Source organism: Rhodopseudomonas parapalustris, from assembly GCF_053772255.1.
In genome coordinates this window covers 1-115,343 of record NZ_JAMKBZ010000011.1, presented here as the reverse complement: position 1 = coordinate 115,343, position 115,343 = coordinate 1, and the positions used below count along the sequence as shown (strand labels likewise).

The 115,343-nt window shown below is 64.2% G+C and carries 96 protein-coding genes and 5 pseudogenes (1 of these 101 running past the window's edge); 43 read left to right on the top strand and 58 right to left on the bottom strand.

What is annotated here, in order from left to right; translation table 11 throughout:
• On the bottom strand, positions 1–221 hold the 5' end (the start) of the coding sequence (locus M9H71_RS12130; RefSeq protein ID WP_246700966.1) for an RNA polymerase sigma factor. 280 nt of this gene lie to the left of the window's left edge; the window shows 221 of its 501 coding nt (coding positions 1–221); the start codon lies at positions 219–221; the stop codon falls past the left edge of the window.
• A gap of 284 nt (positions 222–505) precedes the next feature.
• On the opposite strand from M9H71_RS12130, the gene M9H71_RS12125 reads away from it, so the two are divergent.
• From M9H71_RS12125 to M9H71_RS12065, 13 genes are all read left to right on the top strand, one after another.
• A complete protein-coding gene (locus M9H71_RS12125) occupies positions 506–2,287 on the top strand; it encodes an IucA/IucC family protein (RefSeq protein ID WP_455405254.1) in 1,782 nt (593 codons plus the stop codon).
• A gap of 358 nt (positions 2,288–2,645) precedes the next feature.
• A complete protein-coding gene (locus M9H71_RS12120; RefSeq protein ID WP_455405253.1) occupies positions 2,646–4,004 on the top strand; it encodes an IucA/IucC family protein in 1,359 nt (452 codons plus the stop codon).
• Complete coding sequence (locus tag M9H71_RS12115) at positions 4,001–5,269, top strand: AMP-binding protein (protein ID WP_455405252.1); 1,269 nt, start codon at positions 4,001–4,003, stop codon at positions 5,267–5,269. Before M9H71_RS12120 ends, M9H71_RS12115 begins: the two co-directional genes overlap by 4 nt.
• Positions 5,266–6,576 (top strand): DUF6005 family protein, encoded by a 1,311-nt coding sequence (locus M9H71_RS12110; RefSeq protein WP_455405286.1) that lies wholly within the window; start codon positions 5,266–5,268, stop codon positions 6,574–6,576. Before M9H71_RS12115 ends, M9H71_RS12110 begins: the two co-directional genes overlap by 4 nt.
• Positions 6,576–7,322 carry a sugar phosphate isomerase/epimerase family protein gene (locus tag M9H71_RS12105; protein WP_455405251.1) on the top strand — a complete coding sequence of 249 codons (747 nt, stop codon included), beginning with the start codon at positions 6,576–6,578 and terminating at the stop codon, positions 7,320–7,322. Before M9H71_RS12110 ends, M9H71_RS12105 begins: the two co-directional genes overlap by 1 nt.
• A gap of 161 nt (positions 7,323–7,483) precedes the next feature.
• Positions 7,484–8,389, top strand: coding sequence for a siderophore ABC transporter substrate-binding protein (locus tag M9H71_RS12100; protein WP_455405250.1), 906 nt, complete (start codon positions 7,484–7,486; stop codon positions 8,387–8,389).
• Complete coding sequence (locus M9H71_RS12095; protein WP_455405249.1) at positions 8,386–9,363, top strand: ABC transporter permease; 978 nt, start codon at positions 8,386–8,388, stop codon at positions 9,361–9,363. Before M9H71_RS12100 ends, M9H71_RS12095 begins: the two co-directional genes overlap by 4 nt.
• Complete coding sequence (locus M9H71_RS12090) at positions 9,356–10,306, top strand: iron chelate uptake ABC transporter family permease subunit (protein ID WP_455405248.1); 951 nt, start codon at positions 9,356–9,358, stop codon at positions 10,304–10,306. Before M9H71_RS12095 ends, M9H71_RS12090 begins: the two co-directional genes overlap by 8 nt.
• Complete coding sequence (locus M9H71_RS12085) at positions 10,303–11,061, top strand: iron ABC transporter ATP-binding protein (protein ID WP_455405247.1); 759 nt, start codon at positions 10,303–10,305, stop codon at positions 11,059–11,061. Before M9H71_RS12090 ends, M9H71_RS12085 begins: the two co-directional genes overlap by 4 nt.
• A 119-nt stretch (positions 11,062–11,180) precedes the next feature.
• Entirely contained in the window at positions 11,181–12,170 is a 990-nt protein-coding gene (locus M9H71_RS12080) for a FecR family protein (protein WP_455405246.1), read from the top strand.
• A gap of 164 nt (positions 12,171–12,334) precedes the next feature.
• The gene (locus tag M9H71_RS12075) at positions 12,335–14,500 is read left to right on the top strand and encodes a TonB-dependent receptor domain-containing protein (protein ID WP_455405245.1); all 2,166 of its coding nucleotides are present in this window, start codon (positions 12,335–12,337) and stop codon (positions 14,498–14,500) included.
• 24 nt (positions 14,501–14,524) lie between these two features.
• Positions 14,525–15,010, top strand: a complete 486-nt coding sequence (locus M9H71_RS12070; protein WP_455405244.1) for a GNAT family N-acetyltransferase — start codon at positions 14,525–14,527, stop codon at positions 15,008–15,010.
• A 150-nt stretch (positions 15,011–15,160) separates the two neighbouring features.
• Positions 15,161–17,473, top strand: coding sequence for a TonB-dependent receptor (locus tag M9H71_RS12065; RefSeq protein ID WP_455405243.1), 2,313 nt, complete (start codon positions 15,161–15,163; stop codon positions 17,471–17,473).
• Here M9H71_RS12065 and M9H71_RS12060 read toward each other — a convergent pair.
• Positions 17,443–17,586: a hypothetical protein gene (locus M9H71_RS12060; protein ID WP_455405242.1), complete on the bottom strand. Its 144-nt coding sequence runs from the start codon at positions 17,584–17,586 to the stop codon at positions 17,443–17,445. The genes M9H71_RS12065 and M9H71_RS12060 overlap by 31 nt on opposite strands.
• On the opposite strand from M9H71_RS12060, the gene M9H71_RS12055 reads away from it, so the two are divergent.
• Both M9H71_RS12055 and M9H71_RS12050 read left to right on the top strand, forming a co-directional pair.
• Positions 17,585–17,887, top strand: a complete 303-nt coding sequence (locus tag M9H71_RS12055; protein ID WP_455405241.1) for a DUF2218 domain-containing protein — start codon at positions 17,585–17,587, stop codon at positions 17,885–17,887. The two genes, M9H71_RS12060 and M9H71_RS12055, sit on opposite strands and share 2 nt — an antisense overlap.
• Positions 17,888–18,012: 125 nt before the next feature.
• Positions 18,013–18,150 (top strand): annotated as a pseudogene (locus tag M9H71_RS12050) (IS5/IS1182 family transposase); the annotation flags it as partial.
• Between the two features lie 112 nt (positions 18,151–18,262).
• On the opposite strand, the gene M9H71_RS12045 reads toward M9H71_RS12050, so the two are convergent.
• The 11 genes from M9H71_RS12045 to M9H71_RS11995 all read right to left on the bottom strand — a co-directional run bounded on the left by M9H71_RS12045 (position 18,263) and on the right by M9H71_RS11995 (position 33,381).
• Positions 18,263–19,336 carry a thermonuclease family protein gene (locus M9H71_RS12045; RefSeq protein WP_455405240.1) on the bottom strand — a complete coding sequence of 358 codons (1,074 nt, stop codon included), beginning with the start codon at positions 19,334–19,336 and terminating at the stop codon, positions 18,263–18,265.
• Positions 19,337–19,742: 406 nt separating this feature from the next.
• Positions 19,743–21,320 carry a gamma-glutamyltransferase gene (gene ggt / locus M9H71_RS12040; protein ID WP_455405239.1) on the bottom strand — a complete coding sequence of 526 codons (1,578 nt, stop codon included), beginning with the start codon at positions 21,318–21,320 and terminating at the stop codon, positions 19,743–19,745.
• A gap of 84 nt (positions 21,321–21,404) precedes the next feature.
• Complete coding sequence (locus M9H71_RS12035; protein ID WP_455405238.1) at positions 21,405–23,066, bottom strand: ABC transporter ATP-binding protein; 1,662 nt, start codon at positions 23,064–23,066, stop codon at positions 21,405–21,407.
• Positions 23,063–23,902, bottom strand: coding sequence for an ABC transporter permease (locus tag M9H71_RS12030; RefSeq protein WP_455405237.1), 840 nt, complete (start codon positions 23,900–23,902; stop codon positions 23,063–23,065). Before M9H71_RS12030 ends, M9H71_RS12035 begins: the two co-directional genes overlap by 4 nt.
• Positions 23,903–23,914: 12 nt before the next feature.
• Positions 23,915–24,937, bottom strand: coding sequence for an ABC transporter permease (locus M9H71_RS12025; protein WP_455405236.1), 1,023 nt, complete (start codon positions 24,935–24,937; stop codon positions 23,915–23,917).
• Positions 24,934–26,523, bottom strand: a complete 1,590-nt coding sequence (locus M9H71_RS12020; protein ID WP_455405235.1) for an ABC transporter substrate-binding protein — start codon at positions 26,521–26,523, stop codon at positions 24,934–24,936. The genes M9H71_RS12025 and M9H71_RS12020 overlap by 4 nt, the downstream gene beginning before the upstream one ends.
• Positions 26,524–26,605: 82 nt before the next feature.
• Positions 26,606–28,195, bottom strand: coding sequence for an acetolactate synthase large subunit (locus M9H71_RS12015; protein ID WP_455405234.1), 1,590 nt, complete (start codon positions 28,193–28,195; stop codon positions 26,606–26,608).
• Positions 28,195–29,493: an ArgE/DapE family deacylase gene (locus M9H71_RS12010; protein ID WP_455405233.1), complete on the bottom strand. Its 1,299-nt coding sequence runs from the start codon at positions 29,491–29,493 to the stop codon at positions 28,195–28,197. The genes M9H71_RS12015 and M9H71_RS12010 overlap by 1 nt, the downstream gene beginning before the upstream one ends.
• 48 nt (positions 29,494–29,541) lie before the next feature.
• Entirely contained in the window at positions 29,542–30,993 is a 1,452-nt protein-coding gene (locus M9H71_RS12005; RefSeq protein WP_455405232.1) for an NAD-dependent succinate-semialdehyde dehydrogenase, read from the bottom strand.
• A 37-nt stretch (positions 30,994–31,030) separates the two neighbouring features.
• On the bottom strand, positions 31,031–32,305 hold the full coding sequence (gabT, locus tag M9H71_RS12000; protein WP_455405231.1) for a 4-aminobutyrate--2-oxoglutarate transaminase: 1,275 nt from the start codon (positions 32,303–32,305) through the stop codon (positions 31,031–31,033).
• A gap of 185 nt (positions 32,306–32,490) precedes the next feature.
• Entirely contained in the window at positions 32,491–33,381 is an 891-nt protein-coding gene (locus M9H71_RS11995) for a LysR substrate-binding domain-containing protein (RefSeq protein ID WP_164602022.1), read from the bottom strand.
• A 439-nt stretch (positions 33,382–33,820) separates the two neighbouring features.
• Here M9H71_RS11995 and M9H71_RS11990 point away from each other — a divergent pair, with 439 nt between their 5' ends.
• Positions 33,821–34,333 carry a GNAT family N-acetyltransferase gene (locus tag M9H71_RS11990; RefSeq protein ID WP_455405230.1) on the top strand — a complete coding sequence of 171 codons (513 nt, stop codon included), beginning with the start codon at positions 33,821–33,823 and terminating at the stop codon, positions 34,331–34,333.
• Positions 34,334–34,489: 156 nt separating this feature from the next.
• Here M9H71_RS11990 and cydC read toward each other — a convergent pair whose 3' ends face one another.
• From cydC to M9H71_RS11960, 6 genes and pseudogenes are all read right to left on the bottom strand, one after another.
• Complete coding sequence (cydC, locus tag M9H71_RS11985; protein WP_455405229.1) at positions 34,490–36,133, bottom strand: thiol reductant ABC exporter subunit CydC; 1,644 nt, start codon at positions 36,131–36,133, stop codon at positions 34,490–34,492.
• On the bottom strand, positions 36,126–37,850 hold the full coding sequence (cydD, locus tag M9H71_RS11980) for a thiol reductant ABC exporter subunit CydD (RefSeq protein ID WP_455405228.1): 1,725 nt from the start codon (positions 37,848–37,850) through the stop codon (positions 36,126–36,128). Before cydD ends, cydC begins: the two co-directional genes overlap by 8 nt.
• Before the next feature lie 162 nt (positions 37,851–38,012).
• Positions 38,013–38,096: pseudogene (cydX, locus tag M9H71_RS11975) on the bottom strand (cytochrome bd-I oxidase subunit CydX); the annotation flags it as partial.
• A gap of 13 nt (positions 38,097–38,109) precedes the next feature.
• Positions 38,110–39,261: a cytochrome d ubiquinol oxidase subunit II gene (gene cydB / locus M9H71_RS11970; protein ID WP_455405227.1), complete on the bottom strand. Its 1,152-nt coding sequence runs from the start codon at positions 39,259–39,261 to the stop codon at positions 38,110–38,112.
• Positions 39,262–39,277: 16 nt separating this feature from the next.
• On the bottom strand, positions 39,278–40,864 hold the full coding sequence (locus M9H71_RS11965; protein WP_455405226.1) for a cytochrome ubiquinol oxidase subunit I: 1,587 nt from the start codon (positions 40,862–40,864) through the stop codon (positions 39,278–39,280).
• 492 nt (positions 40,865–41,356) lie between these two features.
• Positions 41,357–42,826 (bottom strand): MFS transporter, encoded by a 1,470-nt coding sequence (locus M9H71_RS11960; RefSeq protein ID WP_455405225.1) that lies wholly within the window; start codon positions 42,824–42,826, stop codon positions 41,357–41,359.
• Between the two features lie 74 nt (positions 42,827–42,900).
• Here M9H71_RS11960 and M9H71_RS11955 point away from each other — a divergent pair, with 74 nt between their 5' ends.
• The gene (locus M9H71_RS11955) at positions 42,901–43,776 is read left to right on the top strand and encodes a helix-turn-helix transcriptional regulator (protein ID WP_455405224.1); all 876 of its coding nucleotides are present in this window, start codon (positions 42,901–42,903) and stop codon (positions 43,774–43,776) included.
• A gap of 125 nt (positions 43,777–43,901) precedes the next feature.
• Here M9H71_RS11955 and M9H71_RS11950 read toward each other — a convergent pair whose 3' ends face one another.
• Together M9H71_RS11950 and M9H71_RS11945 are read right to left on the bottom strand one after the other, a co-directional pair.
• The gene (locus M9H71_RS11950; protein WP_455405223.1) at positions 43,902–44,402 is read right to left on the bottom strand and encodes a GNAT family N-acetyltransferase; all 501 of its coding nucleotides are present in this window, start codon (positions 44,400–44,402) and stop codon (positions 43,902–43,904) included.
• Position 44,403: 1 nt separating this feature from the next.
• The gene (locus M9H71_RS11945; RefSeq protein WP_455405222.1) at positions 44,404–44,736 is read right to left on the bottom strand and encodes a YjhX family toxin; all 333 of its coding nucleotides are present in this window, start codon (positions 44,734–44,736) and stop codon (positions 44,404–44,406) included.
• A gap of 382 nt (positions 44,737–45,118) precedes the next feature.
• Here M9H71_RS11945 and M9H71_RS11940 point away from each other — a divergent pair, with 382 nt between their 5' ends.
• From M9H71_RS11940 to M9H71_RS11930, 3 genes are read left to right on the top strand one after another with little or no spacing between them, the layout of a single operon-like run.
• Positions 45,119–45,646 carry a hypothetical protein gene (locus M9H71_RS11940; protein WP_455405221.1) on the top strand — a complete coding sequence of 176 codons (528 nt, stop codon included), beginning with the start codon at positions 45,119–45,121 and terminating at the stop codon, positions 45,644–45,646.
• 15 nt (positions 45,647–45,661) lie between these two features.
• Positions 45,662–46,267 (top strand): hypothetical protein, encoded by a 606-nt coding sequence (locus M9H71_RS11935; RefSeq protein ID WP_455405220.1) that lies wholly within the window; start codon positions 45,662–45,664, stop codon positions 46,265–46,267.
• Positions 46,264–46,893 (top strand): hypothetical protein, encoded by a 630-nt coding sequence (locus tag M9H71_RS11930; protein WP_455405219.1) that lies wholly within the window; start codon positions 46,264–46,266, stop codon positions 46,891–46,893. The genes M9H71_RS11935 and M9H71_RS11930 overlap by 4 nt, the downstream gene beginning before the upstream one ends.
• Here the strand turns inward: M9H71_RS11930 and M9H71_RS11925 are convergent.
• From M9H71_RS11925 to M9H71_RS11915, 3 genes are read right to left on the bottom strand one after another with little or no spacing between them, the layout of a single operon-like run.
• Complete coding sequence (locus tag M9H71_RS11925; protein WP_455405218.1) at positions 46,888–47,658, bottom strand: ABC transporter ATP-binding protein; 771 nt, start codon at positions 47,656–47,658, stop codon at positions 46,888–46,890. The two genes, M9H71_RS11930 and M9H71_RS11925, sit on opposite strands and share 6 nt — an antisense overlap.
• The gene (locus M9H71_RS11920) at positions 47,655–48,731 is read right to left on the bottom strand and encodes a FecCD family ABC transporter permease (RefSeq protein WP_455405217.1); all 1,077 of its coding nucleotides are present in this window, start codon (positions 48,729–48,731) and stop codon (positions 47,655–47,657) included. Before M9H71_RS11920 ends, M9H71_RS11925 begins: the two co-directional genes overlap by 4 nt.
• Positions 48,728–49,783 carry an ABC transporter substrate-binding protein gene (locus tag M9H71_RS11915; protein WP_455405216.1) on the bottom strand — a complete coding sequence of 352 codons (1,056 nt, stop codon included), beginning with the start codon at positions 49,781–49,783 and terminating at the stop codon, positions 48,728–48,730. The genes M9H71_RS11920 and M9H71_RS11915 overlap by 4 nt, the downstream gene beginning before the upstream one ends.
• A gap of 534 nt (positions 49,784–50,317) precedes the next feature.
• On the opposite strand from M9H71_RS11915, the gene M9H71_RS11910 reads away from it, so the two are divergent.
• Positions 50,318–52,480, top strand: coding sequence for a TonB-dependent receptor (locus M9H71_RS11910; protein ID WP_455405215.1), 2,163 nt, complete (start codon positions 50,318–50,320; stop codon positions 52,478–52,480).
• A gap of 106 nt (positions 52,481–52,586) precedes the next feature.
• Here the strand turns inward: M9H71_RS11910 and M9H71_RS11905 are convergent, their stop codons facing one another.
• The 3 genes from M9H71_RS11905 to irrA form a co-directional block, all read right to left on the bottom strand.
• On the bottom strand, positions 52,587–53,261 hold the full coding sequence (locus tag M9H71_RS11905; RefSeq protein WP_455405214.1) for a cytochrome b/b6 domain-containing protein: 675 nt from the start codon (positions 53,259–53,261) through the stop codon (positions 52,587–52,589).
• Positions 53,262–53,265: 4 nt separating this feature from the next.
• The gene (locus tag M9H71_RS11900; RefSeq protein ID WP_455405213.1) at positions 53,266–53,706 is read right to left on the bottom strand and encodes a c-type cytochrome; all 441 of its coding nucleotides are present in this window, start codon (positions 53,704–53,706) and stop codon (positions 53,266–53,268) included.
• A 334-nt stretch (positions 53,707–54,040) separates the two neighbouring features.
• Complete coding sequence (irrA, locus tag M9H71_RS11895) at positions 54,041–54,490, bottom strand: iron response transcriptional regulator IrrA (RefSeq protein ID WP_455405285.1); 450 nt, start codon at positions 54,488–54,490, stop codon at positions 54,041–54,043.
• A gap of 448 nt (positions 54,491–54,938) precedes the next feature.
• Between irrA and M9H71_RS11890 the strand changes: the two genes are divergently transcribed.
• Together M9H71_RS11890 and M9H71_RS11885 are read left to right on the top strand one after the other, a co-directional pair.
• A complete protein-coding gene (locus M9H71_RS11890) occupies positions 54,939–55,520 on the top strand; it encodes a Tll0287-like domain-containing protein (protein ID WP_455405212.1) in 582 nt (193 codons plus the stop codon).
• A 192-nt stretch (positions 55,521–55,712) separates the two neighbouring features.
• On the top strand, positions 55,713–57,131 hold the full coding sequence (locus tag M9H71_RS11885) for a sensor histidine kinase (RefSeq protein ID WP_455405284.1): 1,419 nt from the start codon (positions 55,713–55,715) through the stop codon (positions 57,129–57,131).
• A gap of 12 nt (positions 57,132–57,143) precedes the next feature.
• Here the strand turns inward: M9H71_RS11885 and M9H71_RS11880 are convergent, their stop codons facing one another.
• Positions 57,144–59,438: a CHASE2 domain-containing protein gene (locus tag M9H71_RS11880; protein ID WP_455405211.1), complete on the bottom strand. Its 2,295-nt coding sequence runs from the start codon at positions 59,436–59,438 to the stop codon at positions 57,144–57,146.
• A gap of 180 nt (positions 59,439–59,618) precedes the next feature.
• On the opposite strand from M9H71_RS11880, the gene M9H71_RS11875 reads away from it, so the two are divergent.
• Positions 59,619–60,044 (top strand): hypothetical protein, encoded by a 426-nt coding sequence (locus M9H71_RS11875; RefSeq protein ID WP_455405210.1) that lies wholly within the window; start codon positions 59,619–59,621, stop codon positions 60,042–60,044.
• Positions 60,045–60,056: 12 nt separating this feature from the next.
• Here the strand turns inward: M9H71_RS11875 and M9H71_RS11870 are convergent, their stop codons facing one another.
• Positions 60,057–61,721 carry a FecR family protein gene (locus M9H71_RS11870; protein ID WP_455405209.1) on the bottom strand — a complete coding sequence of 555 codons (1,665 nt, stop codon included), beginning with the start codon at positions 61,719–61,721 and terminating at the stop codon, positions 60,057–60,059.
• Positions 61,722–61,732: 11 nt separating this feature from the next.
• Positions 61,733–63,022, bottom strand: coding sequence for a tetratricopeptide repeat protein (locus tag M9H71_RS11865; RefSeq protein WP_455405283.1), 1,290 nt, complete (start codon positions 63,020–63,022; stop codon positions 61,733–61,735).
• Positions 63,023–63,366: 344 nt separating this feature from the next.
• On the opposite strand from M9H71_RS11865, the gene M9H71_RS11860 reads away from it, so the two are divergent.
• Positions 63,367–63,828, top strand: coding sequence for an SRPBCC family protein (locus M9H71_RS11860; protein WP_455405208.1), 462 nt, complete (start codon positions 63,367–63,369; stop codon positions 63,826–63,828).
• A 13-nt stretch (positions 63,829–63,841) separates the two neighbouring features.
• On the opposite strand, the gene M9H71_RS11855 is transcribed toward M9H71_RS11860, so the two are convergent.
• The 3 genes from M9H71_RS11855 to M9H71_RS11845 all read right to left on the bottom strand — a co-directional run bounded on the left by M9H71_RS11855 (position 63,842) and on the right by M9H71_RS11845 (position 66,871).
• A complete protein-coding gene (locus tag M9H71_RS11855) occupies positions 63,842–64,174 on the bottom strand; it encodes a helix-turn-helix domain-containing protein (RefSeq protein WP_047310144.1) in 333 nt (110 codons plus the stop codon).
• The gene (locus M9H71_RS11850; protein ID WP_455405207.1) at positions 64,161–64,511 is read right to left on the bottom strand and encodes a type II toxin-antitoxin system RelE/ParE family toxin; all 351 of its coding nucleotides are present in this window, start codon (positions 64,509–64,511) and stop codon (positions 64,161–64,163) included. The genes M9H71_RS11855 and M9H71_RS11850 overlap by 14 nt, the downstream gene beginning before the upstream one ends.
• 734 nt (positions 64,512–65,245) lie before the next feature.
• Positions 65,246–66,871, bottom strand: a complete 1,626-nt coding sequence (locus M9H71_RS11845; protein ID WP_455405206.1) for a peptide chain release factor 3 — start codon at positions 66,869–66,871, stop codon at positions 65,246–65,248.
• A gap of 230 nt (positions 66,872–67,101) precedes the next feature.
• Here M9H71_RS11845 and sugE point away from each other — a divergent pair, with 230 nt between their 5' ends.
• Positions 67,102–67,416 (top strand): quaternary ammonium compound efflux SMR transporter SugE, encoded by a 315-nt coding sequence (gene sugE, locus M9H71_RS11840; protein WP_011157837.1) that lies wholly within the window; start codon positions 67,102–67,104, stop codon positions 67,414–67,416.
• Between the two features lie 15 nt (positions 67,417–67,431).
• On the opposite strand, the gene M9H71_RS11835 is transcribed toward sugE, so the two are convergent.
• The gene (locus M9H71_RS11835; protein ID WP_164601986.1) at positions 67,432–68,442 is read right to left on the bottom strand and encodes an inorganic phosphate transporter; all 1,011 of its coding nucleotides are present in this window, start codon (positions 68,440–68,442) and stop codon (positions 67,432–67,434) included.
• A 14-nt stretch (positions 68,443–68,456) separates the two neighbouring features.
• Entirely contained in the window at positions 68,457–69,101 is a 645-nt protein-coding gene (locus tag M9H71_RS11830; RefSeq protein WP_164601984.1) for a DUF47 domain-containing protein, read from the bottom strand.
• A 587-nt stretch (positions 69,102–69,688) separates the two neighbouring features.
• Between M9H71_RS11830 and M9H71_RS11825 the strand changes: the two genes are divergently transcribed.
• A complete protein-coding gene (locus M9H71_RS11825; RefSeq protein WP_455405205.1) occupies positions 69,689–72,235 on the top strand; it encodes a DUF4407 domain-containing protein in 2,547 nt (848 codons plus the stop codon).
• Positions 72,236–72,577: 342 nt separating this feature from the next.
• Here M9H71_RS11825 and M9H71_RS11820 read toward each other — a convergent pair whose 3' ends face one another.
• The 5 genes from M9H71_RS11820 to M9H71_RS11800 form a co-directional block, all read right to left on the bottom strand.
• Entirely contained in the window at positions 72,578–73,549 is a 972-nt protein-coding gene (locus M9H71_RS11820; protein ID WP_455405204.1) for a branched-chain amino acid ABC transporter permease, read from the bottom strand.
• Position 73,550: 1 nt separating this feature from the next.
• Entirely contained in the window at positions 73,551–74,426 is an 876-nt protein-coding gene (locus M9H71_RS11815) for a branched-chain amino acid ABC transporter permease (protein WP_455405203.1), read from the bottom strand.
• 39 nt (positions 74,427–74,465) lie between these two features.
• A complete protein-coding gene (locus M9H71_RS11810) occupies positions 74,466–75,212 on the bottom strand; it encodes an ABC transporter ATP-binding protein (protein ID WP_455405202.1) in 747 nt (248 codons plus the stop codon).
• Entirely contained in the window at positions 75,205–75,960 is a 756-nt protein-coding gene (locus M9H71_RS11805) for an ABC transporter ATP-binding protein (protein ID WP_455405201.1), read from the bottom strand. The genes M9H71_RS11810 and M9H71_RS11805 overlap by 8 nt, the downstream gene beginning before the upstream one ends.
• A 223-nt stretch (positions 75,961–76,183) precedes the next feature.
• Entirely contained in the window at positions 76,184–76,531 is a 348-nt protein-coding gene (locus M9H71_RS11800; RefSeq protein ID WP_455405200.1) for an ArsC family reductase, read from the bottom strand.
• A gap of 182 nt (positions 76,532–76,713) precedes the next feature.
• Between M9H71_RS11800 and M9H71_RS11795 the strand changes: the two genes are divergently transcribed.
• Both M9H71_RS11795 and M9H71_RS11790 read left to right on the top strand, forming a co-directional pair.
• Entirely contained in the window at positions 76,714–78,192 is a 1,479-nt protein-coding gene (locus M9H71_RS11795) for a pyruvate kinase (protein WP_455405199.1), read from the top strand.
• A 207-nt stretch (positions 78,193–78,399) separates the two neighbouring features.
• A complete protein-coding gene (locus tag M9H71_RS11790; protein ID WP_455405198.1) occupies positions 78,400–80,202 on the top strand; it encodes an NAD(P)-binding domain-containing protein in 1,803 nt (600 codons plus the stop codon).
• Between the two features lie 47 nt (positions 80,203–80,249).
• On the opposite strand, the gene M9H71_RS11785 is transcribed toward M9H71_RS11790, so the two are convergent.
• From M9H71_RS11785 to M9H71_RS11775, 3 genes are all read right to left on the bottom strand, one after another.
• Positions 80,250–80,810: a flavin reductase family protein gene (locus tag M9H71_RS11785; protein WP_455405197.1), complete on the bottom strand. Its 561-nt coding sequence runs from the start codon at positions 80,808–80,810 to the stop codon at positions 80,250–80,252.
• A gap of 74 nt (positions 80,811–80,884) precedes the next feature.
• Positions 80,885–81,328, bottom strand: coding sequence for a hypothetical protein (locus M9H71_RS11780; RefSeq protein ID WP_455405196.1), 444 nt, complete (start codon positions 81,326–81,328; stop codon positions 80,885–80,887).
• Positions 81,329–81,549: 221 nt separating this feature from the next.
• Entirely contained in the window at positions 81,550–82,446 is an 897-nt protein-coding gene (locus M9H71_RS11775) for an SDR family oxidoreductase (RefSeq protein ID WP_455405195.1), read from the bottom strand.
• 106 nt (positions 82,447–82,552) lie between these two features.
• Here M9H71_RS11775 and M9H71_RS11770 point away from each other — a divergent pair, with 106 nt between their 5' ends.
• A complete protein-coding gene (locus tag M9H71_RS11770) occupies positions 82,553–83,446 on the top strand; it encodes a LysR family transcriptional regulator (RefSeq protein ID WP_455405194.1) in 894 nt (297 codons plus the stop codon).
• 36 nt (positions 83,447–83,482) lie between these two features.
• Here M9H71_RS11770 and M9H71_RS11765 read toward each other — a convergent pair whose 3' ends face one another.
• Positions 83,483–84,127 carry a glutathione S-transferase family protein gene (locus M9H71_RS11765; protein WP_455405193.1) on the bottom strand — a complete coding sequence of 215 codons (645 nt, stop codon included), beginning with the start codon at positions 84,125–84,127 and terminating at the stop codon, positions 83,483–83,485.
• 84 nt (positions 84,128–84,211) lie between these two features.
• Here M9H71_RS11765 and M9H71_RS11760 point away from each other — a divergent pair, with 84 nt between their 5' ends.
• Positions 84,212–85,192: a helix-turn-helix transcriptional regulator gene (locus M9H71_RS11760; RefSeq protein ID WP_455405192.1), complete on the top strand. Its 981-nt coding sequence runs from the start codon at positions 84,212–84,214 to the stop codon at positions 85,190–85,192.
• Between the two features lie 140 nt (positions 85,193–85,332).
• On the opposite strand, the gene M9H71_RS11755 is transcribed toward M9H71_RS11760, so the two are convergent.
• A complete protein-coding gene (locus M9H71_RS11755) occupies positions 85,333–86,220 on the bottom strand; it encodes a LysR substrate-binding domain-containing protein (RefSeq protein WP_455405191.1) in 888 nt (295 codons plus the stop codon).
• A 116-nt stretch (positions 86,221–86,336) separates the two neighbouring features.
• Between M9H71_RS11755 and M9H71_RS11750 the strand changes: the two genes are divergently transcribed.
• From M9H71_RS11750 to M9H71_RS11740, 3 genes are all read left to right on the top strand, one after another.
• On the top strand, positions 86,337–86,666 hold the full coding sequence (locus M9H71_RS11750) for a nuclear transport factor 2 family protein (RefSeq protein ID WP_455405190.1): 330 nt from the start codon (positions 86,337–86,339) through the stop codon (positions 86,664–86,666).
• A 470-nt stretch (positions 86,667–87,136) separates the two neighbouring features.
• Entirely contained in the window at positions 87,137–87,928 is a 792-nt protein-coding gene (locus M9H71_RS11745; RefSeq protein ID WP_455405189.1) for a phytanoyl-CoA dioxygenase family protein, read from the top strand.
• Positions 87,929–88,103: 175 nt separating this feature from the next.
• A complete protein-coding gene (locus tag M9H71_RS11740) occupies positions 88,104–88,667 on the top strand; it encodes an AAA family ATPase (protein WP_455405188.1) in 564 nt (187 codons plus the stop codon).
• Positions 88,668–88,739: 72 nt separating this feature from the next.
• Here M9H71_RS11740 and M9H71_RS11735 read toward each other — a convergent pair whose 3' ends face one another.
• Both M9H71_RS11735 and M9H71_RS11730 read right to left on the bottom strand, forming a co-directional pair.
• Positions 88,740–89,144, bottom strand: coding sequence for a hypothetical protein (locus M9H71_RS11735; RefSeq protein ID WP_455405187.1), 405 nt, complete (start codon positions 89,142–89,144; stop codon positions 88,740–88,742).
• Between the two features lie 30 nt (positions 89,145–89,174).
• Positions 89,175–89,570: a hypothetical protein gene (locus tag M9H71_RS11730; RefSeq protein WP_455405186.1), complete on the bottom strand. Its 396-nt coding sequence runs from the start codon at positions 89,568–89,570 to the stop codon at positions 89,175–89,177.
• A gap of 153 nt (positions 89,571–89,723) precedes the next feature.
• Between M9H71_RS11730 and M9H71_RS11725 the strand changes: the two genes are divergently transcribed.
• Both M9H71_RS11725 and gltS read left to right on the top strand, forming a co-directional pair.
• A complete protein-coding gene (locus M9H71_RS11725; protein ID WP_455405185.1) occupies positions 89,724–90,512 on the top strand; it encodes an AraC family transcriptional regulator in 789 nt (262 codons plus the stop codon).
• A 199-nt stretch (positions 90,513–90,711) separates the two neighbouring features.
• Positions 90,712–91,908, top strand: coding sequence for a sodium/glutamate symporter (gltS, locus tag M9H71_RS11720; protein ID WP_455405184.1), 1,197 nt, complete (start codon positions 90,712–90,714; stop codon positions 91,906–91,908).
• A gap of 320 nt (positions 91,909–92,228) precedes the next feature.
• Here gltS and M9H71_RS11715 read toward each other — a convergent pair whose 3' ends face one another.
• The 4 genes from M9H71_RS11715 to M9H71_RS11700 form a co-directional block, all read right to left on the bottom strand.
• Positions 92,229–93,692 (bottom strand): caspase family protein, encoded by a 1,464-nt coding sequence (locus M9H71_RS11715; protein ID WP_455405183.1) that lies wholly within the window; start codon positions 93,690–93,692, stop codon positions 92,229–92,231.
• Between the two features lie 438 nt (positions 93,693–94,130).
• Positions 94,131–96,095, bottom strand: coding sequence for a DUF3732 domain-containing protein (locus M9H71_RS11710; RefSeq protein ID WP_455405182.1), 1,965 nt, complete (start codon positions 96,093–96,095; stop codon positions 94,131–94,133).
• On the bottom strand, positions 96,095–96,604 hold the full coding sequence (locus M9H71_RS11705) for a three component ABC system middle component (protein WP_110781181.1): 510 nt from the start codon (positions 96,602–96,604) through the stop codon (positions 96,095–96,097). Before M9H71_RS11705 ends, M9H71_RS11710 begins: the two co-directional genes overlap by 1 nt.
• Positions 96,601–97,578, bottom strand: coding sequence for an ABC-three component system protein (locus tag M9H71_RS11700; RefSeq protein ID WP_110781182.1), 978 nt, complete (start codon positions 97,576–97,578; stop codon positions 96,601–96,603). Before M9H71_RS11700 ends, M9H71_RS11705 begins: the two co-directional genes overlap by 4 nt.
• 149 nt (positions 97,579–97,727) lie before the next feature.
• On the opposite strand from M9H71_RS11700, the gene M9H71_RS11695 reads away from it, so the two are divergent.
• The 6 genes from M9H71_RS11695 (at position 97,728) to M9H71_RS11670 (ending at position 106,233) form a co-directional block, all read left to right on the top strand.
• A complete protein-coding gene (locus M9H71_RS11695) occupies positions 97,728–98,837 on the top strand; it encodes an IS5 family transposase (RefSeq protein ID WP_455405181.1) in 1,110 nt (369 codons plus the stop codon).
• A gap of 563 nt (positions 98,838–99,400) precedes the next feature.
• Complete coding sequence (locus M9H71_RS11690; RefSeq protein ID WP_110781251.1) at positions 99,401–99,994, top strand: DUF6088 family protein; 594 nt, start codon at positions 99,401–99,403, stop codon at positions 99,992–99,994.
• Complete coding sequence (locus tag M9H71_RS11685) at positions 99,987–101,024, top strand: nucleotidyl transferase AbiEii/AbiGii toxin family protein (RefSeq protein ID WP_110781183.1); 1,038 nt, start codon at positions 99,987–99,989, stop codon at positions 101,022–101,024. The genes M9H71_RS11690 and M9H71_RS11685 overlap by 8 nt, the downstream gene beginning before the upstream one ends.
• A gap of 102 nt (positions 101,025–101,126) precedes the next feature.
• Positions 101,127–101,933, top strand: a complete 807-nt coding sequence (locus tag M9H71_RS11680) for a restriction endonuclease (protein ID WP_110781184.1) — start codon at positions 101,127–101,129, stop codon at positions 101,931–101,933.
• 15 nt (positions 101,934–101,948) lie between these two features.
• Positions 101,949–102,728: a Hachiman antiphage defense system protein HamA gene (locus M9H71_RS11675; RefSeq protein ID WP_110781185.1), complete on the top strand. Its 780-nt coding sequence runs from the start codon at positions 101,949–101,951 to the stop codon at positions 102,726–102,728.
• On the top strand, positions 102,712–106,233 hold the full coding sequence (locus M9H71_RS11670) for a DEAD/DEAH box helicase (RefSeq protein WP_110781186.1): 3,522 nt from the start codon (positions 102,712–102,714) through the stop codon (positions 106,231–106,233). Before M9H71_RS11675 ends, M9H71_RS11670 begins: the two co-directional genes overlap by 17 nt.
• A gap of 423 nt (positions 106,234–106,656) precedes the next feature.
• Here M9H71_RS11670 and M9H71_RS11665 read toward each other — a convergent pair whose 3' ends face one another.
• The 6 genes and pseudogenes from M9H71_RS11665 to M9H71_RS11640 form a co-directional block, all read right to left on the bottom strand.
• Entirely contained in the window at positions 106,657–107,307 is a 651-nt protein-coding gene (locus tag M9H71_RS11665; protein ID WP_110781187.1) for a sensor histidine kinase, read from the bottom strand.
• A gap of 17 nt (positions 107,308–107,324) precedes the next feature.
• The gene (locus tag M9H71_RS11660) at positions 107,325–108,017 is read right to left on the bottom strand and encodes a HAMP domain-containing protein (RefSeq protein ID WP_110781188.1); all 693 of its coding nucleotides are present in this window, start codon (positions 108,015–108,017) and stop codon (positions 107,325–107,327) included.
• Positions 108,014–108,289, bottom strand: a pseudogene (locus tag M9H71_RS11655) (winged helix-turn-helix domain-containing protein); the annotation flags it as partial. The gene M9H71_RS11660 and the pseudogene M9H71_RS11655, both read right to left, overlap by 4 nt.
• Positions 108,290–108,532: 243 nt before the next feature.
• Positions 108,533–110,443 (bottom strand): annotated as a pseudogene (locus tag M9H71_RS11650) (putative bifunctional diguanylate cyclase/phosphodiesterase).
• 627 nt (positions 110,444–111,070) lie between these two features.
• The gene (locus M9H71_RS11645; RefSeq protein WP_110781191.1) at positions 111,071–111,601 is read right to left on the bottom strand and encodes a hypothetical protein; all 531 of its coding nucleotides are present in this window, start codon (positions 111,599–111,601) and stop codon (positions 111,071–111,073) included.
• 130 nt (positions 111,602–111,731) lie between these two features.
• Entirely contained in the window at positions 111,732–112,055 is a 324-nt protein-coding gene (locus M9H71_RS11640) for a hypothetical protein (RefSeq protein ID WP_110781192.1), read from the bottom strand.
• Positions 112,056–114,261: 2,206 nt separating this feature from the next.
• Between M9H71_RS11640 and M9H71_RS11635 the strand changes: the two genes are divergently transcribed.
• On the top strand, positions 114,262–114,591 hold the full coding sequence (locus M9H71_RS11635) for a helix-turn-helix domain-containing protein (protein ID WP_455405282.1): 330 nt from the start codon (positions 114,262–114,264) through the stop codon (positions 114,589–114,591).
• A gap of 163 nt (positions 114,592–114,754) precedes the next feature.
• On the opposite strand, the pseudogene M9H71_RS11630 reads toward M9H71_RS11635, so the two are convergent.
• Positions 114,755–114,985 (bottom strand): annotated as a pseudogene (locus M9H71_RS11630) (histidine kinase); the annotation flags it as partial.
• Positions 114,986–115,343 lie beyond the last annotated feature (358 nt).

Here is a 115,343-nt window from a genome sequence, read left to right as displayed (position 1 = left end):
CGGACGCGTTCTGCCCGGATCGTGTCGCAAGCGAGATTGCGCGCGGTCGTGACGACGAGACCGACGTCCCGTTCGGTTACCTTGCGATTCATCAGCTTGATGAACGTCTCGTGGACGACGTCTTCCGCCGTATGCGCATTGCCGGTGATGCGACGCACCATCCGTTTGAGCTGGCCCTGCTCCGCTCCAAATATACTGAGCAGTTCTGTCGCAGACGACATGAGATCCCCATCGTAGCGCATCAGCCCCGACCGAACGCCAAGCGTCCGAAGTAACCGCCGAGACCATCGCCACAAATTCGACGCGGAACGAGGCTCGGGGACATTACCGCCGGTCATTCTTCTAACCGCATTCCTCGCGGATCTGTCAACGCCGCCCGGTCTTTGCAATCGATGATTGGTTGAATTCTAAACAATGCACCCGGCCACGATTACGGGATTGGGCGCTGTCGACCGTTGAACCCATACGGCCCAGCAAGTCGGGCTGCTTTGCGGAAGACATATCGATGCCCGAATCCATGCGCGAGATCGCCGAACGCGCTACGTTCCAGAGCTTTGCCAATTGCTACCGGCGCGAAATCGACCCCGGAATGCCTTCTCAGGAACGGCCGGAGTGCGGGGATCGGCGAAGCTACGTCGAATGGTCCTGTCCGATGTCGGCTGCGACATTACGCGCCGAAATCGAACGGGAGTCGCTGTGCGGTCCGCTCCGCTTCGGGCGCGTCTTCATTTGCCGAGCACCGGAGAACGCCTGGCACGAGATCGCACCGCTGCGTGCTCTCTATCTGATGGTGCAGGAATGCTATTCCGGAGTCCGCGCCGCACGGGCGAAAACGCTGCGCAATGAGGAGGTAGAGCTGCTCGGCCGCGTACTCGCGAGCTATCAGTGCATTGCCGAAAGCCTGCAGCGGTCATCCGGGGAGGCAGGCCGAACCTTCCTCGACGGGGAACAGAGCCTGATATTCGGGCATTGGCTGCACCCGACGCCGAAGAGTCGGCAAGGCATGACCGATTGGCAGAAGCCTGCTTATGCACCGGAGCATCACGGCCGATTTCCACTCACATACTTCGCCGTCGACGCAGCGTTGTTACGTCACGGTGGCACCGAAGAAATTTCCGTCTCTGACATTCTCGAGACACTTCTCCCGGTGGCCGACCGCCCGACGTTGCGTCCGGGCGAAACCCTTCTTCCCCTCCATCCGCTGCAGGCAGAAGCCGTGATGCTCGATCCCGACATCGCGGACCTCGCAAGGCAAGGCCGGCTTCGCCGCCTCGGTTCGTTCGGGGCGAAGTTCTCATCGACGTCCTCGGTCCGCACGCTGTACAGCCCGGATATTCCGTGGATGCTGAAATTCTCCCTGCCGGTGCGGATCACCAACTCCTTGCGGATCAATCGGATCCCCGAGCTCAAGGCCGGGGTCGCAATGTCGCGGTTGTTCGCGCGCACTGATTTCTTGGCGCGCCATCCTCGCTTCCGCCTGATCCGCGATCCAGCCTACCTGACGCTCGCCCTCCCCGGCCGTACCGAGAGCAGATTCGAAGTCATCTTCCGCGAGAATCCATTCACTACGGGCAACGAGAGCAAGGGCATCACGATCGCGGCCCTTACGGCCGATCCTCCGCCTTGCGCGCGCTCACGGCTCGACCTGTTGGTGCGCGAACATGCTGCGCAGCAAGGCGTGCCAGTGGCGAGCGCGGCCCGGCAATGGTTCTCGGCCTATCTCGATTGCGCGCTGGACCCGATCGTCAAGCTCTATGACGAACTGGGCGTGGCCTTGGAAGCGCATCAGCAGAACGTTCTGCTCGACGTCTCGGCCGGGCTGCCGACCGCGTCCTATTATCGGGACAATCAGGGCTTCTACCTGTCGAATGCCCATCGCGATCGGCTGGTCACGCTGGTGCCGGACACCGCCGAGATCGGCGGCTTATATTTCGACGATCGCGTGATACAGGAGCGCTTTGCCTATTACCTGATCGTCAATCAGATCTGCTCGGTGATCGCCCGCATGGGGCAGGATCGACTGATCGACGAGGAAGCGTTGCTAATCATGTTGCGCGATCGCCTCAACGACTTGGCGCAAGAACTCGGCGGCGTCGGACGCGACTTCGCCATCGGCATTGTCGAGCGCCCGACCGTTGCCGCGAAGGCCAATCTGCTGACACGGATGTTCGACATCGACGAGCTGGAGGCCGAGGACGGCCGCGCGATCTATGTGCAGTTGGCAAATCCGCTGTTCGGCAATCGCCGTCCTGCGCGACGGGGAGAAGCTCGTGTCGCTTCCCGGTGACATCCCTGCCCGACCGGAGGAGCGGATCGTGCGCCAGCTTATTGCAGCGGCCTTGTACGAAAACCTGTTCGGTCCTTTGGCGGCGGCGGCCGCCCCGGCGCGGCCCTTCGAGTGGCGCAATGGCGGGCAAGCTTGGCGAGCACGCGGCCGCCTCGGCGCGTTCGGCCGACCTCGGCTCCAGCCGGGAACGGTCGAGTGCCGAACCGGCAGCGCGTGGCGTCCGGCTTCGATCGGCGATGCGGTTGCGGCCCTTCCCGGTGGCTCGCGCGAGCGAGCGAGGCTTGCTCAGGAACTCGGTCAGACCGAAGCACTGGTGCGTTGGAATCGGCTACATGCTCCGCGTCACGACCGGCGACTGATGTCGTTCTCCGCACTCGACGCCGCGATCGACGAAGGGCACCCCTACCATCCCTGCTTCAAGTCGCGCACCGGTTTCGATAAGCACGACCACCGTTGTTACGGCCCCGAAGCCGGTGGCTCGTTCCAGTTGGTCTGGCTCGCGGTCGCCGGGGATCTCATCCATCTATCATTGCCAGACGCCGAAGAGACGTTCTGGCAGCAAGAACTCGGCGCCCCGGGACTAGCAGAGATCGAAGCGCGCGCTGTCGCCCTCGGCCTCGAACACGGACGTTTCGGCCTGATGCCGATCCATCCATGGCAATGGCATGATCTATCGGCCGATCGGCTGCGTCCCCTGCTCGAGTCCGGCCGAATTCACTATCTCGGAGTCGCCGGTGACGCATATCGCGCCAGCCAATCCATTCGGACGCTCAGTAACGCTCAGAGCCCATGCCGGAGCAGCGTCAAGCTGTCGCTCGGCATCGTCAACACTTCGACTCGCCGCAACATCGAGGCGCATTCGGTCGCGACCGCCCCACTTCTGTCGCGTTGGCTCGACGCAGTTCTCGACGGCGACCCGCTATTCAAAACCCGCTATCGGCTCGACATCGTCCGCGAATTTGCCGGCGCGATCGTCGATCGGGATGGTCCACTCGGGGGAGACGTCGCGGCGATCTGGCGGGAGAGCGTCGAGAGTAAGCTTGCGGACGGCGAGCGCGCAGTACCGTTCAATGCGCTGATGGCGATCGAAGCAGATGGCCTGCCCTTCATCGATCCGTGGCTGCAGCGCTACGGCATCAAGCCATGGCTCGAACGATTGATCGACGTCGCAGTGCTGCCGGTGTGGCGGCTGCTCGTCGTCCATGGCATCGCCACCGAAGCGCACGGCCAAAACATGGTGCTGGTGCACCGCGACGGCTGGCCCGAACGCCTGATCCTGCGCGACTTCCACGACAGCCTGGAGTTCGTTCCGGACTTCCTCGCCGATCCCAATCTGGCGCCGGATTTTCCAGCGCTCGATCCTCATTATCGTCGCGCGCTGCCGAACCAGTACTATTGGATGGAACGGCCGGAGGACCTGCGCGATTTGTTCGTCGACTGCCTGTTCGTGTTCAATCTGTCCGAGATCTCGCATCTGGTGGAGAGCTTCTACGGCCTCAGCGAGGGGGCTTTCTGGCATCGGGTGTCGTTGCGTCTGGCCGCCGACATCGCCGAACACGGCCTCGGTGAACGCGTCGCCCGTCTCGGCTTCGGCACACCTGAGATCGCGATCGAAAGCCTGCTCGCCCGAAAGCTCGGCCTGCCGGGCGACGCTCTCCAACACAAAGTCCCAAATCCACTTGCGGCCGTCGCGCCGATCGCACGGGAGTACGCATGATTCAGGTCGGCGACAAATTCTACGATCAGGCCCTGCTGCAGGCGATAGGCGCCCGCGCCGCTGAGGCAGTCCGCCTCAATGATCGGTCCAAGCTGAGCTTTGCAGTCTGCCTGTCCGATCCGGCAGAATTCCTTGCGCTGCTGCTCGCCATCCGCGATGCCGGCGCCAGCGTGCTGCCGATCCATCCGTCGACGCCGCGTGCTGCAGCGCGACGGCTGGCAATCGACCTCGGCTGCCACCGGCTGGTGACCGATGGGCTCGCCATCGAGGATCTCGGCGGCGAAGGTCCCGGTCCCGGCGGGCTGATGCAGACCACATCCGGCACCACTGGCGAACCGAAGCGGGTCGCCCGCAGTTGGGCTGAGATCGATCGCGAGATCGATAGCTATGTGACGACTTTCACCGCCCCACAGGACATGACGCCGCTGATCGCATGTCCGGTCACGCATTCCTACGGACTGATCTGCGGCGTTCTGGTCGGGCTCCGCCGCGGCCAGATTCCCCACATTCTCGGCACGGCCAATCCAAAATATCTCATCGCTCGCCTGCGCCAGACCAACCGGCCGCTGCTGTATTCATCGCCCGCCATGCTCCACACCATCGCCCGCCTGCTGCCCGCAGGCGAGACGATCCATGCCGCGATGACGTCCGGCACCCTGCTGCCCGACCAATGGCTGATGACGATCCGGGCCCGGACGACGCATCTGTTTCAGCAATATGGCTGCTCGGAAGCCGGATGCGTCGCGATCAATCCGAACCTGGCCGCATCAGGCGACATGGGAGTGCCGCTCCCCCATCTCCGTGTCGAGGCCGGAGATGCTCGTCAGCCGCGGGAGATCGTGGTCCACGTCGGCGAACGCGCAATCCGGACGGCCGATCTCGGCTACACCAAGGACGATGGCACATTGGTGTTCGTCGGTCGCCTCGACGACACCATCAACGTCTCTGGCCTCAACGTCTATCCAAAGGAGGTCGAGGACGTGGTGATGGCGATGCCGGGTGTGACCGACGCGGTCGTATTCCGACGCCTGGATTCCCTCGCGGGCGAGCGGGTCGCTGTGGCATTCAGCGCCGAACACAGCATTGCGCCGGCGGAGCTGCGCGACTGGTGTATCAAGAACTTGGCTCCCCATCAGGTCCCCATGGAGACGGTGCGCCTGCCCCGGCTGCCACGGCAGGCGAACGGCAAGATCAACCGGCGAGAGATCGCCGCCCTGCATGCCGAAGGACGCCTCGCGTTTTTGGCAGAGGAGACCGCCGCGTGACTCGCGAGCAGATTACGGCCGCGATCCGCCAAGTGCTTGCCGAGCGGTTGAACAACCGGAATCTCGACGGCTTTTGCCCACAATCGCGGCTGAATGCCGACCTCTATCTCGACTCGGTATTGATGCTGGACCTGCTTTTGCATCTGGAGCTCGATCACGGCATCCCCGTCCCCGAAGCGGCCGTCGCAGCGACGGCGATCGAGACAGTGAGCGATCTGGTGGAGTTGTTAGCCGGTTCCTCCCCGGCTACCTCGAGCGCCAGTGATACCGCAGTCGCGGACTCTCCCGACGTCCATGCAGACGTCTATCCGGACATCAAAGTGCATTGCGTCGTGTCGTGTCTCTGCGACGCTGTGAAGGCCGCCGGCCTCGATCACCGCCCGATGTATTTCGGTCTTTGGGACGCCGACTTCGCCGTCTCGGACAAGCTTCAACTGCGCTATCACACCGATCAGATCAGCCACGGCTTCTTATGCCAATGGTTCGAGCAACTCTACGGCGTGCATGTCACCGAATGGTACGACCACTCGACACCCAAACAGGCCAATCTCGACAGGCTGATGGCTTTGGTCGCCGCCCGACAGCCGACCGAAAGCGTGATGGTGATGTTGGACATGTTCCATCTGCCGGAGCGGGAGAACAAGTTCAACCAGAACCCATTTCCGCACTATCTGATGGTCGAAGCAACGGAGGATCCGGAGATCTGGCAGATTCGCGATCCCGACTTCCGCTGGGAGGGACCGATCGCAAAAGACCGTATCCTCAACGCCGTCGCTCAGCCGAGCGTCGCCGGCGGTTACGTATTCGATCGCCGCTCGATACGGCTGCCAACCGCCGCCGACATCGGCGACTATTTTTTGGCGTGCTTCATATCCGACGACAATCCGCTGATCCGCCGCATCCGCGAAGTCGTCGATGCCCATCTCGGCTGCCGCGACGGCCTGCGCCTTCAGGCGCTCGGCGATGCGGTCCGTGAGCTTCCCGTGCTGTCGATCCGGAAATGGGCTTACGAGCACGGCTTCGCCTTCTTCTGGCGCGAACTGGAGTTGCCGAACGACGCATTCCTGACGTGGTGCGACCGGATCGAAGAGCTCGCGCTCGGCCTCCCGGCGTTGCATCTGAAGATCCTGCGGTTGGCCCAGACCGAGGATCGCGCCTGCGCCGCCGACATCAATCAGGCGCTAGACCACCTGGATGCTCTGGAGACCGCGATCAAGGCCAAGCTGCACGAGGTCTTCATAGCCTGGTGCGCCCTAAAAGGTCTGACCCAGGCGATGCCCCGTGAACGCCGGGTCGGTGCGCGGTGATGAAACTCTCGGTCTGCACCATCACGTTCCGCCATCACCTGCTCTGCTTCAGCGAGATCGTGGAGTGGGCACAACGCAACGGCTTCGACGGCGTCGAACTGTGGGGCGCTCACGCGCGCGGCTTGATGCGGACGCACCCGGAATACGGTGCAGACTGGATTCGCAGTTACGGTCTGTGGGTGACCATGTTGAGCGATTACCTGCCGACAGACGGCGACTTTGCTGACATTCGCCACCGGACCATTCAGCTCTGCCGGATCGCACAGCATTGGTCGGCGCGAAAGATCCGCACCTTCGCCGGTAACAGGCCGAGTGCCGCACTTTCGCGCGACGAACGCAGAGCCCTGGCCAGCCGGATCGGCGAGATTGCCGGCATCGCCCAAGATCACGGCATCCGCCTGTTGGTCGAAACACACCCGAACACGCTGGCCGACAGCGTCGAGGCGACGCTGTGCCTGTTGGCCGATGCGGATCACCCAAGCCTCGGTATCAATTTCGATGCTTTGCACGTCTGGGAAGCAGGCGATGATCCGGTCCTGGCGCGCCGGACGCTCGCCGAGTTCATCGGGCACTATCATCTCAAGAACGTTCGATCGCGCGCCGAGCTCGGTGTGTTCGCCCCTGAGAACGTCTATTCCGCGGCCGGTTGCCGTGACGGCATGGTGCCATTGTTCGACGGCGCGATGGACTACGATAGCTTCCTTTCGGCCTTGGCGGGCGAGACCGATGCGGAAGCGTCGCTCTAATGGTTCGGTCACGATTGCTTCGAAACCCTGGCCCGGGATCGGCTAGCCATACTCGCCCGCTCGATATCGACGAGAGGCCGCCGCGGCTCGGCGGCCACGCAGCAGGCGCGGCGGGCAGTGTCGCGTGCCGCCGGCCACGTCGCCTCCTCCAAGGGACCCTCATGTATTTGATCCGTATGATCGCGATGCTCGCCGCGCTTGCTCTGCCTGCGCCGGCCTCCGCGGAAACCATCGAGATCCAGACCGCCCAAGGTATGGTCAGGGTGCAGGCCAAACCGTCTCGCGTCGCCGTCTTCGACATGGCAGCGCTCGACACGCTCGACCTGCTCGGCGTCAAAGCCGCCGGCGTACCGGATCGGGTATTCCTGCCCGAACTGAAATCAGCCGCTGCCGGCGGCGAGGTCGTCGGCACGCTGTTTGAACCTAATCTCGAAGCCCTTAGCGCGCTCGATCCGGATCTGATCATTCTCGGAGGTCGTTCATCGCCCAAGGCGAAGTTCACTTCGCGTATCGCGCCCACGATCGACATGACGATCGACGGACAGGAACTGGTCCGGGATGCAGAAGCCCGGCTTCAGGCCTACGGCCGGCTGTTCGGCCGCGAGCAGACCGCCGAGCAAGAAAAGCAGAAGTTCAACGCGGCAATCGTCGCGGCACGCGATGCGGCCAAGGGTAAAGGACGCGCGCTGATCGTGATGACCAACGGGCCGAAAATCTCCGCCTTTGGCCTCGGTTCGCGGTTCGGCTGGATTCACAGCACGCTTCAGATCGAGCCGGCGGTAACCACTATGGCCCCCTCGATCCACGGCGAAGCGGTCTCCTTCGAGTTCGTCCGCAAGGCCGATCCGGACTGGCTGATCGTGGTCGACCGCGCGATGGCGATCGGGGCCGGCGACAATCAAGCGCGAGCCACGCTCGACAACGAGCTGGTGCGTGACACCAAGGCCTGGAAGAGCGGCCGCGTGATCTATCTTCCCTCCGCCGATCTGTACATCGCCGGCGGTGGCATCCAGGCGATGACCCGCGTTCTGGCGGCTCTCACCCGCGGCTTCTCGGAGCCGCGATGATCGCAGTCGAGCGAGCCGCTTCGCGCTCCGCCGGGACGACCGCGCTGCTGGCGCTGGTCGCCCTGTTCGCCGTCAGCATCTTCGTCGGCGTCGGCGACGTCGCGCCGCGCGACGTGTTGACCAATCCCGATACGCTTTATCTCGTCGCCGCGAGCCGGCTGCCGCGCACGCTGGCCGCCGTTCTGACCGGTGCCGGCCTCGCGATTGCCGGCCTGGTGATGCAGACGCTGGCACGCAACCGGTTCGTCGAGCCGACCACGGCGGGGACCGGCCAGAGCGCCGCGCTCGGCATCCTGTTGGCGGCGCTGTTGCTCCCTTCGGCCTCGATCGCCACCAAGACACTGGTCGCGAGCCTGACCGCCCTCGCCGGCACATCGCTGTTCCTGGCGATCGCCCATCGGCTGCCGCCGACGCAGCCGTTTCTGGTGCCGCTGTTCGGGCTGGTCTACGGCGGCGTGGTCGGCGCCGCCGTTACCTTCGTCGCCTGGCACACCGATCTGCTGCAGTTCATCGAGATCTGGACCAACGGCGAGTTCTCCGGCGTGCTGCGCGGTCGCTACGAACTCCTCTGGGTCTCGGCCGCTGTCCTCGCCGTAACCTGGGCGTTCGCCGACCGCCTCACTTTGATGTCGCTCGGACGCGACGTCAGTGTCGGGCTGGGGCTGGACTATGCCCGCATGATGCAAATCGGGCTTTTGATCATCTCGATCGTCACCGCGCTGACCGTGGTGATCGTCGGGATGATCCCGTTCGTGGGTCTCGTGGTCCCCAACATGGTCTCGCGGCTGATCGGCGACAATATGCGATCGCTGATCCCCTGGGTCGCGGGGAGCGGCGCCGCGCTGGTGCTCGCCTGCGACATCATCGGCCGGCTGCTGCACTTCCCCTACGAGGTCCCCGTCGGCACCGTGCTGGGCGTCGTCGGCGCAGCGTCATTCCTGTGGCTTCTATTGCGCCGTCCGTCCCATGCGTGACAGATCGACGATCGTCCTGGCCTCGCTCGGCGTGGTCGCGCTCGCTTGCATCGCAGCCTACATGGCGGTCGGGCTGCGTGGAAACGTCTGGTTCGCGCTCGAACTGCGCGCCGTCCGCCTGGCTGCGCTGATCGTAGTTGCGGTCTCGATCGCAGTCTCGACGGTGGTGTTTCAGACGGTGACGACCAACCGGATCCTGACGCCGTCGATCATGGGACTCGACGCGCTCTACGTGTTCAGCCAGTCGCTGCTGGTATTCGCCGTCGGCGGGCTTGGCTTCGCGGTGCTTGACCCGCGGCTCAAGTTCGCCGGCGAGGCCACCGTGATGGTGATCCTCGCGGCGCTGCTGTTTCTGCCGCTGCTGAAGGCCCGCATGGACCTGATCCTGATGCTGCTCACCGGCGTCACCGTCGGCGTGCTGTTCCGCAGCCTGTCGTCGCTGCTCGCCCGGCTGATCGATCCCAACGACTTCGTGGTGCTGCAGGGCGCCAGCTACGCCAATTTCAGCAAGATCCACGGCGAGCTTCTGATCGCCGCCTGCGCGCTGACGCTGGTCGGCATCGCCATCGTCTGGCGGATGCGCCACGTCCTCGACGTATTGGCGCTCGGCCGCGATGTCTCGACCGGCCTTGGCCTGGAATGGCCGCGCGTCGTTGCGGGCATGATTATGCTGGTCGCGGCGCTGGTCGCGGTCTCGACCGCGCTCGTCGGGCCGGTGGCGTTCTTCGGCCTGCTGGTCGTCGCCCTCGGCGAACGGCTGATCGATACGCGGCGCCACGCGATCCTGCTTCCGGCCGCGGCGCTGGTCGCCGTGATCGTGCTGGTCGGCGGCCAAACCATCCTCCAGCATGTTCTCGGCGGCGCCTCAACACTTGGCGTCGTCATCGAGTTCGTCGGCGGTCTGGTGTTCCTCGTAATGCTTCTGCACGGAGTCCGGCGATGATCGTCGTGAACAACGTCTCGCTCGCCCATCAGGGCGCGCCGATCCTCAAAGACATCAATCTGGAAATCCCGGTGACCGGCGTCACCGCGTTGATCGGGCCGAACGGAGCCGGCAAATCGAGCCTGTTATCGCTGATCGCCCGGCTTCAGCCATTGCAGCAAGGCACCATCGCGGTTGACGGCTTGACCGTCGGCGCGACGCCGAGCCGCATACTCGCCCGCACGCTCGCGATCCTGCGGCAGGATCCGGCGATTGCCAGCCGGCTGCGCGTGCGTGAGCTGGTCGCCTTCGGCCGGTTCCCGCACAATGGCGGCCGCATCACCGACGAAGATCGGGCACTGACCCAGGCCGCGCTCGAACGCTTCGATCTGACGTCATTCGCCGACCGCTTCATCGACACGCTGTCCGGCGGACAGCGCCAACTCGTGCTGGTGGCGATGACGTTCTGTCAGGGCACGCGATGGTTGCTGCTGGATGAGCCGCTCAACAATCTCGACATGTTTTATGCCCGCGAGCTGATGCGCGCCCTCCGCGAAATCGCCGACAGCGAACGACGGGCCATCGTGATCGTTTTGCACGATATCAATCAGGCGGTGACTTACGCCGATTACATCGTCGCCCTGAAGCACGGCGCGGTGGTCGCGAGCGGCCCTCCGGCGCTGATCGCAAACACAACCAGCTTGCAGCGGATCTTCGGCTATGAGATGCCGGTCGAAAGCTATCATGGCAAGCCGATCGTTCTGAACCACTTATGAAGTCTTGATGCATTGAAACACGGCATCCTACGATCCCACGCGAGAATGCGGCGACGGCCGCGCGCCGGAGACGCGCGACCTCGATCATGCCCCCGCACAGCGCGAGAGATGGCGTGGAGATGAACACCGCATCGAATGACGACGACCGTCAGCGGGCGCTCCAGGAGGCGACCGAGTGGTTCGTCCGCCTCAACAATCCGCTCGTATCGGACGAGACCCGCCGCGCTTACCAGACCTGGCTCGCGGCGGATGTAGCGCATCCTGAGGCGATGCACGAAGTCTCGGAGCTCTGGGGAGCGCTCGATCAGCCGGCGGCGCAGCTCGCCGCTTCCGGATGGCACCGCGACGCACCGGCGCCAGTCCCGACTCCGCGCCCTCGCCAGCCAGCAAAAATCGGCGTGAAGTTCGCCGCCGCTTCGGCGGTGGTGGCGCTGATCGCGGCGATCTTCATGTGGCGCGATCCCGGCCTCATCGACCGGGCCTTTGCAGATGCGGCCACGCGCCCTGGTGAACGGCGCGACGTGCGCCTCGCCGATGGCTCGTTGGCGGTACTCGACGGCGACACGGCGCTGAACAGCGACATGGCGGGCGGTCGCCGCGTCGTGACCCTGCTGCGCGGCCGCGCTTGGTTCGACGTCGTTGCCGACTCCGCACGTCCGTTCACCGTGCATGCGGGACAAGTCGACGTTCAGGTGCGCGGCACCGCCTTCGAGGTCGACCGCGAAGCCGCGGCGGTGACCGTCGAGCACGGCCGGGTTGCGGTCTCAGGGCCTCAGACTGCGGATCTCCAGGTCGATCTGACCGATTGGCAGCGCGTCGCGTTCCAGAACGGTAGCCTCAGCACGCCAACCACGATCGAACCGGACCAGGCATTCGCGTGGCGACGCGGCCTGATCATCGTCGACCGCGCGCCGCTGTCGCAGGTGGTCAAAGAACTCGACAAGATGGCGCCCGGTCACGTTCTGATCGTCGATCGGCAACTCGAACGGACGACGCTGTCCGGCACCTTCCGCGCCGACGATCAGGAGTCGGTGCTGGAGGCGCTCCGCGCCACCCTTGGCGTGCGTACCCTGTCGGTGCCCGGCGTGGCCACGCTGATCTACCGGTAATGCTTCTCAGTATTTTTACGGGTTTTGCCTCGCACGCACGTTGATCAGCGAGGGCTCTGAACGCGTACCCCTCGACCGTCGTGGGGGACGTCAAGACAATGCGAAGATTTGCCAGTGTCGCCGGATCGAGGTGCGGGGCCTCCCTCTGTGCGTTGGCACTTCTCGTGACCGCGTCCGAAGCCCGGCCGCGAGCGGACGCGACGTTCGACTTCCGGATCGAGCCCAAGCCGCGCCTGTCGGCGCTGGCCGACTTCACGACGACAACAGGGATTCAGGTCGTTCGGCTTGGTGGAAGTGCAATCAGCGGTGCCTCACCCGCCGTCAACGGCCTACTCGCGGCCGAAGCCGCGCTGCGTGAGATCCTCTCCGGATCGAACCTCGCCTATCGCTTCACCGGCCCCCGCACCGTCACCATCGAGTCGGCGCCCGACGCCGCTATCGCGCTCGAAACGATCAGCGTGACCGAAGTCAGCATCGGGCGCGGCGGCGTCAGCGAGATCGACATCACGAGCGCCGATATCGAACGCCGAAATGCGACCGACCTCAGAGGTGTGTTCCGCGGCGAACCAAGCGTTGTGGTCGGCTCGTCATTGCCGATGTCCCAAAAGCTCTATGTTCAGGGAATCGAGGAAACCAATCTGGCGATCTCGATCGACGGCTCGCGCCAGAACAACAAGGTGTTCCACCACAACGCCACCACGATGATCGACCCCAGCCTACTCAGGGCGGTGCGTATCGATGCCGGCGTGGCGCCAGCCGATGCCGGCCCCGGCGCGCTCGGCGGCGCAATCTCATACTTCACCAAGGACGCGCGAGACTTCCTCTCCGCGGACGGTTTCGGCGGTTCGATCAAGTCGACGTTCAACTTCAACGGCAACGTCTCGACCTCGAACCTCACCAGCTATAGCCGTCAGGGCGAATTCGAGGCGCTGGGCTCGTTCACCTATGGCAAAGGCAGCGAGTTTCGAGCCGGTAACGGCGACCAGGTGCTCGGCAGCGCCACCAATGTCTTGAGCGGGCTCGGTAAGCTCGCCTATCAGAACGCCGACGGACATCGCTTGTCCATCAGCCACGAGCAGATCCGCGACGACGCCATCCGGCCGTTCCGTGCCAACGCGGTGCAGATTTACGGCTCGCAGACGACGCCGCTCGTTCGCCCCTACAAGCTCGACCGGCAAAACACCGTCGTCAGCTACTCCAATGTCGCTCCAGAGGGGTGGTGGAATCCGACTGTCGTGCTTGGCTACAACCGCACCCGGGTCGCGGTCGATCAGTACGCCGGTGCCACGCCTGAGACCTACAGCTACACCAGCGAAGGCGTCACCGACAGTCTCAACGGGAAGCTGGAGAACAAGTTCGCGCTGCCGATCGGAGACATCGTCGCCGGCATCGATTTCTATCGCGACCGCGCCAGATCGATCGAACGGGCTTATCGAACTGCCGAGACCGCCGACAATGTCGGCGCCTATGCTCAGGCCCGGCTGACACTCCTGGACAACGCCAAGCTGTCGTTCGGGCTACGCGGCGACCATCAGCAGTTCGGCGGCATTAACGGCTTCCGCTCCAGCGACCGGGGCTTGAGCAGTAATGTATCGGGCGACTATGCCCTGACCAGTCACCTGACCGCGAAGGCAGGTTACTCCAACGTCTGGGCCGGCGTTCCGCTCGCAGAAAACTACGTCCAGAACCCGGCCTGGAACTACGGCACCGGGCCGCGTTCGGTCACCTCGGACAACGCCACCGCCGGCCTGGTGGCGCACTTTACGAGCTTCCGGATCGAGGGCGGCGTATTCCGGACTCGAATCCGGGATGCCCGCGTCCCGCTGTGGGGCACCGACATGGCGCTGCGCGCCTTCGATGTGCAGAGTCAGGGCTTCCACGTCGGCGGCGCCTACTCTTGGGACGATGGCTTTGTTCGCCTGCAGTTCGTTCGCACCGATGCGACGATCAACGGCAGGCCCGCCGACAGCTACCTCGGCAAGTACCTGACCGCTCCGATCGGCGACATCCTGACGGTCCAGGTCGCGCACAGCTTCGCGTCATCGAGCCTGACGATCGGCGGTGATGTGGAGATCGCTTTCGAGGACGACAGCCTGCTGAACCCTTTCACCGGGATCGGACGGCTCGACGGCTACGAGGTCGTCAACGTCTTTGCCGAACACCATCCGTTCGCCCTGCCCTCGCTCACGCTTCGCGGCGAGGTTCGCAATCTGTCGAATCAGACCTATGCGGCGCGCGGCACTTACGGCCTCGAATACGGCAGCGGCGTGGTGCGGCCACTCTATGACCCAGGCCGCTCCTACCTCGTCAGCGCCAAGCTGACGTTCTAGCTGGCCCGCGCCATGGACAACAACATGCATGTGATCATTCGAGCGATGCGCCGGGAAGATACGGCCGACATCTACGACATCGTCAATCAACACGCCTTTCGGTTCTGGACTCTCGCCCTTCCCTTCGAGTCGTTCGAAACCATCGTCAAATGGCTGGAGCCGCAGTCTCCGCGCGACCTGCACTACTCGGCGGAGTTGGATGGACGCGTCGTCGGTGCGTCCGCGTTGCGCCCGTTTCTTGGGCGCCGCGCCCACGCCGCCGAATTCTGGATCGGCGTTCACGAAAACTACGCCCGCGTCGGCATCGGCTCGAAGCTGCTCGCCGCGATGATCGACACCGCCGACAACTGGCTGAACATCAAACGGCTGGAGATGACGGTGTTCACCGACAATGTCGCGGCGCTGGCGCTGTACGCGAAATTCGGCTTCGCGATCGAGGGTACGCACAAGGCCGCCAGCTTCAGAGACGGCGAGTTCGTCGACGCCCATTGCATGGCGCGGCTGCGATGAACTGCTGCGTCTTGCCTCGCATCCGGCCTCGGGACGCCGCTCGACGCGGCCGCGAACCGTGGCCGCAGATCGCAGCTGATCGCCCGCACACTTCCGCGGCGCGAAGATAGCCCTCCACGACATTCCACGAAGAACATCTCGGAGACATTGATGAGAAAGAAAGCTGGTCAGGTCGCTCTATTCGTTTCAGGCTTAGGCGTGATGCCGCTCGCCGACGGAGCCTTGGCGGAAACTTCGTCCCGATCGACGAACCTTCCGCCGATCGAGATCCTCGAACCGCAAGCGCGTCAGCGCGCAGCGAGCCGGCCTACGAGCACCGCAGCCAATCCGCGCCGCGTGGCGTCCCGTCCCCGCGCGCGGCAGGCCGAGGCGGCCCCGGCGGTATTCCCCACGCCCGGCGTGCCTCAGACCGGAACGGTCGGACAACCACCAGTCCCCTATGCCGGTGGTCAGGTCGGCAGCGGTGCAAGGCTTGGCCTGCTCGGCAACACCTCGATTTTCTCGGCGCCTTTCAACATCACCAGTTTCACCTCGAAGCTGATGGAGGATCAGCAGGCGCGGAGTATCGCGGACGTGGTGCTGAATGATCCGTCGGTGCGCAACGACGCTCCTCCGTTCAGCGAGCGCGACTCGTTCTTCATCCGCGGCTTCTCAGTGACCAACCTCGACACCGCCTATGACGGGTTGTTCTATCTCGCCAACCCGCGGCGCAGCTTCCTCGAGGGCATCGAGCGGGTCGAGATCCTGAAAGGCCCGAGCGCGCTGCTCAGCGGCGGCACCGCCCGGGTCGGCGGCACGATCAATCTGATCCCGAAGCGGGCCGGCGACGAACCACTCACGCGCCTGACCACTGGCTGGATGAGCGACTCCCAGATCTGGAATCACATCGATGTCGGTCGCCGCTTCGGCGACTTCAAGGAATGGGGCGTGCGCTTCAACGGCTCCTACCGCAATGGCGATACGCCGCTGGACCTCAACTCGGCTGAGGTAGGCGTCGCCTCGCTCGGCCTAGATTATCGCAGCGAGGACTTCCGCGCCTCGCTGGACCTCAACAGCTCGGTCCAGCACATCAATGCGCCGACGTCGCTGTTCAACTCGGCGGCGCCGAACATCGTCATTCCGCCCGCGCCCAACGGCCGCATCAACACCGCAAGCCGCGACGAGTACATCGACAGCCGCTACAAGATGATCGCCGGCCGCGCCGAATACGATATCCTGCCGGATACCACGCTGTATCTTGCCGGTGGCGGCAGCATCTACAACGAAGACTTCCTCACCTCGTCCTACCGGATCACCAATTTCAATGGGACGGCGACCAACACGCTGGCAATCCAGCCGCAGGAGCTGCAGGGCTATACCGGCGAGATAGGGCTGCGGTCAAAATTCAGGACCGGCGTGATCGGCCACCAGCTCAACATCTCGGCGGTCGAAGCCAACAACGAGCTGTATCGCGGCGGAACGCTCGGCTTCACGCCGTACAGCTACGTGACCAACATCTACAATCCCGTGCGGCCACGACCAGGGGCGTTCCAAACCAGCGGCTTCGCGCAGTCCGACGACCGGCCTCTGCTGTCGCGGCTGACCGCTCGTAGCGTCGCGGTCTCCGACACGCTTTCGTTGTTCAACGATCGGCTGCTTCTGACCCTCGGCGGCCGCTGGCAGGACATCGCGCTCAGCGGCTTCGTCACCGCAGCCGGGCCAACGCAGGGAACCCGCTCATCCTACTATAACGAAGCTCGCTTCAGCCCCGCCGTCGGCGCCGTGATCCGCGCAACGGACGAGCTGTCGATCTACGGAAACTATATCGAATCGCTCGACTCGGGACCGACGGCGCCGGCGACGGCGCGAAACCCCAACACGGTGTTTCCGCCAATGGTCAGCAAGCAACAAGAAGTCGGCGCCAAGTATGATTTCGGTTTCGTGGCGCTGACGGCCTCACTGTTCCAGATCGAGCAACCCAGTGCCTACACCGACCCCACCACCCGCATCTTCTCGGTCGACGGGCTGCAGCGCAACCGCGGTGTCGAATTCAACGTCTTCGGCGAACCTTTCAAGGGGTTCCGGCTGCTTGGCGGCGTCGCACTGATTGATGCCAAACTGGTGTCGACGATCGGCGGCCGCTACAACGGCAACGACGTGCCCGGCGTGCCGACCACCTCGCTGACCCTCTACGGCGAATACGATCTACCGGCTTGGATGGCTCCGGGCGTCACCCTCACCGGTCGCGTCATCCACACGGCCGATGTGTTCTACGATCAAGCCAACACGCAGACCGTGTCCGACTGGACGCGGGTCGACCTCGGCGCCCGCTACACGTTCGTGGCCCCGAACGGCAAGCCGGCGGTACTGCGAGCCACCGTCGAGAACGTCGCAGATACGGCTTACTATCTGTCGGCTGCCCGCGGCTATTTGGCCGTCGGTGCACCTCGCACCTACATGGTGTCGGCGACCTTCAACTTCTGATCGCCGATCGTGCGGCGCGCGGTTCGGCAACGCCATCCAAACAAAGCGAAGCGGCTCAGGCGGCGCCCGCCTGAGCCGTTCGTCACCTCAATACCAACATCGAGATCGCGCATGAGCTCATCATCAACCTACAGCCCACAAATGGCCCACACCGCCTTACCAACAGCCCACGCCAGCCGCTATCTTCAGCAACTCTGCAAGCACTGGGCGCACAAATTCGAAACCGAGTTCGATCCGATTCAGGCCCGAATTGCTTTGCCGCTCGGTGAGGCCAGGCTGACCGCAACACCAGATGCCCTATTGATCGATCTGACCGCGACCGATGCGGCCAACATGACAACCTTCCAGGAGATCATCGGCAGCCACATCGAACGCTTCGCGTTCCGCGAGGAACTTCGTTTCGTTTGGAAGTGAGGGACTACCTGCCAGCCAACGATAGAATCGCGCGTGGGTCGACCTAGAGCGGCTGTTGAAAAAGCCCCTGGCGGCGGGTCTCTGGTCGTGATTCCCTTCGATACGGATGCTTCGAGAGGAAGACGATGCGTGGAAGCGACGAACGATCTGGGGCGTTGTTCAGCTATGTAGACCTGGAGGCTCGGGTTCGGCCCGACCATCCGCTGCGGACGATCCGGCTACTTGCCAATGCGGCGCTGGCTGACCTTTCAAGGGACTTCGACACTGACCTGCTCCTGAATTTTTACTCCAGTTAGAGTTAGAGTCCGACCTGACGAGGACGGACAGACGCATCGAGCAAAGCGTCCTCAGCGATCGTCTCGATCGTAATCTGACTCACTTCTTGGACGCCCGGCATCCCGCCGTCTCGGCCTCCTTGACGCTGCAGAACCAGCGCTTGCCCGGTCCCATCTTCAGCTTCGCGTACAAGCGACTAGCTGGCTGATAGTAGGTACACTGACCGGCCCGACCGAAAGTGCCCTTGAGGACGCATTCCGTCGAAGGCGCTTCGGCTGTCGACGCGGTGCCCCGCAGAATCTCGAGTGCGCTGCCCGGGACGCTGGCGGCGCCGATGATTTTCGTCTGGTTATTTCGGCCGCGCCAATCCGCAGGTGCGATGAAAGCGCCCGACCAGAGGCCGCTCTGCGCGTCCCGAGCGATGGCTTCAGTCGCTTCATAGGCGCGGGAAGCACTGATCAGCGCCAGCGCCCATCCGGAGCGTACCATCCACTCTTCAACGCTCTCGGCGTTGGCAGAGCAGCTTCCGAGCGACCTGCCGTATTTGTCGTGACCGGCAACTTTGCAGGTCCATGGCTTCTCGCCGAAGCGCTTGGCGAGTTCGTCACGCGCGGCGAGACCGCAGGTCCACCCGGTGCCCTTCTCGTCGACGCAAATCTGGTCCGTTTCCGGCGCGTCGATTCCCTGCAGCCGAATCTTCCTGCCGCTGATCTCGACCGTGTTGCCGTCGATCACGAGCGGCATGCCGGCGATCTCGATCGGCTCCTCACCCGGCAGGCAGACATACTGCGTGCTGTGCATGCCGAGGCACCGTGCTGCGCCGAGGGTGAAGTCGATCTTCACGCCGAGGTCGCGCGGTTTGCCGTAGGGGCCGCGATCGTTGACCCGAATGCTGCAGCTTCGGCCGTTCACCGGGTTGGTGACCAAGACGGTGGTGCCGAGGGGATATTCGTGGGAGGCTGCGGTCAGACCGTCATGGTTCATCGGTTCGCCGCTGCTCGTCCGCGAACCGATCGTATACAGCGACGCCAGGACCTCTTTGCCAGCACCGCACTTGCCTGTCCTGTGCACGAAGCGATGCACGGTGTCCCAGCCCCGCGCATCGGCCACGCCGGGAGCAAGCGCAATCAAGGCCGCTGCCGCGCAGGCCACCGCTTTCGACAAGATTTCCATTCCAACCCATCGCCTCCGACGGCGCGGCTTAGCACAGCCGCCCGCAGATTGAAGCTGCGGCGCCTGTCAGGAGCCATCCCGCCACTGCCGCCCGACCAAAGCCGGCGTGCTTGCGTCAGCGCCGACGATCAGAACTCATGGCTTTTCTGGGCGAAAATTGGGTCAAGACGATCTGGAACCGATGCGCGCCTCCAGAAGAAGCGACTCGCAGCTTCGGGAAGGGTGGCGCGCCCCATGCGCGAGGCCGAGCCGCGCAGCGAAAGCTGCGGGGCCCCAGCAACGCGCCAGATCGGTGCGCATGACGCGCGGTGACACACGTCAGGAGAAGGCGAGCTCGTTGCAGTTCGCCGGAATCGAGACCGTGCCGATCCGGCTCGACTGATCGCGCTGCAAATGTCGCCCAGTCTCAGTAGCCGAGTGCCACGCCGTCCTTGCGATGGTCTGACGCGCCGAGCAGAACGCCGCGGGCGCGATCGATCCGGATCGCCTGGCAGCCGCCGATCGCTTGCTCGGCCCAGCGCACGGCGTGGCCGCGGCGTTGCATCTCGTCGTGGATCTCCCGGCTGATCGTGGTCTCGAGCGTCAGCTCGCCGTCGAAGCAGAAGCTGCGCGGTCGCTCGGCCGCGGCCTGGATGTCGAGACCGAGGTCCAGCACGTTCGAGAGGAAGTTCGCGTGCCCTGCGGCCTGATAATGGCCGCCCATCACGCCGAACGGCATCACCGCCTGATCGCCCTGCATCAGCATGCCGGGAATGATCGTGTGCATCGGCCGCTTGCGGGGTGCGAGCGAATTGGGATGGCCGGGCTTGGCGCGGAAGCTCCAGCCGCGATTGTGCAGCAGCACCCCGGCGTTGGGCGCGTAGATGCCACTGCCGAACGGCGAGAAGATCGAGTTGATCAGCGACACGGCGTTGAGGTCGCGATCGACCACGGTGACGTAGACCGTGTCGCGATGTTCGGTGTCGAGCCACGGCTGCGCCCCGCCGGCGCGGTCCATCGTGATACCCTGCCGGATCTTGCCGATCAGCGCATCCGACAGGAAGCGGGCGGGTTCGAGCGGGTGGACCGCCGGATCGCAGAAATACGCATCGCGCGTCGCATAAGCGGCCTTGGTCGCCTCGGCGAGCAGGTGAATGCGGTCGGCTTCGCTCAGCTTGCCGACGTCGAAGCCTTCGAGCACGCGCAGAATCATCAGCGCGGCCAGCCCCTGCCCGTTCGGCGGACATTCCATCACGGTGTAGCCGCGATAATCGGCAGAGATCGGCGTCACGTCCTCGCCGCGATGGGCAGCGAAATCATCGACGTTGTGGGCGCCGCCGAGCTTGCGCAGCACCGCCACGATCTCTTCGGCGACCTCGCCTTCGTAGAAACCTGCTCGGCCCTCGCGCGCGATCTTGCGCAGCGTCGCGCCGAGCCGCGGCTGGGCACGGACGTCGCCGATCTCGGGCGCGTTTCCGCCGGGTAGAAACTGCGCCGCCGCGTTCGCGTCGATCTCGACGCGCGCGCGAAACCTTCGCCAGTCGGACGCGACGCGCGGCGTGACGCAGAAGCCCTCCTCGGCGGCCTCGATCGCCGGCGCCAGCACGTCGGCGAGCGGCAGGCTGCCGTGACGCTCGATCAAGGTGCACCACGCGTCGATCGCCCCCGGAATGGTCACGGCCTCGGGCGATGTCGGCGGGATGTCGCGCGCCTCGCCGCCGGCATATTTCTCCGCGTCGGTGCCGGCCGGGGTGCGACCGGAACCGTTCAGCGCGATCGGGCGGCCGCCGCGCGGCGCGATCAGCGCGAAACAATCGCCGCCGATGCCGGTCATCTGCGGCTCGACCACGCCCTGGATCGCGACCGCGGCCACAGCGGCGTCGATCGCATTGCCGCCGCGACGCAGGATGTCGACCGCCACCAGGGTGGCGCGCGGATGCGAGGTCGCCGCCATGCCGTTCTGCGCCACCGCGAGCGAGCGGCCGGTCTTATGGAAATCGCGCATTCTGTTTTCCCTGTTGGATTGGTTCGCGGCTCAGCCGCCGGCAGCGGAGGCTCCGCTGCGCATCAGATCAGCCAGAGCATGCGGCTACGCGGTCATGACGTCGTCCTGCACCACCGAGGCCTGCGGGCCGGCGAACAGGCTACGTCCCGGGATCGCGTCCAGCAAGGCGCGGGTGTAGGCGTGCTGAGGCGATGTAAAGACCGACTGGGTATCGCCCTGCTCGACGATCTCACCACGGCGCATCACCACGATGCGATCGGCGATCTCGGCGGCAACGCGCAGATCATGGGTGATGAACAGCATGGCGAGATTCATTTCCTCGCGCAGCTCCGCCAGGAGATCGAGAATCTGTGCCTGCACCGAAACGTCGAGCGCAGACACCGCCTCATCCGCCACCAGCACCATCGGCTTCAGCGCCAGCGCGCGCGCGATGCAGATGCGTTGCCGTTGGCCGCCGGAGAATTCGTGCGGATAGCGCTCGGCAGCGCTCGCTTCCAGCCCGACCCGCGCCAGCAGGCGTTTGGCATCCGCGATCGCCTCCGCCGGCGGCACACCATAGGCCATCGGTCCGCGCGCGATCGCGTCGCCGACCTTCTGACGTGGATCGAGCGCGGCGAACGGATCCTGAAACACGATCTGCACCTTGCGGCGCATCGCCCGGAGCTGGCTGCCCCGGAGCTGAAGAAAGTCCATCCCGGCGAATTCGATGGCGCCAGCGTCGGGCTCGATCAGGCGCATGATGATGCGGCCGAGCGTCGATTTGCCGGAACCGGATTCGCCGACGACGGCGACGGTCTCGCGCGGGCGCAGGCTAAGCGCGACATCGCGGACCGCAGGCACCGTGCGGTGCGGCCGGAACCAGCCCTGCGCCGTCACGAAGGTCTTGTTCAGCCCGTGCGCGTCGAGCAAAGGTTCGCCGTCGAGGTGACGGTCGAGCCCGACGCCCGGCCGTGCCCCCGGCACCGCCGCGATCAGCGCCTTGGTGTAGTCGTCCTTCGGCCGTCGCAGCACCTCGTCGACACTGCCCTGCTCGACGACGCGGCCTCCCCGCATCACCACCACCCGGTCGGCGATGTCGGCCACCACGCCGAAATCGTGCGTGATGAACAGCACGCCCATGCCGCGTTCGGCCTGTAGCCGCCGGATCAGAGCCAGAATCTGCTTCTGGGTGGTGACGTCGAGCGCGGTGGTCGGTTCGTCGGCAAGTAGCAGCGCCGGATTGTTCGACATCGCCATCGCGATCATCACCCGCTGACGCTGGCCGCCAGAGAGCTGGAACGGATAGCTGCGGACCAGCGTCGCCGGCTCCGGCAGCCCGACCGCCGCGATCAGTTCGAGCACGCGCGCATCGAGCTCAGCGCGACTGGGCCGCGGGTTGGCGTGGGTCAGGATCGCTTCAGCGATCTGATCGCCGACCCGCGCCAGCGGATTGAGCGCGCTCAGCGGTTCCTGGAAGATCATCGAGATTGCACCGCCGCGCAGGCTGCGCATTGTGTCTTCGTCCGCGTGCGCGAGGTCCGTGCCGCGAAACCGGATGGCGCCGCCCCCGATCGACAGGTTCGGCGGCAGGAGCCCGAGCACGGCATGCGCGGTGATCGACTTGCCCGAGCCGGACTCGCCGACCAGACAGACGATCTCGTTGCGCTGCACGCTGAGCGACACGTCCGCGACCGCGTGGCTGCGATCACCGCCCTTCGGCAGCGCAACCGACAGGTTTTCGACGGACAGAAGGATATCGTCGCTCATGCGTTGCGCGCCTTTCGCGAGATGCGCGGGTTCAGGGTGTCGTTCAGTCCCTCACCCACCAGATTGATCGCCAGCACGGTCAGCACGATCGCGATGCCGGGAAACATGCTCATCCACCACGCCTGACGGATCACCGTGCGCGACGCGCCGATCATCAGCCCCCACGACATCAGATTTGGATCGCCCAACCCCATAAAGCTGAGCGCGCTCTCGATCAAAATCGCCGTCGCGATCGTCAGCGACCCGGTGACGATGATCGGCGAGATCGCATTGGGCAAAATGTGGCGCAGCGCCACCACCATCGGGGCCTGCCCCTGGCACACCGCAGCCTGAACGAATTCACGGCCACGCAGCCGCATGAATTCCGCCCGCGTCAATCGCGCCAGCGGCGGCCAGCTCACCACGCCGATCGAGATGATGACGTTGGTGAGCGTCGGCCCAATCGTCGCCACCAGCAGGATCGCCAGAACGAAGCCCGGAATGGTCTGGAATAACTCGGTGACGCGCATCATCAGATCGTCGACCCGACCGCCGAAATAGCCGGCGATCGCACCGATCACAACGCCGATGCACAGCGCCGCCAACGTCGAGGCGACTCCGATCGTCAGCGACACCCGGGCTCCGTAGGCAATGCCCGCAGCGACGTTGCGCCCGAGCATATCGGAGCCCAGCGGCAATCCCTCGCTGGCAGGCGGCTGGAACGGCGCCGCCACCATCTCCCAGGGATCTTCGGGAAAGATCACCGGCGCGGCGACCGCAAGCACGATCACACCGAGCAGGATCACCAGACCGATCACGCCGGTCGGATGAGTGAGGAAGGTCTTCACGCGATCCATCATAACCTCCGCTCAGGACGCTGCACGCAACGACACACGCGGATCGACCACCCGGTAGATCGCGTCGGTGAGAAGATTGAGTCCGATGACGATCACCGACATCACCAGGAAGATCCCGAGCATCAGCGGATAATCGCGCTGCAGCACGGCGTCGAAGGTCAGCCGGCCGAGGCCGGGCCAGGCGAACACCGTCTCGATCACCACCGAGCCGCCGACCAGCGTTCCAGCCTGCATGCCGGCGACGGTGACCACCGGCAGGACCGCGTTGCGCAGCATGTGGCGGATGATGATCTGGCCGCGCCTGAGCCCCTTGGCGCGTGCCGTCTTGATGAAATCCTGATGCGCGACGTCGATCACGGCGGACCGCATCAGCCTGGCGTAAATCGCCAGATGCACCGCGCCGAGCGAGATCACCGGCAGAACCAAATGCGAGGCGATGTCGCGCGCACGTTCGAGCGGGGTCATCTCGACCCCGATGGTGACGTAGCCGAACGCCGGCAGCCAATCGAGCTGCACCGAAAACAGCAGCACCAGCATCAGGCCGAGCCAGAACACCGGCATGGCGTAGAGGAACAGCGACACGATGGTCAACGCGGTGTCCGACCATTTGCCGGCCCGCACCCCCGCCAGCGTGCCGAGCGACACGCCGACGAACAGCGAGAGAAGAAACGCGCAGCAGGTCAAGAGCAGGGTCGCAGGCAAGCGCTCGCCGATCAGCGACAGCACGGAACGCTGCTGCCGATAAGAGTAGCCGAGATCCAGCGTCACGATCCGTTTCAGATAGATCGCGAGCTGCACCGGATAAGGCTTGTCGAGCCCATACTCGGCCCGAAGCCTGGTCAGCATCTCCTCATCGGCCGCCCCGCTCTGCCCGGCCATCACCTGTGCAGGATCGCCGGGTGCCGCATGCACCAACACGAAGTTGAAGGTGGCGATCACCAGCACCACCGCGACGAAGCGGGCCACCCAGCGGACGACCGCCAAAGCGATCGCCACACCGCGGCTGCCGCCGATCGACTGCGCCAGCGCCATCATCCGAACGAAACCGTCCCGAAGGTATCGTGAACGCCGATCGCCGTGGTCACCACGTTCTTCAGCCGCTTGTCCATGAAGTTCGGGTAGTCGATCTCGAGCAGCCAGGCGACCGGCACTTCCTCGACCATGATCTTCTGGACCTCGCTGTAGAGCTCCTGACGCTTGTCGTCGGAGGTTGCGACCGCGGCCGCCTCGAACAGCCGATCGACTTCCGGATTGGAATAGCCGCAGGTGTTGGAGAACAGGATGCCCTTGCGAATGTTGGACGAGATGTAGCTCCGCGACACGCCGAGCGCGGGATCACCGAACTGATAGACCGTCGTCGACGTCATCGAGAAATCCCAGTTGCTGAACTTCTCGGCCCAGCCGGCGATATCGATTCCCTGCAGTTGCAGATCGATGCCGACACGGGCGAGCGACTGCCGCAGGAACTCGGACGCCCGCTGATGAGTTTCGCCATAAGGCGGCACCAGATACGGAATCGACACCCGCTTGCCGTCGGGTCCCGGCTTCAGCCCCATCTCGTCGAGCAGCGCCTTCGCCTTCTCGGGCGAGTAATCGTACTTCTTGACGTTCTTTTCGTAGAACTTCGTCTTCGACGACACCGGACCGGTCGATACCTTGCCGAGACCAAAGTACACGCGGGCGAGCAGCGCCTTGCGGTCGATCGCGTACATCACCGCCTGCCGGAACCGCTTGTCGTTCATCGGTGCGATCCGGTTGTTCATCTCGAGCCAGGTATGCGGCGCGAAGAATTCGTAGCCCTTGGTGGTCATCGTCAGGTGGGGCAGCTTCGACAGCCGCGGCACTTCGAACAGTTCAACGTCGGTCCACTGCGTGAGCTGAACGGTGCCCTGCTCCAGCGCCACCGAGCGCGAAGCGGAATCGGGGATCACACGGTAGATGATCTCGTCGAGGACCGGCTCGTTCGGACGATAATAGCCCTCGTGCCTGACCAGATGGACGTGCGAACCGCGCACCCATTCCTTCAGCTTGAACGGGCCGGAGCCGATCGCCTTCGCATTGGCCGGATTCTTGCGATAGTCGGTACCCTCGTAGATGTGCTTCGGCACGATCGGTGCGGTGGTGCAATCGAACGCGGTGAGGAACGGCGCGAACGGCGTCTTCAGTTTGAACACCACCGTGAGCGGATCCGGCGCCTCGGCCTTCTCGACACGCGAGAACGTGTTGCGCGCCCGCGCGTGGTTCTCCATCAGAATCTTCGTCACCGAGAACACCACGTCCTCGGAGGTCAGCGGCGTGCCGTCGTGGAATGTGATGTTCGGGAATAGCTTGAAGGTGTAGGTCAGCTTGTCGGGAGACACTTCCCAGGACTGGGCGAGACCCGGCAGCGGCTTGAGATCGAAATCGTAGCGCAGCAGGCTCTCGTAGATCTTGCCGCCCAGCGTCAGCGTCGGCTGCTGCTGGTTGAGCGCGGTGACCAGGATCGGCGGCTCAGGCTGGATGATGGTATTGAGCGTGCCACCGCGGGTTTGGCCCACCGCGCGCGTGATGCCTAGCGGGATTCCGCCGATACCGACTGCGCCAGCGAGCAGGCCGAGCTTGGTGAATTCGCGTCTGTTCATGAGATCCCCCGCGTTGAGTTGAGTCTAATCAGATCGTTGGTCGTCGTGATCGGCGGCGATGGCATCGACACCGACCTCAGCATCACACCATGGCCTCGATCACATACGGACCGCGCCGGCCGAGCGCGGCGTCGAGCGCGCGCGCGAACTCCGGCACCGTCGAAACCCGACTGGCTTCGACGCCGAGCCCTCCGGCCAGCTTGGTCCAGTCGAGTTCGGGTTGATCAAGCTGCAGCATCCGCTGCGCATTGCGTCCCGGCGTCTGCGCGCCCACCTTGCTCATCTCGCCCCACAGCGTGGCGTAGGAGCGGTTCGAGAACACGATCGTGACGACGTCGAGATTTTCACGAGCGTGGGTCCACAGTCCCTGCACCGTGTACATGCCGCTGCCGTCGGCCTGCAGGTTGATCACCTTGCGATCCGGGCAAGCGACCGCGGCTCCCGCGGCCATCGGAATGCCGATCCCGATAGCTCCGCCTGTGATCTGCAGATAGTCGTGCGGCGGGGCGTCGTAGGAATACTCAAAGAATCCCGACGAGGTCAGCGCCTCGTCGCAAATGATCGCCTGCTGCGGAAGCCGCGCGGCAACAAGTCGGTTCACCGCATCAACGGTGAGCGCCCCGTTGCCCACATTCGCCGGCGCGGAAGTCGCCACCACCGTCGCCGAGGGTGCATCGATTTGGACACCCACCTCGTCTGCCAGCCATGCCAGCGCATGCGGCAAATCCTGATCGGGGCCGGCCAATCGCACGATCTCGCACGACGGTGGCGCCAGCCGGCCCTGCCGGTTCGGATAAGCGAAGAACGATACCGGCTCCTTGGCGCCGATCAGCACCAGCATGTCGACGCCGCACAGCAACGGCCCACCGCCCTCATGCGTCATCGGCAGCTTGGCGATCGGTACGCGACCGCGGCCACGCTCGATCCTGCCGTTGCTGCCCTGGGCGTAGATCTCCACACCCGTCGTGCGACGAATGCCATCGGCGATCCGCAGCGCCCCCTCGCGCAACGCGGCGCCGGTCAGCAACAGAACAACCTTGCGGCCGCCGCGGATGGCGGCACCGATGCGGGCGACCGTTGCCTGTTCGAGCGGCGCTTGCGGCAGACGTTCTCCGCGCACGAGATCTTCGCGATAGACGTGCTCGTTCCACGCCATGTCGGCAGGCAGGATCAGCGTCGAGATGCCGGGCGCCATGCTCTGCGCCCAGGCCTCCGCCACATCGTGATCGATCCGCGACGGATCGCCGATCCGCCTGACCCAGCGGGACATCGGCCGCGCCAGCGAGTCGATGTCGCTGGTCAGCGGCGAATCCAGCGGCAGATGTTCGACCACATGATCGCCGACGATGTTGATCATCGGCGAATGCGCGCGCCGGGCGTTGTGCATGTTCGCCAGGCCATTGGCGAGGCCGGGGCCGAGATGCAGCAGCGTCGCCGCCGGGCGGTCGCTCATCCGGGCGTAGCCATCGGCCGCGCCGGTGACGACGCCCTCGAACAGGCCGAGGATGCACCGCATCCGCGGCTGGCGATCGAGCGCCGCGACGAAGTGCATCTCCGATGTGCCGGGATTGGCGAAACACACGTCGACGTCGTGGGCCAGCAGCGCGTCGCACAGCCGGTCGGCCCCGGTCATCGATTGTGTGGCGGCGGTCGACACGGCTGCGATCGCCATCACAACTTCCTCAGCCCGCACCACTCGGCGACGAACAGCGCGATGCTCAACGTCGTCTTTCGCAGACTTTCGAGATCGATGCGCTCGTCGAACGCGTGCGGCCCCTCGCCGTAGGGTCCGTAGCACAGCGCCGGGATGCCGTAGTCGACCGAGTAGTAGCGGGTGTCGTTGACCGCGGTCGACAGCCGCGCATCCAGCGGCGCCTTGAAAGCCGCCTGATGCGCGACAGTGAGCGCTGCTTCGGCATCACTGCCCGGTTCGCAGACCGCCGGATCGGCCTTGAAGCCGCTCCAGACCAGCTCGGCGGGATTTTCCGACAGGAACGTGTCGCTGGCCTGCGCCTCCGCGAGGCATTGCTCGATGCCGCGCATCGCCTGTTCGGGCGTATCACCGGTCAGCAGACCGAGGCGGCAGTCCAGCTCGCACCAGGCGGCGGTGGAGCTCGCCCAGTCACCGCCCTTGATGAGGCCGACGTTGAACTTGATCGGGTTTTTCACCTGACCGAACCACGGATCGCGCACCGCCTGCGCGTTGAGCTTCTTGGTGTACTCCTCGAAGGCCCGGATCAGATGCATCGCCGACAGAATGGCACTGGTGCCGGTCTCCGAATAGGCGACGTGCACCGGCGTGCCGCGCACCCGCAGCCGGAACCAGATCGCGCCAACCTGGGCGCGCGTCAGCGTGTGCCCGGTCGGCTCCGGGATCAGGCAGGCATCGGCGCGATAGCCGCGCATCAGGGTCGAGAGCGCGCCATTGCCGGTGCTCTCTTCTTCGGTCACCGTCTGCACATGCACGCGAGCATCGGGCGCATAGCCGGCGGTGCGGATCGCATCGAGCGCGAAGATCATCGCCGACACGCCACCCTTCATGTCCTGCGCGCCGCGGCCGATCATCCAGCCGTCGCGGACCTTGGCCTCGTAGGGAGGATCGCTCCACAGATCGACCGGACCTTCCGGCACTACGTCGATATGTCCCTGCAGGATCAAGCTGCGGCCTTTGCCGTCGTAATCAGGAGTGGCAACAACCTGCATCGAGCCGGCGGGATCGATCGCGTCCATCGGCGCCGCCTTGGGATGACTGGCGATATCGACGTCGGCGAGACTGAAGGTGTCGACCTTGTAACCACGATCGGCGAATTGCTGCGCCAGCCATTCCTGCTGCGGCGCTTCCTCGCCGCGCACGCTACGGAACTGAACCATCCGTTGGAGAAACGCGACCTGATTGTCGAAGTTGCGATCGACGGCGGCGCGCAGGCTGTCGGCAATCACGTCCGGTTTGGTCAATGTCTCAGTCGCCACGTCTCGGTCTCCCTGGATCTGAAAATCGTCGTAAAGCGAATGCCAGCGTCAGCGATCGAGACCACCGAGCAGGATGTACTTGGTCTCGACATACTCCTCGATGCCGTGGCGCGAACCTTCGCGACCCAGGCCGGACTGCTTGACGCCGCCGAACGGCACTACATCCGCCCCGAGCAGCGCCGAGTTGACCCCGACCATGCCGGACTCCAGCGCCTCGGCGACCCGGAACACGCGGCCGAGATCGCGTGCGTAGAAGTAGGACGCCAGACCGAACGGCGAGTCGTTGGCCTGCGCGATGACGTCGGCTTCGTCGGTGAAGCGATACACCGGCGCGACCGGACCGAAGGTCTCCTCGCGTGTGATCAGCATGGCGGTGGTGACGCCGGCTAGCACCGTCGGCTCGAAGAAGGTGCGCCCCAGCGCATGCCGCTTGCCGCCGAGAACCACCTTGGCGCCCTTGCCGACAGCATCGGCGACATGGCGTTCGACCTTCGCGAGGGCCTCCTTGGTGATCAGCGGCCCCTGAGTCACGCCGGCATCGACGCCGTTGCCGACCTGAAGGGACGCCACCTTGGCAGTGAGCTTCTCCACGAAGGCGTCGTAGATGCCTTCCTGCGCATAGATGCGATTGGCGCAGACGCACGTCTGGCCCATGTTGCGAAACTTCGAGGTGATCACGCCCTCGACCGCCGCATCGAGATCGGCATCGTCGAACACAATGAAGGGCGCATTGCCGCCGAGCTCGAGCCCGACCTTCTTCACGGTCGAGGCGGCCTGGCGCATCAGGATCTTGCCGACCTCGGTCGAGCCGGTGAAGCTGATCGCCCGCACCGTCGGATGCTCAGTCCAGGCGCGGCCGATCGCCGGCGCATCACCGGTGACGATATTGAGCACACCCGGCGGAAAGCCGGCGCGCTGCGCCAGCACGCCGAGCGCGAGTGCCGTCAGCGGCGTTTCCGGCGCCGGCTTGATCACCACGGTGCAACCGGCGGCGAGTGCCGGCGCGACCTTGCGGGTGATCATCGCGGCGGGGAAATTCCAAGGGGTGATCGCCGCGACGACGCCGACCGGCTGACGGATCACCATCGTGCGGGCATCGGCGCGATGCGACGGAATCGTCTCGCCGTAGATGCGCCGTGCTTCCTCGGCGTAAAATTCGACGAACGACGCCGCGTAGTCGATCTCGCCCAGCGCTTCGGCGAGCGGCTTGCCCTGCTCCCGCGTCAACAGCAGCGCCAGGTCATCGCGGTTGGCCATGATCTGATCGAACCACGCGCGGAGCGTCGTCGCGCGCTGCTTGGCGAGCAGTTTCGACCATTGCCGGAATGCGATGTCGGCGGCGCGCACAGCCTCCTCGGCCTCGTCCGCCCCGAAGTGCGGCACCGCGCCGATGCGCTCGCCCGTCGCTGGGTTGAACACCGCGTCGACCGGCTCGCCACACCACTTGCCGCCAATCAGGCAGCGTTCGGCCAACAGGCCGGGATCACTCGGCATCAGCATCTCGATTAGTCCCATCTCGGCGCGGGCGCGCCATGTGCTACGCAGCGAGGCAACGTTCCAGGATCGCCAGCCCCTCGTCGACGATCTCGTCGGAGGCGGTCAGCGGCACCAGAATGCGAATGGTGTTGGCGGCGGTGCCGCACGACAGCAGGATCAGACCGTTCTCGTGAGCCAGCCGCGTCACCCGCTTGGTCATGTCCGCATCCGGCTCGTTGCTGCCGCGCTGCTTGAGAATGTCGAAGGCGACCATCGCGCCCGGCCCGCGCGCCACCGAGGTCGGCACCAGCGTATTCGACAGCGCGAAGCGATCGATCGCGTTGCGTAGTCGCTCGCCGATCTGGTTCGCGCGGGCGATCAAATTCTCTTCTTCGAACACGTCGAGCACCGCGAGCGCGGCGGCGCAGGCCAGCGGGTTGCCCGCATAGGTACCGCCGAGGCCGCCCGGTTCGGCAGCATCCATGATTGCAGCGCGGCCGATCACGCCCGACAATGGCAGGCCACCGGCGAGACTCTTGGCGACGCAGACGATGTCGGCCTGGACGTCGTAATGCTCCATCGCGAACATCTTGCCGGTGCGACCGAATCCGGTCTGCACTTCGTCGGCGATCAGCACGATGCCGTTCTCGTCGCACAGCCTGCGCAAACCGCGCATCAGTTCGGGCGGCGCCTGATGGAAGCCCCCCTCGCCCTGTACCGGCTCGATGATAATCGCGGCGACCTGCGACGCATCGATATCGGCCTTGAACACGAACGACACACAGCGCAGCGCATCCTCGACGGAGACGTCGCCACCAACCACCGGGAACGGTACATGCCAGACACCCGGCAGCGGCGGGCCGAGCGCCTTCTTGTAGGGAATGACCTTGCCGGTCATCGCCGACGCAAATGCGGTACGTCCATGAAAGCCGCCGGTGAAGGCGATAACGCCGCTGCGCCCGGTCGCCGCGCGCGCGATCTTGACCGCGTTCTCGGTGGCTTCCGCACCGGTGCTGAGCAGGATCGACTTCAGCGGCCCGTTGATCGGCGCTAATTGATTCAGGCGCTCGGCGAGCTTGATGTAACCCTCGTAGGGCGCCACCTGGAAGCAGGTATGAGTGAAGCGGTCGAGCTGTTCGCGGATCGCCGCGACGACGCGCGGATGGCAATGACCGGTGTTGAGCACCGCGATGCCGCCGGCGAAATCGACGTAACGCTTGCCCTCGACGTCCCAGATCTCGCTATTCAGCGCACGCTCTGCAAAGACCGGCGTCGCTTGGCTGACGCCCCGCACGACAGCCGTCTGCCTGCGCGTCAGCAATTCACTATTCGTCATCAGCTCTCTCCTGAACTGATGACAACGCTAAAGCGACGAAGAGGACAATCAATCAGCTTGTAAGTTCGATCTGGTGACTTCCATGCACCAATCGAAAAATGCTGCACCATTGCGAGCAGAGAATGATGCTTTGTTGAGCGAACCGCCCAACGCGTAGCCAGACGGCTCGCATTCGGCCCGCGCGGCTAGATCTCTGCAAGCACCCGCTTCAACCAATTCCGCAACGCAACGATCTCCGGATCGTCCCACCGCTCCTTCAGCGCAACGAGCTGATAAGTCTCCATATAAACCGACGAGGTGACAACTTCGACCAGAGCGCCGGAGCGCAAATCCTCCTCGACCAGCACGTCGTTTCCGAGCGCGACGCCCTGCCCGAGCCGTGCCGCTTCTATCGCCAGATGGGCGTGCCACAACCGCTGGCCGCGCAGCGGCGGCAGATCGTCGAGACCCGCCAGTTCGAACCAGCGGGTCCACTGCATGGTCGACTCCTCGTGGATCAGCGCGATCTTCGACAGATCCTCGAGACTGGTGATGGCCGGATAGCGCGCCAGATAGGCCGGGCTGGCGACCGGAAACACACGCGGCCGCACCAGAATCTCGGCCATCAGCGGTCCGCGGGAATCGATCACATCGGCATAGACGATCTCGGCGTCGGCCTCGGCCCGCGACAGATCCGGATGGGTCAACGTCGGCTGCAGATTCACCTCCCAGTTGCGCGGCGGTCCGGTCAACTCCGGCAGCCGCGACAGCAGCAGCCGATTGGCGATGCCCGGGATGCACCAGATGTTCAGCGTCGGCAGCGACGCCGGCCGTGCGCTCGTGGTGGCGCGGGCGATGATGTCGAACGCCTGGGAAATCTGCGCGTGAAAGCTGACGCCGGCTTCGGTCAAGATGACGCCGCGTCCCTCGCCGCGGACCAAAGCAACGCCGAGAAACTTCTGCAGATTCTGAAGATGCCGCGAGACGACCGTATGGCTGACCGCCAGCTCGTCTCCGGCGGCACGGACACTGCCGGTGCGGCCGACTGCCTCGAAGGCGCGGAGCGCGATCAGCGACGGCAAACGACGGCGCATCATGCCCCCCAAATCGCCGGGGCACTGGAACGACGCATACACATTATGAACTTGTGCCTCCACGCATTCGCTCGCAACGGTGGTCATGTGCGATACGAGCTCGACTTGCCGGCGAACTCTTCGCTCTTGTCGCACGCCGAAGCAACCGTCACAAATGCCGGACCTTCCCTCCGCCGCGCAAGGCCCGCTGCTTGCCGCAAGGTTTCGCTCAGATTCGAACGGTTCAGACGATGCGGCGATTGCCGGACCACAGATGTCGCGCGGGATGCGAGCAAGCTCTGGCCCTCCCGATCCGAGACAATTTTACCGAAGTGTTACGGGCAGAGGAGCGCCGCACAGGCATGGCGTCGCGACCGATCTCATCACAGGCCCTTGCGTCTCGTCGCAGCAAGCCACGACCTATGAGTCCAACTCGACCACAATTATCCGTCTAGATTGCACAATGATCAGGATCAGACCCGCACGCGACCATGACATCCACCTTCTGCCCGATATCGAACGCAGCTCCGGCGAGATCTTCCGCCAGTCACCAGGGTTGGAGTGGATCGCCGACGACGCCGTGCAATCGGAGGAACAGCACCGCACCCTGATCGCGGATGGCGTTGCCTTGGTCGCGGAGCTGCAGAGCTACGGAGTTTTGGCTTTTCTGAACGGCGAGGTGACGCCGGACGCGCTGCATATCTGGCAGATGTCAGTCCATCGCGATCACCAGCGGCGTGGTATTGGGCGACGCCTGATCGACGCGGCTCATCGCCTTGCCACTGACCATGGCGTCACGGCATTGACTTTGACCACTTTCAGGGACGTCCCTTGGAACGAGCCGTACTATCAACGTCTCGGATTCATCACGCTCGGCGACGACGATCTTTGTCCCCGTCTGCGAGCGGTTCTGGACGCCGAGGAACAAGCCGGGCTCCCCAAGGCACGACGCTGCGCCATGAGGAAGCCCCTGTAGCGGTCGTGCAAGCCCTTGTCCGAAGCACGTCCGCTGGTGACTATCGCGTGTCGATGCGCACAGGCGCAGCGTCCAGGGCCACGTTCATCTCGGCCTCACCATTAGAGCCCGCACGTCCACCGGAGATCGACTGACTCGTCTGACCGGACGTTGATGTCATTGCCGCGACTCTCGAGGGCGAGTTACTTCAACGTTTCGATGCGAGACGATCAGCAGGCTGCGCTCGCCGCGGAGCCGTTGCACACCTCGCATCATGTCTGCAGCGGTCGCGTCGTCGAGGCCTTCTGTCGGCTCGTCGAGGATCAGGATGCGGGTTTCTGGACGCAGCAAGCCGCGCGCGATTGCCAGCCGCCGCACCTCGCCGCCCGACAATCGGGCGCCGCCCTCGCCGACGAAGGTCTGGAGCCGTTCGGGCATCTTGAGCACCACCTGTCTCAAGCCGGCGCCGTCGAGCGCCGCCCACAGCTCCGCGTCGCTCGCCGCCGGCGCGAAGGCGCGCAGATTGTCGGCGATGCGCGCCGCGAAGATGTGCGGCTGCTGCGGCACCAGCGCAATTATCGACCGCAGATCGGCCAGTGCCAGCCGACGGATCGGCACGCCGCCGAGCCGGATCTCACCGCCGTCAGGATCGCGGACCCGCACCAACAGATCGATCAGCGTCGACTTGCCGCTGCCGCTCGGGCCGTCGAGCCGCCGCTCTCTGCCTTGCGGAAGAACGAAATCGACGTCGTACAGCACCGGTGCTGTCCGCCCTGGATAGGTCAGCGACACGTCGTTCGCGACCAGATCGTACTTCTTCGGCAGCGGCACAGGCTGCGCCGGCTCGTCGACCAGTGGCGCGCGATCCCACAGCAAGAACAGCCGCCGCAGCGACACCAAGGTCGCGCCCAGCCCCGCCGCCGCGACCGGGAGCGGCGCGAATGCTTCGAACGACGCCAGCACCAGCAGCAGGATCAGGGTGAGGTCTGGACCGCTGATCGCCGCGCTGCCGACCGCCGCGCCGCCCACGCCGAGGACGGCGATCACTGCGAGATCCGACGCAGCGCCGAGACCGATCGTCCCGAACGCGCTGCAGGATGCGATCCTTCGCTCGGCCGCGATCCGCTGTGCCAGCAACTCGTCCAGCATATCGATGCGGCGCCGATCGTCGCCGGTGACCAGCAGCGTCGCCAACCCGTCGAGATGTTCGGTGGTGCGGCGGCGCAGCGTGGCGGCCAGCACCGTGTCGCGATCGGCGGCCTCGCGCGTGGCGTGCAGCACCAGCACCGGGCTGATCAGCCCGCCGACCGCCAGGATCGCCGCGAGCCCCCACGCCAGCGCGCTCTGGCCGAGCCAGGCGACGGCGCCGACCACGACGACCCCGACCACGATCGCGACCACCGCCGGCGCGACCAGCCGCAAGAACACGATCTCCAGCCGGTCGATATCGAGCTTCAGCCGCGCCGCCACCTCACCCGAGCGCAGATCGGCGAGACCGCCGGGCGCGATCGCCGCCAGCCGTGCGAACAGCGCGACGCGGGTCGACGCCAGCAACGCGAAGGTCGCCTCGTGGCTGACGACGCGGTCGAGCCAGCGGCCGCCGGTGCGGACGATCGCGGCGAACCGGATGATCGCCGACGGGGTGAAGTAGTTCATGGTCACACCGGCGGCGCCGGCAACTGCCATCGCGGTGACGAACCAGCCGGCCGTCGCCATCAGCGCCAGATTGGCGAACGTTGTCAGCAGCGAAATCGCGAGCGCGCCGAAGAGCAGCGGCAGCGAGCCGCGCCACAGCCAAACCAGGCGCAGCAGATCACGCATCGGAGCGCTCTGCTTCGGACCGATCGAGCGCGCCGGCCAGGAGTTGCGCAGGCGTCACCTGTGCGACGACGCGGCCGCGCTCGATGATGACGACGCGGTCGGCGGCCGCGATGGTCTCGCGCCGGTGCGCGATCGTCAGCACCGTCCGCCCTTCGCGCAGCCGCGCCAGCCCCTGCATCACCACGCGCTGCGCTTCGGCGTCGAGATGCGCGGTCGGCTCGTCGAACAGCAGCAGCGGACCGGCGGCATAGATCGCGCGCGCCAGCGCCAGCCGCTGCGCCTCGCCGCCGGACAGATTGGCGCCGCGCTCCGCCAGCGGGGTCGCGGCGCCGTCCGGCAGCCGGTCGACCCACGCCGCGGCGTCCGCGGAGCGCAGCGCCTCGCGCAGCGCCACATCGTCCGGCGTGGCCGCGCGGCCCATCACCACGTTGTCGGCGATCGAGCCCTCGAAGAACTGCGGCGTCTGCGACATCGCCACCAGCGCCCGCCGCCACGACGCCGGATCGATTTCGGACAACGGCTCGCCGTCGATCAGTACCCGGCCGCTGCTCGGCTCGATGAACCGCAGCAGCAGCGCCAGCACCGTGCTCTTGCCGGCGCCGGACGGGCCGACCAGCGCGACGTGTTCGCCGGCCGCGATGTCGAGGTTGAAGCCGTCGAGCGCGACGCGGCCATCGGCATGGACGACGCGCACGTCGTCGAACCGGATCGCCGGCGGTCCCGCAGCAATGTACGGCCGGCCAGTCGCTGGCGGCCCATCGAGCAGCGGCGCCAGCTTGTCGAGCGCGGTGAGCGCTTCCAGTTTGGCATGACGGCGCGCCCCGATGTCGCGTAGCGGTGCGAAGAACTCGGGCGCCAGCAGCAGCACGAACAGCCCGGTGGCGAAATCCATCTCGCCCCACAGCAGCCGGAAACCGACCGCGATCGCCACACCCGCGATCGCCGCGGTCGCGACGAACTCGACCACCAGCGCCGACAGGAAGGCGATGCGCAGCACTGCCATGGTCTCGCGGCCATAGCGCTCGGCGGCGGCCTTCACTGCAGCGATCGCATTGTCGGCGGTTCCTGCGAGCTTGCGTTCGGACAGGCCGCGAATTTGATCGAGCAGATGGCCGCCGAGCCGCGCGAGCGCGGCCCAGCGCTCGCCGCTCGCCTGCTCCGCGCCCTGCCCGGCCAGGATCGAGAACCACACCAGTAGCGGGAGCGCGATGACTAGGATCGCCGCCGCCAAAGGATCGCGCCAAGAGACCACCGCCAGGACCGCGACCGGAACCACGGCGGCGCGCACGATCGCCGGCTGCCAGGAGCGCCACAGCGGCGCAACCGCATCGAGCGAGTCCGTCAGCAACGCCACCAGCTCGCCCGGCGGATACGCGCCGAGCCGCACCGGCCCCTCTACCGAGGCCCGCTCCAGAGCGCACCGAAACAGATGCCGCCTGACTTTCGCCGCAGCCTCGAACGCTGCCCGCTCGGTGAGCCACACCGCCGCGGCGCGCAGCACCGCGACGCCGCCGAGCAGCGCGAGCAGCGGTGCGACCGCCGGCAGCGCCGCTTCGCCGAACACCAGCCGATCGACCACGATCGCGATCAGTTGCGCGGTCGCGACCACCAGCACGCCGCCGACCGCGGCTGCAGACGTCGCGATGCGGGCATGGCGTCCGGCGACTGCGCGGAGCGAACGCAGCAGCAAGGCGGACTGGGCGGTTCGTGCAGTCACGGTGACACGCCTCGACGGCAAAACATCGCAGCAAGAGACGAGGCCGGCGCGTCGACCGCACCGGCCTCGTCGAAACATCGCGACTTTCGGCTACCGAGCAACTTGCTCAGGCACCTGCGAGCCATCGGGCCGGTCGTGTGTCGGCACCGCGACCATCAGACCGTCCTGAAACTCGTACCACATCACGTTGATCACAGCGATCGCCGCAGCGGCGGTGACGCCGAGGATCCAGGCAAAGTACCACATGACGTTTCTCCTTTCAGTAAGCCGAATGGGCGCGGGATTCGATCTCGCCGGCGGTGACCCTGCCCCACATGTTGGCGTAGCACCACACGGTGTAGCCGAGCACGATCGGAAGGAAGATCACCACCGCCCAGAACATCACCGTCAGGGTCAGTTCGCTCGACGCCGCGTCCCAGATCGTCAGGCTCGATCGCGGATCGATGCTCGACGGCATGATGAACGGAAACATCGACAGGCCCGCGGTGCCGATGATGCCGATCATCCCGAACGCGCTGGTGACGAAAGCGAGACCCGGCCGATGCACCGCCGCCAGCAGCATGGTGAGCAGCGGCCCCGCCAGGCCGAGCGCCGGCACGATCATCGCCAGCGGCTGTTTGGCATAGATGTCGAGCCAGGCGCCGGGCGCGCGCACTACTTCCTTGGTCAGCGGGTTCGATGCGGCGCTGTGCGCTGCCTCCTTGACGATGCGATAGCCGTCGATGCCCAGCCACAGCCAGACGCCGGCCAGCGCGAACGCCACCGTCACGATCGGCGACAGCAGCAGCACCGCCTTGCGGGCACGAACCGCCACCGCATCGGAGGCACGAAGCTGCAGCCACACCCCGCCGTGCGCAGCCAGCATCGCCAGGCTGATCACGCCGGCAAGCAGCGCGAACGGGTTGAGCAGCGGCAGCAGCGCCGTCAACAGCGAGCCCTGATAGTGGGCGCGCAGCAGTTCATCGAGACGGAACGGCACGCCCTGCAGCAGATTGCCGAAGGCGACGCCGAAGATCAGCGCCGGGATCGTGCCGCCGGCGAACAGTCCCCAGTCCCAGGCATTGCGCCAGGTCTGGTTCTCGATCTTGGAGCGATAGTCGAAGCCGACCGGCCGGAAGAACAGCGCGAACAGCACCAGCAGCATCGCCATGTAGAAGCCGGAGAACGCAGCGGCGTAGACCGCGGGCCAGGCGGCGAAGATCGCGCCGCCGGCGGTTATGAACCAGACCTGGTTGCCGTCCCAATGCGGGCCGACCGAGTTGATGGCGATGCGGCGTTCGACGTCCTTGCGGGCGACGAACGGCAGCAAGGTGCCCACCCCCATGTCCATGCCGTCGGTGATGGCGAAGCCCATCAGCAGCAGGCCGACGAAGATCCACCAGACGAATTTGAGAGTTTCATAATCGAGCATGATGATCTCCTCCGGCTCACACCACAGCCGCGGCAGGCTTGGCAGCGGGCTTGGCGTTGGTCTCGAAGTGATAGCGTCCGGTGCCGAGCGAACTCGGACCAAGCCGGGCGAACTTGAACATCAGAAACAGCTCGATCACCAGCAGCAGCGTGTAGAAGGCGAGGAAGCCGGTTAGCGAGAAGATCAGGTCGCCCGAGGTCAGGCTCGACGTGGCTAGGAACGTCGGCAGCACTTCGCCGATCGCCCAAGGTTGCCGGCCGAATTCGGCGACGAACCAGCCCGCTTCTGACGCCAGCCAAGGTGCCGGGATCATCAGCACCGTGAACCACAGGAACCAGCGCTTTCGTTCGAGGCTTTTGTTGGCGTTGAACCAGAAGCCGGCCGCGAAGGTTGCCAGCATCACGAAGCCGAGACCGACCATGATGCGGAATGCCCAGAACAGCGGCCACACCGTCGGGATGGTCGATGCGGCAGCGGCTTTGATCTGCTCCGGCGTGGCGTTTGCGGGGTCTTCGACAAACTGCTTCAGCAACAGGCCGAAACCAAGATCCTTGGCGTGAGCGTCGAAGGTCTTGCGGGTCTCCGGCGAGGTGTCGCCGGCGCGGATCTTGGTCATCGCCGCATAGGCGATCCGACCGGATTCGATCCGCGCCAGATGCTCGCGTTCAAGATCGGCGAGCCCCTGGACCGGCTTGTCGATCGATCGCGTCGCGATCAGCCCAAGCACCGCGGGGATCTTCACCGCGTCGGCGATCGCCTGACCGGTCTGGCTCGGGAAGCCGAACAGCGTGAACGCCGCCGGCGGCTTCTCGGTGTGCCATTCGCCCTCGATCGCGGCGAGCTTGACCTTCTGCACGTCGCCGAGGGTGTAGCCGCTCTCGTCGCCGAGCACGATCACCGACAGCGACGACGCCAGGCCGAAACCGACCGCGACCGCGAACGAGCGGCGCGCGAACGCGAGGTCCCGCCCCTTCAGGATGTACCATGCGGAAATGCCCATCACGAACACCGACGCGGTGACGTAGCCGGCCGCCACGGTGTGGACGAACTTCACCTGCGCCACCGGGTTGAGGAACACCTCGGCGAAGCTGGTCATCTCCATCCGCATCGTCTCCGGCGAGAACACCGAGCCCACCGGATTCTGCATCCAGCCGTTGGCGATCAGGATCCACAGCGCCGACAGGTTCGAGCCGATCGCGGTGAGAAACGTCACCGCCAGATGCTTGCGCTTCGACAGCCGGTCCCAACCGAGGAAGAACAAGCCGATGAAGGTCGATTCCAGGAAGAACGCCATCAGGCCTTCGATCGCCAGCGGCGCGCCGAACACGTCGCCGACATAATGCGAGTAGTACGACCAGTTGGTTCCGAACTCGAACTCCATGGTGAGGCCGGTGGTGACGCCCAGGGCGAAGTTGATACCGAACAACTTGCCCCAGAATTTGGTCATGTCCTTGTAGATCTCCTTGCCGGTCATCACGTAGACCGTCTCCATGATGACCAGGAGCCAGGAGAGTCCGAGCGTCAGCGGCACGAACAGAAAGTGATAGAGCGCGGTCGCGGCGAACTGCCAGCGCGACAGCTCTACGAATGTTGAGTCCACCATGATGGCCGACATCCTTCCGAAGAGTGAAGCCGATCCGCCGCGGGCGGCGGCTCCATAGCGATGCGGTGAGATTGAGCATGCGAGGCTTCGCACGCGGCCAACAGGGAGATGTCCAGATTCATGACTGCGAAGTCCCGATCACGATCGGGCCCCCTGTTGCAGAGTTGCCGCCGATGGCCGATCGGGCGATGGCTTGGTCGAGCGGCGCTGCTGCGACAGAATGTCAGAGGCATTCAAATCGTTCGGTGACTTCGTCACAGGACTCGGCGGTCGGCGGCCGCAGAACGTGTCCATTCCATATCGATACGGAGGTGCATGCCGCGCGATCGATGGTCGTTCTCGGCGTGCAAATCGTGTGCGCGCAGACGAAACGTCGGCTGCAGCAGCGATGCAAGGGCCATCGCGTCTTTGCGCATAGCTGCTCAGCGAACTGCGAAGTGATCGAGTGGGCTCGCCGGCAGCAACCTAGGACGTTCTCCCGGTGCCGCCCCATCATCGCTCAGCAGCCCGTCTGATCCGGACCAGGACGGCGATCAGCGCGGCAGCCACGACGATGGCGGCGACATTGTAGATCATCGCACCGGAGAATGCGTCGGCGTAACGCCGCGCCTCGGAGAGGCCTGCGCCAGCTTCCCGATCGAGAATGCGGACGAAGAAGATGCCGACGACGGAGACGCCGAACGCCCCACCCACCTGTTGCATCGTCGAGATGAACCCCGCCGCCATTCCGGCATGTCGCTCCGCGATGGCGCCGATCACCAGATTGAGCAGCGGCGTCATCGACAGACCTTGTCCAAAGCCGAAGATCACCAATGGCGGCAGCAGCGCGAGCGTTCCGGCGCGACCGTAGACGCCAGCGGCGATGGCGATCAACCAGCAGATTCCGGCAGCGTAGATCAGTGCACCGACCGCGATCGTGGCGTTTCCAAACCGCGCCACCAGCCGCGGAGCCAGCAGCGACGCCGCGACGAACCCGATACTCGCGGGCGCAAACAGCGCGCCTGCCTCGAATGGCGACAGCCCGATTCCGGACTGCGTCAACAGAGCGAAGCAGAGAAATAGTGACGTCGCCGTCGAATAGATCAGCAGCACCACCACCGACCCGACGGAAAATGCGACATTTCGAAACAAGGTGAGATCGACGGCCGGATCGCCGCCGCGACCTGCGACGCGGCGCTCCCATCCGAGAAACAGCGCCAGCAGGACGACCGACGCAACGATGCTGATCCATGTCCACGCCGGCCAGCCGAGCCTGGGACCTTCGAGCAGCCGCAAGAGCAACAGCAGCAACCCCACCGCCGCCAATCCGATGCCCGCCCAATCGACGCGCAGCGCGTCGGCCACACGCGATTCCGGAATAATCCGTGCCGACCACGCCGCAACCAGGCCGATCGGCAGGTTGATGAGAAAGACCATCCGCCAGCCGAGCCCGAACAGATCGCTCTCGACGATCAGACCGCCGACCACCTGCCCGGCGATCGCGGCCAGTCCCAGCGTCATCCCGAGACGACCGAATGCCCGGCGGCGTCCCGCCTCGTCGTAGAGCACGCGTAGCAGCGCATAGACCTGCGGGAACAGCAACGCGCCGGTCGCTCCTTGCAGCAGACGAGCGACGATCAGGCTGATCGCATCGGGCGCGATGCCGCAGAGGAACGACGTGACGGCAAATCCGGCCATGCCCAGCGCGAACAGGCGGCGCCGCCCATGGCGGTCACCGAGCCGCCCGCCCGCGATCAGCAGCACGCCGAAGGCCACTTCGTAGCCGGCGATGACGAAGCCGATGTCGGCGAAGCTCGCGCCGAGATCGGCCTGCATCGACGGAATTGCAATGTTGACGACGAACAGGTCGAACACCGTGATGAACCCGCCGAGCAACAGGATTCCCAGCGCAAGTGTCGGGGGGCGGGTCATCGTGGCGGTCGAGGCAGAAGCGATGTTGGAAGGCGGGCGGTGAACAGTCATGGCAACTCCAATCGTCTTGAAGTCGCTTTGCACCCCCGATAAACTATTACTATGGAACAAATTATCGTATTACTATGAGTGATACGCTGGATCATCGACTCGATCGCACGCGCTCCGAGCTGGCGGACTTTCTGCGGCGACGCCGGGAGAGTCTGTCGCCGCTCGACGTCGGTCTGCCGGCCGGTAAACGACGGCGAACGCCTGGGCTGCGCCGTGAGGAAATCGCCGCCCTCGCCGGTGTCGGGCTGACTTGGTATACGTGGCTGGAACAGGGCCGAGCCATCAAGGTCTCCACGGCATTTCTCGACAACGTCGCCCGCGTGCTGAAGCTGGACGAGGTCGAGCGGCGGCATCTGTTCGTGCTCGCACATCAGCGTCCTCCGGCGATGGCCGGCCGTGCTTGGTGCGAGCTGCCGCCGCTGGTCCGCCGACTGCTCGACGACCTCACATTGCGGCCATCCTATGTGTTGAATCTGCGATGGGATGTGATCGGCTGGAACGCCGCTGCGGATCGCCTGTTCGGGTTCGAGGCGCGCGAGCTGGCTGAGCGGAACGTGCTGTGGATGCTGTTTGCGGATGATCGGCTGAGCAGCCGGATCGTCGAATGGGCGGTGCAGGCGCCGCAAGTGCTAGCGAGCTTCCGGCGCGACTTCGCGCAGGCCCCGGAGGATGAAAGCATGGTCGCGCTCGTCGAGGCGCTGGAGCAGGTCTCGCCCTCCTTCAGAACGCTGTGGAATCAACATGACGTCCACGGCCGATGCGAGGGCCGCCGCAGTTTCATGATCGAGGGCCAGGGAGCTGTGACGTTCGACCACTCGTCCTTCATCGTCGACGAGGAGAAACACCTTCGCCTCGTGTTCTACGCGGCGGTGACCGACGACGAGAGCGGCTCAACATCTGAAGCAGGTGCAGCGACACTTGCGCCGCCGCGAGTACGCGTCATCAGGTAGCAGCCCAATCGCGCTTCAGCCGGACTTCGCCGCTCGTCGCGACGCGATGTCGCGCGCCGCGCCCTGCCCGGCGACTTCGGCCAGCAGCCGGGCTGCGCCTCGCGGTGACGCAGCCCGGCCTCGTGCTACGTCTGCTGGTTCAGACCGAACGCCGGATGATGGATCAGTTCGCCGCAAGGCTCAGTACCGCCGAACGGCAACGCCTGAACCACGTCGGGAGGACAGCCGGTCACCCGCAGACCTGGGAAGGCACGAAAACCGAACCGTCCGTAGTATCCAGGATCGCCGACCAGCGCCGCACCGCGGCAAGTGGCGCGCAATCGGCCGAGAGCTTCCGCCATCAGCGCCGAGCCGATCCCCTGACGATGCCGGGACGGCAAAACGACCAGCGGACCGATCAGTCCCCAGTCGTGCTGCGCACCGATCCGCACCGCCGAGGCGGCCAGATAGCCGACGACGTTGCCATCCTCCTCGGCCACGAGCGACAAGACAAGAGCGCCTTGCGCGCGGAGCCTCTCGACGATCTCCGCCTCGGTGCCGGTGGCCTGCGGCAGCGTCCGGAGAGCTTCGGTCACGAGCCGGCCAATCGCGGTGACGTCGGCCGCAGTTTCGTTGCGGATCAGCATGTCATGCTCCTTGATTGTCGAGCTGCGCACGCACGCAGATGCGACCAAGCTGCGAGATCCGATACGGGCTGCCCGAGCGGGATTCGATCAGACGCTTCCGCCGCAATCGCTCGAACAGCTCCAGATCGAAATCGGCGAGGATCATTCCCTCGCGCGTGATGCAGAGGACAGACGAAATCTTGCGGCCATGGCTGCGCGCGTGACGGATGCAGCCGCCGAGCGCCAGAACGTGCAGCGCACGCTGTTCGTTTCGTGAGATATTCATGGATGTCTCGTGTGATGGACGTGAACAAGCACCCGCGGGCACCGTTGCGCCCGCCGGCTTCGACTTCACGAGGCTCTCTGAACAATCAGAGAGCCTGATCACACAAGCTCTGACATCCAATCCACATTCGCAGCACGGCGAACCTCGTCGCCGCGCAAGCACCGCATTACAGCGAATGCGCGCGCCTGACAACGGCGAGAGCGACTCGTCAGCCTGTCCTCGATGACCGCGTTCGACAGCGCCGACGACTTGCCGCGCAAGCGAACGACTCTTCGCGAGTTTCAGTCAATTCTAAATCTCGCGAAGAAGCGTTTACCGCGAGTGAGTTACGCCAAGTCGAAGCAGTTGCTGCACGCGATGCGTGAGACTCGCAAATTGCTGCGCTCAAACCTTGTTGCTACGCGAAGCACATTCCTGCGTCGTCGCTTCCATCCAACTCGATCGGACTACCATGACTGCAACTCCCGGCACTCGCCCGACACTCACCGTCGCGGGCGAAGAAGACCTCATCGACATCGGCTTCGACGCGGTCGCGGCGTATCACGGCCAAGCGGCGCTCGCGATGCTCGCGGTGACGTTTCAGGCGCTGCGGCTGATGCTGCCGGCGCTGTCGCCCGAGCGGCCGATGAAGCGCGCCGATCTTGTTGTTGTCAGCGGCCATCCCGGCCCGGGCGTGCGCGACGCTTTCGAATTCGTCACCCGCGCGGTGACGCGCGGCGTCTACACCGTCGACCGCTCGCTGCCGCATGCGCGGCTCTGCCCCGGCGCCGACATGTCCTACAGCTGGCGGGTCTCGGCGGGCGACCGCAGCGTCGGCGCAGCGCTCCGCCCCGGCGTGGTTCCAGAGCGGTTCTTCGAACTGATCGCCCGCGGTGCCGCGCGCAGCGACGACGAGAACGCTGAACTGTCGGCGCTGAAGCGCAGCGTCGCCGACGACGTGCTGGCCACCGCGCCGGACACTCTGTTCGACCGGCTGTAACCGGACGGTGCGACCATGAAGACCATTATTCGCCCGTTCTGCGGCCACAGGACATCGTCGGCAGCCTGGGCCGAACGGCTCACCGGTCTCGACTGCAGCATTCGCGATGTCGATCTCTATACGCTCGATGCCGCGCTGCTCGGCAGCGCCGACGCGCTGCTGATCGGCATGCACATGGACCAGCGCTTCCTGCAGGCGAACACCGCGCTGCTCGACGACTACGTCGCTGCCGGCGGCCGTGTGGCGATCAGCGGACACATCGCCCACCCGTTCCTCACCGGCCTTGGCCCGGTTCAGCCGCTCGGCGGCGGCAGCATCGCCGACCTCACCGTGTCGCGCGCCGCCCCGCATCCGATCTGGGACGGCGTCGCGCTCCACGACCTCACCTTCCGCCGGGGCGTCGCCGGTTTCTATGGACACGCCTGGCACACCCCGCCGGATGGCGCGGCCGTGATCCACACCCTCGGGCCGGAGGCCCGACCGCTCGACTTCATCTATCGGCACGGCCGCGGCGAGGTGTTGATGCACGGCGGCAACGACCTGTGGAGCTTCGGCAGCGACGACTCGACGCGGCGTCTGCTGCCGCAACTCATCGCCTGGCTGGTGGAGGCACGCCCATGACCGTAGCTGTTCTCGACGGCGGCACCTATTATCATCACGAGACCATTTTCGGCGAACGCTTCCGCGACCGTTTCGATCGCGTGATCTATACCCCGGCGCTGACCGCGGACGATCTCGCCGAGCCGACGCTGCTGATCGTGCCCGATCGCAGCAATCCCGAATTGATGCGACGGCATCGGCCGCTGATCGCCGACTTTCTCGCCCGCGGCCGAACCCTGGTGGTGCTTGGCGAAAGCGACGCCGAGACCTGGGCCCCCGGCGTGCGCACCGCACCGCGCCCGACAAATTTCTGGTGGTGGCTCGATCCCGCGCAGAAGCCGCCGCACCAGTTCGTCGCGCCCGATCACCAGATGTTCGGCCACGTCGCCCCGGACTCGACGATCTGGCACATCCACGGCGTGCTGTTTCCGCCGAAGGGCGCGCAGTCGCTCGTCACCGTGCCCGACGATCGCGACGGTCGCGATCCAGGCGGCGCCCTGCTCTACGACGACCGCGTCTCGACGCCGGGCCGTCTGATCGTCTCGACGCTCGACCCGTTTTATCACCACGGCAGCCGGTTCATGCCGGCGACGACGCGCTTCCTCGACGGCTTCCTGCGATGGGCGCAGGCTACCGCGCGATCATAACGGCGTCGCGCCCGGTGCGTCGGCCACTAGCCGATGCACCGGCACGGTCGCCTCGATCCGTTCGCCGTCCGCCTCAATCGTCACGCGCCGGACCGGCACGCCGTAAAGGCGCGCCAGATTGGCTTCGTCGAGCGTCGTCGCAGCGGGACCGAACACCGGCTCGCCCGCCATCATCAGCACCTTGTCGGCAACCGCGAGCGCGTGATCGGGATGATGCGTGGTGAACACCACGGTCATGCCGTCGTCGCGCACGAGGCGGCGGATCAACCGCAGCACCACGCCCTGATTGGCGAGATCGAGCGCCGAAGCCGGCTCGTCGAGCAGCAGCACCCGGCAATCGCAGGCGAGCGCGCGGGCGAACAGCACGAGCTGACGCTGGCCGCCGCTCAGCCGGTCGTAGCGCCGCTCGGCGAGGTCAGCGATGCCGACGGCCTCGAGACAGGCTTCAGCGCGGGCGAGATCGCGCCGGCCGGGCGCACCGAAGCGACCGAGATAACGGCTGCGGCCGAGCAGCACCATGTCGACCACGCGGTAGCCGACATCGCCGCGCAACGCCTGCGGCACCACGCCGACGATGCCGTCGACGCTGATCCGCCCTTGCTTCAGCGCCAGCGTCGATGACAGCGCGCGCAGTAACGTCGTCTTGCCGCAGCCATTGGGCCCGAGGATCGCAGTCGCCTCGCCCTCGGCCACTGCAAATGACAGATCGCGAAACAACCACTGCTCCGGCCGAAACCAATGCCCCGCCTGCTCGACTCTGATCATGCAGCCTGCCCTCTCGCGTGGCGGCGCAGCAGCCAGGCGAACACCGGCGTGCCGACGATCGCGGTGACGATGCCGACCGGAATCTCGGCCGCCGACAAGTCGCGTGCCAGAGTATCGGCCGCCATCAGGAACGCAGCGCCGGCCACCGCCGAAACTGGCAGCAAGCGGCGGTGATCCGCGCCGACCACCATCCGAACCAAATTCGGGATCACCAGGCCGACCCAGCCGATCGTGCCGGACACCGCGACCTGCGCCGAGATCGCAAGACACGTCGCAGCGAGCAGGATGACGCGGTCGCGGCCCGGCTCGACGCCGAGCGAACGCGCCTCCTCGTCACCCAGCGACAACACGTTGACGCGCCAGCGCATCGCCAGCATCACGCCGCCACTGACGAAGGTGCACACCGCCAGCAGCACCAGACTCGGCCAGCTCGCCGCCGCGAAGCTGCCGAGCAGCCAGAACACGATGCCGGGCAGCTTCACTTCCGGATCGGCGATGAAGGTGACGAAGCCGACCAGCGCGCTGCAGAACGCGCCGACCACGACGCCGGCCAACACCAGCGTCAGCACCGGCGAGACGCCGTCGCCGCGGTGAACGATCAGCACTGCAGCGAGCGCCAGCGCGGCACCGCCGAACGCACCGAGATGCACCGGCAGACCGAAACCGAACAGCAGGATGGCGATGACGCCGCCGAGCGACGCCCCCGACGCTGCGCCGATCGTCTGCGGACCGACCAGCGGATTGCGGAACATGCCTTGCAACACCGCGCCGGACAGCGCCAGCCCGGCCCCCGCGAGTCCCGCCATCAGCACCCGCGGCAGCCGCACGGTGGTCACGACGATCCGCTCGGTCGGTGTCCAGGTCGCGGTGACCACGCCCGTCGGGTCGAGACCGAGCAAGCTCAGAACATCGTGCAGCAGAATGCCGAAGACGTGCACTGCCGGCACCTGATAGCGCCCTGCGGACAGGCACAGCATCGCGGTGGCCACCGGCAGCAGGACCAGCGCGCCGATCGCGATCGGAGCGGCGATCGGCCGCCGTTGCCGGAGCGTGGTGGCGTCGAGCGTGCTCATCGGGCGACCGCAAACCGCGCGTAGCCCGCCGAGCCGCCGTTCAGCCGCGTTCGGAGTATATCGTCGATCTCGCCGTCGCTCAGCGCGTGATCGTACAGAAACGTGTACCAGCCGCGCATGTCGGCGCGCAGATCGATCGCGACGCGACCGGGATGCAGCAGACCGGCAAGCCAGGCCCAGGCCATCGCCGACTCGTGGCTCGGCGGATCCCACCGATAGCCGCCGAGCGGCACGCGATACACCCGCCGTTCTCTGATCGCTTTGATGCTCTGCAACCGCGGATCGCGATAGAGATCGTCCGGCGTTGCGGTGTCGAAATTGCCGAGTAGCATGACCTCCGGATTCCACACCAGCATCTGCTCGAGCGTGACGGTGCGGCTACCGCCGATTTCATCCGCCGCATTGCGGCCGCCCGCAATGCGGATCACAAAGTCCGCATACGTGTCGCGACCGGCGACGGCGAACGAGTCGGATGCGCGCGACAGATGCAGCACGCGCGGTCGGTCCGCGGCGGGCATAGCCTCGAGTGCAGCGGCCAGCGCCGCGCGCCGTTGCTGCTGGCGCTCTACGATCGCTGCGGCGCGCGACGCCTGCCCGGCGAGCTTCCCCATCATCAGGATCGCGCCTTCGACCTCGTCCTGACCGCCGTAACGCAGTCCCAGCACGGTCAATCCGGCGCGGTCGAGCATCGCGATCGGCTCGTCGCCCGACGTCGCCCATTGCAGCACGGCGTCCGGATGCAGCGCCATGATCGCCTCGACGTTCGGCACCACACCGGCACCGCGTGTGATCCCGGTCGGAATCCTGTCGAACGACGGAAAGATCCGGCCGAGAATGCCGGACTGCATCGCCGTCGCCGATGCCGGATTCATCCCCGCGACGTGCGCTGACGAACGATCGATCGCCATATAGATGGACGGCGCCGGCATCGGCAGAAACACCACGCGCTGCGCCGGCGTCGCGACGGCGACGGTCGCCCCGCGCTGATCGGTCAGATCGCTCGCACGCGCAGCACCCAGCGCGACGCACACAGCGACAGCACCGACCGCCATCGCAAGAGCCCGCCTTATTCGACGTAGCTGAGACAACATGACCTCATCGATCTCGAAAGCGTTCACCACGTTCAGTGGCGACAGGGACGTCGCCTACATAGGAGACGGCGAGACGAAAACGCAAAACCAAAACATCCTCTGCCATCGAAAGCGCCGCCTCCGACAATGGAATCGTTCAAGGATTGATTTCGTCGAGTTGCGGTCCTTGCTAATCGCACGCTCATGGATCGCGCACCGCAATCTGTAATGTGTCGAAGTTTGCATCCGCGTGGTGGTAACCGGCCCACTCGCTAACGTGGGGATGGTGGCCGACGAGATGACGAATCGTTAAGGACCCCACTCACTGTTCGTGAGCTGGGGACTAATCCGATGATTCAAAGAGCATTCGCGCTCGAAGCCAAGAAACGCGCATTACTCGCGTCGACGTGCGGACTGAGCGTCGCGCTGGCCTGCGTGATAACGAGCGTCGATGCGCGCGCGCAAACAGCGGAAGTGCCGTCGCAGCGCGCAAGGCACGTCTTGCCGGAAGTGCGCGTGGAAGCGGCTGATTCGGCGAAGCTGCAGCGCGCGTCGCGTCCGAATGCGGGCCGCGCCTCGCGTCGCAACGTGGCACAAGCACCGAAGCCAGCGCAGGGCGAGCAAGCTGCTGCGTCAGGTGCGGCGACCGACGACAGCGCTCTCAAGCCGATGGGCGGCAAACTGCCGCAGGCTGGTATTCCGCATCCGGCGCAGCAGAGCATCACGGTCGTCGATCGCGCGCAGATCGAACAGACCAGCCCCACCAGCCTGCTCGACATTCTCCAGAATGTGCCGGGCGTGTCGATTGCACGCGCCGGCGGCATCGGCGGCCAGATCTATCTGCGCGGTTTCTCGTCGAACAATTGGCGCTCGCCGATGTATATCGATGGCGATCGCTTCCGCGGTCGCAACACGCTGCAGCTCAATTATTTCGCGCCCGAGGAGATCGAGCGCGTCGAAGTGATCCGCGGCCCCGGTTCGGTGGTGTACGGTTCGGAAGCGATGACCGGCCTCGTCAATGTCGTCACGCGGCGACCGAAGGTCGATCCGTTCGGTCCGTGGCGGATCGCGCATGGCGGCTTCTCGGCCGGCTACAGCTCGGTCGACAACGGCTTCAGCACCTATGAATGGGCGCAGGCGGCCGGCCTCGGCTTCGACGTGCTCGGCGGCATCAGCTATCGCAAGGGCGGCAATTATCAGACGCCGAGCGGCGCGGCGCTCAACAGCGACTACGAGAGCATCGGCGGCAATCTGCGGCTCGGCTGGTCGCCGACCTACAATCAGCGCTTCGAATTGACGCTGCGAGACTATTGGGAGGAAGACGGCCGCGCCGGCGGCGTCGGCGGCGCCCCGGGCTGGCCCTACACCAAGGTGCGGCAGCAACCGAACAAGGTTCACATGGCGAAGCTGTCCTATTCGGGCGACTTCACCGACCAGTTGGTGCAGCACGTCGAAGGATCGTTCTACGCCAACTATTTCGACACCACGCTGGTCAACTATAACGCCGCGACCGCCGGCGTCGTCACCCGCACGGAGAACCATGTGGGCGGTCCGCTGGTGATCGGCGGTCGCGCCCAGGGCGTGATCCCGTGGGAGCCGGCACCGTGGGGGCTGGTGAAGACCACGTTCGGTATCGACGGCTTCCAGGAATGGCGGCCCGGCAGCACGTCGTGGACGATGCGGCAGACAGCGACGAGCACGACCACCACGGCGGAAACTCAGACCGCGCCCGACAACACCCAGGCCAATGTCGGCGCCTTCATGCTGCACGAATGGACTCCGATGCAGTTGCTGACGCTGTCGGCCGGCGGCCGGTTCGACTGGTTCAACACCACGTCCGAACTGTCTCCGGTCAGCTCGGCGAAGGCGCTGCAGGTGCTGCGCCAGAACGCCGACGTCACCAAGACCGCGCCGACCGGCAGCTTCGGCGCGACCGTCCATCTGACGCCGGTGCTCGATCTGCTCGCGTCGGTCGGCACCTCGTATCGTTATCCGACCAATTCTGAGCTGTTCGCGTTTTCGGGCACGACGATTCCGAATCCCGAACTCAAGCCTGAGACCGGCCTCACCTACGAGGGCGGATTCCAGCTCAACTTCCCGACCGCGACCATCAAGGTGACGGCGTTCGACAGCCACTACACGGACTTCCTGCAGACCGTGTTCGTCAACTACAACGGCTCCTCGATGACCCAGCGGCAGAACGTCGGCCACGCCACGGTGAACGGCGTGGAGGCCGAATGGCGCTGGCAGGCGACGCCGTCGTTCAATCTGTACGGCAACGCCGCCTGGCTGCAGGCGACCAACACCGACACCGACACGCCGCTGCCGTTCATCGCGCCGTGGAAGGGCCGGGTCGGCGTGCAATACGCCCCGCTCGGCTCCGGCTATTCGCTGGGGGCGGCGGTCGACTGGGCAGGAGCGAAGACCCGCATCAGCTCCACCGAGGAGTACCCGACCGGCGGTTACGCGGTGCCGAGCATCTACGCGTCGCTCGATCTCGGCATTCTGATCTCGCCGCGCCTCGGCGACACCAAGGTGCACCTCAGCCTGCAGAACATCTTCGACACGTCCTACGTCAGCGCAGCGACCTATGTGAACAGGTCGTATCCGCAGTCGATGTACAACCCGCTGCTGGAGCCGGGCCGCAACTTCACTGCCCGTCTCGTCCACACCTTCTGAGGACACGAACCGGCGCACGCCCGTCGCGGCGGGCGCCGGTTCGTCGAAACCGAGATCAATTGAGATCCGAAGGCCGGCCGCGGCAGAGCGAGCCGGCCTTTCGCGGTTACAAAAGCCGGCCGCCGATGATGTAGATCGGCGCCAGCACGATGAAGGCCGCGACGGCCAGACAGGCGAGCGCCCTGCCCCACGGACCGGGCTCCGCCGCCGGCATGTCGGCATAGTCGTCCGCTGGCTTGCGGCCCGTGATCATCGCCTGGATCAGCGGTTCGCGGCTGGTCAGGGCATAGATGACGTTGGCCGCGACATGGACCAGAACGAACAGTTCGATCGCGGTGAAGATCCGCCGATGCCAGAGCGCAGCGGACTCGACCGTTGCGTCAGACACCGTCTTGGCGAGCGGCCCGTCAATGATCAGGCGATCCTCGTCGCCGGAGAACAGACCGGTGGTCGCCATGGCCAGCACCAGCGCCAGCAACGCCACCACCATCCAGCCGCCGAGCGGATTGTGGCCGAGGAACTTCTTCTTGTCGGCGAGGTAGGCCATCACCTTGCCCGGCATCGCGACGAAGCTGCCGAACCGGGCGGTCGAACCGCCGACGAAGCCCCACAGGATTCGAAACACGATCAGCACCAGCGCGGTGTAGCCGTTCAGCTTGTGCCAGGCGGGGAAGCCCCCGCCATATTTGTTGCTGATCCAGCCGTCGACCACGACGAAGACGAGCGCCCACTTGAAGACGCGCGTGGGCCCGTCCCAGGCGACGACGCTCGCTTCCTTCATTCCGTCAGCTCTTCTTGGCGCGGAAATCGTCGTGGCACGACTTACAGGTGCCGAACACGCTGCCCATGTTCGCCTTCAGCGAGGCCTGATCCGTGATCGTGCCCTGCGCGGCGGTCGCGGCCGCTGCCAGCTTGGCGAACAGGTCCTCGAACTTCGCTTTGTCTTCCCAGATCTTCGGCAGCGCGGCGGTGTCGCCGCCGGTCTTGGAATCGGCCGGGAACAATGCCGGAAGCTTCTTCGCATCGTCGGCAATCGCGCCGAGCGACTTCTTGACCACCGCCTGATCGAACTTCGCCTCGCCCTTCATCATCGCGGCGATCGGCTTGGTGGCCTCTCCCATCTGCTTCAGGATCGCCTTGCGCTGCGCGATCACATCGGTCTGAGCAACCGCGGCGCCGCTGACCGCAACGGCCAGCCCGACGATAGTAACGATTTTCAACTTCATCTTAGCAAATCCCTTTCCGATCGGATGGGTCGTCCGCAAGCTCTGCTGCGACGACCGACAGCTTCGCCCATCCCGGTGAAGCGTTTCCATGGTCGCAGATTCGCACATCCAACCTGACGATGCAGTGACATGGTCACAAAGCCGGATGCGGAGCGGTGCGATTCATTGTCCCACCGGCTCTCTTAGCCCTGCGGCGACAGCGCCGCAAACAGCCGTCAGCGACCCGCCGCAGGGCCGCGGCGAATCGCTGAACTCGGAATGGTTGAAGGGTTGCCGTCCCTCGACCTCGGCGACCAATGTCGCCGGCCTGCCGTTTTCGGATCGCTTGCGCGCTCTACTCGCGGGTCTTGCGGCGAAGCCGGACCACCATGTCGACCCGGCTGATCTCGTAGCCTTCGGGGATCTCCGGCAGGCTGCCGAGCGCGATGTGTTCGACCGGAACGTCGATCAATTCGTGCCTGGCCTCGAGATAGAAGTGATGGTGATCCGACACGTTGGTATCGAAATAGGTCTTGCTGCCATCCACGCTGACCCGACGCACCAGGCCGAGCTCGGCAAAATGATTCAAGGTATTGTAGACGGTCGCAAGCGAGATCTGAGCGCTCGACCTGCTCGCCTCTTCGTACAGAATTTCGGCGGTCACATGTCGATCGCCACCACCGAACAGCAGGCGGGTCAGAAGCAGCCGCTGCGCCGTCGGCCGCAGGCCAACCGACTGCAGCATGTCGCTTTCGCGAGACGGTTTCGACTGCCGGCCCAGGCGATTGAAGTCGATGGGCTCGATCTCTCCCAGCGCAAAATGACTGCTGTCGGGTCTGAAATTCACAACGGAAACCTCCGATTCTGGAGATGACTATAAGAAGCAGCTCGGCGTTGCGAATTGATCCCAATCAATTATCGAGAACCGCTCGCATTGGCGACTTGGGAACGCGCCAGCCGGAAGACGGATCGAGAGCAAGCCTACATCGGGCCTCGGTCTCCTGAACGAGCGATTGTCCGGATCGATCGTGCTCGGCGCTCTGCTGCCTGTCGCGGCGGCGGCGGCTGCAAGTGGTCGAACAACGATAACTACCGAGAACACACCGATGTTTTTCGCCGAGGCGGAGAAGCAGACCTACGCCCCTCGCCGCAATCGCCGCAGCCGCTCAACGTGACTTGATCACAGACCACAGCCGTCGCTCCACGTACCGATGCGGCAGGTATTGGCTCGACCGGACGAGCGGGGTGTATCGATGTCGACCAGAGCGTTCATTGCCTTCATCGTCGTCGCTGCGGCCGCGTTCGCCGCACTGGCGGCGCGCGATCGCGCAGTCGACCAAGCCGCCCTGCAGGCCGAGGCGCGGAGCGTGATCAAGGACTACAGCGGAGCGCTGCTCGGGGTTCTGAAGAGCACGATGGAGAGCTCCGGTCCGGTCGAAGCGATCGGGTTCTGCAACCGCGAAGCCCCCACGATCGCGGCAACAGCGTCGCAGCGCAGCGGCTGGACCGTCGCGCGCACCAGCCTGAAGCCGCGCAACCCGAGCGCCGCGCCGGACGATCTCGAACGCCGGGTGATGACCGAATTCGTCGCGCAGATCGCGACAGGCACGCCCGCGGCCTCGCTGCACCATGCCGAAATCGTCGATCAGAACGGCGAGAAGGTATTTAGATACATTCAAGCTATTCCGACCGCGGAGCTGTGCCTGACCTGCCACGGCCGCGCGCTGAGGCCGGACGTGGCGGCCAAGATCCAGGCGCTGTATCCCGACGATCAGGCGACCGGCTTCGCGCCGGGGCAGATGCGCGGCGCGTTCACCCTCAGCCGGAAGCTGTAAGTTTCACTGCAAATCGGTCGCGACGCCGGCCCGCAGCGACACGGCGCCCCCGTCTTTCGTCTAACTCATCGGCGCACCAACGCCATTTCATGCGCTGCACACACCACACTAGAACAACTCTACGAGTCTGATGCGATTCAATCCGCAACGGATTTGCTCTAGGGTATTCCGGTCGTGTGTGCGTGAATGGCGATGTCTCGAAAATCATTATCAACTGGCTTTCTCGGGCCGTGGCTGCTGGGCGCGACCCTGCTGCTGTTCATCGTCATCGCCGGCGCGCTGGTGCTGAACCTGATGCGGCTGCGCGACAGCTTCTCATGGGTGCAGCAGACCAACGAGGCGCTGTTGTCGATCGCCTCGATTCAGCAGGCGGTGCTGGAAGCCGAGACCAGCGAACGCGGCTACCTGCTGACCGGCGTCGAGACCTATCGCGACAGCTACAGTCACGCCCGCGACGCGCTGGCCTCTCGGCTCGACAGCCTGCGCGCGGTGCTGGCCGACAATCCGCAACAGATCGCCCATCTCGACGAATTGCGGCTGCTGACCGACATGCGTATGGCGCAGCTCGGCCGCGTGGTGGAATTGGGTCCGGAGCGAATGCGCGAGGCGCTGGACATCCTGGAGCAGGCACGGGTCGATCGCCTGACGGACCGGATCGAAACCAGCCTGGCGGTGCTGACCCGCACCGAGCAGGGGCTGCTGATCCAGCGCCTGTCACGGCACGACCGGGAAAGTCTCGCCGCCGCGCTGATCACCGCCTGCCTGTTGATCCTCGCGGTCGGCAGCGCCGCGATCGCGGCGTTCCTGCTCGAGCATCAGCGCGCGGTGGCGCGGCAGCAGGAAGCCGACCAGCGACTGCAGGCGCTCCAGGCAGAGCTGCTGCGGGTCGCCCGGCTCAGCACCATGGGCGAAATGTCGAGCGCGCTGGCGCACGAGCTCAACCAGCCACTCGCCGCCGTCACCAACTACGTGCAGGGCTCGCGTCGGCTGATCGAGGCCAGCGACCATCCCGACAGGACCAAGATCAGCACAGCGCTCGACAAGGCGGCGCAGCAGACGCTGCGCGCCGGCGCGGTGATCCAGCGGCTGCGCCAGTTCGTCGGCCGCGGCGAGACCGACAAGACCATCGAGAGCCTGCGCGTGATCGCCGAAGACGCCCTCGCCCTCGCCTCGGTGTTGACCCGCGACCACCCGGTCGACGTCGCACTGGCGCTCGATCCGGCGTTCGACCGCGTGCTGGTCGACAAGGTGCAGGTTCAACAGGTGTTTCTCAATCTGATCCGCAACGCCTTCGAGGCAATGCGCGAACAACGTGATCGCAAGCTGACGATCAACAGCAGGCTGGTCGAAGACGACATGGTCGAAGTCGTCGTCGCCGACACCGGTCCAGGCCTCGACTCGCTGATCGCCGAGCGGATCTTCCAACCGTTCGCGACGACCAAGCCGGACGGCATGGGGGTGGGCCTGTCGATCTCGCAAACCATCATCCAGGCGCATGGCGGCTCGATCAAGGCCGAGCCGGCACCGGGCGGCGGCACGCTGTTCCGCTTCACCCTGCCCTGCGCCGATCACATCCGCCATCAGATCTCGTTCAGCCCGGCGGCGGAATAATCCGCCCGCCCGCTAACCGTCAGCGCGATCGAGCTGCGGCCGCGACGCGCCGACGAGCATGGTGACGCGCGCGCCGAAGCAATCATACAGCCCCTTCAGCGCCTGCGGCGCGGCGGCGCGACACGCCGCCAGCATCGTCGTCGCCCGCGTCTCATCCTCCGCAGCCAACGCGTCGAGCAGGCTGCGATGCAGCCGCTGCACCTCTGCGAACGTGTCGGACGCCGCATAGGTTTCGTCGCCGGCGAGCGCATACAGCCGGGTCGGTCGCGACTTGCCCTTCAGCATGATCTCGCCCGCCTCCAGCAGCGCGATTGCGCGTGCAGCGCGCGCCACCTCTTCGGACACCAACAGATCCGTGCCGAACTCTTTCGACGCGCTTTCGATCCGCGCCGCGACGTTGACGACGTCGCCCATCGCCGAATAGTTGAAGCGCTTCTCCGATCCCATGTTGCCGACGCAGGCGATGCCGGTGTTGAGGCCGATGCCGATCCGCACCACCGGATCGGCGAGCCCGCGCGCGGCGAAGCCGAACGCGTCGGCGTCGTTGAGCTGCTCGACCACGCTGCGCATCTTCAGCGCGGCGCGGCAGGCGTGCGCGGCGTGATCGGGCACATCGACCGGCGCGTTCCAGAACGCCATGATCGAGTCGCCGATGTACTTGTCGATGGTGCCGAGTTCGTCCTGGATCGCGTCCGACAGCGGCGACAGCAGGGTGTTGATGAAGTCGACCAGCTCGGTCGCGCTCAGCGCCTCCGAGATCGGGGTAAAGCCGCGCACGTCCATGAACATGACGCTGAGTTCGCGCTGTTCGCCGCCGAGCCGCAGCCCGTCCGGCGCGCGTTCGAGTTGCGCCAAGAGATCCGGCGCCAGATACTGTCCGAACGCCTGCCGCACGAATTTCTTCTCGCGGTCGGAAGCGGTGTGCAGCACCCGCTCGACCGCGATGTAGGTCAACAGCGTCGCCAGCGATGGATACACCGGATCGATCAGCAGTCGGAATAGCGAGAACGCGATCCACGAGCCGCCGATCGCGCCGACGAACACCAGGCCGCAGGCGACCAGCGAGAACCGCGCACCGGCGAGCAGCACCAGCGCCGCAACCAGGGAGCCGAGCAGCAACGTCATCACGATCTCGAAGCCGCGCGCCCAGTCGGGGCGTTCGAGAAACTCCTGCGACAGGATCTGTTCGAGCATCTGCGCCTGGATCGCGACGCCAGGCATGACCTGCCCGATCGCCGTGGCGCGGGCATCGACCAGGCCGGATGCGGTGGCACCGATCAGCACGATGCTGCCTTCGAGCCGATCGCGCATCCGATCGGTCTGCGCCGGGTCGAGCACATCCTTGGCCGAAACGTAGCGGCTCGGATCGTCCCGGTCGTAGTACAGCCAGGCCTCGCCGTCGTCGGTCAGCGGCAGCTTGAACTGACCGACCCGCATGTCGACCAGCGCCGCGTGGCCGGTGTCGTCGTCGCCGGACGCGCCGGTGCCGCGGATGATGACGCCCTTCTGGCCCTGGGCGACGCGCAGCGCTTCGACCGCAAGGCCGGGATAGACACGCGTGCCGTCCGACATCAGCATCGGCAGCCTGCGCACCACGCCGCCGCGGTCGCGCGCCGACAGGTTGATCGCGCCGATCCCGGCGGCCGCGTCGTCCAGTAGCGGCAAATTGGAAACCGCGCCGTGGAACGGCGGCAGCACCTTGGTCGGCGTGATGCCGACGAAAGCCAGCCCGGTCTTCACGGACGGCCTTGTGTCGTTGGCACGCCGCGTCGCCGCGAAGCCGAGCACGGTCCCGGTCTGCCGCATCGCATCGGCGAAGCTCGTATCGTGATCGGGCAGACTCTTGAGTAGCGCCACCGCGCGATCACGGTCGGGCAGATCGGATGCGGCAAGATCCGCCACCAGCCGCTCCGGCGTGGTGCGGTCTGGTTCGGAAAAGATAATGTCATAAGCGATCACCCCGGCGCCGAGTTCAGCGAGCCGCTTGGTGAGTGCGGCCAGCCGCGTCCGCGGCCACGGCCATTGCCCGAAGGCGGCGAGCGAAGCCTCGTCGATGTCGACGATCCGCACCGGCAGATCCTCCACCGGCTGCCGCGGCTTCAGCCGCTGGTAGGCGTCGAACACGCGCTCCTTGGTTTCGGTGACGATGCGGGGCTCGTAAGTACGCAACGCGGTGAGCGCGAGCAGCATCAGCAACGCCGCCGAAGCCGCCCGCATGTATTTGCCGCGGGCGAGCCAGCGCAGTCGCACAAAGCCGCGCGCCAGACGGATCAGCAGCGGATGCGCCGCACCGCTCAGCACACGCATCGCAAGCCCCGCTCGCGAAGCCAAAGGTCGCTGAGAGGTACGCGCCCGGCGTTTCGCCGGTTGCGGTGGCGCCGAGGACCGGCGCAGGGGTCGGGGAACTGACGCATCGGCTCGACGTTAGCAGATCGCAGAGCGAACCGGGAGGACGCCGGTCGCCGGCGCAACAGGGAGGATCAGGCCATGAGACCGCACCGCTCCCCTCGACGGCTGACCGCGCCGCTGGCGCTGCTGCTCGCTGTTCCGGTCGGAGTCGCCGCCGTGTTCGCCGTGCCACTGCTGCACCGCACCGATCCACCGTTGCAACGCCTCGCCGATGAAGCAGCGCTGGCCGGCGTCAATGCGCTTGCCGCATCGGCGCCGTTGACGTCTCAGCGCCGCGACGCGGTGTCGACCGCCGCGGCACAACGCGTTCTCGGCCATCGCACGGCTTTGGTCAGAACCAGCCCTGTATCCGACCAGTCGATGGAAGTATCGGTCGAAGTCACCGATCCGGTGTCGCAGCAGCGCGCACGAGCCACCGCGCGCTACGTGCCACCCAGTTTCGGCCGCCGCGATCAGCAGTCGGCGTCGATCGGCGACCACGCCGGACCGCCGTCTCACATGTGACCGATGCCGCGATCACTGCATCTTGGCCGCGAAGATGCCCGCGCCGATATAGCTGGGGCCGCTGATCGACACGTTGCCGCCCATCTCACCGACCGGACTGGCGACACCCCGGAAGAAGCTTCCGTTGAGGTTCATGGTGCGACCGAGACCAGTCAATGATGCAGTAATGTTCCTTGGGTCGCTAGCGCTCAATGCGAGTGAGCCGCTGTAGTCGACCCCGCCGAATCCGGCAACGGCCACGCTGCCAGTGCGGGTTGCGAAATTGACGGATGTTGTCAGATTGCCCGCGACGTTGCCGCTGCTGTTATCGAAGCCGATGACATGGCCCACGTAACTCGCGGAGCCGGACAACGGGACCTCCCCCGCGCTCGTTGGACGGCCAGCCACCCAGTATCCGATCGCAACATGCTGGTAGTTACTGCCAGCAACCGTCTGTTGGCTCGAACTTTGCCAAAGTCCCCATTTGGTGTAGTCGCAGGAGCAAACAGTCAGGCCAGGCCGGATGGCATCGCCATACTGCTGAGCCGCAGCGCCGCTGAGCATCACCGCGAAGCCCGACTGATCATAGATCGGCATATGATCGATGGTCGAGGTCGGCTGACCATTTGCGTCTTTCGCCGGTTCAGCCACATAATAGCCGCCCTGCGTATCGTAGCGATAGGTGAAACTGCCCGGCAAATAACCACTACTACCAGGAGACTGCGTCACAGATCCGGTCGCCTCGGCGTTCACAAGGCCACGCCCGTCCACAGCGCCTGTCAAGGTGCCTTCCAGCGTCCCAACCGATGCCGATTGGTACGTGCTATAGTTCGTTAACAGACTGGTCATCAATCCGCCGACGAAGCCGACCAGTGTCTTTGTCGGTCGCTCCACTCTCTGCACCGCGGCCTGCTGCGTGGAAGTCTGGATCGTCTGATTGAGCGACGAGGCGACTTGGTTGATCGCCGGCAGCGGCGTCGGCGGCGGCTGCGGGGTCAGCGAGCCAGCGACCGCGCCGTTCGGGCTCCCCGTGGCCCGCGCTTCGGCGCGCTGCACGTTGCCGCGAGACGCAGTGCCCTGCCCGGCGCCGCCACTCTGGCCGGGCGCACTCTGGAACGACTGGATCAGGCTCTGCACGAAGTTCGGCGGCGGCGGAGCCGGTGGCGACGGCGGCTGGCCGCCGCCCGGCGTCTGGGTGAATTCGCCGGCACCGAGCGTCACCGTGCCGCCCTGTGTCGTCACCGTCGAGCTGCCATAGCCGGCGAACACGAAGCCGGGTCCGATCATCGCCACGCCGCCGCGGATGCCGACGGTCGCCGAGGCGGTTTTGATTTCGGCGTCGCCGGTGTGGCTGATCTGGCCGCCGACGAAGCGCAGCGCGCCCTTGCCGAGCCGCGCGGCGAGCTTGCCGGTGCCGGCGTTCGGATCATAGACGTATTCGTCGATCGTCAGATCGCTGTTCGGGCCGACCGTCATCGAGGTCTTGTCGATGAACAGGATCTGCACCGAGCCCTTGTCGGTGGTCTTGATCCGCTCCTTGTGGGCGATCGACTGCCCGATCGAAATCGTCCGCAAGTTCGCCGTCGCAGCGGGGTTCACCGCCGAAGCCTTGCCGACTTCCTGCGCCACCGCGACACTCGCCACGCTCCCGGCCGCGATCACAGCACCGGCCCCGATCATCCATCTCGACAGACGCATCACGAGCCTCCTCAGAAACGCACCGTCGGCCCCATCGAGGTCGACAGGTTGTTGGTGCGATAGTTCGGCAGGTTGGAGTCGATCTTGGTGTACAGCACCTGGGTGCGCAGTCCGACATGGCCGGCGATCTGCGCGTCGAGGATGGCGCCGTAGCGATACTCGTCCTCGCGCCGAATTGCCTCAAAATCGACGATGGGATTTGGCGCATCGTAAGTCGAGCGGCTGTAGCCGATCGTCGGGGCCACCACGAATTGATGCGGCTGGCCGAACACCGGCACCACGAATTGGACCGGGAACGCCATATCGATCGAATAGCGCTTGTAGCTGTTGTAGTCGGCGACCGCCTTGTTGACGTCGTAGCCGCCGCGCGTGGTCCAATGCACCGGGCCGAACCTGAAATCGGTGGTGATTGCTGCGGTCGTCAGATCGCCGGTCTGGGTGCCGGCGGTCGGATAGTAGGTGGAGTCGGTGAACTTGCGATGCCGGGTCTCGACATAGCCTTCGATCAGGCCGTTGTCGCCGATCGTCGAGCGCGCCGACAGACCGCCGCCGAGCGCGCCAAAATAGCTGTAATCGCCGAGCCAGACCTTGTCGCCGATCGCGTAGTATTTGAACGAGGCGTTCTGGCCGAGTCCGACACGGTGGCCGATGGTGCCTTCGAGCAGGCCGAGATTGAACTGGCTCTGGGTGAATTGCCGCGAATTGTAGCCGAGGAAGGTGGTCTCGATCGCGTCGCCGCGCAGATTGAGCTTGTAGGCGTAGGCCGCGGTGATGGTCTGGAACGCATTCCAATCCGGCTTGCGACCGAACCGCGGATCGAGGATCGCATCCTGGCCGAGCGCGCGCACCTGCAGCGAATTCGGCCCGATATTGGCGTTGGTCTGATAGCGCATGCCGCCGTGCATGAACACGCTGTATTCGTGCTTGGACAGCCGGCGGTCGATCTCGGCCAGATACGCCATCACCTGGGCGCGGATGTCGTCCGGCACGTTGGCGCCCTTGATCGCATCGGCCAGATAGCCGCGCGCGATCTCGTAGGAGGCGAGCTTGAAGTACAGCACGCCGAGTTCGAGTTTCACTCGCGGCAGATCGGGATTGAAGAACAGCATCCGCTCCAGCGCGCCGATCGCCGCCTCGTAGTCGCCCCGCTCGACCGCGGCATGGGCGAATTTGAAGCTGACGTCGAGATTCGCCGGCTGCTGATACATCTGGTTGAACAGCGCGTCGTAGCCCTGCTGCACCATCGCCGCCGGCGTCGGCTTCGCCTCCTGCGCCGACGCGCCGGAGACGGCGATCAACATCGCCGCCACAGCCCCCGCCCCTGTCGCTTTCAATCGCACGCCGCACCCCGAAATGATCTGGTCTGGAAACCGTTTGCTCGTTGGCCGAGCTAATTGGTCGGGATTTTGCGGGAGGCCGTCGGTGAGCGGTATCCTTTTTTGCGCGAAACGTCCGCAATTGCACGCCGTCGTGGCTTTTTTGCCACGCAGACACACTGGCAATGTCCAGAAACAGAACGGAATTGGCGAATTCGCGCAAGAATTGAGCTGTACGGCCAGGCACTCCCCAAGCTCCTGTCCGCTCGGCATCCATGCCGGTCGCCGCCATGCCGGTCGCCGCGCAACTCGCCAAAAGGAAGAATACAATGGCCGATGCACCCGCCCCCGCCGCGACTTTCCCGTTTGAAATCCGCCATGTGGTGGTGATCGCGGCCCAGCCCGAAACCGTGTTCGACTACGTCACCAACCCGAAGTCCTGGCCGGAATGGCTGCCCTCCTCGCACGCGCTGGAGTGCGACGACCGCCCGATGGGCTTCGGCGACACCTTCCACGAACACTGGTCGACACGCACCGGACCGGTGGACCTCGACTGGCTGGTGATCGCCTGCGACCGCCCGACGCTGTGGATCGGCATGACCACCACCAGCTTCATGGGCCCGGTGGTGGTGCACTACACGTTCGAGGCGATGGACGGCGGCACCCGCTTCACCCGCATCCTGCGCAATCCGGCACGGCCGAAGCCGCCGACCGCGGAGATGGTGGAGCGGATGAGCGCAGAGGCGGAGCTGGGGCTGGGGAATATCAAGAAGATTGTGGAGAGTAGATAGTTGGGCCGCGCCTCTAAGCCTGCACCACGACCGACAAACGCCCCGCCCCGCCCGCCGCTTTCCGGCGCGGAGCGGGCTTCACAGTGACCTGCACGTCCTGCCCAAGCAGAGTCAGAAATTCCATCAGTCGTCCGACCGAGATCGACGTCGGCCGACAGCGCATCAGCGCCGAGACTTGCGGCTGCGTGGTGCCGAGAAGCTTCGCCGCCGCCCCCTGCGTCATGCAGCGTTCGGAGAGAAGTTTGTAGATCTGCACCGTCAGCTTGGCCTTAACCAGTTCCTGTTCGGAGTCGGCAAAGCCGAGATCGGCGAATACGTTGCCGCTGCTGATTTCATGAGTTTTCATGGTCGGCGTTCCTGTGCAATTCTTCAGCGACCTTCAATCGCGATCGGACCAGCTCGATATCTTGATGCGGTGTCGCGATGCCCTGTTTCGACTTCTTCTGGAAAACGTGTAGTACGTAGACCGCCGTCGCGAAGCGCACCGTATAGACCGCGCGGTACGTCCCGCTGCGATCGTCTTCAATCAACTCCAACACGCCGGCGCCGCCGAACCCCTTCAGCACCTTGGCGATGGGCGGCGCTACGCCCATCTGCGCCGCGAACAGCGCCGTGCCGAAGCTCCGGCGAATGCTCTTCGGAAGAGTCTGCATGTCGCGGCGGCTGGATGCGATCCAGACCAAGCGCTTCGGAAGATCGTCGGACACAGTCGGCCTATATAAATAACTATATAAATGGATTTCAAGCCTGACAGCGCAGGAAACGCGCATTCAGATCGGTTGACAAGCCCGTCACCACGGCTTATATTCCTATTTGTCTCGTTCGCGAGGGGCGCTTCTCGAGGGCGCTTGCGAGGCGGAGCGGGATACGGCGTCCTGCGTGACGTGCCTCGCAAGCACGCGCCCGGGAGGTTGAGGGTCACCGTCCGCCGCTACTACGAGCGGCCGCCGCTTCAGAGGCTGGACGGGTCGAGTAGAGGCCGGGGAAAGCCCGCAAGCTCGCTCGGTCCCGGAAGAGCGGTCCTTCAGCCAAAAACCGCCGGGGTGGCGCGCCGCAAGGCGACGCGCGGTTCGCGATCTTCGCCCCTCGCGCGGGCGAAGGCCGGATCGCGACACGACCAACGCCGCGTCTTGCGGCGCGCCGCCGCCCCTCACTTTGGGGCGGCTCTTCGGGCAAAGCTCGGGCGCATTGCGCCGCGAGGATGCGGAGGTGTGGCTGTTTGACATGTGAAGCGGAAGTCGCAGCTCAAGCGGAAGCTCGCCGTGACACACAGTGCTTGCCCCGCTTTCCGACGTCGTCGTCCGGCTTGTCCGGACGATCCAGTATCGCAGGGCGTTCGATGCTCATCTCAGTCGCTCTGCGATACTGGATCCCCGCCTTCGCGGGGATGACGATCAGAAGAGGAACGCGATCCGCCTCACCCCGTCTTCTTCACGTCCTTGATCTCCGAGAACACGATGCCCTCGGCGCGGTCTTTGGTGTAGCCGAGATAGAATTCGTTCTTGGCGAGGTACACCGGATCGCCGTCGACGTCGTCGGCGATCGACGAGCCGTTGTTGGCGATGAAGGTGTCGAGCTTCTTGCGGTCGTCCGAGGAGATCCAGCGCGCGAGCTGGAATTCGGACACTTCGAAATCGACCGGGAGCTGATACTCGGCGGCGAGCCGGGCTTTCAGCACGTCGAGCTGCAGCGGGCCGACGACGCCGACCAGCGCCGGAGCACCGTCGCGCGGGCGGAACACCTGCACGACGCCCTCTTCCGACATCTGCTGCAGCGCCTCTTTCAGCTTCTTGGCCTTCATCGCATCGGTCAGCCGGACGCGGCGGACGATTTCCGGCGCAAAGGAAGGCACGCCGACGAAGGTGACGTCCTCGCCCTCGGTCAGCGTATCGCCGATCCGCAAGCTACCGTGGTTGGGAATGCCGACGACGTCGCCGGCGAAGGCTTCGTCGGCCACCGAGCGATCCTGGGCGAAGAAGAACTGCGGACTCGACAGCGGCATCGCCTTGCCGGTGCGCACCAGCTTGGCCTTCATGCCGCGGGTCAGCTTGCCGGAGCACAGCCGCGCGAACGCGATGCGGTCGCGGTGGTTCGGATCCATGTTTGCTTGGATCTTGAAAACGAAGGCACTCATCTTCGGCTCGTCGGCTTCGACCTTGCGGGCGCTGCTTTCCTGCGCGCGCGGCGGCGGCGCGTAGCGGCCGAGCCCCTGCAGCAAATCGCCGACGCCGAAATTGCGCAGCGCCGAGCCGAAATACACCGGCGTCAGATGGCCCTCGCGAAACGCCTCGAGGTCGAACGGCTTGCACGCCTCGGTGGCGAGCTCAAGCTCCTCCTTGACCGCGGCGACGTCGAGATTGGGATGGCGCTTGCCGAGTTCCTCGATGGTGATCTGCTCGGCCGCACCGGTCTTGGCGCCGCCGCCGTCGAGCAGGCGCACACCGCCGTCGAGCACGTCGTAGGTGCCGAGGAAGTCGCGGCCGCGCCCGACCGGCCAGGTCATCGGCGTGGTGTCGAGCGCCAGCGTCTTCTCGATCTCGTCGAGCAGATCGAAGATGTCGCGGGTCTCGCGGTCCATCTTGTTGATGAAGGTGATGATCGGAATGTCGCGCAGCCGGCAGACCTCGAACAGCTTCCGCGTGCGCGCCTCGATGCCCTTGGCGGCGTCGATCACCATCACGGCGCTGTCGACCGCGGTCAGCGTCCGGTAGGTGTCTTCCGAGAAGTCCTCGTGGCCCGGCGTGTCGAGCAGGTTGAAGACGAGCCCGTCGAACTCGAAGGTCATCACCGAGGTGACCACCGAGATACCGCGGTCGCGCTCGATCTTCATCCAGTCCGAGCGGGTGTTGCGGCGCTCGCCCTTGGCCTTGACTTGGCCGGCGAGATTGATGGCGCCGCCGAACAGCAGCAGCTTTTCGGTCAGCGTGGTCTTGCCGGCGTCAGGATGCGAAATGATCGCAAAGGTGCGCCGCCGCGCCACTTCGTGGGCGAGCGAAAACGGGGTCGAGGACGGCGCGTCGGCCGGAACAGCGGTGTCGGACATTCATCAGCCTGTGGCAGGGAAAGCCGGCGCGATCAAGGGCTTCCGGCGGGACGCAGCGCCGGCAGTTGCACGGCGGAACGGCCTCCCTCATATAGGGGATCGAGGACGACCTCAAAATCACCTTTTCGGCCGGGACGACCCGGCCTCCGCCAAGACCGCGCATTGCGCCGGCGCGCCATCCCGCTGGATGGCTTCATGAAATTTGCCCGGACGTGCGCAAGGAGGCCGCTATGGCTTGGTTCTATCTGTTCGTCGCCGGTCTGATGGAGATCGGCTGGGCGCTCGGCCTGAAATACACCGAAGGCTTCACCCGCTTGGTGCCGACGGCCCTGACCGTGTCGGCGATGGTCGCCAGCGTCGCCCTGCTCGGGCTCGCCCTGAAGACACTGCCGATCGGCACCGCCTATGCGGTGTGGAGCGGCATCGGCGCGGTCGGCACCGCGGCGCTCGGCATCGCGCTGTTCGGCGATCCGGCCACAGTCGGCCGCCTCGCCTGCATCGGCCTGATCGTCGCCGGCATCGTCGGGCTGAAGCTGGTGGGCTGACAGCGGGCCGGCCCGTCAGAACGTCGGCAGCAGCTTGGTTCCCCAATACGCCAGGGCGGCGACGATCGCCGAGGCCGGGATCGTGATCACCCAGGCGTAGACGATCGAACTCGCCACGTTCCAGCGCACCGCCGACATCCGCCGCGCCGCACCGACGCCGACGATGGCGCCGGTGATGGTGTGGGTGGTCGACACCGGCACGCCGAGGAAGGTCGCCATGAACAGCGTGGCTGCGCCGCCGGTTTCGGCGCAGAAGCCCTGCATCGGCGTCAGCTTGGTGATGCGCAGCCCCATGGTGCGGACGATCCGCCAGCCGCCCATCAGCGTGCCGAGCGCCATCGCCGCCTGGCACGACAGCACCACCCAGAACGGTACCGAGAACTCGCCGCCGAGATAGCCCTGCGAGTAGAGCAGCACCGCGATGATGCCCATGGTCTTCTGGGCGTCATTGCCGCCGTGGCCGAGCGAATACAGCGAGGCGGAGGCGAACTGCAGGATGCGGAAGGCGCGATCGACCGCGAACGGTGTCGACCGCACCGACGCCCACGACACGATCGCGACCAGCACCAGCGCCAACAAGAAGCCGACCAGCGGCGACAGCACGATCGCCAGCAGCGCCTTGGTCAGGCCGCTCCACACCGCGGCCGACAGCCCGGCCTTGGCAAGGCCGGCGCCGAGCAGGCCGCCGATCAGCGCATGCGACGAACTCGACGGGATGCCGAGCCCCCAGGTCACCAGGTTCCAGACGATCGCGCCGGTCAGCGCCGCGAAGATCACAGCGGCGTCGATCACGTCGGGTTCGATGATGCCGGTGCCGATGGTGTTGGCGACGTGCAGGCCGAACACCATGAAGGCGATGAAATTGAACGAGGCCGCCCACAGCACCGCATATTGCGGTCGCAGCACCCGGGTCGAGACGATGGTGGCGATCGAATTGGCGGCGTCGTGCAGGCCGTTCAGAAAATCGAACAGCAGTGCGACGGCGATCAACCCGACCAGGATGGGCAGCCCGAGCGAAGCGTCCACGGCCGGCCCCTGCCCTAGACCTGCTCGATGACGATGGAATTGATCTCGTTGGCGACGTCGTCGAACCGGTCGGCGACCTTTTCGAGATGGTCGTAGATCTCGGCGCCGACGATGTAATCCATGGTGTTGGCGTGACGGTGCTTGAGGAACAGTTCCTTCAGCCCGATGTCGTGCAGATCGTCGACCCGGCCTTCCAGCTTGGTGATCTCCTCGGTCATCGCCGTCAGCATCTGCAGGTTCGGACCGATCGATTGCATCAGCGGCACGGCCCGCCCGACCAGATTGGCGCTTTCGACCAGCAGCGCCCCGATCTCGCGCATCGGCGGCTCGAATTCCCGAACCTCGAACAGGATCACCGCCTTGGCGGTCTGCTGCATCTGGTCGATGGCATCGTCCATCGAGGTGATCAAGTTCTTGATGTCGACCCGGTCGAACGGGGTGATGAAGGTGCGGCGCACCGCGGTCAGCACCTCGCGGGTGACGTTATCGGCCTCGGATTCGAAATGGCTGACGCGCTGGCAGTGCACCAGAGTTTCGTCACCGCCGCGCAGCATGTCCTGCAGCGCCTGGGCGCCCTGCACGACGGTATGAGTGTGCTGGGCGAACAGGTCGAAGAACCTCTCTTCCTTGGGCAGAAAGGCTCGAAAGTATCGTAGCATCGGGAGCTATCCGGTTGACGTGACGCGGGTTCGAAGGATCGGCCTCCGACGCCGGGGGCGCCCGGCCGCGTCACACCGGCGTCATAAAACACTTCGGAGGCGGTCAGGCAACCGTGGATTCCGGATCGCGCGGGACGGCTCCGCGCCGCGCTCGTCGGAGCCGGCTTTAGCCAGCCGCAGCGCGTCGATCGCACCGCTGGTCCGTCCACAGAATTGATGGCGCAACGGTTTGGAGAGCCGGCTTGCCGTCGTCATCTCCCTCGCCCGCTCGCGAATCACTTGAAGCGCTTGAAGTGAAATCGAACGCCGCACCCACGATTCCGAGTGGTAATCGAGGACGGGATGAGCACGGCCGAAGCCGCTGCGCCGACAAATTAATGAGGACGGAACGAGCCCCCTCGCCGCTCCACCAACTCAGCAAGTTTCCAATCGATCACCAACACTTAGCAGCGACTGTTCAGACAAAATCCGAACCGGTTGAATTGGCCCGCGAAGCGCAACTCGTATTGAATTTGTTTACGCTCTGTTAGACTCGGCCGACTTGTCACTTCAAACCGCGGCGCATGTCACCGCAGAACTGGGCGGCCATGATTCAACGCGTCCTTGGCATCATCGCTGGCGTCGATCGCAAGACCCTGCAAAGCTGTCCGGCGTCGGACAAATTGTGGGCCACGCATCTGGGCGCATCGCTCTGTCTGTCGTTCGTCGTGGTGCTCGGCGTGTCGTTTCACGCCACCGGCTATATGATCGACAACATCTGGACCCGGCTGCTGGTGTCCACGGTGATTGCGCTGACGGTGCTGATGTTCGACCGCGCGCTGTGCCAGTCGGACTGGTTCTATCAAGGCACGCTGTGGAACACCTCGCCGATCGTGTCGAGGGCCGAGGCCAAGCAGACCGCGTGGCGCTTCGTCCGCGTCGGCATCCGTCTGGCGCTGTCGTTCGGACTCGCCTGGGTGATCGCGATGTTCCTGGAACTGGCGATCTTCTCCTCGACCATCAACGAAAAGATCGAGGCCGACCGGGTCGCCGCCAATCAACCGATCTACGACAAGATCGCCACCTTCGAGGCCGGTCTGAACGCGGAGGCCCGGCGCCGGCAGGCCGATATCGAGCAGCTCGAAGCGCTCCATCGCGCTGCGCTCACCGAGCAGCCCAAGCCTGAACCGACCACCCAGACTCGCACCGAAGATATCGAGCAGCAGATCAGGTCGGTGACCGAGCGCGAGGCCCGGATCCGCGCCGACATCGCCGAGATCGACAGAACGATCCAACGCTACACAGCCGACATGAACGCCGAGGAATTCGGGCTGAAGGCCGCACCGAACAATTCCGGCCGTCCGGGCGCCGGTCCGCGCTACGAATTCGCCAAGAAACAGCGGCAGGCATTTCAGGCCCAGCGCGTCGAGCGCGAGGCCGAAATCGCGCAACTGCACGCCCGCCGCGACGACCTGCGTGCGGTCCAGGCCAAGGTCACCGCCGACGCGCTCGCCGGGCGCGAGCAGGAACGCGCGGCGATCAAGGCCCGCGCCGATGCTCTGCAACAGCGGATCGACGCCGCGCGGGCCGACCTGAAGCAGTTCGAAGTCGACAAGACCGCGAGCGTTGCCGACTTCCGCAAGAAGGTGATGTCGGACTCCTACTTCCAGGAAAAGAAAGACAAATTCGATCCGCTCACACGCATCGCCGCCTATCAGGAATTGAAGAACGACCCGCGTGACGGCGCCACCATGACGCTGTTCTCGTGGATGACGCGATGCTTCATCATCTTCCTGGAGATCGTCCCGGTGGTTGCGAAAATCTTCTTCTCACCGCCTAGCGTCTACGCCGCCAAGATCCAGGCGCAGGTCGAGCGCGCCCGGCAGCGGATCGAGAACAACGAAGACCTCGAAGACGAGAAGCAGGCCCCCGCCCCCGCGCCTGCAATGGCCGCCATCACACTCCCCACCATGGCGCTCGATCCGGTGACTGTCGCACAGCCTCGAACGGATGTGCCGAAGCCACAACCGGCCGTACCAGAGCCGGTGCGTGCCGCAGAGCCACGAACCGAACCGCGCCGCGACGACGATGCTCCGGCCGCATCGCGCGACTATGGGCCTCGTCACGACGAAGCCGAGATCGACCAGATGCGGCGCCGGGACGATCGCCACGCCAGCGACTGGCGCCGCTACGCCGCGCAGGACGATGGTCGCTATGATGACGATTTCGGCCATCGCGACTATGAGCGCCGCGACGTCGCCCGACGCCCCGACTACGAGCGCTACGACGACCGGCCGCGGCGCACCGCCGCCCGGCGAGCTCCGCCGCAGTTCGTCGCCCGCGATTACGCCGTCCGAGACTATGGTGGCCGCGACTATGGCGGCCACGACTTCGGCGAGCCCGAATTCGAATCCAGCGAGATCGATGTCCGCAATCTGATCATGCCGCGGCGCGGTACTGCGCGGCGCGAGGCGTTGATCGCCGAGCGGGCGATGGAGCAACGGGCGTCGCGCATCGAGCCCGCTCCGCAACGCAGCCTGCGCTGGCCGGACGGCATTCCGGTCGATGACCACAACACCCGCGAATTGGTTCGGCAGGTGCTGGCCGACGCGGGCTCTGCCGTTCGCACCGAGCCGGCTCGGAGCGAGGCTGTTCGCAGCGAACCTGTCAGCGCCGAGCCGATCCGAAGCGAGCCCGCGCCTATCGAAGTCGCACGCCTCGAACCGATCGCCCGCCAGCCCGAGCCGGCCGAGCCTAACGGCGAAACAGCCACTGCGACGACCGGAGCGGCCGCCCCTGCTTCCGAGACTGTCGGGGCCGCAGTCACAGTCGACACGGTGTCGCGCCCTGCCGAGCCGCCGCCCGAGCTGGAGCCGGATGTGCTGCCCAACGTGCTGACGGCGCTCCGCCCGGCGCCGGCCGAACCGACGACAGACACACGGTCCGCCGCCTCCAGCGAGCCCGTGACGGTCGCCGTTGCCGAGACCGAAGCGATCGGGCCGCTGCCGAAATACACCGCTGACGTCGAGAAGCTGATGACGGATGCGGTCGAGCTGTCACGCCCGCGCAAGCGAGCCGCGCATCCGCGCCGCGAACCCCGCTCCGACGGCGAAGCCGAGCTGCCGCTGGACCACGGCACCAGCCGCAATCTCTGACTGATGAGCCCTCGGTTGCCCGCGCTGATCGCGGGCAACCGACAGGTTGAAGCGCATTGAAGGCCGGCGAGCCGAGCTCACTGCACGGCTCGCCGCTTTTGTATAGAGCAGCAGGTTCTGTTTTTGATGGAATCGGGGGCGTGCCTCGGAGTGCTTACAACAGGCACAATCTCATGGTGAGGACGCGCGAAGCGGCGTCGCGAACCATGCGCCTCAGGCCCTGCGGCTCCTCATCCTTCGAGACGCCCGGCCTTGCCGGGCTCCCTCAGGATGAGGACTCCGTCCCGTTGGAGAGGGCAAAGTCTGCTTCAATCAAACGATGAAGCGCCCTAAAGGACAGCCCTACAGCGACCGTTTGAACAGATGCCCGATCTCGCCGACGATGCCGCGGCGGAAGGTCAGCACGCAGGCGACGAAGATCACACCCTGGATCACCGTGACCCACTGGCCGAATCCGGCGAGGTACTGCTGCATGGCAATGATCACGAAGGCACCGACCACCGGGCCGAATACGGTGCCGAGGCCGCCGACCAGCGTCATCAGCACGATTTCGCCCGACATCGTCCAGTGCACGTCGGTCAGCGATGCGTTCTGCGCCACGAACACTTTGAGCGAACCGGCGAAGCCCGCCAGCGTGCCCGACAGGATGAAGGCAAGCAGCTTGTACTGGTCTGTCTTGTAGCCGAGCGACACCGCGCGCGGCTCGTTCTCGCGGATCGCCTTCAGCACCTCGCCGAACGGCGAGTTGATGGCGCGGTAGATGATCAGGAAGCCGATCAGGAAGCCGGCCAGCACCACAAAATACAACGTGTCGGTGTTGGACAGATCGATGAAGCCGAACAGCTTGCCCTGCGGAATGCCCTGGATTCCGTCTTCGCCATGGGTGAACGGCGCCTGCAGATAGATGAAATACAGAAGCTGCGACAGCGCCAGCGTGATCATCGCGAAATAGATGCCCTGGCGGCGGATTGCGATCAGCCCGGTCACCACCGCGAGGCCGAACGACGCCGCGGTGCCGGCGACGATCGCCAGTTCCGGCGGCAGCCCCCACACCTTCAGCGCGTGGCCGCTGACGTAGCCGGCGGTGCCGAGAAACATCGCGTGGCCGAACGACAGCAGGCCGCCATAGCCGATCAGCAGATTGAAGGCGCAGGCGAGCAGCGCAAAGCACAGCCCCTGCATCACGAAGAACGGGTAGACCCCGGTGAACGGGACCACCAACAGCAGCGCGGTCATGATGCAGAAGGCGATCATCTCGTCGCGCACCGGGCGGCGGGTCGTGGACGGGACGGAATTCTGTGTAATCGTGGTCATGTCAGGTTGCCCGTCCGGTCAGGCCCGAGGGTTTCACAAGCAGCACAAGCACCATCAGCACGAACACCACGGTGTTGGATGCCTCGGGGTAGAAATATTTGGTCAACCCCTCGACGACGCCGAGAGCGAATCCGGTGATGACCGACCCCATGATCGATCCCATGCCGCCGATCACCACCACCGCGAACACCACGATGATCAGATCGGCGCCCATCAGCGGCCGAACCTGGTTGATCGGAGCCGACAGCACGCCGGCGAGTGCCGCCAGCCCGACGCCGAGGCCGTAGGTCAGCGTGATCATCCGCGGCACGTTGATGCCGAACGCGCGCACCAGTGTCGGGTTTTCGGTGGCAGCGCGAAGATTGGCGCCGAGCCGGGTCCGTTCGATCAGGAACCAGGTGAGCAGACACACCACCAGCGAGAACACCACCACCCAGCCGCGATACACCGGCAGATACATGAAGCCGAGATTGATCGCGCCACGAAGCTGCTCGGGGATCGCATAAGGCAGACCGGAAGATCCGAAATAGTTCTGGAACACCCCCTGGATGATCAGCGCGACACCGAAGGTGAGCAGCAAGCCGTAGAGATGATCGAGCCCAGACAGCCACTGCAGCAGCGTGCGCTCCATCACCATGCCGAACACGCCGACGATGATCGGGGCGAGCAGCAGCGCCCACCAATAGCCGAGGCCGGCGATGTTGAGCAGGAAGTAGGCGCAGAACGCGCCCATCATGTACAGCGCGCCGTGCGCGAAGTTGATGATGTTGAGCATGCCGAAAATCACGGCGAGGCCGAGGCTGAGCAGCGCGTAGAACGAGCCGTTGATTAGGCCGACCAGAAGTTGCGCCAACAGAGCGGGGACGTTGATATCCATCTTGCTCTCAGTCTTTCGTGGATTCCACCAGTCCCGCCGTCAGACGCCGAGATAGGTATGGAGCTTGTCCATGTTGGCTTCGAGCTCGGAAGTGGCGAAGCCGTCGATGATCTTGCCGTGCTCGACCACGTAGTAGCGGTCGGCCACCGTGGCGGCGAAGCGGAAATTCTGCTCCACCAGAAGAATGGTGAAGCCCTGCTTCTTCAGCCGCGCGATGGTGTGGCCGATCTGTTGGATGATCACTGGCGCGAGCCCCTCGGTCGGCTCGTCGAGCATCAGGAAACGGGCGCCGGTGCGCAGGATTCGCGCGATCGCCAGCATCTGCTGCTCGCCGCCCGAGAGCTTGGTGCCCTGACTCTTCAGCCGTTCGCGCAGGTTCGGGAACAGCTCGAAGATCTGGTCGAGCGACAGCCCGCCCGGCCGAACCTGCGGCGGCAGCATCAGGTTTTCGCGAACGTCGAGGCTGGCGAAGATTCCGCGTTCCTCTGGACAGAACGCGATGCCGCGACGGGCGATCTTGTCCGATGACGCGCGGCCGATATCGGTCCCGTCGAACGTGACGCTGCCGCTGCGCTTGGCGACGATGCCCATGACCGACTTCAGCGTGGTGGTCTTGCCGGCGCCGTTGCGGCCGAGCAGCGTCACCACCTCGCCCTCGCGGACCTCGAAATTCATCCCGTGCAGAATGTGGGATTCGCCGTACCACGCTTGCAGGTCGCGCACGCTCAGCAGTGCCGCGCCTGCGGCCGACGATGCGGGCCGCTGCAATGTCGTCGCCTCAACCATGACCCGCTCCGAGATAGGCTTCCTTGACCCGCGGGTCCTGCGTGAGGTCGGCGTAGTTGCCTTCCGCCAGTACCTGACCGCGGGTCAGCACGGTGATCACATCCGACAGATTGGCGACTACGCTCAAATTGTGCTCGACCATCAGGATCGTGTACTTCGCCGAGATCCGCTTGATCAGCGTGGCGATCTTGTCGATGTCCTCGTGGCCCATGCCGGCCATCGGCTCGTCGAGCAGCATCATTTCCGGATCGAGCGCCAGCGTGGTGGCGATCTCCAGCGCGCGCTTGCGGCCGTAGGCCATCTCCACCGCCGGTGTGTCGGCGAATTCGCTCAGGCCGACGTCGTCGAGCAGCTCGCGCGCGCGCTGGTTGTACTTGTCGAGCACGCTCTTGGAGCGCCAGAAGTCGAACGACGAGCCGTGCTGCCGCTGCAGCGCGACCCGAACGTTCTCCAACGCAGTCAGATGCGGGAACACCGCCGAGATCTGGAACGAACGCACCAGACCGAGCCGCGCGACGTCGGCCGGAGCCATCGCGGTGATGTCCCGTCCCTTGTACATAATCTGCCCCGCGGACGGCCGCAGGAACTTGGTGAGCAGATTGAAACACGTAGTCTTACCGGCCCCGTTAGGGCCGATCAGCGCGTGAATGTGACCACGGCGGACCCGCAGATTGACGTCCCGCACGGCAAAGAAGCCGGCGAATTCTTTGGTCAACCCGTTGGTTTCGAGGATGATGTCATCGGCCAAGCAAATTCCCCCCATCGACCGCGCGCGGTGCCGACGCGCTCGACCGATGTCTCCTTTTTGGAACCGGTGCTCGAAGCGCCTCGATCGGCGCTCGGCCCGATTTTTCTGATCCGACTATGCAGCTATTCGCGAGCCTTGTGCAAGATGCAAAGCTGGGCAGCGTTTGCGGGCGGTCGCACCTGGGGGAAACTCCCGGCGGTGACGTGCCGACGGGTGCTCACGATCAGTCGAACAGCTCTGCGTAAGCTTCGGGACGAAAACCGACCAGCAGCTTGCGGCCGTGCTCCAGCACCGGGCGCTTGATCATCGACGGCTGCGCCAGCATCAGCGCGATCGCCTTGGCTTCCGAAAGATCCGCTTTGTCCGTCTCGGGGAGCTTGCGGAAGGTTGTGCCGGCGCGGTTGAGCAGCGTTTCCCAGCCGGCCTGCTTCGCCCAGCGTTCCAGATGCGCCTGATCGATTCCCGCGGCCTTGTAGTCGTGGAACGTGTAGGCGACGCCGTGGCCGTCGAGCCAGGCCCGAGCCTTCTTCATGGTGTCGCAGTTCTTGATGCCAAAGAGGGTGATGGGCACGCGCAGGCTCCGCAAAGGTCAGCAAACGAGTCGCATTCAGGCTGGGGCACACTCACGCGTCAAGCGCTTCAGAAGAAAGTCTGAGGCAGCGCAGCATGGCCTGTCACATCGGTTTCATCCAGCGCTCCTAGAGCGGGTGGGATGCGGCCTTCCGGGCCGCCTGAACCCGCGGGATGCCAGCGATGCCAACCGACATTCTCCGTCTCAAGCACAAGCTCGACACGCTGATCACGGAGATCGAGACCGACAGCCGGGCGCGCATCGCCGGCTGGGCGGATCAGATCCATCGCCCTGGGTTCGGCCAAAGCGCTGCGAATCTCGCGCACTACTTGGCGCTGCGTCATCATGATCTGCGCCCGCTGCAGCATTCGTTGATGGCGCTGGGGCTGTCGTCGCTCGGCCGGCTCGAAAGCCGGGTGATGCCGACGCTGCTCGCGGTGCGCGCCACACTGGCGGCGCTGGCAGGCGAGCCGGACATGCTGCGACCATCGTCGAAGCAGTTCTTCGCCGGCGAGCATGATCTAGCTACCCGCAGCGCCGAATTGTTCGGGCCGCTGTCCGGCGCCCGCCGCTCCGCCCTGCTGGTCACCTGCCCGAGCGAAGCCGCCGACGATGCGACCTTCATGCTGCGGCTCGCCGAGCGCGGAGTCGAGGCGGTGCGGATCAATTGCGCCCACGACGATGCCGCCGCCTGGCAGCGGATGATCAATCATCTGCACGTCGCCGAGGAAGCCACCGGCCGGCGGATGAAGGTGCTGATGGATATCGCCGGACCGAAGATCCGCACCGGCGCCGCGCGCACGCCCGACGGCCGCGACCGCATCGTCACCGGCGATCTGGTGGCGATCGTGGCGCAGGGCGAATTCGAGCGGATCGATCTCGACGAAGAGCACTTCGCGGTGGAATGCACCCTGCCCGATCCGCTGACGCGCGCCGCGGTTGGCGCCCGGGTGTTCGTCGACGACGGCAAGCTTTGCGTCCGGATCGAGCGCAAGACCGCCTGGGGTCTGCTCGGCCGCGTCACCGCCACCGCCGACACCGGCTTCCGGCTGAAGCCGGAAAAAGGCCTGAACTTCCCGGATACGCCGCTCGACATCCCTGCGCTCACCGCCAAGGACCGCGCCGATCTCGATTTCGTCGCGGCCCATGCCGACGGCGTCGAATTCTCGTTCGTGCAGTCAGTCGATGACGTCAAGATGCTGCAGGCGGCACTCGCCGAACGCCGGCCCGACGACTGGCACAAGCTGTCGCTGGTCTTGAAGATCGAGACGCCGGATGCGGTCGCGCACCTGCCGGACATCCTGGTCCAGGCGGCCGGCCGGCAGCCGACCGCGGTGATGATCGCGCGCGGCGATCTGGCGGTGGAGATCGGCTTTGCCCGGCTTGCCGAGATGCAGGAGGAGATCCTGTGGATCGGCGAGGCCGCCCATGTGCCGGTGATCTGGGCCACCCAGGTCCTCGAGCATCTGGTGAAGAAAGGCACTCCGTCGCGCGGCGAGATGACCGATGCCGCGATGGCAGCGCGCGCCGAATGCGTGATGCTGAACAAGGGCCCCTATCTGTTCAAGGCGATCACCGAGCTCGATACCCTGCTCGGCCGGATGGCCGACCATCAGCACAAGAAGACGCCGCAGCTCCGGCGGCTGCAGAGCTGGGGCTGAGCGCCCCGCGCCGCAAGCGCGCTCGCCGATCCTCTTCCGATTCTCGCGCAATCAGGTTTGCGGCGCCCATGATGCGCCTGCGAACGCATGATCACGATTGCTGGACCGCACCGGCTTCGCCCTCGCCTCCCGGGCGGCCGATGTTAGGATCGTCGAACTAACAAGAGCGCCTATCGCGCCGCAACAAATCACGATGGGAGGACAAACATGCTCGACACCGCACCGAACGGCAAAGTCACCACGCTCCTCGGCCAGCTCGACGATGCGCTCAGCGCCGGCGACATCGACCGGGCGGTCGATCTGTTTCAGACCGACTGCTACTGGCGCGACCTCATCGCCTTCACCTGGAACATCAAGACCATGGAGGGTAAGGATCAGGTCCGCGACATGCTCGGCGCGCGGCTCGCCGACACCAAGCCGTCGCATTGGCGGATCGCCGATGGCGAGGACGCCGCCGAGGCCGACGGCATCGTCGAGTGCTTCATCCAGTTCGACACCGCGCTCGCCCGCGGCGTCGGCCATCTCCGCATCAAGGAGGGCCGGATCTGGACGCTGCTCACCACCATGGCCGAACTGAAGGGCTTCGAAGAGCCGCAAGGCTTTCAGCGTCCGATGGGTGTCAAGCACGGCGCCGATCCCAGCCGCAAGACCTGGAAGGAAGAACGCGACGCCGAGGCCGCCGAGCTCGGCATCACGCGACAGCCGTATTGCGTGATCATCGGCGGCGGCCAGGGCGGCATCGCGCTCGGCGCGCGGCTGCGCCAGCTCGGCGTGCCGACCATTATCATCGAGAAGAACGAGCGGCCCGGCGATAGCTGGCGCAAGCGCTACAAGTCGCTCTGCCTGCACGATCCGGTCTGGTACGACCACCTGCCCTATCTGCCGTTCCCGCCGAACTGGCCGGTGTTCGCGCCGAAAGACAAGATCGGCGACTGGCTGGAAATGTACACCAAGGTGATGGAGCTGAATTACTGGGGCTCCACCGTCTGCAAGCGCGCGTCCTATGACGAAGCCGCCAAGCAATGGACCGTGGTGGTCGAGCGCGACGGCCAGGAGATCACGCTGATGCCGAAGCAGCTGGTGCTCGCCACCGGGATGTCGGCCAAGCCGAACATGCCGACCTTCGAAGGCATGGACGTGTTCAAGGGCGATCAGCACCATTCCTCGCAGCATCCCGGTCCGGATGCGTGGGCCGGCAAGAAGGCGGTGGTGATCGGCTCGAACAATTCGGCGCACGATATCTGCGCGGCGCTATGGGAGGCCGGCGCCGATGTCACCATGGTGCAGCGCTCGTCGACCCACATCGTCAAGTCGAACTCGCTGATGGAGCTCGGGCTCGCGGGCCTCTACTCCGAGCAGGCGGTGCAGAACGGCATCACCACCGTCAAGGCCGACCTGATCTTCGCCTCGCTGCCGTACAAGATCCTGCACGAATTCCAGATCCCGATCTACAACGCGATCCGGGAGCGCGACGCCGAGTTCTACAAACGCCTGGAAGCCGCCGGCTTCATGCTCGACTATGGCGATGACGATTCCGGCCTGTTCATGAAGTATCTGCGCCGCGGCTCGGGCTACTACATCGACGTCGGCGCTTCCGAACTGGTCGCCGACGGCCGCATCAAGCTGAAGAGCGGCGTCGACGTTCAGCGCCTGACCGAGCACTCCGTGATCCTCAGCGACGGCACCGAGCTGCCCGCCGACCTCGTCGTCTACGCCACCGGCTATGGCTCGATGAACGGCTGGGCCGCCGACCTGATCTCGAAGGAGGTCGCCGACAAGGTCGGCAAGGTCTGGGGCCTCGGCTCCAACACCCGCAAAGACCCCGGTCCGTGGGAAGGCGAGCAGCGCAACATGTGGAAGCCGACCCAACAGGAAGGCTTGTGGTTCCACGGCGGCAATTTGCACCAGTCGCGGCACTACTCGCAGTTCCTGGCGCTGCAGCTGAAGGCCCGGATGGAGGGGCTCCCCACGCCGGTCTACGGCCTGCAGGAGGTGCATCACCAGGGCTGAGCGGGTACGCGATCAAATCTGCGGGCGCCAATCGTTTCGGCGTCCGCTCACAGCATCCCCGGCCGGAACAGCGATTTGCGGCTGATGGTCTTGCCGGCGACCATGAATACACCGTCACCGGTGTAGTGCAGCGTCTGCGGATGTTTCGGCCGGGGCGCGACATGCGCCTTCACGACTTCGAAGATGAAGAAGTTGTATTTGTCGACCAGCGCATCGTCGTGCAGCCGGCACTCGAACGCAGCGTGGCATTCGTCGATCAGCGGCGCGGCGACCGCCGTCGCCTTCTCCGCTGTCAGCCCGAAATGCGCGAATTTGTCGATCTCGGCGCCCGAGGTGTTGCCGATCCCGACCACGATGTCGGTCAGCGCGGTGGTCGGCAGGTTGACCACGCATTCGCCGGAGGCCCTGATCAGCTCGAACGAGTGGTTGCCGCTGGAGATCATCAGCCCGATCAACGACGGGGTGAATTCCAGCACGACATGCCAGCCGAGCGTCATAATGTTGTGCGCGCCGCGCCAGTGCGAACTCACCAACACGATCGGCCCCGGTTCGAGATAGCGGCGCACGCCCGAGACGGGAAAGTCGGTCTTGCGCGGATGTTGGATCATCGCCGCGTCCCCTTTGGTCCCGCCCGCTGGCCGCCTCGGAGCAGCAAACCGCTCCGGCCCAGGGCGAGCTCCGCTCACACCGTCATGTTCACGCCGCTCACTTCGCCCTGAGAGCGCTGCATGGTGTGAAGCGCGGTTTGCAGGCGGGCGAACAGATCAGAATCGTTGGTCTGCAGCGCCCGCTCCATGCCGCTGCGCACCGACTGCATGAAGTTGACCGGCTGCTTGTCGTCGGGCGCCATGGAAGAACCATCGACCGGCATGCTCACGGTCATGCTGATGAAGGTCGAGCTCTCGTCTAAGCTCATCTCGCTGCTGGCGATCTTGCTGTTGACCCAGTCGAATATCTGCTTGTGCGTCATCTGCGTGAAGTCGGTCTTCTGCACCCCGCGGCTGCCCGACTTGGTTGCCGACGTATTGTCGGCAGCGGTGGCCGCGGCCGACGCGTTGCCGGCCGCGCTGCCGCGCGACGGGGTCAACATAGAGGCCGCATACGACCCGATTCCAGAAATGCTCATGACGCGCCTTCAAACGTGCTTGGTCGAGCACGCTCAAAAGCAACACACGTGCCATCCCGGCGACGGCCGTTTTCGCAAACAGCCGCAGCGGATTGCGGCGCCACATCAGCGGCGGCGCTTGGCTTGATCTCGGCAAGTCTTGCCGCCTGCATGACGATCTTGCCGCCCTCACCGCCGTCGCCTCGCCGCTCCGGCAGCGAGGCGTCATTGGCGATGCGCGGCTAAGACTTGGCCGCTACGATCTGGCCGGTACGACTTGCCGCGACCTCGACAGCGAAGTCGCGATAGGAATGCAGCGGCCGTCCGAGCAGATCGGTCAGACGCCGAACGTCGCCGGCGTTCGGGACCATGCCGTCGCTGACATAGCGCTCGGCCATCAACCGCATTTCATAGGCCATCCACTTCGGCATGAAGGTGGCGAGGTTCTGCTCGAAACCGGTGGGGTCGTCGCCGCCATAGATCACCGGGCGCTTCAGCACGTCGGACCAGATCGCCGCGACGCCGGCGCCTGTCAGCGTGTCGGGGCCGACCAGGTTGATGGTTTCGATCGGCAGCTTGCCGGGCGCCTGGTCGCGGCGGATCAGCTCGATCGCTGCGACTTCGGCGATGTCACGCGCATCGACCATGGCGACACCCTTGCTGCCGATCGGCATCGGATAGATGCCGTGACCGAGGATCACATCCTTGATCATCAGATCATTGTCGATGAAGTAAGCGGGCCGCAGAACGGTGGCACCGAATCCCATCCCGGCAATCATCCGCTCGCCGCCGGACTTCACCGCGAAATGCGGCACGTTGACGAAGCGATCGGCGTGGATCACCGACTGATACACGATGCGCTCGATGCCCTGCTCGCGTGCGACATTCAGCGCGATCAGCGCCTGGGTGAATTCGTCGCCGGTCACCGCATTGAGTAGGAACAGCGTGTTCACGCCGGCGAACGCGGCACGCAGCGAGTCGAGATCGAGCAGGTCGCCCTTGGCGATCTCGACGCCCGCGGGAAGGTCGGCCTTGGCCGGGTCGCGCACCAGCGCGCGCACGCTGGCGCCGCGGGAGACGAGTTGCTGGACGAGATGCCGGCCGACACGGCCAGTGGCGCCGGTGACGAGGATGGTCATGGGATCGTTCCTTCGGTTGGGTTCTGAAGACCTCCTCAAAATGATCGATCCACATACGAGCCAATAGACGCTATATTTGAACACACCGTCTCACAGGTGGAACGATATGGACCTGCTGGCTCTTTCCGATTTCACACTGGTGGCCCGCCACGGCGGCTTCGGCCGCGCAGCTCGGGCAGCGGGGCGCCCGAAGGCCACATTGTCCCGCCGGGTCGCGGAGCTGGAAGCGGATCTCGCCTTGCGCCTGGTCGAGCGCGGCGGCCGCACGCTCAAGCTGACCGAGGAAGGCCGGGCGTTGTACGAGCGGGCCGGCCAGTTGCTGCTCGAACTCGAACACACCGCAGCGGCGATCGCGTCCGGGAGCAAGCAGCCGCGCGGCCGGCTGCGGATCAGCGCGCCGCTGCTGTTTTCGCAGACCGCGATGGGCAAGATCGCCGCCGGCTTCGCGCTGAGATATCCGGAAGTGCGGCTGGAAATCACCACCGAGGACCGGCCGGTCGACATGATCGAGGAAGGTTTCGACCTGGTGATCCGCGTCAACCCGGACCCCGATGACAGCCTGGTGGGGCGGATCTTCCTGCGCGACCGGCTGTTGGCCGTCGCCAGCTCGAGGGTGCCCCGCCCCGACCAAGGCCGCACCGCCCCTGCGGTCGTGCGCTCATCCGGCGACCGGCAGCCGTGGATCATCAAGACGGCGGCCGGCCGCTCGACCATCAGCATCGAACCTGTGCTCGCCGTCTCGTCGCTGATCATGGCGCGAGACGCCGTCCGCGCTGGCGTCGGTGCCGCCCGCCTGCCGCTATCGCTGGTCAGTCACGATCTTGCGGCCGGCACGCTGGCCTCCTGGGGCGATATCGACGCCCCGGAGATTACGCTGTGGACCCTCTACCCGTCGCGGCGATTACTGAGCACGCGGGTGTCGGCGTTTCTCGACTATCTGAAACAGTCGTTTCCATCGGGCACAGCCGACGAACTGGCGAGCTTCGTCGGCAGCTCGTAACTGGCGCGACATCCAGCGCGAGCGATCCGTGCCCGTTCAACCGCCGACCGCGGCAGCGTGCTCCGCTGCCATTGCGGCATCGGCCTGTTCGACCCGCTGAAACGCAGGCCGCGCGGCGATCCGCTCGGCGTAGCGCACGAAGACGTCTGTCTTCGGCACCAGGCCGAAATTCAGCGTCCAGTTCAATGCAATCCCCCACAGCACGTCCGCGGCGGTGTAGCATTCGCCGAGCAGATACGGCCCAGTCGCGAGCTGCGCTTCGAGCGCACCGAGCATGGTGTCATAGTCGGCATAGGGCGACATCGCGATCGGGCCCGGCTCGCGCTGCATGAACCTGTCGACCACCGCCGGCTCGAACGACGAGCCGTAATACGCAATCCAGCGCAAGTAAGGGCCACGCAGCGGATCATCCAGCGTCGGCGCGAGGCCCGCCTGCGGAAAAAGATCAGCGAGATAGATCGTGATGGCGACCTGCTCGGTCACCAGCGCGTCGCTGTAGCGGATCGCCGGCACCTTGCCGAGCGGATTGATCGCGAGATAGGCCGGCTGGCGCTGCTCGCCGGCCTTCATGTTGAGGACGTGAAGATCGTATGGCGCCCCCAATTCCTCGAGCAGCACGCGCGCGCCGGTGGCGCGGGTTTGCGGCGAATAGAACAGGGTGACGCGGTTGGGGCTGGTCATCTTGGGCTTCCTCGGCTGGACGGCGATGACCCCTGCTTACAACCCCATACCTGACATCTTGTGTCAGGTATGGTTCAATGAATCATGCGCGCGAGCCGGATGCTGTCGATCCTCACCACTCTGCAGGCCAAGGGCCGCGTCACCGCGCCGGAGCTGGCCGAAGCCTGCGAGGTGTCGGTACGCACGATCTATCGCGACATCGACGCGCTTTCAGCGTCCGGCGTGCCGGTCTATGCCGACCGCGGCGCGGACGGCGGCTACCGGCTGCTCGACGGCTATCGCGTGCGGCTGAACGGGCTGTCGCAGAGCGAAGCCGGTGCCCTGTTCCTCGCCGGCCTGCCCGGCCCCGCCGCCGCCCTCGGTCTCGACGCGGCGATGATCGCCGCGCAAAACAAGCTGATGGCCGCGCTGCCGGCGAATGTGCGCGCGGACGCCGGACGAATGCAGGAACGCTTTCACCTGGACGCGCCGGGCTGGTTCGTCGAGGCCGAAAAACCCGAGCATCTACGCGCCGTCGCTGCCGCGGTGTTGCGCGGGACGCTGATCGACATCCGCTACCAGAGCTGGCGCGCGCAGAAGCTCCGCCGGGTCGCCCCGCTCGGCCTGGTGCTGAAGGGCGGCAGCTGGTATCTCGCCGGACAGGCTGACGGCAGCGTCCGAACCTACCGGATCGCGCGCGTGCTCGACTGCACACCGCTCGACGATCGCTTCACGCGTCCGGCCGATTTCGATCTCGCAGCCTACTGGCAAAGCGCCACGCTGCGGATGGAAGCCGAGCTGCATCCCAACGTCGCGACCGTCCGGCTGTCCCCGCTCGGCTTGAAGTTGCTGAATGCTCTGAGCCAGCCCTATGTCCGATCCCACACAGAGTTCGATGACGTCACCGACGCCGACGGTTGGCGCATCGCCAAGATCCCGATCGGCAAAACCTCCTGGCACGCGGCCGCCGAACTACTTCGCCTTGGACCGGAGGCCGAAGTGCTGGAGCCGGCAGAGCTCCGCGTAACGATTGCGGAGATGACGCAGGCGATGGCGGAGCGATACGCGGCTGCACTCACATCGTGACGGTCTCGCCGCGGACTTCGCTTTGATCGCGCAGCATCATCGCCGAGGAGACGGCCGCCGGCGGCAAGGCGCGTCGCCAATCTCGTGGCCGGCTTTTTGGCCTTGTTGTCCGTCTTCAAGCGCCCGCGCCCAGGTCCGCTTCAAGCAATCTCCCGAGCGAGACTGATGAAAGCCCGGAACGCTGCCGAAGGATTCTTTCGGCTCGGATAATAGAGGCACAACGGCGCACCCGGCGGGGTCCAGTCCGTCAAGACCTGCACGAGGCGGCCAGCCGCGAGATCCTCGCGAACGTCCGGCTCCATGAAGAATCCGAACCCGCAGCCTTCGAGAACAGCAATTCGCGCAAGAGTGGCTTCATCGAGCGTAAGCGGTCCGGCAACATCGAGCTGGACGGATTGCCCGTCCTTCTCGAACTGCCACCGATAGAGCGCGCCATTGGGCAGACGAATCCGGATGCAGGGATGCTGCAACAGGTCGTGCGGTATACGCGGGACTTCCCGGCTGTTCAGAAATGCCTGTGTCGACACCACGGCGAAGCGGACAGGCCCCAACGGGACGGCGATGGTGTCGCTGGGCACGAAATCCGCGCTGCGGACGCCGAGATCGAAACCTTCTGCAAATACATCGATCAGCCGGCCCTCGGTGACGAGATCGATTTGAACCTGCGGATAGCGCCTGAGAAACTCAAGGATCAGGGGGGCGAGGATCTCGCGTGCGGCCGTGGCGAAGGCGTTGATCCTCAGCGTTCCAGACGGCGTTTCCTGCTGTGACCGAGCGACATGCATCGCGTCGTGAATGGCCGCCAGCGCCGGTCGGATTTGATCGACGAAGGTTCGGCCGGCGTCGGTCAGCGAGACGCTGCGGGTCGTCCGATTGAACAGGCGAACGCCGATTTCGCGCTCCAGCTTGCCGATGGCATTGCTGAGCGCGGTCGTGGACAGGCCAAGCTCGAGCGCCGCCGACCGGAAGGAGCCCCGCCGCACGATGGCCAGAACCGCCTCGAGCTCAATCAGGCCGGGCCGGGGCATTGTTCCGAAAATCGCAATGACACATCCCTCATTATCCCGATTATAGCAAACCATGTCTATTGCTAGGTGAATGTGCGTCGATGGAGCACGAACCGCTCCAGTGTCAGGAGACGAACATGGCCGTAGACCTACCAGCACCTGTCGCCGCCTATTTTGCAGCGGATCGTGGCCGGGATGCCGACGCTGTTGCCCGGTGCTTTGCCGAAGACGCCGTCGTGAAGGACGAGAACCGGGCTCATGTGGGACGCGAAGCGATCCGCCGGTGGAAGGCCGACACGTCGACCCAGTTCAGCTACACGGTAGCTCCGTTTCGGATCGACACCGTCGGTCACCGGATCGTCGTCACCAGCCAACTGACGGGCAACTTCCCGGGAAGCCCGATTGATCTGCGGTACTTCTTCGCCCTCGATGGCGACCGGATCTCAGAATTGGAGATCGTCCCGTAATCTGTTGTCTCACCCGCGACGGGCGTCGGCGAAGGCCGCCGCGCACAGGCCGACGACGTCCGGGGTGCAGCCATTACCCTGACGTCGCGGACCGGGAGCAGCACGGCGACGGTCTTTCGATCACGTCGTAAGGCCACCACCGACCGTGATAGGTGCGCTCAGTTGCTTGTCGCGCCCGCCCACCAGACGTGCGCTCCGCCGCACGACGATGGCGGGGCGATACGACAATCGCGATCACGCCAACCCAATACAAAGACGTAAAGATCGCCGCGTTTTGTGGTCTCTGAAATGGATCGAGCTTTGCCCCAGTGTCTTGCCTGCGAGGCCACGTATCGGTAGATTATCCGGACGATGATGTTCAAATTCACATTCTTTCCGCTGATCTGACGGCGCTCGTCGTCGCGGCACTTCTGTGCCTCCTGGATCATTAACGACCGTTCCCGAGTGGAGGTCGTGCGGAGATTTAATGAATGTCGGACCTACATCATTCCGATCTGAGCCGCGCTCAGATCGAGCATTTCATCGACCACGGATATCTCAAACTCACAGGTGCTTTCGATAACGAACTCGCTCGTCTGGGGCGGGATCAACTGTGGAACGCAATGAGCCTATCGCCAGATGCACCGGAGGCTTGGAAACAGCCGGTCGTTCGTCTTGGCTTCATGACTGGCAGGCCTTTTGTCGATGCCGCGAACACGCCGATCCTCCACCGCGCATATGACGCTCTGGTGGGCGCTGGACGCTGGCTGAGGCCAAACGGGCTTGGGACGTTTCCCATCCGCTTTCCCTCTCCGGTCGATCCAGGCGATACGGGGTGGCACATCGACGTCAGCTTCGGGACCGATCATCCCGACTTCCTGCAATGGCGCGCCAACGTCAAGAGCAGCGGACGTGCTCTGCTGATGCTGTTCCTCTTCTCGGACATCGGAGAGAGTGATGCGCCTACCCGCATCCGCAGTGGCTCGCATCTGTCAGTAGCAAGGCAGTTGTTGCCGCATGGCGACCGAGGCCTCACCCTCGGTGAACTCGCTGCCGACAACTTCGCTTCGACCGAGAATTGCGATGTGGTGCTCGCCACCGGCGAGGCAGGAACGGTCTATCTTTGCCATCCCTTCCTCGTGCATTCGGCGCAACCGCATCGTGGGTTTCAGCCGCGCTTCATGGCTCACCCCCCGCTGCTACCAAAGGGTGAGTTCGACCCTTCGCTTCCAGCTTCACCCGTCCAGATCGCAATTCGTAAGGCGATCGGGATGATGGCCTAAGCTGAACGGGCCCGGGACATGACGACGTACCGGGCCCGCACGCGCGACGTCCAGGGCACGGGCCGTACCCCGTCGTGAGCCATGCCCCCCGCTCAGCGATCTTCGATGCGCTCCTCACGCCGCGTGACTTCGCTCTGATAGCGCCGCTTGAAACGGCAACACAGGAGTGTCAGGTTTGAACGGTGGACTTGTGGTGATCTCCGGCTGCTCCGGCGGCGGAAAATCCAGCCTGCTCGCCGAGTTAAAGGCGAGAGGACATCGCGTGGTCGAAGAGCCCGGCCGCCGCATCATTGCCGAGGAGACGGCTGTCGGTGGCAGCGCGCTGCCGTGGATTGATCTCGCCGCGTTCCTGCGCCGCGCGATCGCAATCGCAATCGCCGACCACGCGGCGGCAGCGACGAACACCGGCTGGACGTTCTTCGACCGCGGTCTGATCGATGCGGCAGCGGCGCTGCAGACCCTGACCGGCGACCAGATCCTGCATCCGCTGTTCACCGCGCACCGCTATCACCCCCGCATGTTCATGGCACCGCCCTGGCCCGAGATCTACGTCACCGACGACGACCGCCGCCACGGCTTCGACGCCGCCGTCGCCGAATATGACCGCCTCGCCGCAACCTATCCGGCGCTGGGCTACGACGTCGTGCCGCTCCCCAAGATCCCCACCGCAGCCCGCGCCGATTTCGTGCTGGGCGCGCTGGCGGAGAGCAAGGGCCAGGACATCACTGAGAGGCGATGACGCGATCCGGCCGCCGATTTCGGCACCGCGCGTGATCTAGCTCCAAACGAACAGCGCACCGCCGCGCATTCGTCAGGCAGCGTTCGGCCCGGCGCGATCCGACAGCAGTTTTCGCCCGTTCGCCATCGCCTCTTCGCGCGACGAGGCGAGCAGCATCGGGTAGCCCCAGAACTTCTGGAACGTGATGCCGAACGCCTTGAACGCGAGGCGCTTGGCGGCGCTCGGCTCGACGATGATCATGGCCAACACGAGCTTCCGCAGCTCGGCCTTGTGCTTCTTCATCCACAGCGACGTCCGCTTTCGTTCCGCCTGCGAATGCTCATGGTCTTCGCTCGGGGCGGAATCGGTCAGCACCACGAACGGCTCGCCGCGCTTCAGATTCTCTTCAAACGATGCGAAGTCCTCGTCATGGTCGTGACCGGGTGCGTCTGTGTAGCTCATCCACACGAAAGGGAAATTCGAGTTGTCCATCGGCATGGCTGGCTCCTTATCGGTCTGTCGTTCTGATCAGGCGGTCCGAAGCCGTCGCCACGACAGCGCGATTGCGACTGCGCCGGGAAGCGTGACGGCCCACAGCACCAAGACAACGAGATGGCCGCCATCGCGGATGCCATCGAACACGCCCGCGAGCGTGGTCAGCGCCACGAGAATCCCGCCGAAGATCAGCGACGCCCAATGGGCCGCGCGTCGCTCGATCAACGCCAGCAGAGCCGGGATCACCCAAGCACCGTAGAAGGCCGCGATCGTCCACACTTGCGCAGCGGTGAAGTTCAGCGGCGGCGGCGCCTCCTGCGCACCGGCATGCGCCAGGTAGGTGAAAATCTGAATCATGCCGTAGATCGTCACGCCGACCGCCGTGATCAGCCAAACGAGCGGAAGCCGGATTTGTCTGCTGTCGTCCATCACAGGTCCATCCATCCACGATCGGTCGGCGGTGGCGAGCCGCGTCAACCGGAGCCTGGCCTCGACGATAGAGCGACGCGCAATTGGCGTCATTGCGCAACCACGACATTGCATGTTTTAAACCGGCCAAATTCACTGTCGCAGCGAGCCCCCGTGGATCTGACTCTCCGAGGAGATTGGTCGTCGTATGTCGATGAGGTCCCGCGCGACCTCGTCGCAGCGAATGGTGTCGGCAGCCTCGAGAGCATCGAGCAATCCAAGCGGCACCGTCACGACAAGGCGCAGCTGCTGTATTCCGCCAGATGCGTCATCAACTGCGAGGTTGAAGACGGCGTCTGGATCGTGCCGCCGCAATGCGCCATCTGGATTCCCGGCGGTCTGCCGCATGCGGCCTTCGGCTCCGGCGAGGTGGAGTGCATCTGCCTTTTCGTCGCGCCGGATGCGGCCGCGGGCCTGCCGGTCACATGTTGCACGATCGCGATTTCGGATCTGCTGAGACATCTGCTGATCAGGGCCAGCGAGCTGCCGGAGCGCTACGACGTCGATGGACCGGACGGCCGCATCGTTGCGGTGATTCTCGATGAGCTCGCCAAAGCTCCCGTCGAGCAGCTCTGCCTTCCGATCCCCTCCGATCCCCGGCTGAAGCAACTCGCCGAGCTGTTGGTGTCATCGCCGGCGGACCATGCGACCGTTGCGGAATGGGCCGGCCGGGTCGCGCTCAGCGAGCGCAGTCTCAGCCGCATGTTGATGGACGAGATCGGCATGAGTTTCGGCCACTGGCGTCGCCAGCTCCACGTCATCCTCGCGCTGCGGCGGCTGAGCGCGGGCGAGACGGTCCAGACCGTCGCTCTCGACCTCGGCTACGAAAGCGCCAGCAGTTTCGTGACGATGTTTCGCAAGATGGTCGGCAAGCCGCCGATCCGCTATCTCGTGGAACGGTAGACAAGCGTTCCTCTTCCGAGGTCAGACTCGCCGCCCAAACCACGCTTTCGCCGGCATACGCACATCGCGGTGTCCCGCGCCCGCCCCTCCCGATGACTGCCAACCGCGCGCGTTGAGCGAACAGCCCTTTTAAAACCCTGTCCGCAGTGATGGCAAAACTGCCGTGCCTGCCTGGTCCCCATTGGAATCCGAAAAGCCTATGGAAATCGATGCCTTCTATACGTTCACGATCGCCGTCATCCTGCTTCTGACCGGCAAGATCGCGACACTGAACGCGCCGCTGCTGCGCAAATACTCCATTCCCGAGCCGGTCATCGGTGGGTTCCTGTGCACAGCGGTTGTTGCCCTCAGCTACACGCTTCTTGATCGGCAGCTCACCTTCGATCTCGCGATGCGCGACTTTCTGCTTCTGTTGTTTTTTGCGGGCATAGGCCTGAAGGCCGAGGTCAAGATGCTTCTGGCCGGCGGCCGGCCGCTGGTCATCCTGCTTTCGCTCGCTGTCGTCCTCATGCTGATCCAGAACTTCGCCGGCATGGGGATGGCTTCGCTGTTCGGACTGGAAGCCAAGGCCGGACTGATGGTGGGCTCGATCTCGCTGACCGGCGGCATCGGTACGACGCTCGCCTGGGCACCGACATTCACCGAGCGGCTCGGCATCAGCAACGCCATGGAATTGGGTGTTGCGGCCAATACGGTCGGGCTGATAGCGGCCTGCATGATCGGCGGCCCCGTGGCCGCCTTCCTGATGAAGCGTCACAACGTCGCCGCCACCGACGACCCCGAACTCGCCATCGGCGTTTCCAACGACGGCCGTCAGCCCAAGCTCGACTACTTCTGCATCCTTTGGGCCGTGCTGGCTTTGAACCTCGCCATCATCCTCGGGCTCGGCATTCATGATGCGCTGACACGCACAGGCCTGAACCTGCCCGCCTTCGTGAGCTGCCTGATGGCCGGAATCCTGATCCGCAACCTCATGCCCATCGCTGTGAGCTCGCGCGTCCAGAGACTTTGGCCCGGCGTGGACGACGGACTGACCCTGGTATCCGACCTCGCCCTCGGCCTGTTCCTGACCATGGCGTTGATGGGGCTTCAGCTCTGGCAACTCAATGGCGTCTTCACCTTCGTCGCCTCGGCCCTTGTCGTGCAGATCGTCCTGGCCGTCATCTTCACCATATCGATCGTATTCCGGTTTATGGGGAAGGACTACGAGGCTGTGGTGATCTCGGCGGGCTTCGGCGGAATAGCGCTGGGCTCGACGGCCACCGCCATTGCCAACATGACAGCGGTCACCCAGCAATACGGCGCCGCCCACCGCGCCTTCATCGTCGTGCCGCTGGTGTGCGGCTTCTTCATCGACATCGTCAACGCCCTGATCATCTCCGCCTTTGTGGGTTGAGAGAGAGCGACATCGTGCTTCGGGCATCCTTCGGGGGGCTCTTTCGGCGACCATCCGAGGGGCTTCGAGCAGACCATGGCGAGCATCATGCCGAACTGGAGCGCCTACGAAATGCGCCTGATGGCCGAACGCTACGTCAGCGATGGCATGATCCCGGAGGCCGGAGATGTCGAGCGGTTGCCAACCTGCTGAACCGGCCCCGGCATACGGATCGGGGATTTGCGGCGAAGATCGTGTTGGCGGGGTGAGCGGCGGCTGGCGCTACCGGGATGGATTGGATCCGGTTCGGATTTCCGGACCGGAGCCGGGAACAAGAATGGTTAGTTTCCAGTATCCACAGCGTCTTCAGCTAACCAACGGGCCTTCAGCGACTCTTCTACAAACATCACGAATGCGCTACAGATTTGAGCGACAAGCCCCTGAATCCCCACGACATCCTTTAGCAGAACATCGCCTGTTGACCATTGCAGCTCACCGACGCGCTCGGCACTCTCCCAATCCACATATTCAAAATATGAGAAAGCCCAAAACAATTTCAAATAAGATCGAGACATGAGAGGAACTACGTAACACTCTTCAGGCGCCAGGTTTGGTAGCTTAGGTAAGAGCCGAATGCTTAGAAAATGGAACGGCATATCAGTCGTATAATCGACTCCGACAATGACTTGCCTTTCCGCATCCACATAGCTGACCTGATCCTCTCCAAGTACCCCTGAAAGCCCCGTAAGACCCAGAAGAGGATTTTTTGCGACGCGCTTTCTATAGCGCTCCATTCGCCTCAAGGGCCGAGCAAAAAACTTACGATCGCCCCCTTTGTCCAGCCACGCCCCTACCGCCACGGCATCCGGAGGAGAGGACAGACTCTCCTCAATTCGAAGACCAAACAACTCCTGCAGCTCGGCTGGCAACTGATAAGATTTTAGGATCGATTGAACGCGAGCGACAGACTCAAACGCCTCCTCTCGCGAACAATAATTCTTCGCCTCCTCTTTTAGTCGGGAGACAAGGCTCTTGTACGGATTGCTCGCATCCATCAACTCGGCAGAAACTTGCTCTTCCTGAACAAACTCCTTCAACGCATCCTTCAGCTCCTGAGAAACCTCACAGAACACCTCTGTAAAATCAGCCTGGGTTACAAATAGCGGAGTCTGGAAGTTCATCCCCTCAAAAGCATCTGAAACATAAGACATCACATCCTTGTACCTAATCGTTCCTGAGGAGTGATCTAAGACGGCCTTGATAATCCCCTCAGTGAAGTACGAAATTTTCTCATTCTGATAGGAAAATTGGGCAGACTGTGACGAGAACAAGAAGTACAACTTCCTGAATTTCTTATCTGCCGCTTTCAGATACTCACTGATATCATCAACGCTCTTTATGTAACTCACTCCGGACTGACACGCGTCTACGATTTTCACGAAAAGGTTAGGCGACAATGCCCTTACAATGCCATCAAGCTCCGAATTCTCTAACGAAGTTTGACTCCGTTTCTTCGCTTGGAAGTCAGTCAATAAATAATAAAATTCATCTCCAAAGAATTCGCCGTGTCCAGTAAAATAGAAAAGAACTTCGTCGATCTCCTTTCCCTGATGAAGCTTAGCAAAATCAGCCAACTTCTCCTTGACAACCGCAGCAGTCGTGTCTGCGTCGATATGCAGTACATCGTCAAAACGGCCAGCGGATTTGAGTATCCGAGCCATTGCTAACCCGTCACGGCGACAGGCTGGCAGGTCCTTTTCACCACCGTAATCGCTAACGGCAACGACAATTCCTAGTCTCGCCATCCGCAGTAACTCCTCAAACTATCCTAAAACGCTATTCAATTGTGTCGTTCCCTCACTCCCACTCAATTGTTCAAAACCCACCTAACATACTGATTTATCGTGGTCTTTTCTTGTTCGGCCCGCAGAAAGCCGACCCATGGGCCGTCAAAATCCTACACTATTGATCTTAAAGGGAAAATCGCGCCTAAAAATTTTTGATGGCTTCACCATCTATCGAGATCAGACGCTTCTTGGGCCCAGCCTGCGGCGACGTGTATGGCTTCATCGCGCACGAAGAAAGTACCATCACCGCCACATAGCATAACGCATTGTGCGAGCATTGCCTATTGCGTAGCTAGACCGTCCGATCTCGATGTTATCGCGCAACTCCAGGAGCACGATCTCGACGGCCGGCACCCCCGATTCGGCCGATCAGGATTCTCCAAAGCAGTTCCGAGATCATTCCTCTTCAAGCCAATCGAATGGCACCAACGCGCGGTCGCGCCATTCCTCGGCCAAAATGACGTTGGGCAAATCGCCCCATACATCCTCGTCGGCATGGTCGAGCACGATGACCTGCAACCGATCCCGCGCAGCCGTTACCTGCTCGCCCAGAAGTGCGAAGACTTTTCGCACAGCGACTACATCGTCATCACGCCAAGTCACAGGGTCCGCGCCGGTATCTCCAGCGGTCCGCCGCGGAAAATAGACCTGACTGGGTTGATCGTAGATCAGGAGACCCGGCACGGGATGATGCGGAAGGTCAAGGAAGAAGACCTGGAGGGCGAGCGTCAGAGCGACGTGATAGGCCAGCCAGTTGGCGCCGCTGCCGATTTCCCATAGGTAGTCGTCGCGCGTGCCCCTGATGACCTTAACTGTGAGATCGGGGATCATGAGCCGTACCGGCGCATCGGGCCACTCCGCATCTAGGTGGGGTATCAGGCGTCCGGTCGTCGCCTCGATACTGTCGACTGCATTGCGGAGCTTTCGTGCGATTTCGGTCTCAGAAACCTTGCGCTGTAGCTCGGCGATCTGTGCCTTGAGCGCGTCAATTTCCTGCCGCAGGTCGGCGGACTGGTCGGTGCGGTCGTATAGCTCGAGCGCCTGTTCCAGACGGCCAAGGAAGCGCTCCATACGGTCAAACCGGTCGATGGCCTGCTTGGCTGCCTTCGAATCCCGCTCGAGCACGCCGATCTCTCGGCGGATCTCGTTGAGCCGGACGAGCTGCGTTTCTGCCGCCGCGCGGAGACGAAGCACTTCGCGGTCCAGCGTGTCGGACACACTCGGATGGGTCCTAAGCCGAACCTCAATCGAGGCGAGTGCGTCCGTGAGCTGGTCGATCTTCTGCTTGCCGCCGTTCGATATGAGCGCGACCGGCTCGCTCGCTTCAGCGTCCGTGGAAAGCTTTTGCAACCAGTCGGACAGCGCGAGGCGGTCGCGCTGAATACGGAGCGAGCTGCCGTAGATGTCGCTGCTTTCCAACAGGCGGCGCAGTTCGCTAAGACGCTGGCGATGCCGCGTCAGCTCGGTGGCAACCACGGTCTCTTCGGCTCGAAGCGCCTGGAGCCGATCGAGCGCGGTGTCGACACCGGCAAGGGTGGGATGCGCGGCATCTCCGTTAGCTTCGACGACTCTGCGGAGCAGATCGACGATTTCCGGCCAGTCCGTCGGGATAATCTGGTCGGCCGACAACAATCCGAATTCGATCGCCTGCCGGAGCCAGGATTGCGCCTCCATCCGCCATGCATTGGCGGCAGTCACCATAGCCTTTAGATCGTTCTCCCGCCGGCGCAGATTGCGCGACAGCCGGTCCAACTCATACCGGGCCTGCAGGATGTCCGCCGTCACCGCCTGTAGGATGTAGGGGAAGATTGTCTTGAGCTTCTCGCGGTGCTCGGTCGTATCGGCCTTGAAAAACATGACGTCGGGGTTGGCGACGATGTTTTGTGGCTGAAAGGTGAAGGCCATGAGATCGCGGAAGCTCGGCCGCGACTTGAAGTTCGAATCCGCCTCTGGCTCGAAATCGAGGTTGGTGAGACCCGCGAGCCGGTTGAGCATCGCTTTGACAACCTGCGTGGTAGTCCCTTTGTCCTCGATGTGTGCCGGGATTTCGACCTCGGCCCCCTCGATCATCACCATGTCGCTGGTGCTTTGCTTGTCGCCGGGTTCGCGCCGGGCCAGCAGCTTCTGCCCCTCGACCGTGTCGATGAGCACGCCGAACCAGCTACAATTCTCTCGGATAACACCGACCGGGATGGCGCATTTATCGGACGCCAAGCAGTAATCGATAATGGGGATCACGGCGGACTTGCCGGTCTTCGACGCGCCGCTAATAACGTTCACGACGCCCGGGTGGAACTCGACAATGCGTGGCTCGCCGTCGTGCCGGGGCCAGAGGATGAGTTTGCGCAGTTGAAAATACATTAGAAATCCACCCTCAGCGTCGAGGCCACCTGCGCTAGACCGAGCCTGGAGAACCAGTAGCCGAGCTTATCGGCTGCCGCCGCAAATCCCTTCAGTCGTTCGGGCAATCTCGGTTTGGCGGCGTTGAGAAGATCGAGCGGATATCCGCGGAGCTGGGCTGTGTCGTAATCGATCCGAACGAGCTTCGATGTCGCGGCCACGCCGATCGACTGAAGGCTGAGCGGCCGCAGTTGGATCGCGCGCCCATGAATGCCCATCAAGATTTCCCGCTCCTTTTCGAACTTCGCCGCGAACAGCGGCAGGCCTGACGCCTTTCGCGTTGATGCCACCTCATCGAACGTCTGCCGGTGCAGAAGCATCGGCAACACCAGGAACGCCAATGGGATCGGCGCCGCTTGGGCACCGTCTTCCTGATAGCCCAGCGTGAACTGCCAGATCAGATAAGCGCCGATCGCAGGATTCTGCACGATATCGAGTTCGGTGAGCCCTAAGGTGGATAAGGCCGTCATTCGCCATCCCCTTCCAGCAGCGTCAGATAATCGCCGTGCCAGCCAAGGCGACGACGATCGGCTAGGTCGTTGAAGCTGCCGTGAACGAAATGACTGGGAACCGCCCGCCCTTCGAGGGGGGCGACATGCTGAGCACACTGACGGTAAATCAGCCGGCCCTGGATCGCCGCCGACTTCTCTCCGTGCAGATCGGCGACGTCGCCTTTAGCAATGCCGTACTTCTTAAGGAGATCTTCGTCCCAACCGTCCAGGCTGCCGGAAAATATCTCGCCACGTTCGGCCCAATCGGCCTTGTCTGCCGAGGCGCGAAGATAGTCGCTGACGGCGCGAAGCCGGTCCTCTTCGGTCGCCTCGATGAGTTCGAGCTGCCGCACGAACACCGGCCGGGCCGCGGCGATGCCGGCGATCAGCGTGTCATCGGGCGACTCGCTGAGCGATGCCAGCAGGCCAGGCAGGTTGTTTTGGCGTATGAAGGCATGGAAATCGCGGCGGAAGGCTTCCGCATCGAGGATGGGCTTTTCGCCCCGCTGGATTAGTCGATCCATCGCCTGTTTCGCTTGGCCGATGCCGGAGCGGACGATGATGTCGATATGGGCCTCGGCAATCGACGGTCGAAGACGATCCCTGATGCTTTCCAGTGGATCGTCCGCCTCCGCCTCCAGTTCGAAATTCCGGAAGAGACCATGGCGATGGTCCTTGGGCGCATCGAGCAACGCCAACACCTTGGCCGCGCTAGCTGGCGGAGTCTTCTTCTTGTCGAGCTTCGCCTTGATGACGGCGAGTGTGGCATCAACCTCTTCGTCGGACGCGGCCGCGGAGAGCGCCTCCGCGAAGGCGCCTTTCTTCGCGGGCGTCACGTACAGCCGAAAAGTGGCGGATGCCGCCTGGCACTGCCCGGCATCAAGCATGACCCGCCAATTATCGAAGGCCTTCCAAAGGTCTTCGTCCCAGTCCGAAATGGGATTTTGCTTCAAGGCGCTCTTCGTCTGCTCAAGACAAACACTGCCATCGGCGTAATGGACTGAGACATCGTCTTGCAGCTCTAGCAGGCTGTTGAAAAAGCCCCTGGCGGCGGGTCTCTGGTCGTGATTCCCTTCGATACGGATGCTTCGAGAGGAAGACGATGCGTGGAAGCGACGAACGATCTGGGGCGTTGTTCAGCTATGTAGACCTGGAGGCTCGGGTTCGGCCCGACCATCCGCTGCGGACGATCCGGCTACTTGCCAATGCGGCGCTGGCTGACCTTTCAAGGGACTTCGACGCGCTCTACACGTCGTTCGGCCGCCCGTCGATCGCGCCGGAGCGGCTGTTGCGGGCGATGCTGCTGCAGGCGTTCTACGGCATCCGCTCGGAGCGGCAGTTGATGGAGCGGCTGGACTTCGACCTGTTGTTCCGTTGGTTCGTCGGCCTGGGCGTGGACGATGTGGTGTGGGACCACTCGACCTTCTCGAAGAACCGGGATCGGCTGCTCGAAGGCGAGATCGCGGCGAAGTTCCTGGCGGCGCTGCTCGCTCGGCCGGATGTCAAGCGTTTGCTGTCGAGCGAGCACTTCTCGGTCGACGGCACGCTGATCGAAGCGTGGGCGTCGATCAAGAGCTTCCGCCGCAAGGACGGCGACGACCAGGACAGCGACGGGCCGGGACGCAACGCCGAGCGCAGCTTCCACAAGGAAAAGCGCAGCAACGAGACGCATCAGAGCACGACCGATCCCGAGGCGCGGCTGTACAAGAAGGGCGACGGCCAACCGGCCAAGCTCTGCTACATCGGTCACACCTTGATGGAGAACCGCAATGGCCTCGCCATGCTGGGCGGCGTCAGCCAAGCCACCGGCACGGCAGAGCGGGATCAGGCGCTGGAACTGATCGACCGCCATCGCGGTGATAGCACGCGCCGGATCACGCTGGGAGCCGACAAGGCTTACGACGTCACCGACTTTGTCGGAGAGCTGAGAAACCGCTCGGTGACGCCGCATATCGCCATCGATGGGCATCTGAGCAAGACCGGCAAGCCACGCAAGACCGCGATCGACCGGCGGACGACGCGTCATCCCGGCTACGCGGTCAGCCAGCGCTGCCGCAAGCGGATCGAGGAAGTATTCGGCTGGATCAAGGCCTCCGCCGGCCTCGCCAAGGTCAAGTTGCGAGGCCGAGAACGGGTCGACGCCGCCTTCAACCTGGCATTGGCGGCCTACAATCTGATCCGCTTACCAAAACTACTGGGAGCAGCCGCGTGAGGCTCCGCGGCGCGAAGCCGAAACGCCGTCCGGAAAAGCCGACGCTCGGAACGCACAAGCCGACGCGGACACTCAATCCAACCAAAAACAGGACTTCTTCAACAGCCTGCTAGAGCAACCTTGGCACCTTTGGGCGCGGTGAGCAGGTGATAGAACGCCCGTACGGGCTGAAGCGCAAAGCCGAGATATTGCCCCGGAGCACTATGCTTCGTTGGTTTTATCTCGACGTTCAAAAAGTCATGCCCCACTTCTTAACTGCGCCCCCGCTCGGTCGGATATATAGATAGTTAAGCCATAGCACGTTCCGCACAAGTGAGTTGTCAGATTCCGCGCACGGAGCCCGGTTGAGGACATCAGCATTGGCGTGAAGCCGGATCGCCGGTCGCGTCCATGAGCTTCTTCAGGAATCACCGAGGATCTCCGATCCACAACGTTGTCGTGAGCTCGGCCCTCCCTCCGAGTAAACAGCGGGAGGCTCCTCGTGCACGCCCTTGCATGTCAGAAAAAGATGCATTATTTTCTGACGCATGAAGACGGTAGCCGCCTCTGTTCCTGACCGGGTCATGAAGCGCGTCCGCGCCAGCGGACGCGGCAGCGTCTTCACGCCCAGCGACTTCCTCACGGTTGCCGCTCGCCCGTCAGTCGATCAGGCCCTCTCCCGGCTGGTGAAGGGCGGACAGCTCCGCCGGCTTGCGCGTGGGCTCTACGACTTCCCCAAGCTGCACCCGAAGCTCGGGGCACTGTCCCCTGCGCCGGACGATGTCGCACACGCTCTTGCCCGGGAGACCGGCTCCCAGGTGCAGATCGCCGGCGCACGGGCAGCGAACGCGCTCGGCCTTTCGGCGCAGGTCCCGGCCCAAAGCACTTACCTGACCGATGGCCCGTCACGGCGCGTCGTGCTGGGAAACCGCGTCGTGGATCTTCGCCACGCCTCGCCCAAGCATCTAATCGCGCCCGGCAGCCCTGCCGGAACGGTGGTTCAGGCGCTTCGCCATGTCGGCCCCGTTCGGGCGGCTGACGTCGCGCAGGTCGCGGCGCGCCAGCTTTCGGCCAGCGACAAGAAGACGTTGGCCTCAACCGCTCTTCAAGCGCCTGCCTGGATGCGGCCCACGCTTGTTTCGATCGCCAACGCAGCGGTGGCCGATATCGATGGATGACGTCGCCCGTCTCCCTGCCGACGATCGCGCGGCTCTCTTCGGGGAGACCGGCGCCGGCCGGGGCGTCGCCGACACGATCATCGAAAAGGACTTTTGGCTCTGCTGGAGCCTAAGGCGCCTGTTCGGTCTCCCGAAGGGCGCCACGGCCACCCTCGTCTTCAAGGGCGGCACGTCGCTCTCCAAGGCGTTCAATGCCATCCGCCGCTTCTCCGAGGACATCGACCTATCGTTCGACCGGGCAGAACTCGGATATACCGGCGAGCGCGATCCCGAAAAGGAAGGGATCAGCAGGAAGCAGGCGGCCCGGCTTATCGACGACCTGGTCGGCGACGTCGAGCGACACATCGCCGAGAAACTTCTCCCGGCGCTCCGCGCCGCGATCGTCGAGCAGCTCGGCGAACCGACCAACGGCGAGTGGTCGTTGGAGATAGACGCTGCCGACGCCCAAACGGTCAACTTCCACTATCCGACTGCGCTACCTGCCGCCGAATACGAAGGCATGGCCTACATCACCCCGCGGGTAAAATTCGAACTCGGCGCGCGCGGCGCCCCCTGGCCGATCGAAGAAAAGGTAATCAGTCCCTACGCGGCCCACGACTATCCGGACTTCTTCGCCGATCCCGACACCAGCGTGACCGTGCTGTCAGCGCGGCGCACCTTCTGGGAGAAGGCGACCGCGCTCCATGCGGAGGCGCATCGCCCGGCGCAATCACCGACGCCGCAGTATTTCTCTCGGCACTACTACGACCTCGCCATGCTCCTCGACACGGATGAGGGCCGAGCTGCCGTTGCCGACCTCGATCTGCTGGCGCAGGTCGCGCATCACAAAGCGACCTTTTTCCGCTCGAGCTGGGCCAGCTATGATACGGCTCAGCCAGGCACGATCCGGCTGACGCCGGACGACGCGCGCGTCAAAGACCTGAAGGCGGATTACCGGGCGATGGCGCCAATGATGTTTGACCAGACACCGCCATCGTTCGACGACATATTGGCGAAAATTGCCGCCCTTGAAGAAACGATCAACAGCTAACTCAAGGCTGTCCGCTGGGGAGGAAGATCTATCAATTCGATTCGATCCATTGACCTGCGTCTCATTGACGACCTCGTCGACTTCGTCCGGGGCCCGGGCTTCGTGCTGGATTTTTCCGACACCAGTTTTTCGGACTTCTTCGCCTCCGTACTCAAGGTGAACATCGACGATCCGAAATACGCGGCCAACGGCGGATCGAAGGGCAAGCGCCTCCGCTATTTCCTCCAGACCTGCGATGACGCGACCGCTATTCGCGCCCTGGAAGCGCTCTGGGAGCATCGCAGCGAGTATCTGGCCCGCTCCGGCGGCGCCGACCCCGTCGCCAATGCCGAGACACGCTACCAGGGCCTGATCAACCGCCTATCGGGTGGTGGTGTACCGTCGCGCCCTTCGGTAAGCCCCCAGTCTGTTCCCGTCGACCGCGCGGCGATCGCGAAGATCAAAGCGGACTTGCTGCAGGTCACGGCCTTGACGCCGCATGCGCACGGCTATGCGTTCGAGGGATTCTTCGAACGACTATTCGACACCTTCGGATTGGCAGCGCGGGAGCCCTTCCGGTTGCGCGGCGCGCAGATCGACGGCAGCTTCCAGCTCGGAAGCGAGATCTACCTGCTCGAAGCCAAATGGCACGGCCAGCCGATCGGCGTCGCCGAGCTGCACACCTTCCACGGCAAGATCGAGCAGAAGGCGGCCTGGACCTGTGGTCTCTTCGTCAGCAACAGCGGCTTCACCGAGGACGGCCTCGCCGCCTTCGGACGCGGCAAGAGCGTCATCTGCATGGACGGCCTCGACCTCTATGAGATGCTCGACCGTGAACTCCCGCTCAATCAGGTTCTTGAACGCAAGGTCCGCCGCGCCGCTGAAACCGGCGCGCCGTTCATTCGCGTCCGCGACCTCTTTCCTCAGTGACCGGGAGGAACGAGGGTGGCGCAATTCAATGATTGGTGCATTTCGGTCGACCAGCGGGTGGGCAATCATCACCGTCGAGTGATGACGGGCCAGGCCGCAAATCTTGCGGTCGGCATTCAGGCGACGGCGGCCATCGTGCCCGGGCACTACGCCTCGGAAGAACAGGTGGCGCGCGCACTCGCCCGGCTCGGCAAGCCTGCGGCCGCCGCGCTGATCGAGAGCAAGCTCCCGACCACCAAGCAGATCCGGTCTGGCGATCTCGGCGAGATCTACGCGACGGAGTGGATCGACGCCCATAGCGGCGGCTACCGCGCGCCGATCAAGCGGCTGCGCTGGAAAGACCATCGCAACATGGCGATGCGGGGCGACGACGTGATCGGCATCCTGCAAGACCCGCAGTCGCAACGCCTCCAGTTCCTCAAGACGGAGGCGAAGAGTCGCGCCGCCTTGACAGCGCAGGTGCTGACCGAAGCCCGCGCGGGGCTGGATAAGGATGGCGGGCTGCCCTCGGCACACGCCCTGCACTTCATCTCGGCACGCCTGCTTGAGCTCGACAATCTGCCGCTGGCCGATGCGATCGACGACGCGCTCCTCAAGCACGGAATCCCGCCGCAGAGCGTCCGGCATCTGCTCTTCACATTCTCTGGCAACGCCCCGGAGGCGCTCTTGGCCGCCTCCCTTCAGGCCTATCCTGGCCCCATCAATCAATGGGGTATCGGGCTTCGCGTGGATGGCCATGGCGCCTTTATCGGCGCAGTCTACGATCGAGTGATCGCCGATGCCAACAACCCCTGAGGCCATTGCCGCGGATATCGCCGAAGCGGCAACCGCCGGCTTTCGCGGCCGGCTGATCGCACGCGGGCAGGCCCGCGCCATCATCTGGCGCGATGGTGCGCTTCCGGCCGACGCACCGGCGTTCGCGCCGCAGCTCAGCTACGACCTGCATAGCTACGCCTATTCCCTGCTCGGCCTGGGCCTTCGCCTTCGCGAGCTTGGCGGCGATCCCACCCAGGCCCGCACGGCCTTCGAGCAGGCCGCCACCGCCCTTGAGGCGGTGATGGCCAAGGGCAATCGCCAGGAGATCGATCGCGATTTCCATTTCGTCATGGCGGCGGCCGCCTATCATCTCGCTCACCTGTCCGCGCGCGCCTATTCCCTCCTCGCCATCGTCGAGGCGGATGAGAATTTCTCTCCGATCGAGCGCGTGCTAGCTCAGTTGATGCGTCGCAATTTCGGCGTCTTGCGCAGCAGCGTTCTCAACTACCGGGTCTCCGGCCAAGGCAGCGACGCCCGGATCGCTGCCGACATCCAGGCTCGGCTCGACCAAGCCGAGGGCGTGGCCGCACCGCCGGAGGCCGGTGGCGACGACTTCCTTTTTGACGGCCTGGATACGGCACTCACCGACGCCTTCATGGCCGCCATGTCGCTTTACCTAGTCGCCCTCGATCGCGGCGAGCAGGCGTTTGTCGATCAGGCGCTGGAACGGCTTCGCGTGAGCCTCGCGATTTGCGGCGAGATGAACATGCTGCCCCAATGGTGGGCGCACCGTGTCGCGATCCACCTTCTGTCGGATCTATGGTCGAGCACCTTCCATGAAAGGGTCCCGCTTCAGCCTGCAGGCGGATTGGCGGCCGACTGGCAGCGGTTGCGCGAACTGTTCATCGCGTTGCTGCAGCGTCGCGCGAAAGCGGAGATCGACCTCTGGCCGTCGCAGACCGAGGCAGCCGCCCGCGCCGTCGACCAGTCCGATGACCTGGTCGTGTCACTGCCGACGAGCGCCGGCAAGACGCGCATTGCCGAACTCTGCATCCTGCGCTGCCTCGCGGGCGGCGAGCGGGTGGTGTTCGTCACGCCGCTACGAGCGCTTTCGGCTCAGACCGAAACCACGCTGCAGCGAACCTTCGGCCCGCTCGGCAAGACCATCTCGGCGCTCTATGGCAGCATCGGCGTCAGCGGCTTCGACGAGGACGCGATCCGTGAGCGCGACATCGTCGTCGCGACGCCGGAGAAGCTCGACTTCGCGCTTCGCAACGATCCGTCGCTGCTCGACGATGTCGGCCTGCTCGTCTTCGACGAAGGGCACATGATCGGCCTCAACGAACGTGAGGTCCGCTACGAGGCGCAAATCCAGCGACTCCTTCGCCGCGCCGATGCCCAGCAGCGCCGGATCGTCTGCCTATCGGCCATTCTGCCCGATGGCGACCAGCTCGATGACTTCGCCGCCTGGCTGCGCCGCGATCATCCGGGCGGGCTGATCAAGAATGACTGGCGGCCGACCCGGCTGCGCTTTGGTGAGGTGGTGTGGGGGTCGCCAACCGCCCGGCTCGATCTGAGAGTCGGCGAGGAGCGGCCGTGGGTTCAGCGCTTCCTCACCGGCGCCGCCCCGCCCAATTGGATTCCGCCGAAGCGCCGCCGCACCCGCCTGTTTCCAGACGACCAGCGCGAACTCTGTCTCGCGACCGCTTGGCGGCTTGTCGACGACGGCCAGACCGTCCTCGTCTTCTGCCCCGAGCGGCGCAGCGTCGAGCCGTTCGCCGATGTCATCGTCGATCTGCACGAGCGCGGCGCCCTGCGCTCGCTGCTCGATGCTGATCCGAACGTCCTCAGGACTGCCATCGCGCTCGGCGAGGAATGGCTGGGCGCCGACAACGCGATCCTCAAATGCCTGCGTCTCGGCGTCGCCCTTCACCATGGCGCCCTGCCGACCGCCTATCGCAAGGAGGTGGAGCGTTTGCTGCGCGAGAACGTCCTCAAGGTCACCATCTCCTCGCCGACGCTGGCCCAAGGCCTCAACCTGTCGGCCACCGCCGTCGTCATGTACTCCCTACATCGCGCCGGCGAGCGGATCGAGATCAGCGAGTTCAAGAACGTCATCGGCCGGGCGGGACGAGCTTATGTCGACGTCGAGGGCATCGTCCTCTTTCCCATGTTCGACGACATCCCCAAGAAGCGGCGGAATTGGGAAGCGCTCATCACCGACCTTGGCGCGCGCGAGATGGAAAGCGGTCTGGTCCGTTTGGTCGCGGTGCTGCTGACGCGGATGCGCGCGCGCATCGGCGGAGACCTCAATCAGCTCGTTGAATATGTCGTCAACAACGCCGCCGCTTGGACCTTCCCCGAGATCGCCAACGAAAAGCCGGAAGACCGCGAGCGCGCTCTCGCCGACTGGGAACGGCACGTCGCGACGCTCGACACCACCATCCTCAGCCTCATCGGCGAGAATGACATTCCCGACGAAGAGATCGAGGCCGCCCTGGACGACATCCTCCAATCGTCCCTGTGGCACCGGCGCCTGCAGCGTCAGGATGCTCACGTCCAGCAGTTGCTCAAGGCCGGTCTCGTGTCCCGCAGCCGGCTGATCTGGAGCCAGTCGACGGCTGCCCGGCGGCGCGGCTATTTCCTGGCCGGCGTTGGCCTCACGACGGGCCATGCCCTCGACGCCATCGCTGCCGACGCCAACCTGCTTCTCATTCAGGCCAATGGCGCAATCCTCGAGGGAGACGCCGAAGCAGCGATCACCGCGATTGCCGGCCTCGCCGAGCGGGTCTTCGCGTTCTATCCCTTCACACCCGACCCACTACCGGCGAATTGGCGCGACATCCTGCGCGCGTGGCTGCTCGGGCAGCGGCTGGCGGCGCTGGGCGGGGCTCAGCCATCGGAAACCCTACAGTTCGTCGAAGGCGGTCTGGTCTACCGGCTACCCTGGGCGATGGAGGCGATCCGCGTCCGCGCCGCCGCCAATGGTGACACGGTCGGCGTATTCGACCTGCCGTTGGAAGATCACGAACTTGGTCTCGCGGTGCCGGCCGTCGAGACCGGCACCCTGAACCGTTCCGCGTCCATCCTCATCCAGGCGGGCTTCAATTCGCGGCTGGCAGCGATCAAGGCGGTGACCGACACTGGCGCGACGTTCACGACGGGTCAGGAGTTGCGACAATGGCTCAACTCCGAGCCTGTCGCTGCCTGGAGCGCGCTGCCTGACTGGCCGACGCTGGAGACAAAGCCGATATGGGCGGAGTTCGCCCAGAGCTTCACGCCAGCCGAGAAACGCATCTGGGCTGATCGACGCTATTGGGCGAATGTCGCATGGCTGGGCGCCCCCCCTCCGCCTGGCACGGCAGTTCAGGTTCACAACTGGGCGGGTCAGCCACGAGTGCTCTCGACCGACGGCACGCCCCTTGGCACCGTCCAGGCAGCACTTTATCCGCTTCGAGCCGGACTCCTTCGCGCACAGGTCGCGCAGGACGTCAGTAAAATCGACATCGCATATCTCGGTCCTGACGATTTGGCAGGCCCATAGACTGAACCCTCGTGGCTGCCGACTGCCGCCGCTGCGCTCATGGCGCCATTGGCTTTCCTACCGGCCGGCAACCTATCAAGAGTGAGAAGGTCCCGGCTATCTTCGGGTTCGATATGGTCACGAACACAACCGCCAACCAGTCGGCGGCAACGGAGGCATTGGACGTGCCTTCGCGCTACAATCAACAGAGTGATGAGCACGCGTCACCGCGATCGCCACGACATTGCGCAACAATGGCGTCTCGCCACTCAAGCTCCCCGCAATCCCCCCGCGCCGCAAGCGATGATGTCTGCAACTTTTCCAAATAGGTAGAGTCGACGTTGTAGAAGTGACGCGCCGTCGATGCTCGACCAATCTTGCGGAGTGAACGATATCCGGTCACTTCGGTTGGGTTGGACGCTTCGGCGCAGCCCTTTGGCTTGATCACGCGCACTGCCGTTTCGAGGACTTTGACGAGACCGCGCCTACGGCCGGCATAGTCATCACAACTCGAAGCCCTGTCGGGTCGTTCGAATTCAATTCGATCGCACCTCCGTGCCGCTGGACGACTTCTCGCGCGATAGATAAGCCCAAACCGAACCCCTTATTGATCGAGGTGCGGGCATTGTCGGCCTTAAAGAATGGATCGAACACGCGATCGCGGATAGACTCGGGAATACCGGGACCATTTTCCGCAATTTCGATCTCAATTTGGCCGGTCTCGTCTTCCGCGAGCGCTACCGAAACCTTTCCAGCAAATTTCACCGCGTTCCCAACGATGTTCGTGATGGCGCGAGACAACGCGCGTGGACGGCACTCGTATGAGAGGCGACCGGGGCCGACGTAGGCCACGTCGTGACCCATGTCGGCTAAATCAAAGCAGATAGTCTTCAGAAAGCTGGGCAAATCGATTCGGGTAACCGTCTCTGACTGGGCGTCGTCCCGCAGATAATCCAGGGTCTCATCCATCATTCGACTAATTGTCGTGATGTCGGTCAGCATCGCGGCCTGCAAATCCGAATCTGCAACCCGCTCCGTTCGTAGCCGACGCCTCGTCAGAGGCGTTCGCAGATCGTGGCTGATCGCGGCCAGCATGCGCGTACGGTCGTCGATCAGTCGCGGATACGGGTGCGCATGTCGTTGAGCGCATCCGTGACTTGGATGATTTCTTGCGGACCTCTTCTAGCCAGCGCCTCTGAGGCCAGGGACGTTTGGCCGAACGAGGCTGCGGCATCGGCAACTTTGGCCAGCGGAGTCACCACCCAGCGGACCGCATACAAGGATAGCAACACGGTCGAAACCACGATGATCGTTGCCATCAGAGCAGCGGGCGCGAGCAACATGCGCCACAGCGGCGAGTCAACTCTCAACTCGAACACCATAGCCTCGGAACCAGCCAATCGCATAACGACCTGCGATTCTGGTCCGTTAGGATCGCGAAGGTCCGCAATCAACTCAACGTCGGGTTGGTTCGTCAACGCGCGCTCAACGAGCCACGGTACAAGCGACCCGTTATTGTCTTTGATCGGCACAAGCTCGCCGATTGCGACGCGCCTGATCTGCGGATCGAGGCGCTGCGCTGTTGAAATGATCGCGTCCCGCTCCGATGGTGTGCTCGCATTGCGGGCAAGTCGCGAGATTTCTGCAATCCGTGCGATCGCCGCCCGATTGTCGTTGGCCGGCGGGCCGATGAAAAGGATGAGCACCGATGCCAGCAGCGCGACCGCGAGCAGGACGGAAACAGCTACGATAAACGTGATCTGGCTCGTGATGCTTCGTGGCATAAGCCGCTGCGCCAATTTCATCGATGTTCCTCAACTGACGGCGTGAACACATATCCTCCCAACCGCACCATCTTGATCATGGAGCGATCGGATGGGTCAGGCTCCAGTTTCGGTCGGATGCGGCTGATATGGACGTCGATGCTGCGCTCAATCGACCCAGCCATTCCCCCATGCACAAGCGCGATGAGTTGCTCGCGCGACATCACCTTTCCGGGGTTGCGGCAGAACCCGAGCAGGAGATCGAATTCGACGCTGGTGAGCGTGATCTTCACACGGGAGAGGTCCAAGGTTCGATCCCTTGTGCGCCCACCATTTTTATCAATATTTAAAAGGGTTGGGACTTTACTTCCCTTGCGGAGTGCCCCGAGAGGACTGGGGCACAATCTGGGCACAGCATGCTCGGTGACCGCGGCGCATCCGGGATCGACGACGCCCGCTCGATCGTCGAGGTGGTCTTCTGTTTGGACAAGCCGTAAAATCTCCCCCGCGCTCGGCGACCGCGACACCCTCTTGCGGGTGATGCGGATACCGTGACGTCAGCAGGCCAAAGGTTCGCTGATCCGCGCCTTACGTGCACGGCGGCGGCTGCGGCGATCGAGAAACGGCTGGACGTCTTCGGCGCGCAGCGGCTTTGCGAAGTAATAGCCCTGGCCCTGATTGCACCCCAGTCCGCGAATCCACGCCAGTTCGGCTTCGTTCTCGATACCTTCCGCGGTGGTCTCCATCGACAACGCCCGCGCCATGCTAATGACGGCCGAGATCACTGCGTTGCGCTCCTTCAGCGCGGTCTGGCCGGAGACGAACGAGCGGTCGATCTTCAGTTTGTGAACCGGCAGCCGGGTGAGATAGCCGAGCGAACTGAAGCCGGTCCCGAAATCGTCGAGCGCGATACGAACGCCCACCGCATTCATCTTCTCGATGAACGACCGCGCCCGTTCGCCGTGGCGGATAAACACTGCTTCGGTCAATTCCAGTTCGAGCCGGTGAGCATCGAGGCCGCTCTTTGCGAGCGCGCCGAACACCATTTCGTCGAGCCGCTCGTCACCCAATTGCACCGGCGACAGGTTGACCGCGACGCCGATGTCGTCCGGCCAGGTCGCCGCAATCCGCGTCGCCGTTTTCAGCACTCATTTTCCGATTTCGGCGATCAGGCCGGTGGTCTCGGCGACGGCGATGAAGCGATCTGGCGGCACCAGCCCCTTGGTCGGATGCGTCCAGCGCAGCAAGGCTTCGAAATACACGACGCGCGACGTCGCGATGTCGACCACCGGCTGAAACGCTAGCCAGAGCTCGTTCGCAGCCAGCGCTCGGCGCAAATCCTCGGCGAACTCGCGCCGCTCCTGCTGCGCCTGGTCCATCGCGGCATCGAACACCGCCACCGAGCCTTTGGACCCGTGCTTGGCGGCGTAGAGCGCGGTATCGGCCTCGTTCAGCAAGCGGTCGACGTTCTCCTGAAGATCGGTTCGGAAGGCGACGCCGGCGGTCGTTCCGATCACGACGCTCGCCGCATCGAGCGCGAATGGCTGCGCGATCGCCGAACCGATCGCCCGCAAGGTCGACACCACCTCGCTTTGGCCCATACTCTCGAAGAACAATCCGAACTCGTCGCCGCCGAGCCGGCCGACTCCGATCGACGCGCTCTCGAACGTCTTGAGCCGTCTGGCGACCGCGACGAGCAGTTGGTCGCCCGCGGCGTGCCCGAGTGAATCGTTGACGCCCTTGAAGCCGTCGAGATCCAGCACCGCGACGGCGAGCGCCGTCGGCGACAGCGCGGACGCCGCCGCGTCGCGGAAGGTGGTCCGGTTCGGCAGGCCGGTCAAAGCGTCGGTGGTGGCGAGCCAGATCACTCGATCCTTTGCGGTCTTCGCATCGGACACATCCGAGCCCACGCAGCGCCATCCCGACGCCCGCCGCCCCCGTTGCACGATCGGGCTGGCCGAGATCGACCACCAGCGCCGGGTGCCGTCGTCGAGAACCACCTCGACCAGCAAGCCCTTGAACGCGACGCCAGCTTCACACGTCGCCGCGAAGGATCGCTTCGACGCGGCGGAGAGCCAGTCCGCGAACGGCCGCTTGAGCAGATCGTCTTCGGACAGGCCGACGATTTCGGCAAGGCGCGGCGAGACGTCCTGAAAGCGCTGCTCGGCATCGAGCTCGAACAGCCAGTCCGAGGCGTTCTGTTGAAATTCGCTGAGCAGAAGCTGGATCACCTCGCCGCGTTCAGTCAGTTCGGCCTCGGACGTCACCTTGTCGACGTAGAGGCGCGCGGTTCCCACCGCCGCGTAGCAAACGGCAACGGAATACGCCAACAGCAGCACGACGAGCGGGATGGCATGTTCGAGGTCCGCCCCCAGCACGCCGGCGAGGCCGCCCGCCGTCAGGCACACGACGTAGCCGTTCGCCGCGCTCGGAACGGTGGCGAGCGCGAAGGCGCCGCAACAGATCATGCCGGTGACCAGCGTCGCGACGAGAAGCTGACCTCCGCCCGTCAGCTCCGCGAACCACAGAGCCGGCAACGCGCCCCACAACAGACCGAGACCCGCTCCGTGCCAGGTCGCCCGCCGGATCGCCCGCGGCGACGCGGCGCCCCGACCCGGGCGTCGTTGCGCATCGATCCACGACCGGATCGCAAATCCGGCCGCGAGCACCACCAGCGACAGCCACACCAGAACGGCCAGCGCGCCGGCCTTGGTGCTGACGATGTGTGCGGAGACCGCCGCGTTGACGACATTGGCGACCATCATCACGGGGGTGAATCGCAGCATCGCGTTGAGCTGCTGGCCGCGTACATAGTCTGAGCTATCGGTTCGCTGTTGCGCAAGGCCGGAGACGCGCATGAACTCGGAAGGATCGACTATCGCGCGCCTCCATCGCTGCAGACCGCCGCTATGAGCGAGAACGGACTGCTGGACTGAAACTAGGCGATCACCGAGTGAACGGAATATGCACCAGATTGGCAATGTTCGAACTACCTCAGGGGCAGGTGACGCTACTCGTTGCCGACTGAACTCAATACGCGATACTTCTTTCACGCGCGTTAAGCGTCGGACTGGGACGCGGCACACCGGCAGCACTCAGTATCCGCCACGATCCAGATTGGCGGTGCCGCCGCCGTTGCCGGTTGCCGCGATAAGCGCGTCGGCCTTCCTATCCCAATCGGTCGCTAATGTGGCGCGTTTCTCGTTGAGTTCGAGCATCTTCTTCTGCTGCTGGGCCTGTTCGTCTGCGCCGACGGCATATTCGTCCGTAAGTCTCGTGATTTCACCGTACATCCGCTTTTCTTCTGGCGATGCCGAGAGAGCGATCGATACCTCCAGCAATTTCGCCTGCGCGGCCTTGGCATCCCGAAACTGGCTGCGTCGCTTATCAAAATCCTTCGTCGAGCGTGCCAACCGAACGCCACGCACAGCAAGCTGCATGTTTCGCATTTCCGATTCCGCGATCAGAGCGTTTTCCGAGATCTGGGCTTCGTCGTCCGCGTGTCGGTTCGCTTCGCGCACCTTAGGCTCGGTGGCCGCCTGATTGGCGATCATCCCGACCGCTAGCATAATGCCGATCACTCCCGCAAAGCCGAGCTTGATCCCGATTCGATTGAGGCTACGCATGTTGTCTACTCCACTCCTAAGTGGCCCCTCGGCTATGGTTGCAATTTCGGCAGATTGCCGCTTCTAATGCCCGACCGACAGCGATCGCAGCACACGATCGAGGGCGCTCGATCGGAGACCTCGTGCGCTCCTATCCCTCCTCGCGCTCGTTGATCTTCGAGAGCAGATGACGAAGAGTCTTTGTCTGGTGGTTCAACTGCTTCGCGGCGATTGCAAGCCGATCTCGATTAGCGTTGATGCTCGCGCTCAAATGGCCCCTTATACGCGCATCCTCGATGGTCGGAATCAGGAGGGCCATTTGATCCAATTCGTGTCGCAGCCGGCCGGCCACTTCTTGGCAACTTGCACTCACCTCGGCGAGCGCATTTCCTTCCATTGAAACGCGTTCGACGGACGACACGATCCATTCCGTGGACACACTTCGTTTCGTAGGAAACTCGATGATCAACCCCATACTTCCTCCGTACCTTGGATACCGTGCTCACATGGCCGTTCTTATAGCAGCCAACCCAACAGACACATCGCTCTACGCTCTCCGGATCGCGCGAGGCTCTCCTTGGTTGATAGGTCGCTCGATTTGATGGGGCCCGACGTCGACATATGGATCCACGAAAAACAACCTAATTGCTCGTCTGGCGACCGCCTGTCTCGACAGAGACACAATCGTACTAACGTGATCCTTTCTAACTACTTATTCTCTACCTGGCATGCATGCATATGGCACTGTGGTTACACGATGTCGCAATCCACAGACACTAGCACGTACCAAACACACAAATACCGCAACTGGAGATGCCATCCAGCGCAGATTGGGTCTCCCATTTCCTGCGGCACGCAGTCATACAGCCTGAGGGGCTGGGCATCGTGATTCGCAGCGACGCTGCAGCGCGCGCAAGATTGGGGGTTGCCGCCTCAAACGGGTCTCGGCGTCAGGATAGATTTCGGAACATTATTGCCGGCAGAGGCCCACCGCTTCGCAGCCACGGCTGACGTTTCCTGGACTAATTCTGCACTTGGGAGCTCGGACTCCCGTTGTCTGCGCCGACAATTCAGCAGCCCGGATATCGTCCGCTACGCCCTCGGGCAGCGCGTGCCCTATTTGACTAATGCCCGAGGAGCAGCCATCCAAACTGAAGGGCGCTATCCAATGCGAGCAAATGACGCGATGCCCGATACTACCCTTTGTCGCCGCCATCACTCAGGGCCTGAATTCCCCTCAGCCGCCTTCCGTCCGTACTGATCGCACTTCCGTTTGGGTTGGACCTCACAACGACATTCATCCTGCCATCGCAGTCTGGACAGACATACTCGTGTACATCGTAGCCACTCGCGATGCGCCAACGGCCATTGAAGTTCCTATTGCGGCTGCATCGAGAACAGACATTCTGGATCACGACCATGGTTTTCTCCCAAATCAGTGAACTAATGCTCATCGTTGCAAGCCTGACATAGACCTCTCGATCTGAACACCTGTGCTCAACACCAGTCCCGACGACGTCGCACCAAACGACAGTGATCTGACAGGTCAGGCTTGGCGCGAAATGTCCATAATGTCACCTTTCATCCACCTTCACGACCGACTGCTGTCCCGCTTCGGCGCCTCACCTCATTCTCCCATGGACATCCCAATTCTACCGTTGGACAAGGCCTCAACAGAAATTCTTCTTTGAAGACTCTCCCGGAACCTCTGTCCGAATCAAATTCGCAAGCGAACAACACTCGAACAACACTTTCCCGTTGAACGTGGACCACACGCATACGGTGAATTGGCAGCTAGGACGGCACCTCGAGCCAATCGGAAAAGCACCGAAATCTGGAGGCCACCTTATCAACTAATGGTTGTGGCCGTTCCGTTCGATTTTGGCTCCTTATCCGATGCTTAGAGATCTCATCTGCCAGCAGAAACAAGACCGCAATTGATTTGGTTTCGGATTTCGGTGCCGATCCGGTATATCGGGACTTGAAGACTATGCGTTTCGAACATCGAGCAAGGCGGATTCGACTGTGCTATTGGGCCGGTTCCCCGAAATTGTTTCTTCCGACATTGACGAACTCGCGGCATCGCTAATCGCGAACGCAGGTGGGCGGCGATTCGACTTCGAGAAGAGCGACGAACTCTTCGTCTTTCGTGTGAACGCAGTGAGATTGACCCAGGTCGGCCTCATCTGGATCGCAACCAACAACAAGGTGACTGTGAACTTTGGTGCGACGGAATATGCACGGCGGGTGTTTCAGTTGCGCAATTCTGCTCAGGTGCAGATCGGCCGGCAACGTATCGATTGTACGCCACTCGACGCAGATTTATCGTACCACCCGACTGCGAGGACTGGAGTGTCGAATATGGAAAGGGCGGATTCGAGTGCCTAAGTCTACGGGTGGACGGTGAAGCGCTGTCGCGAAAGCTGCAGACGCTTACAGGACTCGACTCGACTCCCACCGTTACGCTGAGTCAGCCGAATCGGAACGACGTCCGAAGAGATGCTCTCTTACGTCAGGCGGTCTGCCAGTTCGCTATCGAACTCGATGAGTTTGGAGACCATTTCACGCCTCACGCTATAGCCGAATTCGAGCACGAGCTCATTTTCCGGTTCTTACTACATACGAATCACAACCAGAATCATCTATTGGAGCGCACCCCGACGCTTGGAAGCGCCGGACAGATGGCACGAATTGAGGACTACATCTATGCCAACTGGGACAAGCAGCTCGATATTGACCAATTGGCACATGTCGCCAGTGTGAGCGGAAGGACCATCTTTCGCATGTTTCGAGCGCGCCATAGTTGCTCGCCGCATCATTTCATTCAACAGGTACGTCTTCATCGTGCGCGACAACTCTTGCTCGAAGCCGCCGACGGGCTCACAATTTCTGGAGTTGCATTCCGATGTGGTTTTACCAACCCGGGATACTTTGCAAGATCGTATAGGGATATCTTCGGCGAACTGCCTTCGGACACCGTTAAGCGACCTCGTTCACGGATTCCGAAATGAGACACTGCACTCGTACGAGAAGCCCACCCGCACTTGGTCTTTGCGACATTGACCGGTTCGTTTGAGAGCCACCTATCTTCGGAACGTCAGCCGAGCCTGCACGGCGATCGGCTATTCCGGCAGCAGTCATACGAGATCCGGAGTGTTGACAATTGGCGATTAGCTAGCGCCCTGCGATCGCCGCCGCTTCTGCGGCCGCGCGTTGCATGCTGGTGGACATCTCGTTCGTTACTGTACTCTGCTCCTCGATCGCGGCAGCAGTCGAAGTGACATATTCGCTGACGTTGTTGATCGCTTGCTTGATGACAGACAGAGCGCTGACAACGTCGCCTGAAATGCTGTTCAGGCTTTCAATTTCTCGGCTGATCTTATCGGTAGCTTGCTTCGCTTGATTCGTTTACTGCGGCGTTAGCCCATTGAACGTAACGACCGCCTGGAAAGCGCATCCATCAACAGCGCGGTCTCGATGCACCACGGACTAGGCAGCGCTTCGCTCCGTGCCAACAGGATGGTCGACGGCTTCCAATGTTACGTAGTCGCCCGTGAACAATTCGGGAGCCGCTGATTTTTCTGACTGATCGATCGTGGGCAAGTATTCGCTTTTGCAGGAAGCCGCGGGACGACCGCGGTTTTCTTGCGTTTTGGGATTCTCGATTGGGCCGGTTTGTGATTCCTTTGGTGGCGGGTTCGTCTGTCGGGAGGGATAGGTGAGCAAGCCGCGCGACGATCGTCAGGTGGAGTTGTTTCGGCCG

Coding starts and splice junctions, on each gene's coding strand:
- M9H71_RS12125 (WP_455405254.1), top strand. CDS start 506: ATGCCCGAATCCATGCGCGAGATCGCCGAACGCGCTACGTTCCAGAGC.
- M9H71_RS12120 (WP_455405253.1), top strand. CDS start 2,646: ATGTCGTTCTCCGCACTCGACGCCGCGATCGACGAAGGGCACCCCTAC.
- M9H71_RS12115 (WP_455405252.1), top strand. CDS start 4,001: ATGATTCAGGTCGGCGACAAATTCTACGATCAGGCCCTGCTGCAGGCG.
- M9H71_RS12105 (WP_455405251.1), top strand. CDS start 6,576: ATGAAACTCTCGGTCTGCACCATCACGTTCCGCCATCACCTGCTCTGC.
- M9H71_RS12100 (WP_455405250.1), top strand. CDS start 7,484: ATGTATTTGATCCGTATGATCGCGATGCTCGCCGCGCTTGCTCTGCCT.
- M9H71_RS12095 (WP_455405249.1), top strand. CDS start 8,386: ATGATCGCAGTCGAGCGAGCCGCTTCGCGCTCCGCCGGGACGACCGCG.
- M9H71_RS12090 (WP_455405248.1), top strand. CDS start 9,356: ATGCGTGACAGATCGACGATCGTCCTGGCCTCGCTCGGCGTGGTCGCG.
- M9H71_RS12085 (WP_455405247.1), top strand. CDS start 10,303: ATGATCGTCGTGAACAACGTCTCGCTCGCCCATCAGGGCGCGCCGATC.
- M9H71_RS12080 (WP_455405246.1), top strand. CDS start 11,181: ATGAACACCGCATCGAATGACGACGACCGTCAGCGGGCGCTCCAGGAG.
- M9H71_RS12070 (WP_455405244.1), top strand. CDS start 14,525: ATGCATGTGATCATTCGAGCGATGCGCCGGGAAGATACGGCCGACATC.
- M9H71_RS12065 (WP_455405243.1), top strand. CDS start 15,161: ATGAGAAAGAAAGCTGGTCAGGTCGCTCTATTCGTTTCAGGCTTAGGC.
- M9H71_RS12055 (WP_455405241.1), top strand. CDS start 17,585: ATGAGCTCATCATCAACCTACAGCCCACAAATGGCCCACACCGCCTTA.
- M9H71_RS12060 (WP_455405242.1), bottom strand. CDS start 17,586: ATGCGCGATCTCGATGTTGGTATTGAGGTGACGAACGGCTCAGGCGGG.
- M9H71_RS12045 (WP_455405240.1), bottom strand. CDS start 19,336: ATGGAAATCTTGTCGAAAGCGGTGGCCTGCGCGGCAGCGGCCTTGATT.
- ggt (WP_455405239.1), bottom strand. CDS start 21,320: ATGCGCGATTTCCATAAGACCGGCCGCTCGCTCGCGGTGGCGCAGAAC.
- M9H71_RS12035 (WP_455405238.1), bottom strand. CDS start 23,066: ATGAGCGACGATATCCTTCTGTCCGTCGAAAACCTGTCGGTTGCGCTG.
- M9H71_RS12030 (WP_455405237.1), bottom strand. CDS start 23,902: ATGGATCGCGTGAAGACCTTCCTCACTCATCCGACCGGCGTGATCGGT.
- M9H71_RS12025 (WP_455405236.1), bottom strand. CDS start 24,937: ATGATGGCGCTGGCGCAGTCGATCGGCGGCAGCCGCGGTGTGGCGATC.
- M9H71_RS12020 (WP_455405235.1), bottom strand. CDS start 26,523: ATGAACAGACGCGAATTCACCAAGCTCGGCCTGCTCGCTGGCGCAGTC.
- M9H71_RS12015 (WP_455405234.1), bottom strand. CDS start 28,195: ATGGCGATCGCAGCCGTGTCGACCGCCGCCACACAATCGATGACCGGG.
- M9H71_RS12005 (WP_455405232.1), bottom strand. CDS start 30,993: ATGCTGATGCCGAGTGATCCCGGCCTGTTGGCCGAACGCTGCCTGATT.
- gabT (WP_455405231.1), bottom strand. CDS start 32,305: ATGACGAATAGTGAATTGCTGACGCGCAGGCAGACGGCTGTCGTGCGG.
- M9H71_RS11995 (WP_164602022.1), bottom strand. CDS start 33,381: ATGATGCGCCGTCGTTTGCCGTCGCTGATCGCGCTCCGCGCCTTCGAG.
- M9H71_RS11990 (WP_455405230.1), top strand. CDS start 33,821: ATGATCAGGATCAGACCCGCACGCGACCATGACATCCACCTTCTGCCC.
- cydC (WP_455405229.1), bottom strand. CDS start 36,133: ATGCGTGATCTGCTGCGCCTGGTTTGGCTGTGGCGCGGCTCGCTGCCG.
- cydB (WP_455405227.1), bottom strand. CDS start 39,261: ATGCTCGATTATGAAACTCTCAAATTCGTCTGGTGGATCTTCGTCGGC.
- M9H71_RS11965 (WP_455405226.1), bottom strand. CDS start 40,864: ATGGTGGACTCAACATTCGTAGAGCTGTCGCGCTGGCAGTTCGCCGCG.
- M9H71_RS11960 (WP_455405225.1), bottom strand. CDS start 42,826: ATGACTGTTCACCGCCCGCCTTCCAACATCGCTTCTGCCTCGACCGCC.
- M9H71_RS11955 (WP_455405224.1), top strand. CDS start 42,901: ATGAGTGATACGCTGGATCATCGACTCGATCGCACGCGCTCCGAGCTG.
- M9H71_RS11950 (WP_455405223.1), bottom strand. CDS start 44,402: ATGCTGATCCGCAACGAAACTGCGGCCGACGTCACCGCGATTGGCCGG.
- M9H71_RS11940 (WP_455405221.1), top strand. CDS start 45,119: ATGACTGCAACTCCCGGCACTCGCCCGACACTCACCGTCGCGGGCGAA.
- M9H71_RS11935 (WP_455405220.1), top strand. CDS start 45,662: ATGAAGACCATTATTCGCCCGTTCTGCGGCCACAGGACATCGTCGGCA.
- M9H71_RS11930 (WP_455405219.1), top strand. CDS start 46,264: ATGACCGTAGCTGTTCTCGACGGCGGCACCTATTATCATCACGAGACC.
- M9H71_RS11925 (WP_455405218.1), bottom strand. CDS start 47,658: ATGATCAGAGTCGAGCAGGCGGGGCATTGGTTTCGGCCGGAGCAGTGG.
- M9H71_RS11920 (WP_455405217.1), bottom strand. CDS start 48,731: ATGAGCACGCTCGACGCCACCACGCTCCGGCAACGGCGGCCGATCGCC.
- M9H71_RS11915 (WP_455405216.1), bottom strand. CDS start 49,783: ATGGCGGTCGGTGCTGTCGCTGTGTGCGTCGCGCTGGGTGCTGCGCGT.
- M9H71_RS11905 (WP_455405214.1), bottom strand. CDS start 53,261: ATGAAGGAAGCGAGCGTCGTCGCCTGGGACGGGCCCACGCGCGTCTTC.
- M9H71_RS11900 (WP_455405213.1), bottom strand. CDS start 53,706: ATGAAGTTGAAAATCGTTACTATCGTCGGGCTGGCCGTTGCGGTCAGC.
- M9H71_RS11890 (WP_455405212.1), top strand. CDS start 54,939: ATGTCGACCAGAGCGTTCATTGCCTTCATCGTCGTCGCTGCGGCCGCG.
- M9H71_RS11885 (WP_455405284.1), top strand. CDS start 55,713: ATGTCTCGAAAATCATTATCAACTGGCTTTCTCGGGCCGTGGCTGCTG.
- M9H71_RS11880 (WP_455405211.1), bottom strand. CDS start 59,438: ATGCGTGTGCTGAGCGGTGCGGCGCATCCGCTGCTGATCCGTCTGGCG.
- M9H71_RS11875 (WP_455405210.1), top strand. CDS start 59,619: ATGAGACCGCACCGCTCCCCTCGACGGCTGACCGCGCCGCTGGCGCTG.
- M9H71_RS11870 (WP_455405209.1), bottom strand. CDS start 61,721: ATGCGTCTGTCGAGATGGATGATCGGGGCCGGTGCTGTGATCGCGGCC.
- M9H71_RS11865 (WP_455405283.1), bottom strand. CDS start 63,022: ATGTTGATCGCCGTCTCCGGCGCGTCGGCGCAGGAGGCGAAGCCGACG.
- M9H71_RS11860 (WP_455405208.1), top strand. CDS start 63,367: ATGGCCGATGCACCCGCCCCCGCCGCGACTTTCCCGTTTGAAATCCGC.
- M9H71_RS11855 (WP_047310144.1), bottom strand. CDS start 64,174: ATGAAAACTCATGAAATCAGCAGCGGCAACGTATTCGCCGATCTCGGC.
- M9H71_RS11845 (WP_455405206.1), bottom strand. CDS start 66,871: ATGTCCGACACCGCTGTTCCGGCCGACGCGCCGTCCTCGACCCCGTTT.
- sugE (WP_011157837.1), top strand. CDS start 67,102: ATGGCTTGGTTCTATCTGTTCGTCGCCGGTCTGATGGAGATCGGCTGG.
- M9H71_RS11830 (WP_164601984.1), bottom strand. CDS start 69,101: ATGCTACGATACTTTCGAGCCTTTCTGCCCAAGGAAGAGAGGTTCTTC.
- M9H71_RS11825 (WP_455405205.1), top strand. CDS start 69,689: ATGATTCAACGCGTCCTTGGCATCATCGCTGGCGTCGATCGCAAGACC.
- M9H71_RS11820 (WP_455405204.1), bottom strand. CDS start 73,549: ATGACCACGATTACACAGAATTCCGTCCCGTCCACGACCCGCCGCCCG.
- M9H71_RS11815 (WP_455405203.1), bottom strand. CDS start 74,426: ATGGATATCAACGTCCCCGCTCTGTTGGCGCAACTTCTGGTCGGCCTA.
- M9H71_RS11810 (WP_455405202.1), bottom strand. CDS start 75,212: ATGGTTGAGGCGACGACATTGCAGCGGCCCGCATCGTCGGCCGCAGGC.
- M9H71_RS11795 (WP_455405199.1), top strand. CDS start 76,714: ATGCCAACCGACATTCTCCGTCTCAAGCACAAGCTCGACACGCTGATC.
- M9H71_RS11790 (WP_455405198.1), top strand. CDS start 78,400: ATGCTCGACACCGCACCGAACGGCAAAGTCACCACGCTCCTCGGCCAG.
- M9H71_RS11785 (WP_455405197.1), bottom strand. CDS start 80,810: ATGATCCAACATCCGCGCAAGACCGACTTTCCCGTCTCGGGCGTGCGC.
- M9H71_RS11780 (WP_455405196.1), bottom strand. CDS start 81,328: ATGAGCATTTCTGGAATCGGGTCGTATGCGGCCTCTATGTTGACCCCG.
- M9H71_RS11775 (WP_455405195.1), bottom strand. CDS start 82,446: ATGACCATCCTCGTCACCGGCGCCACTGGCCGTGTCGGCCGGCATCTC.
- M9H71_RS11770 (WP_455405194.1), top strand. CDS start 82,553: ATGGACCTGCTGGCTCTTTCCGATTTCACACTGGTGGCCCGCCACGGC.
- M9H71_RS11765 (WP_455405193.1), bottom strand. CDS start 84,127: ATGACCAGCCCCAACCGCGTCACCCTGTTCTATTCGCCGCAAACCCGC.
- M9H71_RS11760 (WP_455405192.1), top strand. CDS start 84,212: ATGCGCGCGAGCCGGATGCTGTCGATCCTCACCACTCTGCAGGCCAAG.
- M9H71_RS11755 (WP_455405191.1), bottom strand. CDS start 86,220: ATGCCCCGGCCCGGCCTGATTGAGCTCGAGGCGGTTCTGGCCATCGTG.
- M9H71_RS11750 (WP_455405190.1), top strand. CDS start 86,337: ATGGCCGTAGACCTACCAGCACCTGTCGCCGCCTATTTTGCAGCGGAT.
- M9H71_RS11745 (WP_455405189.1), top strand. CDS start 87,137: ATGTCGGACCTACATCATTCCGATCTGAGCCGCGCTCAGATCGAGCAT.
- M9H71_RS11735 (WP_455405187.1), bottom strand. CDS start 89,144: ATGCCGATGGACAACTCGAATTTCCCTTTCGTGTGGATGAGCTACACA.
- M9H71_RS11730 (WP_455405186.1), bottom strand. CDS start 89,570: ATGGACGACAGCAGACAAATCCGGCTTCCGCTCGTTTGGCTGATCACG.
- gltS (WP_455405184.1), top strand. CDS start 90,712: ATGGAAATCGATGCCTTCTATACGTTCACGATCGCCGTCATCCTGCTT.
- M9H71_RS11715 (WP_455405183.1), bottom strand. CDS start 93,692: ATGGCGAGACTAGGAATTGTCGTTGCCGTTAGCGATTACGGTGGTGAA.
- M9H71_RS11710 (WP_455405182.1), bottom strand. CDS start 96,095: ATGTATTTTCAACTGCGCAAACTCATCCTCTGGCCCCGGCACGACGGC.
- M9H71_RS11705 (WP_110781181.1), bottom strand. CDS start 96,604: ATGACGGCCTTATCCACCTTAGGGCTCACCGAACTCGATATCGTGCAG.
- M9H71_RS11695 (WP_455405181.1), top strand. CDS start 97,728: ATGCGTGGAAGCGACGAACGATCTGGGGCGTTGTTCAGCTATGTAGAC.
- M9H71_RS11690 (WP_110781251.1), top strand. CDS start 99,401: ATGAAGCGCGTCCGCGCCAGCGGACGCGGCAGCGTCTTCACGCCCAGC.
- M9H71_RS11685 (WP_110781183.1), top strand. CDS start 99,987: ATGGATGACGTCGCCCGTCTCCCTGCCGACGATCGCGCGGCTCTCTTC.
- M9H71_RS11670 (WP_110781186.1), top strand. CDS start 102,712: ATGCCAACAACCCCTGAGGCCATTGCCGCGGATATCGCCGAAGCGGCA.
- M9H71_RS11665 (WP_110781187.1), bottom strand. CDS start 107,307: ATGCTGGCCGCGATCAGCCACGATCTGCGAACGCCTCTGACGAGGCGT.
- M9H71_RS11660 (WP_110781188.1), bottom strand. CDS start 108,017: ATGAAATTGGCGCAGCGGCTTATGCCACGAAGCATCACGAGCCAGATC.
- M9H71_RS11645 (WP_110781191.1), bottom strand. CDS start 111,601: ATGCGTAGCCTCAATCGAATCGGGATCAAGCTCGGCTTTGCGGGAGTG.
- M9H71_RS11640 (WP_110781192.1), bottom strand. CDS start 112,055: ATGGGGTTGATCATCGAGTTTCCTACGAAACGAAGTGTGTCCACGGAA.
- M9H71_RS11635 (WP_455405282.1), top strand. CDS start 114,262: ATGGCACGAATTGAGGACTACATCTATGCCAACTGGGACAAGCAGCTC.